The following is a 110338-nucleotide window of genomic DNA, read 5'->3' on the forward strand; positions in this document are numbered from 1 at the left end:
GGAGCGGGCGCGGCACATCGCCTATATGCCGCAGAGCCTGCCGCAGGGCGTGGCGCTGACGGTGCTGGAGGCGCTGCTGGGCGCGCTGCGGGCCAGCCCGACCGCGGAGGGGGTGCTGTCGGCCCAGGCCGCCACCGACCGCGCCGTGCATCTGCTGGAGCGGCTGGGCATCGGCCATCTGGCGCTGACCGCGCTGGACCGGCTCTCGGGCGGGCAGCGGCAGCTCGCCGGCCTGGCCCAGGCGCTGGTGCGCCGCCCGCGCGTGCTGCTGCTGGACGAGCCGACCAGCGCGCTGGATCTCCGCCACCAGCTCTCGGTGATGGCGCTGGTGCGGGAGCTGACGCGCCAGCACGGGCTGGTCACGGTGGTGGTGCTGCACGACCTGGCGCTGGCGGCGCGGTTCTCGGACGCGGTGGTGATGATCGCGGGGGGTGCCATTCGCGCCCAGGGCAGCCCGGAGGCGACGCTGACGCCGGCCATGCTGGCCGAGGTCTATGGCGTCTCGGCGCGGGTCGAGCGCTGCTCGATGGGGCACCTCCAGGTGCTGGCGGATTCGCCGCTGCCGGGCTGAGCCCGCCGGAGCGGGGCGGATGACGCGGTCATTGCGAACCGGTCACTTTCCCGCCTCTGGCGCGGCGGCGCGGCGCGCGGCATGTTGGCCGGCCCGGCGCCGCCCCGCCGGGAAGGCGATCCCGCAGGATCGCCGGGGGCGGCGCCGCCATGAGGAGTTGGCACCATGCGTATCCTGCTGGTGGAAGACGATGCCGAGGTCGGCCGCTTCGTGAAGAAGGGGCTGCAGGAAGCCGGGCACACGGTCGAGCACGCGGCCAATGGCCGGGACGGGTTGTTCATGGCGGCGGGCGAGAGCTTCGACCTGCTGGTGCTGGACCGCATGCTGCCGGGCGGGGTGGACGGTGTCCGCCTGGTGGAGACGCTGCGCGGCCAGGGCAACCACACGCCCGTGCTGTTCCTCTCGGCGCTGGCCGGGGTGGATGAGCGGGTGAAGGGGCTGAAGGCCGGCGGCGACGACTACCTGGTCAAGCCCTTCGCCTTCGCGGAACTCCTGGCCCGCGTCGAGGCGCTGGGCCGCCGCCCGGCGGTGGATGCGCCGGCGACGCGGCTGAAGGTCGCCGATCTGGAGCTGGACCTGCTGTCGCGCACGGTGACGCGGGCGGGGCGCAAGATCGACATCCAGCCGCGCGAATTCCGCCTGCTGGAGCATCTGATGCGCCATGCCGGCCAGGTCGTCACCCGCACCATGCTGCTGGAGAAGGTGTGGGACTATCATTTCGACCCGCAGACCAATGTCATCGACGTGCATGTCTCCCGCCTGCGGCAGAAGCTGGACAAGGGCCAGGACAAGCCGCTGATCCACACGGTGCGCAACGCCGGCTACATGATCCGCGCCGAGCCCTGAGCCCGGTGCCCGGCTGAGGGAAGCGCATGCCGCACCGGCGCAAGCAGTATCCGGGCCCGCTGTGGCGGCTGCTCTCCTCGGCGGGGTTCCGCTTCGCGACGCTGTTCGCGGCGCTGTTCCTGGCGGCGGGGCTGGCCTTCGCCGGCGTGCTCTGGTGGGGCACGGCCGGCACGCTGGAGCGGCAGACCGATGCCGCGATCCGCGCCGACGCCCATGCCCTGGCCGAGCGCTGGCGCGATTCCGGCGCCGATGGCGCGGTGGAGGCGATCGGCGAGCGGCTGGCCCTCGATGCCGAGGGGCAGTCGCTCTACCTGCTGCTGGACCCGCGGGGCGGGCGGCTGGCCGGCAATCTCGCCGCCCTGCCGCCGCAGGCCGAGGCGCGCTCCGGCGCCGGGTGGTACCGGCTCAGCCTCGACCATGACGAGGACGCGCCGGGCGAGGCGCGGCTCTATGTGCTCGACCTGCCGGGGGGCGCGACGCTCGCCGTCGGGCGCGAGGTCGGCGAGAAGCAGCGGCTGCGCGCCCTGCTGACCGAGGGGCTGGCCTGGGCCGCCTGCGCCGCGCTGCTCTTCGCGCTGCTCGGCGCCTGGCTGATGCGGCGCGCGCTGGAGCGGCGGCTGAGCCCGGCGGCCACCACCGCCGCGGTGATCGCCGGCGGCGATCTGTCGCACCGCGTGCCGCTCTCCCTGCATGACGACGAGTTCGACCGGCTGGGCGCCAGCATGAACGCCATGCTGGACCGCATCGCGCATCTGATGGACGGGGTGCGCGGCGTGTCGGACGCCATCGCGCATGATCTGCGCACGCCGATCTCGCGCGCCCGCTCCGGGCTGGAGGAGGCGCTGATCTCCGACAGCGACGACCCGGCGGTGCTGCGCGGCGCGATCGAGCGCGGCATCGCCGATCTCGACAACGTCACCCGCGTCTTCCAGGCGGTGCTGCGCATCGCCGAGGTGGAGGCGGGCGCCCGCCGCGCCGCCTTCGCGCCCTTCGACCTGGCGCTGGTACTGGCCGATGCGACCGAGCTGTACGGCGCCTCGGCCGAGGCGCGCGGCCAGGCGCTGCAGACCGAATGGCCGGAAGCGCTGCCGCTGGTGGGCGATCGCGACCTGCTGCTGCAGGTGCTGGCGAACCTGCTGGACAATGCGGTGAAGTTCACCCCGCCCGGCGGCACCATCAGCGTCTCGGCCGAGCGCGAGGCGGAGGCGGTGGTGGTGCAGGTGGCGGATGAGGGCCCCGGCCTGGCGCCGGAGGACCGGCAGCGCGTCGGCGAGCGCTTCTTCCGCACCGACCAGGCGCGCACCACGCCGGGCTCCGGGCTCGGCCTGTCGCTGGTGCGGGCGGTGGTGCAGCTGCATGGCGGCGCGCTGTGGTTCGAGGATGCCGGCGGCCCGCCGGAGCGGCCCGGTCTGCGGGTGCTGTTCCGCCTGCCGGCGACCCCCGACGGGACGGCATGACCCCCTCTTCATCCGCTGCCCATCGGGGGGTAGGGGCCTCCGCGTCAGTATGGTGTCCATGCTGTTGCGCCTGCCCTGCCTGCTGGCCCTCACGCTGGCCGCCCTGCCGGCCGCGGGGGCCGAGCTGCGCCTCCTCACGCCGAGCCTCGCCTATTGCGACGAGCTCAGCACCCGCTATGCGCGGCTGCCGCGGGCGCGGCAGGAGGTGGCGCGCGGCCTGGCGGTGGAGGGCGCGCGGCTCTGCCGCGACGGCTATGTGCGCACCGGTGTGGCCAAGCTGCGCCGGGCGCTGCGCGCCGCGCAGCCGCCGCGCGAGCAGCTGGCCGAGGATCCCGGCTGACCCGTCCGGCCTGGCGTCTCCGCCGGCATGAGGCGGCCGGCCGCCACGCTGGCCACGGCGCTGGCCGGGGCCGGGGCGCTGTGCGTCGGCATCGGGCTGGCGCGCTTCGCCTATGTGCCGATCTTCCCCGCCATGGTCGCCGCCGGCTGGGTGGATGGCGGCGGGGCCGGGCTGCTCGGCGCCTGCAATTTCTCCGGCTATCTCGTGGGGGCGCTGGGCGGGCGGTGGCTGGGCCGGCGGCTCGGCGTGCCGCGCGCGCTGGATGCCGGCATGGTGCTGGCCCTGCTCTGCTTCCTGGCCTGCGCGCTGCATTGGGGCGGGGTGTCGGGGCTGCTCTGGCTGGCGCTGTGGCGGGCGCTGGCGGGGGTGGCGGGCGGGGTGCTGATGGCGCTGGCCGGCCCGGCCGTGCAGGCGGTGACGCCGGTGGAGGGGCGTGGCGCGGCGGGGGGCGTGGTGGTCTCGGGCGTCGGTGCCGGGGTGGTGCTGGGGGCGCTGGCGGTGCCGGCGCTGCGGCCGGCGGGGGTGGAGGCGATCTGGCTCGGCCTGGCGGCGCTGACGCTGCTGCTGTGGCTCTGGCTGCGGCCGCGCTGGCCGGACCCGCCGGCGGCCGAGGTGATGCGGCTGCCGCAGGCGCAGGCGGTGCCGCGTGCGGCGGCGCTGATGACGGCCTATGGGCTGTCGGCGGCGGGGATGGCGGCGCCGATGGTGTATCTGGCCGATCTCGGCGCGCGCGGGCATGGGCTGGGGCCGCTGGCGCTGGGCGCGCTGTGGGCGCTGTTCGGGCTGGGCGGGGTGGCGGGCACGCTGCTGGGCGGGCGGGCGGTGGGGCGCATCGGCGGCCGCGCGACGCTGCTGGTCTGGCTCACGGTGCAGGTGGCGGCGCTGCTGGCGGCGCTGGGGCCGGGCGGCGGCTTCGTGCTGCTGGCGGCGCTGCTGGGCGGGTTTTCCGGCATCGGCATTTCCGCCGTGGCGCTGGGCGCGGTGCGGCAGCTATCGGGGGTGGCGGCGGGGCTGCTCTGGGTGCGGGCGACGGCCTTGTATGCGCTGGCGCAGGCGCTGACCGGCTTCGTGCTGGCGGCGCTGTTCCGCGCCAGTGGCGACAGCCATGCGCTGGTCTTTGCGGTGGCGCTGGCGCTGTCGGTGCTGGGCCTGCTGGTGGCGCTGCGGGTGCCGCGGCTGCGCCCCTGATGGCGGGGTCCGGGGGGACCCTGTCCCCCCGGCGGGGCCAGGGGCGGAGCCCCTGTTTTTTTGACTTATGCTGCCGGAAAGATATCCCCGATCCGCGCCGTCTCCGCCCAGTTCGGCGCCTGGTCCTTGTCGACCAGCACGGAGCGCACCCCTTCGGCGAAATCCGGATGCTGGGTGACCGGCCGGGTCAGGGCCAGTTCCAGCGCCAGGCAGGCGGCGAGATCCAGCGCCGCGCCGCGCCGCAGCAATTCCAGCGTGACGGCGACGGAGGTGGGGGAGACGCGGCGCAGGATGGCCAGCTGCTCGCGCGCCCAGTCGGTGTTCTCGGCTTCCAGCGCCGCCTCGATGCCGGCGCGGTCGGGCTGGCCGAAGCAGCGGGCGATGGCCGGGCGCAGCGCGTCGATGCGGGTCTCGCCGGGCGCTTCGGCGAAGCGGTCCAGCACGGCGATGTCGCCGCTTTCCAGCAGCGCCTCGCGCAGCGCGGGGAGGCGTTCGCGCGGCACGTAATGGGTGGCGAGCCCGGCGGAGACCGCCTCCGCCCCCTTCAGCCGCGCGCCGGTCAGCGCGATCCAGCGGCCGAGCCCGCCCTCCGGCCCGCCCGGCAGGCGCGGCAGGACATGGCTGGTGCCGACATCGGGGAAGAGGGCGATGGCGGTCTCCGGCATGGCCAGCAGCGCGTGCTCGGTGACGATGCGGTGGCTGCCATGCACCGAGACGCCGAGCCCGCCGCCCATGCAGACGCCGTCGATCAGGCTGACCCAGGGGCGGGGGAAGGACGCGATGGCGGCGTTGACGGCGTATTCGCGGGTGAAGAAGGCGGCGACCGCCTCGGGCCTTCCCTCCAGCACGTCGAGCCGCACCTGGCGCACATCGCCGCCGGCGCAGAAGGCGCGGTCGCCGGCGCCCTCCAGCAGCACCAGGCGCAGCGAGGCATCGTCGCGCCAGGCGGCGATGGCGGCGGCGAAGCCGTCGATCATGGCCAGGTCCAGCGCGTTCAGCGCGCGCGGGCGGTTCATCAGCAGGCGGCCGACTTCTCCCTGCGGCCCCTCGCGGGTGGCGACCAGGCTCTGCGCGGCATCGTCCATTCGGCATTCCTCCATTTCTTGTCGGCGCCCAGGGTCGCGGGAAGGGGAGCGGTTGACAACCCGCCCCGGGACGGGAATGGCTGGGGCCGTGCTCAGGAGAGGGTCGACCTGGATGGCTGAGGCTCTGGTCCGGTTCGAGGGGGTGAAGAAGGCCTATGGCCCCGCCGCCTCCGGCTATGCGGTGCGGCAGCTCGACCTCGAGGTGATGAAGGGCGAGCTGCTGACGCTGCTCGGCCCTTCCGGCTCGGGCAAGACGACCACGCTGATGATGCTGGCCGGCTTCGAGATGCCGAGCGAGGGGCGCATCCTGCTGGAGGGGCGCGACATCGCGCGCCTGCCGCCGCACCGGCGCGGCATCGGTGTGGTGTTCCAGTCCTATGCGCTGTTCCCGCATATGAGCGTCGCCGAGAATGTCGCCTTCCCGCTCGAGGTGCGCGGCGTGCCGAAGGCCGAGCGGACGGCGCGGGTGCAGCGGGCGCTGTCGATGGTGCGGCTGGAGAATTTCGGCGAGCGGCGGCCGCAGCAGCTTTCGGGCGGGCAGCAGCAGCGCATCGCGCTGGCCCGCGCCATGGTGTTCGAGCCGCCGATCGTGCTGCTGGACGAGCCGCTGGGCGCCCTGGACAAGGCGCTGCGCGAGGAGATGCAGTACGAGATCCGCGCGCTGCACCAGCGGCTGGGCCTGACCATGATGTATGTGACGCATGACCAGGCGGAGGCGCTGACGCTGTCGGACCGCATCGCGGTGTTCGAGGGCGGGCTGGTGCGCCAGCTGGCGCCGCCGCGCAGCATCTATGAGGCGCCGGCCAATGCCTTCGTCGCCGGCTTTGTCGGCGAGAACAACCGGCTGCCCGGCCAGGTGGCGGCGGCCGAGGACGGGCTGGTGCGGGTGAAGCTGGATTGCGGGCCGGAGGTCTGGGCGCGGCCGGTGGATGCCGGCGGCCCCGGCAGCCGCTGCATCGTGGCGGTGCGGCCGGAGCGGGTGGCGGTAGCCCCGGTCGCCGCCGAGGCGCTGGACGACTGGGCGCTGCCGGCGACCCTGCGGGAGGCGATCTTCCAGGGCGACCATGTGCGGCTGCGCCTCGGCCTCGGCGAGGGGGGCGAGATCCTGGTCAAGCGCGCCATCGGCGGCGGCCAGCTGCCGGAGCCGGGCGGCCCGGCGGCGCTGGCCTGGGAGGCCGAGCACGCCCACGCCTTCGCGGCGTAACGGCGTAACGGCGTAACGGCGGCTGGCGCGGCTCAGCAGCGCAGCGCGTCGTGCACCAGCGGCGCGGCCTCGCCCTGGCGTGCGGCGGGGGAGAGGCGGTCCAGGTGGTCGAAGACCCGCGCCTCGCGCTCATGCGGTTTCAGCGGCGGGCCGGGGCAGCGCGGCGCGCCCGGCTGCAGGGCCTCGAGATAGGCGGCGGCGCGCTGGCGGCCGGCGGAGCCCGGCGGGGTGCGCAGCGCGTCATGCAGCGCGGCGCCGGTCATCGGGCCGGGCGCCTCGGCCCGGGCGGGCGGGGCGGCGGCCAGCAGCAGCAGGCCCAGGGCGGGGGCGGTCAGTCGGCGCATGCCAGGGCTGTAGCCCGGCCGCGCCGCGCGGCCGAACCACGATGCGGCGAGACGCCCCAGGGCGCAGCGCCGGGGTCCACGCCCCGGCGCGCCCCGGGCGCGTCAGACGCCCAGCGTGCCGGCCTTGGCGGCGGCGTAGCGCTGGCCGATCTTCTCCCAGTCCAGCACGTTCCACCAGGCGGCGAGGTATTCGGGCCGGCGGTTGTTGTATTTCAGGTAGTAGGCGTGCTCCCACACATCGTTGCCCATCAGCACGCGCTGCCCGTCCATCAGCGGCGAATCCTGGTTGGGACGGCTGGCCAGGCTCAGCTTGCCCTCGCGATCGACCAGCACGAACACCCAGCCCGAGCCGAAGACCCGCGCGCCGGTGCCGTTGAAGTCGGTGCGGAACTTCTCCATGCCGCCGAGATCGCGGTTGATCGCCTCGGCCAGCTCGCCCGAGGGGTTGCCGCCGCGGCCGCCCATGATCTGCCAGAACATCGAGTGATTGGCATGGCCGCCGCCATTGTTGCGCAGCGCGGTGCGGATGCCCTCCGGCGCCTCGCCCAGCTTCGCCAGCAGCTCCTCCAGCTTCAGGCTGGCCAGCTGGCCGTGGTCCTTCAGCAGGGTGTTCAGATTGGTGATGAAGGCGGCGTGGTGGCGGCCATGGTGCAGCTCCATGGTCGTGGCGTCGATATGCGGCTCCAGCGCGTTGGTGGCGTAGGGCAGGGCCGGCAGGCTGAAGGGGCCGGCCGCCGGGGGCGGGGCGGCGGCCGGCGCCGCGGCCTGGGCGAAGACACGGCCCGGCAGCAGCCCGGCGGCCAGCAGCGAGCCCGCCGCGAACAGGGCGCCGCGGCGCGCGATCAGAGGGGTGGTCATGCGTGATCTCCCTGGGTCCGGCCGGTTAACACCCCAGCGGGGGGCGGGATGCAGGGCCGTCCGCCCCCGCCTGCCGAAGATGGGAGGCGCGCGGCGGACCGCCAGGGCCACGCCGCATCGTTCAGCGCAGCTCGGCGCCGCCGCCCATGCGCTCGACCAGGAAATCGATGAAGGCACGGATGCGCGCCGCCAGATGCCCATGCCCGATATAGAGGGCGTGGATCAGCTCGACATCCTCGGCATTGTGCTCCTCCAGCACCGGCACCAGCCGGCCGGCATCGATCTCGGCCTGCACATGGAAGCGCGCCAGCCGCGCCAGGCCGAGCCCGGCCAGGCAGAGCTGCCGCAGCGTCGGGCCGTTGTTGGCGCGGAGATTGCCCGGCGTCGCCTCGGTGGAGAGGCGCCCCGTCTCCGGGTCGCGGAAGGGCCAGCCGCCGGCGCGGTGGCGGAAATTGAAGCCCAGGCAATTGTGCGCGGCGAGGTCCTGCGGCACCTGCGGCGTGCCGTGTCGCGCCAGATAGGCCGGCGATGCCACCACCACGCGGCGGGAGCGCAGCACCAGCCGCGCCTTCAGCGCCGAATCGCGCAGCGCGCCCGCCCGCAGCGCGATGTCGGTGCGCTCCTCCATCAGGTCGACCAGCCCGTCGGTCAGCGACAGGTCGAGGGTGATGCCGGGATAGCGCTCCAGGAAGACCGGCAGCAGCGGCACCAGGCATTGCGTGCCGAAGCCCACCGTGGCGCTGACCCGCAAGGGGCCGCGCGGCAGGGCGCCGGCGGCCACCAGCCGCTCGGTCTCCTCGATCTCGGCCAGCAGGCGGCGGGCGCGGGCGAGGTAGATCTCCCCCTCCGCCGTCGGCCGCAGGGCACGGGTGGAGCGCAGCAGCAGCGGCGTGCCGAGCCGGTCCTCCAGCCGGGAGACCAGCCGGCTGACGGCCGAGGGCGTCAGCCCCAGCCGCCGCCCGGCAGCCGAGAAGCTGCCGAGATCGGCCGCCAGCAGCACCGCCTGCATCTCTCCCGCGCGGTTGTCCATCGCCACTGCCTTTGAATCAGAGTCACAGATCCTGGCGCATTATGCCGCGTTATCGCGCGGAAGGGGCAGGGGCATATCGGCCGGTGACACGGGCGGCCGCCCCTTCGCGGCCCTTTCTGCGGGATCTTCCCATGCCTCTGGCCATTTTCGCGCTGACCGTCGCGGCCTATGCGATCGGCACGACGGAATTCGTCATTGTCGGCCTGCTGCCCACGGTGGCGGCCGATCTCGATATCACGCTTCCCCTCGCCGGGCTGATCGTCAGCGTCTATGCGCTGGGCGTCACCTTCGGCGCGCCGGTGCTGACGGCGCTGACCGGGCGGCTCGGCCGCAAGGCGCTGCTGCTCGGGCTGATGGCGCTGTTCGTCGCCGGCAACAGCGCCGCCGCCCTGGCGCCGGACTATCCCACCCTGCTGGCGGCGCGGGTGCTCTCCGCCTTCGCGCATGGCGTGTTCTTCTCGGTGGGAGCGACCATCGCCGCCGATCTGGTGCCAGAAGACCGGCGCGCCTCGGCCATCGCCATGATGTTCATGGGGCTGACGGTGGCGATCGTCACCGGCGTGCCGCTGGGCACCTGGATCGGCCAGAATTTCGGCTGGCGCGCCACCTTCTGGGCGGTGGCCGGGCTGGGGCTGGTGGCCTTCCTGGCCATCCTGCTGCTGCTGCCCGCGCGGCTGCGCCAGGCGCCGCCGGCGCGGCTGGCCGAGCAGCTGCGCGTGCTGGGCAGCGCCCGGCTGCTGCTGGTCTTCGGCATGACGGCGCTGGGCTATGGCGGCACCTTCGTCACCTTCACCTATCTCTCGCCGCTGCTGCAGCAGGTCAGCGGCTTCGGCGAGGGCAGTGTCAGCCTGATCCTGGTGTTCTACGGCCTGGCCATCGCAGCGGGCAACCTGGCCGGCGGAAGGCTGGCCGACCGCAACCCGGTGCGGGCGCTGAGCTGGCTGTTCGCGCTGCAGGCCGCGGTGCTGGCGCTGCTGACGCTGACCGCGCCCAGCCCGGCCCTGGCGCTGGCCACCCTCGCGGCGCTGGGCTTCCTGTCCTTCGCCAATGTGCCCGGCCTGCAGCTCTATGTCGTGCAGCTGGCGCGGCGGCACCGGCCGGAGGCGGTGGATGTCGCCTCGGCGCTGAACATCGCGGCCTTCAACCTCGGCATCGCGCTGGGCGCCTGGACCGGCGGGCAGGTGGTGGCCTCGCCGCTCGGCCTCGGGGCGACGCCCTGGGTCGGGGCGGTGCTGGTGGCGCTGGCGCTGGGGCTCACGCGGTGGTCGTCGCGGCTGGATAAGGCAGTGGCAGCCTAGAATCTTCTTTTTCTGAAGAAAAAGATTTCTTCCAGTTTCGCGTCCCGCCTCAGGCCCAAAGCGGGACGCTCACTGAAAAAAGTTTTTTGGTTCTTTTTTCCAAAAAAGAACCCTTCCTGAACTTCACTTCGAACAGAAGGTTCTGTTCCCATGATTCATGAAACACCGCTGGTGTCCGCGCAGGGCGCCGCCATTCCCGCGCTCGGCCTCGGCACTTTCCGCATGCCCGGCCCGGATGTGCTGCGCATCGTCCCGGCCGCCCTGGCGCAGGGTTTCCGGCATCTCGACACCGCGCAGATCTATGGCAACGAGGCCGAGCTGGGCGAGGCCATCGCCGCCTCCGGCACGCCGCGCGGCGAGATCTTCCTGACCACCAAGGTCTGGGTGACGAACTACGCCGGCGCCGCCTTCCGCGCCTCGGTCGAGGAGAGCCTGCGCAAGCTGCGCACCGACCATGTGGACCTGCTGCTGCTGCACTGGCCGAATGAGGCGGTGCCGCTGGCCGAGCAGATCGGCGCGCTGAACGCGGTGCGGCAGGCGGGGCTGGTGCGGCATATCGGCGTCAGCAATTTCTCCACCGCCCTGCTGGCCGAGGCGCGGCGCCTGTCCGACGCGCCGCTGGTCACCAACCAGGTCGAGTACCATCCCTATCTGGACCAGGGGCCGGTGCTGGGTGCGCTGCGCCAGGCCGGCATGGCGCTGACCGCCTATTACGCCATGGCCGATGGCAAGGTGCTGCAGGACCCGCTGCTGCGCGACATCGCCGCCCGCCATGGCCGCAGCGTGGCGCAGGTGGTGCTGCGCTGGCTGGTGCAGCAGCCCGGCGTGGTGGCGCTGAGCAAGACGGCGCGGCCCGAGCGCCTGGCCGAGAACGCCGCCATCTTCGACTTCGCTCTCGATGCGGCGGAGATGGCGGCGATCCATGCCCTGGCGCGGCCGGATGGCCGGATCGTCAGCCCCGAGGGGCTGGCGCCGGCCTGGGACTGACGCCCGGGGCTAGTGCGGCTGGCGGCGGCGAAGCAGCGTCACCGCCACCAGCAGCAGCACCGAGATCAGCACCAGGATCATCGCCGCGGCCATGATCGTCAGGCTGATGGAATCGTTCAGCCCGGAGAACATCTGCCGCGGCAAGGTGCGCTGGGCGGGGCCGGCGATGAAGAGCGCGATCGCCACCTCGTCCAGCGAGGTGGCGAAGGCGAAGACCCCGCCGGCGGCGACGCCGGGCATGATCTGCGGCAGGCAGACGCGCCAGAAGGCCCGCGAAGGCGAGGCGCCGCAGGAGGCCGCGGCGCGCAGCTGCACCGCGTCGAATTGCTGCAGCGACGCCAGCACGGTGACCACCACGAAGGGCGCGCCCAGCGCCGCATGGCCCAGCACCAGGCCGGTGAAGGAATTGGTCAGGCCGAGCGGGCCGAAGGCCAGCAGCAGCGCGACGGCGACGATGATCGCCGGCACCACCATGGGCGCCAGCAGCACCGCCATCACCAGCGTCTTGCCGGGGAAGGGGGCGCGCCACAGGCCGAAGGCGGCCAGCGTGCCCAGGCTGCCCGCCACCAGCGCGGCGCCGGCGCCGACGCGCAAGCTGTTCCACAGCGCCGGCAGCCAGAAATCCGAGGCCCAGAAATCGGCGTACCAGCGCAGCGACAGGCCGGGCAGCGGATAGAACAGGAAGGAGCCGGCGGAGAAGGACAGCGGCAGCACCGCCAGCACCGGCGTCAGCAGGAACAGGATGGCGAGCAGCCCCACCAGCCAGAGCAGGATGCGCGGCGCCTTCATGCGGTCTTCACCTTGCCGAAGCCGACCAGCCGGGCATAGAGCGCGACCATCAGCGCGACGGCGGCCAGCAGCAGCAGGGACAGCGCCGCCGCCATGCCCCAATTGACGGTGCGGGACGCGTAGAAGGCCACGAAATAGGGCACCATCTGGTCATTGGCGCCGCCCAGCAGCGCGGGCGTGACGTAGAAGCCCAGCGCCTGGATGAACACCAGCAGGCAACCGGCGCCGACGCCCGGCAGGGAGAGCGGCAGCGACACGCGCAGGAAGGCGGTGAGCGGCGTGGCGCCGAGCGACAGCGCCGCGCGCGGCAGCCGCCAGTCCAGCGCCTTCAGGCTGGCATAGATGGGCAGCACCATGAAGGGCAGCAGGATATGCACCATGGCCAGCAGCACGGCGCCGCGATTGTAGAGCAGCGGCAGCGGCTCGGCCGTGAGCTGCAGGGCGGAGAGGGCGGCATTCACCACGCCTTCCCGCTGCAGCAGCACGGTCCAGGCGGCGGTGCGCACGATCAGGCTGGTCCAGAAGGGCAGCAGCACGCCGCCCAGCAGCCAGGGCGCCCAGCGCGGCGGGGCGGTCGCGATCAGCCAGGCCAGCGGATAGCCGATGGCCAGGCAGATCAGCGTCGCCAGCGCGCCGATCCACAGCGTGCGCCACAGGATGGCGCGGAAGATTCTTTCCTGCTCGGGGGCGGCGCCGATGGCGCCCGCCGCGTCGCGCTTGAGGTCCAGCACGGCGAGCAGGTTGAAATCGGAATAGGGCCCGCCGGCGCGGCGGATCGCGGCCCAGGGGCCAGGGCTCGCCCAGTCCTCGCTGATGCCGCGCAGCGCCTCGCGCGGATTGCCCTCCAGGCTGCCGGCGCGGCGGGCGGTCATCGGCAGCAGGCTGCGGAAGCCGGGCCAGTCGGCGTTCAGCCGCGCCGCGGCGCGGGCGATGCTGCCGGCGCCGCTTTCCTGGTCGCGGGCGCGGGCCTCGCGCAGATCCTCGATCAGCGCGGCATGGGCGGCGTCACCCGGCAAAGCGCGGCCATCCCAGCCGGACAGCGCGGCGACGCTGCGCGGCAGAACGGGCGCCACATCCGTCTCCTGCACGGCGCGCAGCAGGAAGGCGCCGATCGGCAGCACAAACACCGCCAGCAGGAAGAGCAGCAGCGGCGCCACCAGCGCCGCCGCCATCCAGCGTCTCTGCACGCTTACCGCGACACCCAGTTGTTGAAGCGCTGGTTCAGCCGGTCGAGATTGTCGAGCCAGAACTGGTCGCTGATCTGCAGCGCGCCCTCGGCATTGGCCGGGGTGGTGGGCAGGTTGGCCAGCACCTCGGCCGGCAGCCCGTCCTGCGCGCCGCGCGCCGTCGGGCCATAGGGGATGCGCGGCGGCAGCTGGGCCTGCAGCTGCGGCTGGCTGACGAAGCGGATGAAGTCGAGCGCGCGCTGGCGGTTCGGGCTGCCCTTCATGATCACCCAGGAATCCAGGGTGAACAGGTTGTTGGCCCAGGCGATGCCGAAATTGCGCCCGTCATTCTGGTTGGCGGCGGTGATGCGGCCATTATAGGCGTTGGTCATGGCGACCTCGCCGCTGGCCAGCAGCTGCGCCGGCTGGCTGCCGCGCTCCCACCAGACGATATACGGCTTCAGCGCGTCCAGCCGGCGGAAGGCGCGGTCGACGCCGGCCGGGGTGCCGAGCACGCGATAGACCTCGCCGGGCGGCACGCCATCGGCCAGCAGCGCGATCTCCAGTGTCACCTTCGGGCCGCGGCGCAGGGCGCGCTTGCCGGGGAAGCGGGTGGTGTCGAAGAAATCCGCCCAGTTGCGCGGGCCATCCGGCATGCGGGCGCGGTCATAGGCCAGCACGAAGGAGTAGAGGATGTTGCCGACGCCGCAATCGCTGACCGCCTGCGGGATGAAATGGTCGCGCCCGCCGATGGCGGAGAAATCCATCCGCTCGAACAGGCCTTCCTCGCAGCCGAGCAGCAGCTCCTCGCTCTCGACCTGGACGACGTCCCAGTTGTTGGCGCCGGACTGGATCTTGGCGCGCAGCACGCCGACGCCGCCATCCCAGGTCTCTTCCAGCAGGCGCGTGTTCGTCTGCTGCTGGAAGGGCCGGAAGAAGATGTCGCGCTGGGCGTCCTGATAGGCGCCGCCCCAGGAGACGACCGTGAGGTCGCGCTGCTGGGCCGCGGCGCCGCCGGCCAGAAGGGTGGCACCAAGCGCCAGAACGGCGCCGAATTGTCTCCGCAGCATCCCTGCACTCCCCATCGCCATGTCAATCCGGCGTGCTGGAGGGAAGGGTAGAACCGTCAAGCCAAGGTGCGAAGGGGTGATTTAGCGGGGCGAGCCCTTGGCCAGCCACTGCGGCAGGGTCATGTCGTTCAGCGCGGGATTGTTGGCGCGCGCCTGAATGAAGGACATCGTGTAGTAATACATCATGTTGCCGCCCTGCACCTGGTCGAGCTGGCCGTCCTCCAGCGCGCTCTGGGTGCTGTCGCTTTGCGCCACGGCCTGCTCCAGCGCGGCGCGCGGCACGGCGTAGCCATCCTGGCGCAGCCGGCGCTCCAGGCTGTCGAGATCGGCGGCGCCGGCATAGCGCTCGGCCAGGGCCGGCTGGTGGCGCAGCGCCTCGGCCAGGCGCCGCAATTCGGGATGGGGAAGGCTCTCGGCGGCGCCAGGCATCGTCTCTCTCCTGCGGCGGCGGCTTGCTGCCACCGACCCGCAGGCTAGGGGCCGGGGGAGGCGCCGGACAGGCTGCCTCGTCTCGTTTCCCTGTCGCCCCGTCTCAGCCGAAGAGCAGCCCCCAGAGCAGCGGCAGCAGCAGGGCGGTGGCCAGCGCGTTCAGCCCCATGGCCAGCCCGCTGAAGGCGCCGGCCGTGGCATTGACCGAGATGGCCCGCGCCGTGCCGAGCCCATGCGCCGCCGTGCCCATGGCCAGGCCGCGGGCGCGCCAGTCCCGCACCCGGGCCAGGTTCAGCGTCAGCGGCCCGAGCGTGGCGCCGACCACGCCGGAGGCCAGCACCACCGCCGCGGTCAGCCCCGGCAGGCCGCCGATCTGCGCGGCGATGCCCATGGCGACGGGGGTGGTGACGGAGCGCGGCGCCAGACTCGCCGTCACCTCGGGGGCGGCGTGCAGGGCGAGGCCGATCGCCACCCCGACCGAGGCCGCCACCAGCCCGCCGCAGATGGTCGCCACCAGCGCCGCCAGGGCGGAGCTGCGCACATGCTGCCATTGCCGGTAGAGCGGCACGGCCAGCGCCACCGTCGCCGGGCCGAGCAGGAAATGCACGAATTGCGCGCCCTGGAAGTAGCTGCGGTAGTCGATGCCGGTGAGCAGCAGGGCCGCCGCCAGGAGGGCCACCGCGAACAGCACCGGATTGGCCGCCGGATGCCAGCGGCACAGCGCGGCCAGCTTCAGCCCCGCCATCCAGGCCAGCAGCGTGGCGGTCAGCGCCGCCAGCGGGTCGCGCGCCAGATAGACCCAGATCTCCTGCAGGTCGACCATCAGCCATGCCTCCGCATCAGCCGCTCGGCGAACCAGCCGGTGAAGCCGATGCCGGCCAGCGTGCCGGCCAGCACGGCCAGCGAGAGCGGCGCCCAGTCGCGCGCCAGCTGCGGCAGGTAGACCACGACCCCGACCCCGGCCGGCACGAAGAGCAGGCCGAGATGGGTCAGCAGCGTGTCGGCGGTCTGGCCGAGGCCGGGGGCGCCGGGCGCCTCGGGCTCGGCGCCATCGTCGCGCAGCCGGTCGCGCAGCAGCAGGCCCGCGAAGAGCAGCGCCATGCCGATCACCGGCCCCGGCACCGGCAGATGCAGGGCGCGGGCGGCGACCTCGCCGCAGAGCTGGCAGAGCAGCAGGAGGGTCAGGCCGCGGATCATGCGCCGGCCCGCCGGGCCAAGGGGAGGGAAGCGCGGGGGAAGAGGGAAGCGAGGGGGGAGAGGGGCTGCATGCTGGGGCACTCCGCAGGGCTCGGCGAGCCCTGGATCATCGGCCCTTGCTGCGCTGCAATAAAGGCCGCGAGCCCTGCAAAAAAATCGGGGCGGATCCGGGGGAGGATCCGCCCCAAGGTCGACCGCGCCGGGAAGGCTGGTTGGCGCGGCGGCACCGGTCTTAGGGGCCCGGTGCCGATCGGGAGAGACAGGGCCTGGGTTGCGGGCCCGGCGGCATCATGCGGGGCGGATGGTTTCCGGCGGGTTTCCAAAGCCGCGCCCAGGCCGGTGCGGCGCAAAAAAAGCGCTGGCCCATGTTGCCGGCGGGATCCCGGCCGGCCTTGCCGGGCCGCGCCAAGCCTCCCCGGCCTGCACCCCGGTCGCTGCTTCCCCTGGACCCAGGCGCCCGGTTGCCGCCGCAGCCCCTCCCGTCCCGGCCCTGACCGGCAGCCGATAGAAAACCTTGTGGGGAGGGAGGAAGGGGGGCATGGCTGGGGCGGGGTGCCGTGCCCCCAAGAGAGTCGACGCCAGGAAGGGAAGTCATCGCGCATGAGTGCTAAGCCATCCGTGGGGCCATCCGTGGGGCCATCCGTGGATCCAGCCGGTGCGCGTCCGGAGAGCGGGGAGGGCGCCGCGCCGCGCCTGCCGCTGGCCGGGCTGCGCGTGCTGGAGCTGGGCCACTACATCGCCGGCCCCTTCGCCACCCGCCTGCTGGCCGATATGGGCGCCGAGGTGGTGAAGGTGGAGCCGCCGGAGGGCGACCCGATCCGCGGCTGGGGCAGCCGGCACAACGGCCATCCGGTGTGGTTCAGCATCCATGGCCGCAACAAGCTGTCGGTGACGCTGGACCTGAAGGACCCGCGCGACCAGGCGCGGCTGAAGGGCCTGGCCGCCCGCGCCGACGCGCTGGTCGAGAATTTCCGGCCCGGCTATCTGGAGCGCATCGGCCTCGGCCCCGCGGTGCTGCATGGCGTCAATCCGCGGCTCGTGATCGCCCGTATCTCCGGCTACGGCCAGGACGGGCCGTATCGCGACAAGCCGGCCTTCGGCGCCATTGGCGAGGCGATGGGGGGCCTGCGGCACCTGACCGCCAATCCCGGCCAGACCGAGCTGCCGCCGCCGCGCTGCGGCATCTCCATCAGCGACGATCTGGCGGGCATGTATGCGGCGATGGCCGTGGTCTCCGCCTGCTGGGGGCGCGATGCCGGGCAGGCGGACGGGGCTGGCCGCATCATCGACATCAACCTGGTCGACAGCGTGGTCAGCCTGATGGAGGGCATGCTTCCCGAATACGGGCTGACGGGCCGGATCCGCCAGCCGGCCGGCGCCGCCATCCCGACCGCGGCACCCACCAACACCTATCCCTGCGCCGATGGCAAATGGCTCTGCGTCGCTGGCAATTCGGATCTGATCTTCCGCCGGCTGATGGCGGCGATCGGCCGGCCGGAGCTCGCCGCCGATCCGCTCATGGCCGACAATGCCGGCCGCTGCGCCCATGCGGCGGAGCTGGATGCGGCGATCGCCGCCTGGACCCGCACCCTGCCGGCGAAGGCGGCGCAGGACATCCTGGAAGGCGCCGAGGTGCCGTGCTCGCGCCTCTATGACATCAAGGACATCGCCGAGGACCCGCATTTCCGCGCCCGCGGCACGGTGATGGCGGTACAGGACCCGCTGATCGGGAATGTGCTGCACCCGGCCGCGCCCTTCCGCTTCGACGGGGTGGCGCCGGAGGACATGGTGCGCTGGACGGGACCGGCCGCGGGGGCGCACAACAGGCAGGTGTTCCAGGACTGGCTGGGGGAGGGCTGAAACATGGCCGAGAGCGTCACCATCAGCGAGGTCGCGCCGCGCGACGGGCTGCAATCCATCGGCCCCTTCGTGCCGACCGAGCGCAAGATCGCCATGGTCCGCGCGCTGTATGAGGCGGGGGTGCGGCGGATGGAGGTGGGCAGCTTCGTCAGCCCGCGCCATGTGCCGCAGATGGCCGACACGGCCGAGGTGCTGGCCGCCGCCAAGGCGCTGCCGGGCCTCGAATGCACCGTGCTGGTGCCGAACCGCAAGGGCTTCGACCTGGCCATGGCGGCGGGCGCCGACCGGCTGGGCTTCTTCATGTCGGTCACCGAATCGCACAACCGCGCCAATCTGAACCGCGGCCGCGCCGAGAGCCTGGCCGAGCTGTCCGAACTGGTGCGCGAGGGCGGGCGGCAGGGTGTGGCGATGCGCTTCAACCTGTCCTGCGCCTTCCACTGCCCCTTCGAGGGGGTGGTGCCGGTGCGCGACGCGCTGGATGTGATCGAGCAGGTCTTCGCCCTCGATCTCGGCATGGAGATCGGCGTCGCCGACACCACCGGCAATGCGGCGCCGGACCAGGTGGGGGAATTGTTCCGCCACACCGTGGCCTCCTGGGAGAATCCCTGGGCCTATCACGGCCATGACACCTACGGCATGGGCGTGGCCAATGCGCTGGCCGCCTACCAGGCGGGGGTGCGGGTGTTCGACGGCGCGGCGGGCGGCCTCGGCGGCTGCCCCTTCGCCCCCGGCGCCACCGGCAACACCGCGACCGAGGATCTGGTGTGGATGTTCCACCGCATGGGGGCGGAGACCGGGGTGGATTTCGACCGGCTGCTGCTGGCCGCCGATCTCTGCGCCAGCGTGCCGGGCGGCACGCCGGGCGGGCATCTGCGCCAGGTGCCGGCGGTGCGGCCGCAGCGCGCGGCGGCCTGAGGCCGGGTCTGGCTGTGGCTTGACAGCGGCCGCCCTCCGGGGGGAGGGCGGGGCTGTCGATGGCCGGGCCGGGCTGCCTCGGGGGAGGCGGTCATGGCGCGGCGAGGGGGCGCGGCGAGGGGGCGCGGCGAGGGGTCCGGGGCCGCTGGCGCCGGGCCGCGACGAGCCGCTGGAAGGGCGCCGCAGGGGGCGGCGGCCGGGCGGCAGGGGGCCGGGCGGCGGGGGCCGCGCGGGATCGGGAATGGGGATCGGAGGGGGGGTCGCCTGGCTGCGGCCGTTCATGCTGCTGGGCTTGCTGCTGCTGGCGGCCTGCGGCGGTGGCGGTGCCGCGCCGCGCGGCCCGGTGCTGGGGGCGGATGCGCTGCGCGAGCCGGTGACCTGCGTGCCCTATGCGCGGGCGCGCTCCGGCGTCGATCTGCGCGGCGATGCCTGGCAATGGTGGGACGCCGCCGCCGGCAGCTATGAGCGCGGCGGCGCGCCGCGCCCGGGCAGCGTGCTGGTGCTGGCCCGCAGCGGCCGCATGCGCGATGGCCACCTGGCCGTGGTCAGCCGCGTCGTGTCCGCGCGCGAGATCCGGGTGGACCACGCCAACTGGGCCAGCGGCAGCCTGAAGGGCCGCATCATGCGCGACCAGCCGGTGCTCGACGTTTCGGCCCGCAATGACTGGTCGGTGGTGAAGGTCTGGTACCCGCCGAGCGGCGCCTATGGCGTCACCGCCTATCCGGCGGCGGGCTTCGTGCATGCCCGCTCGCAATGGGCGGCGCGCTGAGCCGCCGCAGGCCCTGGACGGGCGGCACGGGCCATGCTCAACCCGGCGTGAGCCCGGCTGGAGGTTGAGGACGTGACACTGCATCGCCGCTCGCTGCTTGCCCTCGGCGCCACGGCGCTGGGCGGCGCCGCCCTGGCCGCGCCGCGCCTGGCGCGGGCCCAGGCCCAGGCCCCGGCCGCCCCCGCCTGGCCGGACCGGCCGCTGCGGCTGGTGGTGCCCTTCCCGGCGGGCTCCACCCCGGACCTGCTGGGCCGGCTGCTGGCGCCGCATTACAGCAGCGCGCTCGGCCAGCCCTGCGTGGTCGACAACCGCGCCGGCGCCGGCGGCAATATCGGCACCGACATGGTGGCCAAGGCCACCGACGGCCACACTTTCGGCCTGACCATCAACGGGCCGCTGGCCACCGCCCGCGCGCTGTATCCGAACCTGCCCTACGACCCGCAGAAGGACCTGGCGCCGGTCTCCTGGCTGGCGCGCGCCGGGCAGGTGCTGGTGGTGCATCCGGAACTGCCGGTGCGCAGCTTCCAGGATTTCGTCGAGCATGCCCGCAAGCAGCCCGGCCTGCTGACCTATGGCTCGGTGGGGCCCGGCTCGGGCGGGCATCTGGCGATGGTCGACATCGTCAGCCGCACCGGCATCCAGCTGGAGCACGTCACCTATCGCGGCTTCCCCCAGGCGGTGCTGGACCTGGTGGCGGGGCGCATCAGCGCCGTCATCCTGACCGTCGCCGGCATCCTGCCGCAGATCCGCGAGGAGAAGGTGCGGGCGCTCGCCGTCACCTCGGAGCGGCGCCTGCCGCTGCTGCCGCGGGTGCCGACGCTGATCGAGGCCGGGCTGCCCGGCGCCACCTCCTATGCCTGGAACGCCCTGGTGGCGCCGGCCTCCATGCCGGCGCCGCATATCGAGCGGCTGGCCGCCGAGGCCAAGGCGGCGCTGGCCAGCCAGCAGGTGCGCCAGGCCATGGACACCGCCGGCTTCGAGATCGTCGGCAGCGGCCCGCGCGAACTGGCCGCCTGGGTGGCCGAGGAGACGGCGCGCTGGGGCGGCATGATCGAGAAGCTCGGCATCCGCGCCGATGGCTGAGCCCGGCGCCGCCGCGCGGCGAGAGAGCTGATCGGCACGCCGCCCCGCGGCGTGGTGATGGAGTGGCCGCCCCGCGGCGCAAGGATTGAGTGGCCGCTCCGCGGCGCAAGGATGAGTGGCCGCTTCGCGGCGCAAGGATTGAGTGGCCGCTCCGCGGCAGGCACCGAAACGGCAAACGGGGGAGGCGCGAGCCTCCCCCGTTCTTCGTGCGCGGCCGGGGAAGGGAGGGGCCCTCCCCGCGGAGGCGGGATGCTGGCCGGGGCGGGTGCGCCCGCCCCGGCAGGCCGGGAAGCCATGGCCCCCCGCAGGGTCAGTGCTGCGGCTGCTCGCCGCGGGTCTTCCACAGCGACAGCGCGATGGAGCCGGCGATGATCGAGGCGGTCAGCACCAGGGCGTATTCCACCGGCACCGCCTTGCCGCCGGCGAACCAGTTGGCCAGCATCTTGGCGCCGACGATCATCAGCACGATCGACAGCCCGTGCTTCAGGTACTTGAAGCGGTGGATGACGCCCGCCAGCGCGAAATACATGGCGCGCAGGCCGAGGATGGCGAAGACATTCGCGGTGTAGACGATGAACGGATCGGTCGAGACCGCGAAGATCGCCGGGATGCTGTCGAGGGCGAAGACCAGGTCGGTCAGCTCGACCAGGATCAGCACCAGCGCCAGCGGCGTGACCATCAGCTTGCCGGCCTCACGCACCGTGAAGGCCTTGCCGCGATAGCCATCGGTCACCGGCAGGCGCTTGCGCAGCCAGGCCAGCAGCTTGTTGTCGGTGGGGTCCGGCTCCTCATCCGCGGCGCGCAGCATCTGCCAGCCGCTATAGATCAGGAACAGGCCGAAGATGATCATCACCCAGTCGAATTCGCGGATCAGCGCGGTGCCCACCAGGATCATCACGCCGCGCATCACCAGCGCGCCCAGAATGCCCCAGAACAGCACGCGGTGCTGATAGGCCGCCGGCACGGCGAACTTGCCGAACAGCAGCACGAAGACGAAGATGTTGTCGACCGAGAGCGACCACTCGATGATGTAGCCGGTCAAAAACTCAAGGCTCTTGGCGGAGCGGATCTCCGGCGTCTCGCCATAGTTCAGCCGCAGCCAGCCGAAGAACAGCAGCGCCAGCGTGACATAGGCGGCCGACTTGATCAGCGCGGTCTTGACCGGGACGGGCGCCGGGTCGCCATGCGCGTCCTTCTTGGCGAAGACGCCGAGGTCGAGCAGCAGCAGCCCGAGCACGCCGGCATTGAAAATTACCCAGAACCAGATGGAAGCTTCCATTCGGGCACGGCCTCTCAACAGGGGGGCCGGCCGCACGCGCTGTTGTCAGCGGCGGGAATGCGCACCGGGCCCGGATTGCGCGAGAAGTCGATCCGACATCACGATGGCGGGGGCGCACGCGCCCCTCGCCGGGTCGCCAGAGGGGCCCGGATCGATTAAATTATGGAGGATCCTTCATCCGCGCGCAAGACCGGTTGTTTCCGGGCGCGATTCACGCCATCTCCCCTTTGCGCGATGGTGTGCGGGACACTAGTGTCGGCCATCGAGGCGAGGAGACGCGGTCCGGCTGGCGGGGGACAGCTCCTCCGGTGCGGCGGCCGCCCAATTGGATCGAGGCTTAACTATGGGTTCCTTCAGCATCTGGCATTGGCTTGTCGTGCTGCTCGTGGTCCTGCTGCTGTTCGGCGGTGGCAAGATCAGCGGCCTGATGGGCGACCTCGCGAAGGGCATCAAGTCCTTCAAGCAGAACATGAAGGAGGATGACGACAAGGACGCCTCCATGGCGGCCGAGGCGCCGCCCTCGCAGCCGGCGGGCAACCTGTCGGGCCCCGCGGCCCAGGCGCGCGCCACCAGCACCGAGCCGCGCACCTCCAACTCCTCCCACCCCGCCGCCTGAGGCGGTCGCGCCAGGCCGGGGCCGGCGCCGGGGCGATGCGCCCCGCCGTCTGAGCCCGGCCCCGCCGCCCAAGGCCGGCATGAAGCCGGACAGCCTGGCTGTCCCGCCACGCCCGCGCAGCGCGGCCCGTTTCCGAACGGCCCGGGGGGGGAAGTCGCCCCCGGGCCTTCTTCATGGCGCCGCCGGCTTCGCCCGCCCCATGCCGCCGCCCGCGCCCGTGCCCCCGGCCGGGCGGGCGGCGTTTTTGTCGCTTGTTTCATGCGGCCGAGGCTGCCGCCGTGCCGGCGCCTGCGCTATCTCCCCGCCGCATCGCCCCGCTCGCGGGGCCGCCCCGACCACGCCTGCAGGAACACGCCATGCCCGCAGCCATCCCCGAGGCCGCCATCCAGGCCATCATCGGCGCCGGGCGCCGCATGGACCGCTTCAACTGGGTGCCGGCCACGGCCGGGAATTTCTCCGTGCTGCTGCCGGGCGGCCGCGTCGCCATCACCCGCTCCGGCCAGCACAAGGGGTTCCTCGGCCCGGATTCGGTGATGGTGGTCGATCTGGAGGGGCGGCCGGAGGATCCGGCGCTGCGCCCCTCGGCCGAGACCCTGCTGCATTGCGGCATCTATCGCCGCTTCCCGGGCACCGGCGCGGTGCTGCACGGCCATTCCATCGCCAACACCGTGCTCTCCCGCGCCGCCGGCGAGGCCATCACCCTCGCCGGCTACGAGCTGCTGAAGGCCTTCCCCGGCCTGCCCACCCATGCGGCCAGCCTGGACGTGCCGGTCTTCGACAATGACCAGGACATTCCGCGCCTGCAGGGCGTGGTGGATTCGCGCTGGGATGGGCTTTCTGTCATCCCGCCGGGCTATTTGATCCGCGGCCACGGCGTCTATGTATGGGCGGCCGACATGGATGCGGCGCTGGCCCGGCTGGAAGCGCTGGAATTCATGCTGGAATGCGAGATGCAGGAGCGGAGGAGCAGCCGATGAGCCTTCTGACCATCAAGGACGCCGCCACCGGCGAGGAATTGCTGCGCACCGGCGACGCGGCCGAGATCGCCGCCGCCCTGGCCCCGATCCATGTCCGCTTCGAGCGCTGGGAGGTGGCGCCGCTGCCCCCGGGCGCCCCGGCCGAGGCGGTGCTCGAGGCCTATCGCCCGCAGCTGGACGCCTTCATGGCTGGCCACGCCGCCGGCACCGCCGATGTCATCCGCCTGACCGCGGACCATCCGCAGAAGGAGGCGCTGCGCGCCAAATTCCTCTCCGAGCACACCCACACCGAGGATGAGATCCGCTTCTTCCACGAGGGCAGCGGCAATTTCATCATGCATGTGGACGGCAAGATCTATGACGCCCATTGCACAAGGGGCGACCTGATCAGCGTGCCGGCCAACACCCAGCACTGGTTCGACGCCGGCACCGAGCCGCATGTGACGGCGCTGCGCGTCTTTACCGACACCACCGGCTGGACCCCGCACTACACCGGCGCTGACATCGCCGAGCGCTTCCCGGCGGTGACCGGATGACCGGGCTGGCCAAGGCGCCGCCCAGCGCCATCCTGACCGATATCGAGGGCACCACCAGCGCCATCGCCTTCGTCAAGGAGACCCTGTTCCCCTATGCGGAGCGGGCGCTGGACGGCTTCCTCGACGCGCATGGGGAGGAGGCGGAGGTCGCCGCCTGCCTGCGCGAGGCCGCGCGCCTGGCCCAGCCGGGCGAGGATGTGCGCCAGGCGCTGCGCCGCTGGATGGCCGAGGACGCCAAGATCGGCCCGCTGAAGACCCTGCAGGGGCTGATCTGGCGCGGCGGCTTCCAGAGCGGCGAGATCGAGGGCCATCTCTGGCCCGATGTCGCGCCCTGCCTGCGCGCCTGGTCGCGCGCCGGGCTGTATCTGGCGGTCTATTCCTCGGGCTCGGTGGCGGCGCAGAAGCTGCTCTTCGGCCATTCCATCGCCGGCGATTTGGTGCCGCTCTTCGGCGGCTTCTTCGACACGGCGGTAGGCGGCAAGCGCGAGGCCGCCAGCTACGCCGCCATCGCCCAGGGGCTGCACCGCCCGCCGCAGGAGATCCTGTTCCTCTCCGACATCGCCGAGGAGCTGGACGCCGCGGCCAATGCGGGCCTCTCGGTCTGCCAGCTGGTGCGGCCGCAGGATGGCACGCAGCCCAGCCCGCGCCATCCGCAGGCGCCCGACTTCCCGGCGGTCGCCGCCCTGTTCGGCCTGCCCGTGCCGCGCCTGGCCGCCTGAGACAGCACCGACCGAGACCACCCACCGACCCTCGACATCCCTGGCGGGAGAGCGCGCGGCATGATGACCACCTACACCGTGCAGGCCGGGCGCACGCTGCGGCAGGAGGGCGTGCCCTCCGCCGAGGCGCTGCGCCAGGCCGTCTGGATCGACCTGCTCTGCCCGACGCCGGAGGAGGAGCGGGCGGTGCAGCAGGCCCTCGCCCTGGAAATCCCGACGCGGGAGGAGATGCAGGAGATCGAAAGCTCCTCCCGCCTCTACAAGGAGGAGGAGGCGCTCTTCCTCACCGCAAACTTCCTCTACGGGGTGGAGGAGGGGGAGTTCGGCTCCACCGCCATCACCTTCGTGCTGGCCGGCTCCGCCCTCGTCACCGTGCGCTACGCGACGCCCAAGGCCTTCGCCGCCTTCGCCGCCCGCGTCTGCCGCACGCCCGCGCTGATCGAGACCTCGGACGCCGTCATGCTGCATCTGTTCGAGCAGGTGGTGGACCGGCTGGCCGATGTGCTGGAGCGCATCGGCGCCGATATGGACCGCGCCAGCCGGCAGGTCTTCCACAATGCCCGCGGCTCGCAGAAGGCCAAGGTGAAGGCGCGCGACGCCAGCCTGAAGGACGCGCTGATCGCCATCGGCCAGGTGGGTGAGGTGACCAGCCGCGCCAATGAGACGCTGCTCGGCCTGACCCGCATCCTCACCTTCGTCGGCGCCGAGAAGGACACCGCCGTCCGCAAGGAAAACAAGACCCTCATCAAGACGCTGATCCGCGACGTCCGCTCCCTGGTCGAGCACGCGGCCTTCCTCAACAACAAGGCCAATTTCCTGCTCGATGCCGTGCTCGGCATCATCAACATCGACCAGAGCGGCATCATCAAGACCTTCACCGTCGCCAGCGTCGCGCTGATGCCGCCAACCCTGATCGCCAGCATCTACGGCATGAACTTCCAGGCCATGCCCGAGCTGAACTGGAGCTTCGGCTACCCGCTCGCTTTGCTGCTGATGGTGATCAGCGCCGTCCTCCCCATCCTCTACTTCAAGCGCAAAGGCTGGCTCTGATTTTTTTTCGGGCTGCTTTTCTTTCGGGCTGCCGCCGTCGGGTGGAAAGGCGGGACTCGGGGTGAAAAGCCGTGCTTTCGTGGTGAGGGTTTTTCCGGGATTTCCTTGCCTCCGGTGAGGCTGGGCGCGCTGCCGGGCTGACTCGGAAGCACCTGCGCGCCCGCCGCGCTGCAGCCGTCACGCCGCCGCGCCTTGACTTCCCGCCCCGCCGGGCGCGCCCTGCGCCCATGCTGTTCCGCTTCTTCGAATCCCTGATCGACCCCGTCGCGCCGCCGGGCCGGAAGGCCGCGCGCCCCTTCGGCGTGGCGGTGCCCGAGGCGGCGCCGCCCAAGGGGCTCTGGGGTTTCTACTGGCACTTCCTGCGCCAGGGCCGCGCGCTGTTTGCCATGCTGTTCCTGGCCGGCCTCACCGTCGCGCTGCTGGACGCGCTGATCCCGGTCTTCATCGGCCGCGTCGCCGGGCTGCTGGCCGACCACGCCCCCGGCACGCTCTTCGCCGAGGCCTGGCCCTCGCTGCTCGGCATGGCGCTGGTGCTGCTGCTGGCGCGGCCCGGCGCCATCCTGCTGCAGAACCTGATCAGCCAGCAGGCGATCAATTCCGGCTTCACCAGCCTGATCCGCTGGCAGAGCCACTGGCTGGTCTCCCGCCAGGGCCTGCCCTTCTTCCAGGAGGATTTCGCCGGCCGCATCGCCAACCGCGTCATGCAGGCGGGGCCGGCGCTGCGCGAGAGCATCGTCCAGGGCGTCAACGCCATCTGGTACATCCTGGTCTATGGCACCGGCGCGGTGCTCTACCTCGCCAGCGCCAGCGCCTGGCTGGCGCTGCCGATCCTGCTCTGGTTCGCCATCTACTGCACCATGCTGCGGCTGATGCTGCCGCGCATGCGCGCCCGCTCCAAGGCGGCCTCCGAGCAGCGCAGCCTGCTCACCGGGCGCATCGTCGACAGCTACACCAACATCCTGACGCTGAAGCTCTTCGCCAACGCCGAGCAGGAGGATGCCGAGGTGCGCCAGGGCGTGCTCGGCCTCACCCACGCCTTCCAGCGCCAGATGCGCATGATCACGCTGAACAGCCTGATGCTCTCCAGCCTCAATGCCTGCCTGCTGGTCGGCATGGCGGCGCTGGCGCTGTCGCTGTGGAATGCCGGGCGGATCGAGATCGCGGTTGTCGCCGCCGCCCTGCCCATGGCCTGGCAGATCGCCAACATCTCCGGCTGGGTCGCCTTCAACGTCGCCGGCATCTTCGAGAATATCGGTGTGGTGCAGGAAGCCACCGGCAGCATCGCCGTGCCGCCCACCGCCCCCGACCCCGCGGCCGCCCGCCCGCTGCGCGTGACCGAGGGCCATCTGCGCTTCGAGCAGGTCGACTTCACCTATGCCGGCGCCGGCCAGGGCGTGCTGCGCGGCTTCGACCTCGACATCGCCCCCGGCGAGCGCGTCGGCCTGGTCGGCCATTCGGGCGCCGGCAAGACCACCGCGATGAACCTGCTGCTACGCTTCTTCGCCCCGCAATCGGGCCGCATCCTGATCGACGGCCAGGACATCGCCAGTGTCACCCAGGACAGCCTGCGCGCCGCCATCGGCGTGGTGACGCAGGACACCGCGCTGCTGCACCGCTCGGTGCGCGACAATATCCGCTTCGGCCGCCCCGACGCCTCGGAGGAGGACATCCTCCGCGCCGCCGCCCAGGCCGAGGCCGATGGCTTCATCCGCGCGCTGCAGGATTGGCGCGGCCGCCGCGGCTATGACGCCCAGGTGGGCGAGCGCGGCGTCAAGCTCTCCGGCGGCCAGCGCCAGCGAATCGCCATCGCCCGCGTGCTGCTGAAGAACGCGCCGATCCTGGTGCTGGACGAGGCCACCAGCGCCCTCGATTCCGAGGTCGAGGCCGCCATCCAGGAACAGCTCGACAGCCTGATGCAGGGCAAGACGGTGATCGCCATCGCCCACCGCCTCTCCACCCTGGCCCGCATGGACCGCATCGTCGTGCTCGACCAGGGCCGCATCGTCGAACAGGGCAGCCACGCCGCGCTGCTCGCCCTCGGCGGCGTCTACGCCCAGCTCTGGCACCGCCAATCCGGCGGTTTTCTTTAAGGCTGCCGCCGCCTCGTTGAGAGGCGGGACGCTGCACGTCACCGTAGCGACTCGTTGGACGGAAGCGCGGCGTGCGCTGCCGGGCCGATACGCAACGCCTCCGTGCAGCGATCCCGTCTCAGCCATGACCGTTTTTCTTTCGGGCTGCCGCCATCCCGCTGAGAAGCGGGACGCTGCACTCAGCCATGCGACTCGTTCAGCAGAAGCATAGCTTGCCCCCCTGGGCCAATGCGCAGCGCCCCCGTGCAGCGATCCCGTCCAGGCCATGACCGGCAGTTGAAAGAAGATTGACGGGGGAGGGGGGGGCGGGGAAGGTGGCCGCGCCAGGAGGGAAAGCCATGTCCACCACCCATCGCCTTGATGCGGCACCGGAAACGGTGCGGTTTGGCGCCTTCGATGCAGCCTTCGCGCCGGTGCTGACGGTGGCCTCCGGCGACCGTGTGGTGATGCAATGCGTCTCCGGCCCGGCGCAGGTGATGCCGCCGCCGGAGAGCGGCCTGGCCGTGCCGCCCGAGCTGCAGGCGATCCATGCGGCGGTGGCGGAGGGGCGGCTGGCGCAGCTCGGCCCGCATCTGGTCACCGGCCCGGTCGCCGTGGCGGGGGCCGAGGCGGGCGATGCGCTGCGCGTCGAGATCGAGGCGATCGAGCTGGGCGCCGACTGGGGCTACAACCATTTCCGCCCGCTGGTCGGCACGCTGCCGGAGGATTTCCCCTATCGCCGGCTGATCCACATCCCCGTGGACCGCGCCGCCAACACCTGCCGGCTGCCCTTCGGGCCGAAGGGCGGGCTGGACCTGCCGCTCTCGCCCTTCTTCGGGGTGATGGGCGTGGCACCGCCGGTGGAATGGGGCCCGATCTCGACCAAGGAGCCGCGCGCGCATGGCGGCAATCTGGACAACAAGGAACTGGTGGCGGGCAGCACGCTCTGGCTGCCGGTGCATGCGCCGGGCGCGCTGTTCAGCGCCGGGGACGGGCATGGCGTGCAGGGCGATGGCGAGGTCTGCGTCACCGCGCTGGAGATGTGCCTGACCGGCACCTTCCGCCTGACGCTGGAGAAGGGCGGCGGCGCCCGCCAGCCGGCGCTGCGCTTCCCGCGCGCCGAGACGCCCACCCACTACATCAGCATGGGCATGAACGAGGATCTGGACCTCGCCATGAAGCAGGCGCTGCGCGAGATGATCGCCTTCATCGTGGCGCGGGCGCAGATCTCTGCGGCAGAAGCGTATCAGTTCTGCTCCCTGGCCGTGGATTTCCACGTCACCCAGACGGTGAACGGGGAGAAGGGCGTGCACGGCCTGTTGCGCAAAGGCCTGTTGTTCTGAGGCCTCTTGCCGATCCGGCGGTGCCGGCCCGGGGGCCGCTCCGGGGCGCCGCGCCGGAGCTGTCCCCATGATCCACACGCCATCCCGATTCCGTCCCCAGGGTTGTCCACACCTTTTTAACCCTGGCTCCGACGCCGCATCTTGTGGGCGCACCCCAGGTTTCTCTACCGTATATGGTGGTGGCAGGTAGGAGGCCGGGCGATGGAGTGGACCGCGGAAGCGATCGAGACGCTGCGCGCGCTATGGGCTGAGGGCCATTCGACGGCCGAGATCGGCCGGCGCATGGGCATTTCGAAGAATGCGGTGGTGGGCAAGGCGCATCGCCTGAACCTGCCCGCGCGCCCGAGCCCGATCCGCCGCGAGGCCGAGGCCGCCGCCCCGGCCGCCCCTGTCGCCGCCCCGGCGCCCGCGCCCGCCCCGGTGGCGCCGCCGGTGGCCGCTGCCGCCCCGGTGCCGCCGCCCGCCCCCGCGCCGAAGCCCCCCGTGGCCGAGCCCGCGCCGATGGCCGCGATGGTGACCCTGGCCCCGGCGACCGCCCCGGCCATGCCGGCGCCGAACCTGGCCGCGCCGCGCCCGCCCGCGCCGCCGCGCCGGGCTGCCCCGGCGCCGGGCGCCGTGGTGCGCCCCTTCCAGCGCTCCGGCGGCCGGTCCTGCTGCTGGCCGATCGGCGAGCCCGGCACGCCGGAATTCCGCTTCTGCACCGCCGAGGCGATCCCCTCGAAGCCCTACTGCCCCGAGCATGCCGCGATCGCCTATGTGAAGGCCCGCGACCGCCGCGACGACGCGGCGTAAGTCTTCTTTTTCTGAAGAAAAAGATTTCTTTCAGTTTGGCGTTCCGCCTCCGGCCTGATGCGGGACGCCCACTGAAAGAAAGTTTTTGGTTCTTTTTTCAAAAAGAACCCTTTTTCCTTACTTCACCGCCGCTTCCCTGCGCCCGATCAGCCGCCGGCGGATCACGCCCGACAGCAGGTCGATGGCGGCGACGGTCAGCACCATCAGGATGATGATGAAGGCCACCTCGTCCCAGTGGCGCACCTTGATGCGCTCGGCGATCTGCAGGCCGATGCCGCCGGCGCCGACGACACCGAGGATGGCGGCCGAGCGGGTGTTGCTTTCGAAGAAATACAGCGCCTGGGCCAGCATCACCGGCAGCACCTGCGGCAGCACGCCGTAGCGCACCGCCTGCAGCCGGCTGCCGCCGGAGGCCAGCACGCCCTCGCTCTGCTTCTTCTCGGCATTCTCGATCGCCTCGGCATAGAGCTTGGCGAGCACGGCGAGGTCGCTGGTGAAGATGGCCAGCACGCCCGCCAGCGGGCCGAGGCCCACCGCGCGCACATAGGCCAGCGCCCAGATCAGCTGGTCCACGCCGCGGATGCCGTCGAAGAAGCGGCGGACGGAGAAGCGCAGCAGCGTCACGGTGACGATGTTGCGGGCGCCGAGGAAGCCCAGCGGCACCGCCACCAGCGCCGCCAGGAAGGTGCCGAGGAAGGCCATGGCGACGCTTTCCGCCATGCCCTTCAGGATATCCAGCCACAGCTCGCCGGGGCTCGGCGGCACCATCAGGCGCAGGATGGTCATCAGGCCGGAGAGCCCGTTCCACAGCCGCGCCGGCGTGATCTCGAACAGCCAGAAGCTGTAGAGCAGCCAGGCCAGGAAGGCCGCGCCCCCCAGCCAGAGCAGCGCACGCTCGCGCGGCGGGCGGCCGAAGGCGCGGGGCTGCCGCGCCTGCCAGGCGGCGATCTCGGCGGCGGTCGGGCTGCTCATCTCAGCGCGCTCCCTCGGCATGGATCAGGCGGTGCCGCAGCTTTTCCGAGACCAGGTCGATCAGCATGACGGCGGCGATGATCAGCACGACGATGGCGCTGATCTCCTCGTAGTAGTTGAAGGCGATCACCTGATAGAGCTCCTGCCCGATGCCGCCGGCGCCGACGAAGCCGATGACGCTGGCGCCGCGCACATTGATCTCGAAGCGCAGCAGCGCGTAGCTCAGCAGGTTCGGCGCCACCTGCGGCAGGATGGCGTAGCGGCAGGCCTGGGCCCAGTTGCCGCCCGAGGCGCGCACCCCGTCCCAGGGCTGCATCTCGGCATTCTCCATCACCTCGGCGAACAGCTTGCCCAGCGCGCCGGCGGTGTGGATGGCGATCGCCAGGATGCCGGCCAGCGGGCCGACGCCGAAGGCCCAGACGAAGATCAGCGCGTAGACGATCTCCGGCACGGTGCGGGTGGCTTCCAGCCCACGCCGCGTCAGCTGGTGCAGGAGGCGGGTGGGGGCCAGGTTGCGCGCCGCCGGGAAGGCCAGCAGCAGCGCGACCGCGGCGCCGCCCAGCGTCGCCAGCGCCGCCATCTGCGCCGTCTGCAGCAGCAGCAGCGCCCATTTGTCGAGCCGGTAGAACCAGAAGGCCAGGCTGCCCTCCGTCTCCCAATCCGCCAGCAGGTGCCGGGCCTCCAGGCTCGGCAGGATCCTGGCGAAATACTCGCCGATGCGCGGCAGGCCGGCGGCGAGGGAGGAAGGGTAGAACTCGCTGACCCAGCCGGCCAGCAACAGGGCGGCGGCCAGCAAAGCGAGGCTTCCCAGCGTCACCCGGCGGCGCTGGCGGCGGAGCGCCTGGTAGGCGGCCTCCCCGCGCTGCACCACCGGAAGATGGGCGGCGATGGCGTCCATGCGCTATTCGCGGCGGCGACGGGCCGCCGCCTCCTCTCGTCTGAGGTCGATGAAGATCTGGTAGTCCGCGTGGCGGGCGCGGACATAGCCGGCGCCCTCGCCACGGCTGATCTGGCGGTAGATCTCGGGATAGGCGGCGGGGAGCGCCAGGAAGAAGGCCAGCAGATCCTGCTTCAGCGAATCCGGCAGATCGGTGCGGACCGTGATCGGCCCGGTGACGATGGGCTCGGAGCGCCAGACGATGCGCAGATCGGACATGTTCAGCATGCCCTTCTCCACCATCGCGCGCAGATTGCCGCGGGTGAAGCCCTGCGCCTCATCCCCCTGGCCGGAGGCCCAGGTGCAGCAGGCGTCGTATTGCTTCTGCAGCACCGCGATCACCGCCTGCTCATGCCCGCCGGCGAAGCCGGTGCGGCTGAAATAGCGCTCCGGATCGACGCCCTGGCGGCGCAGCGAGGCGCGCGGCATCAGATAGCCGGAGGTCGAGTTCGGGTCGGCCCAGGCCAGCGACCTGCCGCGCATGGCCGCGAGGTCGGCGATGCCGGAATCGGCCCGCGCCACCATCACGGCCAGATAGCCGGTCGAGCCATCCTCCTGCACCGGCACCACCAGCGGCTCCACCCCGCCCTGCGTGTCGATCCAGGCACCGGCATAGGCGGCCGAGCCGAGCGAGGCGATCTCCACCTGCTTCGCGGCGAAAGCCTGCATCACCCCGGCATAGTCGCCGGCGGGATAGACCCGCACCGGCACCTCGAAGGTCTTCTCCAGCAGGGCGCGGTAGCCGTCGAAGCGGGCCAGCCGGTCGGCCTCGTTCTCGCCGCCCATCAGCGCGATGCCGAGGCGCGGCACCGCCTCCGCCCAGGGGCGGCGGCCAGGGGCAGGGAAGGGATGCGCAGCCTGGGCCGCAGCCAGCCCCGGCAGGGCGGACAGGGCCGAGAGGGAGAAGAGGGCTGCGAAATGGCGGCGGGTCAGCTGCATGGGACGCCCCAAACTCGGAAAGCGCCCATCTTTTGGCATCGCCGGGGAGAGCAACAGGGGGTCCGTCCGTATGGCTGCCCTGACGAAGCAGGAAGGAAGGGTTCTTTTTGAAAAAAGAACCAAAAACTTTCTTTCAGTGGGCGTCCCGCCTCGGGCCTGAGGCGGGACGCCAAGCTGAAAGAATTACGAGCGGCGGCGGCGCTCGGCCGCCTCTTCGCGGCGCAGCTGCACGATCGGCTCGAACTGCGCATGCGTCACGCGGGCATAGCCCAGGCCGCCACCGCGCTCGACCTGCGCGTAGATCTGCGGATGGGCGGTGGCCAGCGCCAGGTGGAACTGGGTGATGTCCTGCTTGAAGGCGTCCGGCACGTCCGTCCGCACCACCAGCGGCCCGTTCAGGATCGGGCGCGACGTCCAGATGATGCGCATGTCGCCCATGTTGAGCATGCCCTTCTCCACCATCGCGCGCAGATTGCCGCGGGTGAAGCCCTGCGCCTCGTCGCCCTGGCCCGAGGCCCAGGTCACGGCGGCGTCGTACTGCTTCTGCTGCACGGCGACGACGGCCTGCTCATGCCCGCCGGCGAAGCCGGTGCGCGAGAAATAGCTGTTGATGTCGATGCCGGCGCCGCGCAGCTCGGAGCGGGGCACCAGATAGCCGGAGGTCGAGTTCGGGTCGGCCCAGGCCAGCGACTTGCCGCGCATCTGCTCCAGGCTGGTGATGCCCGAATCCTTCCGCACGATCATCACCGAGATGTAGGAGATGCCGCCATCCGCCTCGCGCGGCACCACCAGCGGCTCCACGCCGCCATTGGTGTCGAGCCAGGTGCCGGCATAGCCGGCCGCGCCCATCGAGGAGATCTCGATCTGCTTGGCGCTGAAGGCCTGCATCACACCGGCATAGTCGGCGGCGGGAAAGAGGCGGACGGGCACCTTGAAGGTGTCCTCGATCAGCTTGCGATAGCCGTCGAAGCGGCCGAGGCGGTCGGCCTCGTTCTCGCCGCCCAGCAGGCCGATGCGGATCTGCGGCACCTGCTGCGCCCAGGGGCGCGCGCCGGTGGCGGGCATCTCGACCTTCTCAACCGCCTGCGCGCGCAGGGCAGCAGGCAGCAGGGCGGAACCGGCCATCAGGCCGGCCAGCATGCGACGCGTGATCATCGGTCTCTCCTTGGGGCCGGCCGGCCGGGTCGGCGGTCCGGCGGGAAGGCTCAGGCGGACAGGGCGGCCGCCTGGCTGGTGCCTGGCGCCGCGGCCGCCGCGGGGGCGGGCTCCACGGCGCTGCATTCGTCGAACTCGGCCTCGGACACGCCATAGATCTCGCGCAGCTTCGCGGCCGTCAGCGCGGCGGGCGGGCCGTCGAACATCATGCGGCCGCCCTGCATGGCGATGATGCGGTCGCAATACTCGCGGGCGGTGTCGAGGTGGTGCAGGTTGCACAGCACGGTGATGCCATCGCGCCGGTTCACGTCGCGCAGCGCATCCATCACGGTGCGGGCGTTGCGCGGATCCAGGCTGGCGATCGGCTCATCGGCCAGGATGATGCGCGGCTCCTGCATCAGCGCGCGGGCGATGGCGACGCGCTGCTGCTGGCCGCCGGAGAGGGTGTCCGCGCGCTGCAGCGCCTGGGCGGCCAGGTCGAAACGGTCCAGTGCCATCAGCGCCATGGCCCGCTCCTCGGCGGTGAAGCGCTTGAACAGCGTGGCCAGCGTGCCGCCGAGGCCGGGATGGTGGTTCAGCCGCCCCACCAGCACATTGGTCAGCACATCCATACGCTGCACCAGGTTGAATTGCTGGAAGATCATGCCGCAGCGCGTGCGCCAGTCGCGCAGGCCCTGGCCGCGCAGTGCGGTGACCTCGACGCCATCGCACAGGATGCGGCCCTCGGAGGGCTCGGTGAGGCGGTTGATCATGCGCAGCAGGGTGGATTTGCCGGCGCCCGACCGCCCGATCACCCCCACCATCTGGCCTGCCGGCACGGTGAGGCTGACGCGGTCCACAGCCGTCGTCGCACCGAAGCGGCGCGAGATGTTGTCAAGCTGGAGCATCGGCCATCCTTCGCATGGCGGGGGCTATAGCGGCCCGCCATGACAGGCGAATGACCGGAGCATGACAAGCGCATGTCGCATCCGGCAGCGCCGCGCCACCCGCATTGCCAACGGCCTGCGGGCCGGGCGGTTGCGCGTTGCGCACCACCCGGCCCGGTCATCCGGCCCTGGTCACAAGGACGGGGTCACAAGGACGGGGTCACAAGGACCGGCTCAGGCGGCGCGCACCGCCTGGATGAAGGTGCTGACCTCGACACCGAGCTGCCCGGCCTGCTGCGCCACCTGGCCCGCGGCGCTCAGCACATCCTGCGCCGACTGGCCGGTGACGCTGGCCGCCTGGCTGACGCCATTGATGTTCTGCGTCACCTCCCGCGTCGAGACGGCGGTCTTCTGCACCGAGCGCGCGATCTCCTGCGTCGCCTGGCCCTGCTCCTCCACCGCGGTGGCGATGCTGCCGGCGATCGAGCTGATCTCGCCGATGGTGCCGCCAATGCCCTGGATGGCGCCCACCGCCTCCTCGGTCGCGGTCTGGATCTGCGCGATCTGGGCGCTGATCTCCTCCGTCGCCTTGGCGGTCTGGCTGGCCAGGTTCTTCACCTCGGAGGCGACGACGGCGAAGCCCTTGCCGGCCTCGCCGGCGCGGGCCGCCTCGATCGTGGCGTTCAGCGCCAGCAGATTGGTCTGGCCGGCGATGTTGCTGATCAGCCCGATCACGTCGCCGATGCGCTTGGCGCCCTCGGCCAGGGTGCGCACGGTGGCGTCGGTGCGCTGCATCTCCGAGGTGGCGCGGGCGGTGATGGTGGAGGATTGCGCCACCTGCCGGTTGATCTCGGCGATGGAGGCGGTCAGCTCCTCCACCGCGGCGGCGACGGTCTGCACGCCGCCGCTGGTCTCCTCGGCCGCATTGGCCACCGCATTGGCCTGGCGGTCCGCCTGGCCGGCGGCGTCGCTCATCGAGCGGGCGGTGGCCTCCAGCTCGGTCGCGGCGGAGGAGAGGGTGTGCGACAGGCCGCTCGCCGCATGCTCGAAATCCTGCACCAGCCGGTCCAGCTGCTGGCCGCGCTTCAGCCGGCGCTCCTGCTCCGCCGCCTGCTCGGCCGCCAGCCGCTCGGCCTCGGCCATGCTGTCGCGGAAGACGACCACGGCGGCGGCCATGGCGCCGATCTCGTCGCGCCGGCCGGCGCCGGGGATCGGGCTGGCCATCTCGCGCGCCGCCAGCCGGCGCATCCGCTCGGTGATCTGGCTGACCGGCCGGCCCAGATCGAGGCTCAGCCACAGCGTGGCGGCGAGCGCCACCAGCAGCGTCAGCAGCGCGACGCCCATGGTCAGCCACACCGCGGATTCATAGGTGGCGGCGGCATTGGCCATGCTGCGCTGGGCGCCGTCGCGATTGGCCTGCTTGGCCTGCTCCAGCGCCTCCCAGGCCTCGTTGAACAGCGTGGCGGCGGGGGTGGTGAATTCGCGCAGCGCGCCGGAGCGGTCCTGCGCCGCCATGCCGATCACCCGGTCCTGCAGCGCCTGGTAGGCGCGCCAGCGCTGGGTGAAATCCTGATAGGCGCGGCGTTCCTCCGGCGTGTCGATCATCCGCTCATAGTCGCGCTGGGCCTGCGCCATGGCCTCGACGCGCCGTTCGAGGCGGGATCGCGCATCGCGCTGGCCGGCCTCGTCCTCCGCCGTCACCACCTGAAAGGCGACCAGCCGCAGCCGCGTCGCATTGGCGCGCAAATCGCCCAGCACATCGATGCTGGGCAGCCAGTTGGTGCCGATGTTCACCGTGCTCCGGTTGATCTGGGCCAGCTCCCGCAGGCCCAGACCGCCCATCAGCATCACCAGCACCACCAGGCTGCCGAGCGCCAGGCCCAGCTTGCTGCGGATCCCAAGATTGCTCAGCGCGCCCATGCCGCCGGAAACTCCCCTGTCAGGCGCCGCACCGGCGCAACACCCGGCTTAGCAGGGCAGGGATTACCGGCCGGATAAGGCGTGCCTGCCGGCGCGCCTGCCGGCTCAGCGGCCGAGCAGCACCAGCACCACGCCCAGCACCACGATGACGGCGCCCGCCACCTCCTGCCGGCGCAGCGTCTCGCGCAGGTAGAAGCGGCTGAAGGCCAGGGTGAACAGGATCTCGGTCTGGCCGACGGCGCGCACCAGCGCCACCGGGGCGAGGGCGAAGCCGGTGAACCAGCAGGCCGAGCCGCAGGCCGAGAGCGCGCCCACCGGCGCGCTGACCCGCCAGCTGCGAACCACCAGCGGCAGCTGCTCCGGCTCCCGCCAGGCCAGCCAGCCGCCCTGCATCAGCGTCTGCAGGATGTTGGTGACGACCAGGGTGAGAAGGGCGCGCAGCACCGGGTCGGGATGCGCCAGCTCGAAATTCGCCGCCTTGATCAGGATCGAGGTCAGCGCGAAGCAGAAGCCGGCGCCGAGCCCGTACAACGCCGCCGGCTGCGCCGTCTGCCGCAGCAGGCCGCGCCAGCCCCCTGCCTTGCCGGTCAGCGACAGCAGCAGCACGCCGCCCACCCCGATCGCGGTGCCGAGCCAGGCCAGGGCCGAGATGCGCTCGCCCAGCAGCAGCAGCGCCAGCAGCGCGCCCTGCACCGCCTCGGTCTTGGCATAGGCGGTGCCGACGGCGAAGCCGCGCGCGCCGAAGGCCATGATCAGCAGGTTGGTGCCGAGGATCTGCATCAGCCCGCCGGCGGCGCAGAACAGCAGGAAGCCCGGATGGGGGGAGGGGAGGCCAGCGCCGGTGGCCAGCGCGTAGAGGCCGAGCAGCGCCGCCCCCACCGGCACGCCATAGAGATAACGCACCACCCCGGCGGCATTGACCGAAAGCTGGCCGCGCAGCTTCTGCTGCAGGGCGGTCCGCCAGCTCTGCAGCAGGGCGGCGGACAGGGTGGCGGCAATCCAGAGCGGCATCGGGGCATCCAGCGAGTCTCGGCCGCCACTCTAGGCCAGGATCGCCCGCCCCGCGCGAGGGCTCAGCCGCGCGGCTCAGCCATGCGCGCGGCCGAAGACCTCGGTGAAGATCTCGCCCACCAGGCCGCGGAACCAGCGCTCGGCCGGGTCGCGGTCCTGGCCCTCGGTCCAGGCCATGGCGTGCGGCAGGGCGGCGGGGGAGATCGGCGTCGCCTGCACCGCCAGCCCGCTGCGCAGGCTCAGCCGCTCGGCCACGAAATCCGGCACCGTCGCCACCAGGTCGGTGCCCGGCAGCACGGCGGAGAGCAGCGCGAAGGAGCTGACCCCCACCACCACCCGGCGTGACAGCCCCTGCTGGCGCAGCAGCGCATCGACCAGCCCGCCGAGATCGCCGCGCGGCGAGATCAGCGCATGCGGCCGGGCGCAGTAATCCTCGAGCGAGGTCACCGCCGGTGTCGCCGGGTCGCGCAGCAGCTTCCATTCGGAATGGCCCAGCACCCGCATCCGCGCATTGGCCGGCAAATCCTGGCCGAGGAAGCCCAGCGCCGTGCCGATCTCGCCCTGCGCCAGCATGGCGGGCAGGGTGCGGTGGTCGCCGGTGCGCACCGAGACGCTGCAGAGCGGCGCCTGCTGGCGCAGCCGCGCCAGCAGCGGCGGCAGCATGGCGAAGGCCACCGCATCGGTGCCGCCCAGCACGAAGCTGCGTGCGTCCTGCGTCGGGTCGAAGGGGGTGGCGGCGGCGATCTCGGCATCCAGCTGGCGCAGCCGCGGCGCGATGGCGGCGTAGAGCGCCTCGGCCCGCGGGGTCAGCCGCAGCTCGCCGGCCTGGCGCACCAGCAGCGGATCGCCGAACTGGGCGCGCAGCCGCTTCAGCCCGCCCGAGGCGGCGGGCTGCGACAGGAACAGCCGCTCCCCCGCGCGGGTGACATGGCGTTCCTCGGCCAGCGCCACGAACAGGCGCAGCAGATTGAGGTCGGGCAGATGGGTGATGTGCTGTTGCTGGCTCATGCGGCGGGGCGGCCCGTGCGAAACCGGCCCGGCGCCGGCCGCCCCTACCTTGGGCGCGGCCTTGCGCAGACAAGGGGTTACGGCCGCGCCGGGCCCGGCTTTGATCAGTTGTCACACAAGCTTACATGCCGGTACCGGCGCTGTCCCCGGCGATTGCGGCGCCGCGCCCCGCCCTGGCGCAGCCGTGACCGGGCCGGGGGCTTTGCAGCGGCCGGCGGCGCCCCGATACCCAGGCGGCGAGGCGCGCCTCCGCGCCCATCCAGCGCCTATCCCTGGGAGATGACCGCATGACCCGCCGCCTGCCGAACGCCGCTGCCGCCTCTTCCGCCCCCAGCGCCGCCCCCGTCGCAGCTCTGGCGCTGTTCGGCCTGCTGGCCATGCCGCTGCTGCCCGCCGGCGCCGCGCTGGCGCAGCCGGCCCCCGCCGCGGCGCCGGCCGAGGCCGCCCCCCAGGGCACGCTGCTGCGCCTGGCCGAGACGGTCGAGCTGCGCCGCGCCCCGGACGAGATCACCGCCACCCTGCGCGTCGAGGCGCGTGGCGGCAGCGCCGCCGCGGCGCAGGGCCAGGCCAATGCGGCGATGGAGCGCGCCCTGCAGGCGGCGCGCGCCGTGCCCGGGCTGCAGGCCACCACCGGCCGCTACTATGCCGGCCGGACCGAGGAGGGGCGGCAATGGCAGGCCGTGCAGACCCTGACGCTGCGCGGCAATGACCCGGGCAAGCTGCTGGAACTGGCCGGCACGCTGCAGGGCCAGGGGCTGGCGATGGAGGGCATCGGCTGGTCGCTCACCGAGCCGCAGCGGCGCGAGGCGCTGGCCGAGGCGGAGCGCGAGGCGATCGCGCGGCTGCGCGCCCGCGCCGAGACGCTGGCCGGCCAGCTCGGCCAGAGCGTCGCCGCCATCCGCGAATTGCAGGTCGAGACCGAGGGGCGCCTGCCGCCGCGGCCGATGATGGCGATGGCGCCGAGCCTGGCCTCCAGCCGGCGCGAGGCGGCCCCGGCCGCGGTGCCGGAGGAGCTGACGCTGACCGCCACCGCCACCGCGACCGTGCTGCTGCAGGGCCGCTGAACCGCCCGCGCCGGGGGCGCGCCGGACCATCCACGCCCGGATGGCGTCGCAACACCGCCGCCATCCGGGCGCCAGAACACCCGCGCCAGGACGGCGCCGGGCCCGAGGAGAGAGAGCATGAGCGGAGAAGCCGCTTTCGCCCGGCTGCGCGACCTGGCCCGGCGGCCGGTCTTCGAGACCGTGATCGACCGGCTGAATTTCGGCGAGCAGGGCGGCTATGACCGCACCTCCTGCGCCATGAACAGCACGGCGGTGGTCAAGACGGCGACGCGCCAGACCATCGCCGCCGGCAGCACCCAGGCCGGCGCCATCACCGGGTTGAGCCCGCTGCCGCCGCAGGGCATGACCGGCGGCCACACCGCCGCGGTGATGCAGGCGCTGCAGCAGCCGGTGATCCTGGCCTTCCAGCTGCAGCTGCGGCGCGGCGAGACCGGCAGCGCGGGGGACCATTACTTCTCCGCCTTCCGGCTGGATGCGCGGCACATCATCGTCTCGATGGGCTGGCAGGGGCTCTACGACTTCCCGACCTGGTTCGCCGAGAATGAGGGCGGCCGCTTCGAGCAGGGCCGCTTCGAGGCGCTGATGCGGCAGATCGAGGATGGCGAGGTCGAGGGGCTGGCGGGGCTGTGCTCCTTCCTCGGCACCACGCCGCGCGGCGCGGGCATCCCGGCCACGCTGCAGCGGGAGCTGGCGGGCTGCCGCCCGGTCTTCCGCCCCACCTATCAGCTGCGCCTGCCGAGAGGCTGAGCGCGGCCGGAACGCCGGGCGGGGCCCGGCGGCCGGCGGCGCGCCAGACCCCGGCCGCCTGCGGCTCAGCCGGCCGCGGGGCCGGCGGGCGGGGCGGCGGGCGCCTCCTCCTCCCAGCGATAGCGGAAATCGCAATGGCTGGCCCCGCCCATGATGGTCTGGGTGCGGGTCATCTTCAGCTTCGGGTCGTAGCCCTCGCAGAAGGCGCCGTCGCGGTTGCAGGAGAGGATGGCGCCGAGCTCGCCCAGCCCCATCGCCCGGTAGGTCTCGGCATAGCGGCAGCGGGTGACGTTGAAGTCGAAATGCGTCTCGTCCTGCCGCACCACCTCGACCCGCAGCGCGTCCTCGCGGGTCCAGCGCGGCTGGATGCTGCGGAAATGCTCCAGGCTGGCCTGGCCCTCCGGCGCCTCCTTCGCCATCTCGGCCGCCGCCTGCCTGGCCAGCTTCACCACCGCGCGGCTCAGGATGCGCTGCGCCGTCTCGGGGCCCAGCTCGGCCGCCATCTCCTCATAGATGCCCTTGGCGAAGGCCGCCTCGATGCGGCGCTGCTCCAGGATGGAAAGGGTCATGGCCTGTCACTCCGTCATGGTCTCGTCCCGCGCCCAGCCTAGAGCGGGATGGCGCGCGGCGGTATCGCGGCGGCGGCCGGGCCCCCGCCGCCGGCGGACGGGGGCGGCAAAAAACCGCGGGACTCGGCCGGGGCGGGGTGCCGCCTGCCGCGGTGCGGTGCCATGATGGCCGCGTAATGTCCTCCACCCTCGCCGGGATCGCCCTGCAGCTGATGGCCATCGCCTTCTTCGTGGCGATGGACACCACCATCAAGGTGATGACGGCCGAGTTCGCCGTCAGCCAGCTGCTGTTCTGCCGCTTCGCCGTGCATGTGGTGCTGGTGGCGGTGCTGCTGCGCCTGTTCACCGGGCCGCTGCCCTGGCGCTCCCGCGCCCCGCGGCTGCAGGCGCTGCGCAGCCTGAGCCTGGCCTCGGCGAATTTCCTGTTCTCCCACGCCCTGGCCAATGTGCCGCTCTCCGACGCGACGGCGGTGAATTTCGCCTCGCCGCTGCTGACCGTGGCGCTGGCGGCGCTCTGGCTGCAGGAGCGGGTGAGCCCGCGGCGCTGGCTGGGCGTGGCGGTGGGGCTGCTCGGCGTCGCGGTGGCGCTGCGGCCGCCCTTCCTGACCGGCGGGCCGATGCCGCATTGGGCGATCCTGCTGCCGCTCGGCACCGCGGCGCTCTATGCCGTCTACCAGATCCTGACCCGCAAGCTGGCCACGGTGGACGATCCGCGCACCACCATCCTGCACACCGGCATCGCCGCCGCCCTGGCCAGCGCGGTGGCGCAGCCCTTCGTCTGGCAATGGCCGATGGGCGGCTGGGGCTGGGCCGGGCTGGTGGCGCTGGGCGCGCTCGGCGCCGTCGGCCATGGCTTCCTGGTGCTGGCCTTCGCCCGGGCGCCCGCCAGCCTGCTGGCGCCGATGAGCTACACCCAGCTGATCTGGGCGGTGCTGGCCTCGATGCTGGTCTTCGGCGACTGGCCGGATCGCTGGACGCTGATCGGCGCCGCCATCATCGCGGTGGGCGGGGTGCTGGTGGCGCTGCCCCAGCGGCGGCGATGACCGGGCTTTCGGGGCGGAGCCGCGGAACCACGAGATGGTGATCGGCGTTGCTGTGACGGCGCTGGCGGGCCGCGACGGAGCAATGCGGCTTGCGCCGCGCGCCCTGAGGCGGTAGCGGAATGCGGGCGCGAGGACAGGGAATGGCCACGACATTCGGAACACCGCGGGAACAGGCGGTTGATGGAGCGCTGCGGGACCACCCGCGCGCGGCGCTGGACGCCAATTCGGTGCGCGATGCCTATCGCCGCTGGGCGGGAGTGTATGACGCGGTGTTCGGGGGGGTCTCCTCCTACGGCCGCCGGCGGGCCGTGGCGGCGGTGAACCGCCTGCCGGGCACGCGGGTGCTGGAGGTCGGCGTCGGCACGGGCCTGGCCCTGCCGCGCTACCGCACCGACAAGCGCGTGGTCGGCATCGACCTGTCGCGTGAGATGCTGCTCAAGGCCGAGGAGCGGGTGCGCGAGGAGCGCCTCGCCCATGTCGAGGGGCTGCTGGAGATGGACGCCGAGCAGATGGCGTTCCAGGACGGCGCCTTCGACATCGCGGTGGCGATGTTCACCGCCAGCGTCGTGCCGGATGCCAGGAAGCTGCTGGCCGAGATGCAGCGCGTGGTGCGCCCCGGCGGCCATCTGCTGTTCGTCAACCATTTCGCGGCCGAGACCGGCCCGCGCTGGTGGGTCGAGCGCACCATGGCGCCGCTGTCGCGCGTGCTGGGCTGGCACCCGGATTTCGCCTTCTCCGACCTGTTCGACCGCGAGAAGGTGCAGGTCGAGGAGATCCAGCCCTGCCCGCCGGCCGGGCTGTTCACCCTGGTGCATCTGCGCAACGCCGAACCCGGCGAGGCGCTGCCGGCCAGCGTCGCCGAAGCGGCCTGAACGGGGCCCGGGCGATGGGGATGCGCATCGCCGAGGATCAGGTCACCGAGCTCGCCGGCATGTTCTGGCTGATGAGCGACCCGACCCGGCTGCGCATCATCCTCGCCTGCCTCGACACCCCCGCGCCGGTGGGGGCGATGGCCGAGCGCATCGGCATTTCCGGCAGCCTCGCCTCGCATCATCTGCGCCTGCTGCGCGCCGCCCGGCTGCTGCAGGCGGAGCGGCGCGGCCGCCAGGTCTTCTACGCCGTCACCGACGCGCATATCCGCTCCATGCTGGCCGACATGGTCGACCATGTGCGCGAGGAGGCGGAGGCCGAGCTGCCCGCCGCCGCGGAGCCCGATCCGGCCGCGCCCGGGGCGGTGCCGCCCCCGCCGCGCGGCTGATCCGCCCACCCGCCACCCCGCCCGCCGCCGCACCGGCGCGCGCCCCGGCGCGACTCGGGCGGCGGCCGGTTCCGGCATGTGTCATGGCATGAGACGAAGGCGAATCAGGGCCTTCGGTTACACGGAATGACGCGAAGCTTGCGCATCCTCGCCCCGGCATCACTTGTGCGGGGCGGGGGGGCGCGATTATGGTCCGGCGGGCACGCCCGTCCCGCAGCGCCGCGGGACCGGGCGGCTTGGGTCGTGCGGTGCGGCCCTGGCTTGACTGGCGCGATGTGCGCCGGCGTCCCGGAAACGGGACGCAGGAATGACGAGCGGACGGGATAGGGAATGCGGCGGTCGATCGTTTCGCGCTTCGCAGGTTTGCCGGCCACCCTGGCGGTGGCGGCGGCCTCTCTGCTGAACGGGGCGCCGGCCCTGGCCCAGGAGGCCGCGCCCATGGTGGGCGCGCCGGTTCCCTGGGGTGTCGCCCTGCAGCGGGCCGCCGGCCCGGTGAAGGAAGCGATCCACGATTTCAACAACCTGGTGCTGTGGATCATCATCGCCATCACGATCTTCGTGGGCGTGCTGATGGTCTATGCCATGTGGCGCTTCCGCGCCGCGGCGAACCCGGTGCCGTCGCGCACCAGCCACCACACGCTGCTGGAAGTGGCGTGGACGGTGCTGCCGGTGCTGATCCTGATCGTGATCGCCATCCCCTCCTTCCGGCTGATCTATTACCAGGACCGCGCGCGCGACGCCGAGCTGACGGTGAACGTCACCGGCCGCCAGTGGTACTGGCACTATGCCTATCCGGATCAGGGCAATTTCGCCTTCGACAGCTATCCCATCCAGGAGGCCGACCTGCGCCCCGGCCAGCTGCGGCTGCTGGATGTGGATGAGCCGATGGTGATCCCGGTCGGCAAGAACATCCGCATCATCACCACCGGCCAGGACGTGATCCACAGCTTCTTCGTGCCGAGCCTCGGCGTGCAGAAATACACGATCCCCGGCCGCACCATGGAGACCTGGCTGCGCGCCGACCGCGTCGGCACCTTCTATGGCCAGTGCAACCAGATCTGCGGCACCAACCACTGGTTCATGCCGATCGTGGTGAAGGCCGTGCCGCAGGCCGAGTTCGACGCCTGGGTGGCGGGTGCGCGCCAGCGCTTCGCCCAGGGTGGTGGGCAGAACGGCCAGCCGGCGATCGCCGCGACCGAGACGCCGGCGGCCCCTGCCGCGGCGCAGGCTCCGGCCCAGGCCGCGGACGCGCAGAACGCCCAGGATGCCGGCACGCAGCTGGCGCAGCTTCGCCGCTGACGCGGCATCACAGACGGTTCGAGAGCGGGACGGACAACGATGGCGACCGCGTCACACACGCATGACAGTCACGGCCATGGCGACCATGGCCATCACGATCACAAGCCCGGCTTCGTGGCGCGCTGGTTCTTCAGCACCAACCACAAAGACATCGGCATCCTCTACCTGATCTTCGCGGTGGCGGCGGCCTTCGTGGGCGTCGGCCTCTCCCTGCTGATGCGCATCGAGCTGCAGACGCCGGGCATGCAGATCTTCGCCGACGGCCAGGCCTGGAACGTGGCGGTCACCGCGCATGGCGTGGTGATGGTGTTCTACGTGATCATGCCCGCCCTGATCGGCGGCTTCGGCAACTACTTCGTGCCGATCATGATCGGCGCGCCGGACATGGCCTTCCCGCGGCTGAACAACATCAGCTTCTGGCTGCTGGTCCCGGCGCTGATGCTGGCGGTGGGCAGCCTGTTCGTGGGCGGCGCCGGCACCGGCTGGACGCTGTACCCGCCGCTGTCGAACAGCACCTACCAGTCGGGCATGGGCGTCGACATGGCGCTGTTCAGCCTGCACCTGGCGGGCGCCAGCTCGATCCTGGGCGCGGCGAACTTCATCACCACCATCTTCAACATGCGCGCCCCCGGCATGACGCTGCACAAGATGCCGCTCTTCGTGTGGGGCATGCTGGTCACCGCCTTCCTGCTGCTGCTGTCGGTGCCGGTGCTGGGTGGTGCCATCACCATGCTGATCACCGACCGCAATTTCGGCACGGCCTTCTTCGACCCGGCCGGCGGCGGCGACCCGGTGCTGTTCCAGCATCTGTTCTGGTTCTTCGGCCACCCCGAAGTCTACATCATGATCCTGCCGGGCTTCGGCATCATCAGCCACGTGCTGTCCACCTTCAGCCGCAAGCCGATCTTCGGCTATCTCGGCATGGCCTACGCCATGGTCGCGATCGGCGTGGTGGGCTTCGTGGTGTGGGCGCACCACATGTTCACCTCCGGCATCTCGGTGGACACGCGCGCCTACTTCATGGCGGCGACCATGGTCATCGCCGTGCCGACGGGCATCAAGATCTTCTCCTGGATCGCCACGATCTGGGGCGGCTCGATCACCTTCCGCACGCCGATGCTCTTCGCCCTCGGCTTCATCTTCCTGTTCACCATGGGCGGCGTCACCGGCGTGAAGCTGGCCAATGCCTCGGTGGACGTGATCCTGCACAACACCTACTACGTCGTGGCGCACTTCCACTACGTGCTGTCGCTGGGCGCGGTGTTCTCGATCTATGCCGGCTTCTACTACTGGATCGGCAAGATGAGCGGGAAGCAGTACCCGGAGCGCCTCGGCCAGATCCATTTCTGGCTGACCTTCATCGGCGTGAACCTGACCTTCTTCCCGATGCATTTCCTGGGCGCCCAGGGCATGCCGCGCCGCTACCCGGATTATCCGGACGCGTTTACCGGCTGGAACATGATCGCGAGCTTCGGCGCCTATATCTCCGTCGCCTCCTTCGTGTTCTTCATCTACGTGTGCTACCGCACCTTCACGAGCAAGGAAGTGGCCGCGGCCAATCCCTGGGGCGAGGGCGCGACGACGCTGGAGTGGCAGGTGGCCTCGCCCCCGCCCTTCCACACCTTCGATGAGCTGCCCCGCATCCGCTGAGGCGGGCGGACAGCGGAACTGACGGACAGGGTCGATGAGCGACAGCGCGATCAAGACCGAAATCCGGTTGGGGGGGGCTTCGGCCCCCCTCGGCACATCGGGCGAGCTTGACCTGAGCGAGGTGCGCGACTGGGTCGCGCTGCTGAAGCCGCGCGTCATGTCGCTCGTCGTGTTCACCGGCCTGGTGGGGCTGCTGGTGGCGCCGGGGCATATCCACCCGGTGCTGGCGGCCACCGCCATCCTCTGCATCGCCGTGGCGGCCGGCGCCTCCGGCGCCATCAACATGTGGTATGACCGCGACATCGACGCGGTGATGCGCCGCACCGCCAGCCGGCCGATCCCCGCCGGGCGCATCCGGGCGGAGGCCGCGCTCTCCTTCGGCGTCTTCCTGGGCCTGGCCTCGGTGGTGCTGATGGGGCTGGCCACCAACTGGGTGGCGGCCGCCGTGCTGGCCGGGTCGATCGGCTTCTATGTCTTCATCTACACCATGTGGCTGAAGCGCCGGACGCCGCAGAACATCGTCATCGGCGGCGCCGCCGGCGCCTTCCCGCCGGTCATCGGCTGGGCCGCCGTCACCGGCCATGTCTCGGTCGAGGCGGTGGTGATGTTCGCCATCATCTTCTTCTGGACGCCGCCGCATTTCTGGGCGCTGTCGCTGTTTGCCAGCGGCGACTATGCCCGCGCCGGCGTGCCGATGCTGCCCGTGGTGGCGGGTGCCCGGGAGACGCGGCGGCAGATCTGGCTCTACAGCCTGGTCATGGCGCCGCTCGGCCTGGTGCCGACGCTGATCGGCATGGCCGGCCTCGCCTATGGCGCGGCGGCGCTGGTGCTCGGGCTGTTCTTCCTGGAATCCATGTGGCGCGTGAAGCGCGACGCGCAGGATGAGGAAGGGCGCAGCCTGACCAATGAGGCCCCAGCCCGCGCCGCGTTCAAATTCTCCATCCTCTATCTCTTCATGCTGTTCGCCGCCCTGGCGGCGGACCGCCTGGTCTTCGGTGCATGAGCAACAATCCGACCCCCGCCGGCATGACGCCGGAGGAGAAGGCGGCCTTCATCCGCCGCCGCCGCGGCCGCAACTGGGCCGTGTTCCTGACGCTGCTGGCGCTGGTGGCGCTGTTCTATTTCATCGCCATGGCGCGCATGCAGGTCAGCTGAGCCAGGACAGGGAGGAGCGCGAATGAGCCATCAGGACCCCGATCTGGCCCGGCGCAACCGCCGCGTGGCGCTCAGCGCCGCTGTCGTGGTGGGCGGCATGCTCGGCCTCTCCTTCGCCGCCGTGCCGCTCTACACGCTGTTCTGCGCCGTCACCGGCTATGGCGGCACGCCGATGATCGGCGCCGCGGCGCCGGGCGCGGCGGAGGGGGCGCGCACCGTCACCGTGCGGCTCTCGGCCAACACCAATCCGGGCCTGCCCTGGCGCTTCCAGGCCGAGCAGAACAGCGTGACGCTGCGGCTGGGGGAGGAGGCGCTGGCCTTCTACTCGGCGCGCAACCAGGCGGACACGCCGGTCACCGGCATCTCCACCTACAATGTGACGCCGGAGATCGTCGGGCCGTATTTCCACAAGGTCCACTGCTTCTGCTTCGACGAGCAGACGCTGCAGGCGGGCCAGCAGGTGGAGATGCCGGTCACCTTCTGGGTCGATCCGAAGATCGCCGAGAATCCGGAAACCCGCGACATCCGCACCATCACGCTGAACTACACCTTCTTCCGCACCCTCGCGGATGCGGAGAGGGCGGGCGCGCTGGCCAAGGCCGGGCCGCATGTCGGCCGCGCCAGCGATGCCAGCGGCGCCCATCCCAGCCCCACCGTGACGCGGTGAGAGGCTTGATCCGAACCCGGTTTTCGGGATGATGCATCCCGTATGCCAGGGTGACCCGGGGCCGGTCTTGGCCGTCCCCTGCTACCCTTGTGTTTGAGTCCCCTGTGTCAGGTCCAGGAAGCCCAATGGCCAGCAGCAACACGACGTTGGACGCGGAGGTCCCGCCCCCCAACAAGCATCCCTACCACCTGGTCGATCCCAGCCCCTGGCCGATGACCTCCTCGCTGGCGGCGGGGCTGATGGTGTTCGGCATCATCCTGTTCGCGCAGAAGGGCATCCACTGGGTGTTCGGCGTCGGCCTGCTCGGCGTCCTGGTGTCGATGTATTTCTGGTTCCGCGACGTGGTGCGCGAGGCCCGCACGCCGGGCATCCACACCCCGGTCGTGCGGCTGGGCATGCGCTACGGCATGGTGCTGTTCATCGCCTCCGAGGTGATGTTCTTCGTCGCCTTCTTCTGGGCCTATTTCCACTTCGCCCTGTATCCGGAGCATGTCTCCGGCGCGGCGAAGGCGATCTGGCCGCCGGCGGGCATCCACACCTTCGACCCGTTCCACCTGCCGCTGCTGAACACGCTGATCCTGCTGCTGTCGGGCTGCACCGTGACCTGGGCGCACCACGCCCTGCTCGAGGGTGACCGCAAGGGCATGCTGCAGGGCCTGGCGCTGACCGTCTTCCTCGGCCTGACCTTCACCTTCTTCCAGGCGGTCGAGTATGCCGAGGCGCCCTTCGCCTTCCATGGCGGCGGCATCTACCCCTCGGTCTTCTTCCTGGCGACCGGCTTCCACGGCTTCCACGTCATCATCGGCACCATCTTCCTGGCGGTCTGCCTGGTCCGCGCCTGGAAGGGCCATTTCACCCCGAAGCGGCATTTCGGCTTCGAGGCGGCGGCCTGGTACTGGCACTTCGTCGACGTGGTCTGGCTGTTCCTGTTCGTCTGCGTCTACGTGCTCGGCGCCGGTCCGATCGCCCAGCACTGAGCCTCGGCTCCTGATCCGCGGGGCGGCCTTCCGGGGCCGCCCCGTCCTGCTTCCGGGTCCCGCCATGGCGGGGGTGCCCGGCGCCAGCGGCCCGGACCGCCCAGGCCCTGACATTCCGGCCAAGCTTGGCCCCGCCCGCCCTCCGCCCGGATCCGGCCCGCGGGGCAGGGAAGAGACAGATCGTGACATCCTGGCGACGCCTGCTGCTGCCCACCCTGGTCAGCCTGCCCGTGCTGGCCATCCTGCTCGGCCTCGGCACCTGGCAATGGCAGCGGCTGCACTGGAAGACCGAACTCCTGGAGCGCATCGCCGCGGCCGAGGCCGGGCCGGCCATCCCGCTCGCCGCCGCCCGGCCGCAGGATTGGACCAAGGTCGCCGCCACGGGGCGGCTGCTGCATGAGCGCGAGGCGCTGCTCGGCATCTCGGTGCGCGGCGGCGTGATGGGCGCCAGCCTGCTGACGCCGCTGCAGCGCGACGGGCTGCCGCCCTTGCTGGTCGATCGCGGCTGGGTGCCGCTGGAGCGCGGCGGGCCGGTGCAGCGCCCGGAGGGTGTCGTCACCATCGAGGGCTATGTCCGCCCCTCGGAGGAGCGCAGCATGGTCGCCGCGCGTGACGACCCGGCGGCGCGGCGCTTCTACACCATGGAAATTCCGGCGATCGGCGCGGCGCTCGGCCTGCCGGACCTCGCCCCTTACGCGCTGGTGGCGCTGGCCCCGCCCGGCGCCAGCCCTGTCGCCATCGCCGCAGCGCTGCCGCAGCCGGCGCGCAGCCTGCCGCGACCGAACAACAACCATCTGGGCTATGTCATCACCTGGTACGGGCTGGCGCTCTCCCTGGTCGGCGTCTTCATCGTCTGGGCCCGTCACCGCCTGAAGGATCCTGCCGCATGAACGAGGCCTATCGCCGCCTGAAGGACCGTTTCGCCCGCATCGCCCTGCTGGGCGAGGCGCAGGCGATGCTGCATTGGGATGCGGCGGCGGTGATGCCGCCGGGCGGCGCCGAATCCCGTGGCGAGCAGCTGGCGGCCCTGGCCGGCCTGTCGCACGAGCTGATGACCAGCCCCGGCATGGCCGGCGACCTGGCCGAGGCCAGCGCCAGCGGCGAATGGGACGCGGCCAATCTGGCGCTGATGCGCCACGCCCAGGCGCGCGCCACGGCGCTGCCCACCGCCCTGGTCGAGGCCAGCGCCCGCGCCAACGCGGCCTGCGAGACGGTCTGGCGGGAGGCCCGCGCGAAATCCGATTTCGCCCTGGTCGCGCCCTATCTGGCCGAGGTGGTGAGGCTGCAGCGGGAAAGCGCCGCGGCGCTGGCCACCGTCACCGGCCTCTCCCCCTATGATTCGCTGATGGAATCCTACCAGCGCGGCATCGGGGCGGCCGATGTGGAGCCGATCTTCGCCGCCTATGAGGCCTTCCTGGCCGATGCCCTGCCGCGCGCCGAGGCGATCCAGGCCGCGAAGCCTGCGCCCCTGCCGCTGCCGGGGCCCTTTCCGGCCGCCACCCAGAAGGCGCTGTGCCGCGAGATGGCCGAGCGCGTCGGCCTCGACTTCGCCCATGCGCGGCTGGATGAGAGCCTGCACCCCTTCTGCGGCGGCATCCCCGCCGATGTGCGCATCACCACCCGCTATGACGAGGCCAACGCCGCCCAGGCGCTGCTCGGCGTGCTGCATGAGAGCGGCCACGCGCTGTATGAGCGCGGCCTGCCGGCCGGCTGGGCGCGCCAGCCGGTGGGCGAGGCCGCCGGCATGGCGGCGCATGAATCGCAGAGCCTGATCGTCGAGATGCAGGCCAGCCGCTCCGACGCCTTTCTGGGCTTCATCGGGCCGCGCCTGCACAGCGCCTTCGGCGGCGCGGCCGAGGCCTGGGCACCGGCCAATCTGGCGCGCCACTGGCGCCGGGTGGCGCGCGGCTTCATCCGCGTCGATGCCGATGAGCTGACCTACCCCGCCCATGTCATCCTGCGCTTCCGGCTGGAGCGGGCGCTGATCGGCGGCGATCTGGCGGTGGCCGACCTGCCCGGCGCCTGGAACGAAGGTTTCTCTCAGTTGCTCGGCCTGACGCCGCCGGACGACGCGCAGGGCTGCCTGCAGGACATCCACTGGCATGACGGCGCCTTCGGCTACTTCCCCTCCTACACGCTGGGGGCGATGGCGGCGGCGCAGCTGATGCGGGCGGCGCGCGCGGCCCTGCCGGGGCTGGACGATGCCCTGGCGCAGGGCGATTTCACGCCGCTGCGCCACTGGCTGCGGGAGAAGGTCCACGGCCAGGGGGCGCGGCTCGGCTTCCAGGATCTGCTGCGCCACGCCACCGGCAAGCCGCTCGACCCGGCCGATTTCATCGCCCATCTGACGGAGCGCTACCTCCAGGGCTGATCGGCGCTCCGATGCAGCGCCCCGCCTGCCACGACCCGCCGCGGTCGAGGCAGGCATCCTGCGCCAGCAACCCCGGCAGCCAGAGCCAGGCGGCGAGGAGCAGCACCAGGGCGATGGCCAGCCGGGCGAGGTGGCGGTTCATGCTGCCCGCTGTAGCAGGGGCGCGGCGCGGGCGGGGCCTCTGGCTCCGCCGGATGAAGCGCTTATGATGGCGGCCATCTCAGGATGACCACCATGCAGAATACCGACTCCATCTGGCGCCATGTCGAGGCCAAGCGCCCGCGCTTCTCCGAGCTGAGCGACCAGGTCTGGGCCACCCCCGAGCTGAACTATGCCGAGCACCGCTCCGCCGCCGCCCATGCCGAGGCGCTGCAGGCCGAGGGCTTCCGCGTCACCACGGGCATCGCCGGCATCCCCACCGCCGTGATGGGCGAGGCGGGCGAGGATGGCCCGGTCATCGCCATCCTCGGCGAATATGACGCGCTGCCTGGCCTGTCGCAGGAAGCGGGTGTCGCCGAGCACCGCCCGATCGAGGCAGGCGGCCATGGCCATGGCTGCGGCCACAACCTGCTGGGCGCCGCCTCGCTGCTGGCCGCCACCGCGGTGAAGGACTGGCTGGCCGAGCAGGGCATCAAGGGCCGCGTCCGCTATTATGGCTGCCCGGCCGAGGAGGGCGGTTCCGCCAAGGGCTTCATGGTGCGCGACGGCGTGTTCGACGATGTCGACATCGCCATCTGCTGGCACCCGGCTGCCTTCTCGGGCGTCAACAAGCCGCGCTCGCTGGCCTGCATGGAGGTCGACTTTTCGTTCACTGGCCGTTCCAGCCATGCCGCTGCGGCGCCGCATCTGGGGCGCTCGGCGCTGGATGCCGTCGAGCTGATGAATGTCGGCGTCAACTACATGCGCGAGCACATGCCCTCCCATGCGCGCATCCATTACGCGCTGCAGGATGCCGGCGGCATCGCCCCCAATGTCGTGCAGGGCAAGGCGCGGGTGCGCTACCTCGTGCGCTCGCTGACCATGGCCGAGGTGCTGGCGCTGCTCGAGCGGGTGAAGAAGATCGCGGAGGGCGCGGCGCTGATGACCGAGACCAGCGTGGTGCACCGCGTGCTCTCCGCCGATGCCGAGCTGGTGGCCAACCCGCCGCTGGAGCAGGCCATGGAGGAGAACTTCCTCCGGTTGGGCCCGCCGGAATTCGACGAGGCGGACAAGGAATTCGCCCGGCAGATCCAGGCGACGCTGACGCCCGCGGAGATCGAGGCCGCCTATCGCCGCGCCGGCCTCGACCCGGTGCCCGGCGAGGTGCTGGCCGAGCGGCTGGTGCCGCTCTCGGCGCCGGAGCCGGCGGGCATCGGCTCGACCGATGTCGGCACCGTCTCCTGGGCGGTGCCGACCGTGCAGGCGCGCGGCGTCACCTACGCCATCGGCACGCCGGGCCATTCCTGGCAGCTGGTGGCGCAGGGCAAGGCGCCGGCGGCGCATAAGGGGCTGGAGCATGTGGCCAAGGTGATGGCCGGCACCGCCGTGGATGTGCTGACCAAGCCCGAATTGCTGGCCCGCGCCAGGCAGGACCACGCCGCCCGCACCGCCGGGATGCCCGATGTCTTCCCCATCCCGAAGGATGTGCCGCCGCCGCTCGACATGGCCGGCCACTCGTAAGACCCCCGACAGGACGACAGACATGACCGCCCTTCGCCTCAAGGCCGCCCTGGTCGCGGGCCTGGCCCTGGCCTCCCTCCCGGCGCTGGCCGCCGATCTGCGCATCGGGCTGAACGCCCCGGTGACCTCGATCGACCCGCATTTCGCCAATGCGGCGCCGAACTCCGCCTTCGCGCGGCACATCTTCGAGACGCTGGTGGTGCGCTCGCCCGACGGCCGGCCGATGCCGAACCTGGCGCTGAGCTGGACCCCGGTCAGCGAGACCGTGTGGGAGTTCAAGCTGCGCCCCGGCGTCACCTGGCATGACGGCAAGCCCTTCACCGCCGAGGATGTGATCTTCTCCTTCAACCGCATCCCCAACGTGCCGAACAGCCCGGCGAGCTTCGCCGGCAATATCCGCACGGTGACGAATGTGGAGGCGGTGGATCCGCTGACGCTGCGCATCACCACCTCGGCGCCGACGCCGAACCTGCCGATCGACCTGGCCGGCGCCTTCATCGTCTCCCGCCATGTGGGCGAGGGCGCCTCGACCGCCGATTACAACAGCGGCAAGGCCGCGATCGGCACCGGCCCCTACCGGCTGCTCAGCTATGCCTCGGGCAGCGCCATCGAGGTGGAGCGCAACCCCGCCTGGTGGGGCCCGAAGCAGGATTGGGACCGCGTCAGCTTCCGCATCATCCCGAACCCCGGCGCGCGCACCGCGGCGCTGCTCTCGGGCGATGTGGACCTGATCGCCGCGCCCTCCTCCTCCGACCTGCCGCGGCTGCGGCAGGAGGCGAATATTCGCATCTTCGAGCGGCAGGGCTCGCGCTCGCTGTTCCTGTCGCCGGATTTCAGCCGCACCGGCGACACCCCCTTCATCACCGACAATGAGGGCAAGCCGCTCGGGCGCAACCCGCTGCTGGACCTGCGGGTGCGGCAGGCGCTGTCGCTGGCGATCAGCCGCCAGGGCCTGGCGGAGCGGGTGCAGCAGGGCATGGCCGAGCCGACCGGCCAGTGGATGCCGCAGGGCTCCTTCGGCTACAGCGCCGAGGTGCCGGTGCCGGCGCAGGACCTGGCCCGCGCCCGCGCCCTGCTGGCCGAGGCCGGCTACCCGCAGGGCTTCCGCCTGACGCTGCACGCCTCGAACGACCGCTACCCGGCGGATGGGCAGACGGCGCAGGCGGTGGCGCAGATGTGGAGCCGCGTCGGCGTCGCCACCACGGTCGAGGCGCTGCCCTTCCAGACCTATCTGACGCGGCTGGCGCGGCAGGAATTCTCCATGGTGCAGAACAGCTGGGGCAGCACCACGGGCGAGGCCGGCAGCGTGCTGCTGAACATCGTGCATTCCTATGACCGGGAGCGCCGGCTGGGCGCCAGCAACGACACACGCTACGTCAATGCGGCGCTGGACCGGCAGATCGAGGAGGCGCTGTCCACCATGGACCCCGCCCTGCGCGAGCAGCGCATCGCCGCGGCGGTGAAGGCCTCGGTGGAGGATCTCGCCCTGATCCCGATGATTCTCTACAAGACCGCCTGGGCGGCCCGCCGTCCGCTGGTCTATGAGCCGCGCATGGACGAGCAGACGCTCGTCATGTCGGTCTCCCGCTAGGATGCAGGGCGGCCCCGAGGGGCCGCCCTTTTTTCTTCTGGCGATCGCTGCGGAGAGCCTCCGCAATCCGCGGCGCTGGCTAACCCTCCACGGGCCGCCCGCCACCTGCGGCATCCCGCCGCGTCACGAGACGGCGGCAGCCCGGGAAGCATCGCTGCGCCGCCTGTCCTTCTGCGCGTCCAGTTGCCGCTCGGCGGCCTTGAAGGCATCGCGCACGGCGGTGCGCACGCTGGGCTTCACATAGCGCTGCTTCGCCTTGTGCGGCTCGCGCGAGACGGCGAGCTCCTGCCCGGGCAGGGAAAGGGTGATGTGCACCTCGGCGATGTTGCCGGTGGTGTGCTGGCGGTGCAGCCCTTCCACCGAGACGCGGCAGCCGATCAGCCGGTGATTGCGGCGGGCCAGCTTGTCGACATGCTGGCGGATCATCGCCTCGACCGAGGGCGAGGGCTGCAGATTGTGAAAGGCGATGTCGAGCGGACGCTCCATGACGGCTCCTCTTGCAGGGAAAGGGGAGGGAGGCGGCGGCCGGCATCCCGGCCGCCCGGCTCAGCGATCCTGCTGGTAGCCCTGATGGGTCGTGTTGGTCTTGATGTTCCCCTGGCGCCCCTGGATGGCCAGGTTGCGGTCCTTGGAGTCCTTGTTGGCGGCAGCGGGGCCGGGGGGCAGCGCCTCGCCCGGCGTGGCGCTGCCGGCGGGCCCGCGATTGGCCGGCGGCACGGGCGGCAGATGGGCCTTGGACATCGTCATCTCCTGTCTCGTTCCAACCAGGGGAGGAACAGGCGGAAGAGGGGCGGGTTCCCCGTCAGGCCGGCCTCAGGGCTGGCGGCTGGCGCCGAAGCGGGCTTCCTCGGCCTTGTGCACATACTGGCTGGCGACCAGCCAGCCCTTCAGCGGCCGCAGCGTCGGCACGCAGGTCAGCAGCATGAAGGGCAGGCTGGTGACCAGATGCACCCAGTAGGGCGCGGCGAAGCGGGCCTCGATCCACAGCGCCAGCACCACGCTCGGGATGCAGGCGAAGCAGATGACGAAAAAGGCCGGGCCATCGGCCGGATCGGCGAAGCTGTAATCCAGGCCGCAGACCTCGCAGCGCGGCCGCAGCGCCAGGAAGCCGTCGAAGAGATGGCCCTCGCCGCAGCGCGGGCAACGGCCACGGATGCCGGTCTGCATCGGTGACAGAATGGGCCAGGTCTTGCTGCCGGACATAGACTCTCTCCGAGATGGCGCTGCGCGGCGCTGGGCCGGCGCGCCACAGGCTTTGCGCCCTTGATCCATACAATGTCAAGAATGTTTTATGATTGTATGGATTGAATGGAGATTACACGACCAGGGAGGACATGGCCGGCGGCCGCGCCAGCAGATCGGCCAGCGTCTCCAGCCCGCGCCGCAGCGCCTCCGCCTCCGGCGCGCCGAGGCCGAGGCGCACCGCCTCGGGCGGCGCCTCCAGCGCGAAGGCGTCGCTGCCAACCAACCCGATCTCCTGGCCCGGGTTCCCGGCGCCCTGCCAGCGCGCCAGCAGCTCGCCCCGGCTCCAGCCCGGCGGCAGGGGCAGCCAGAGATGGAACCCCTCCTCCGGCAGGGTGGCGCCGGGCGGCAGGGCGGGGGCCAGCAGCCGCGCCGCCAGGGCGCGCCGCGCGGTGGCCTCGCGCCGGATCGCCTGCAGCAGGGCGGCGGCGCTGCCGTCGCGGATCCAGGCGCTGGCCAGCGCGCCGCCCAGCGGCGAGGCCATGCCGGCCAGCGCCCGCAGCGCGGCGCCCAGGCGCGCGGCCCAGCGCGGCTCCGGCAGCACCAGATAGGCCAGGCGCAGCGCCGGCCCCATGCATTTGGACAGGCTGGCGATGTGGAAGACCTGCTCCGGCGCCAGCGCGGCCAGGGGCGGCGGCGGCGCCTCCGGCAGGGCGCCATAGGCGTCGTCCTCGATCACCGGCACCTGGTGGCGGCGGGCGATCTCCAGCAGCGCCTGGCGCCGCGCCAGGGGCAGGGTGATCGCGGTCGGGTTGTGCAGGGTGGGGGTGCAGTAGAGGGCGCGCGGCGCCTGGTGGCGGCATTGCGCCTCGAAGGATTCGGGCAGCATGCCCTCTTCATCCATCGCCACCGGCGCCAGCCGCAGGCCGAGATGCGCGGCCAAGGCGCGGAAGCCGGGATAGGTCAGCGCCTCGGCGCAGATGGTGTCGCCGGGGCGGGCCAGGGCGTTCAGCACCGCCAGCATGGCGCCCTGCGCGCCGGGGCAGACCAGCAGCCGCTCCGCCGGCAGCGGGCCCAGGCGCGGCGCCAGCCAGGCCAGCCCCGCCTCGCGCTCCGCCGCGCAGCCGCCCACCACCTGGTAGCGCAGCAGCATGGCCATGGCGGCGGCGGGCTGCCAGGCCTGGCCGGCCTGGGCCAGCCGCGCCGCCAGCAGCGGGTCGGCCGGGCAGGGCGGCAGGTTCATGCTGAGATCGGCCGGCGCCAGCGCCAGCGGCAGGGAGAGCGGGGCGGAGGGCGGCGGCGCCCCCGGCCGCGCCTCGGCCGGGTCGCGCAGGAAGCTGCCCTGGCCGACGCGTCCTTCCAGCAGGCCGCGCCGCGCCGCCTCGGCATAGGCGCGGCTGACCGTGGTCAGGTCGATGCCGAGCGCCGCGGCCAGGCGGCGCTGCGGCGGCAGGCGGGCGCCGGGGGCCAGCCGGCCGGTGGCGAGGTCGGCCTCCATCGCGTCGACGATGGCGCGGTAGAGCGGCCCGGCGCCCTGCGGCAGGGCCGGCTGCCAGAACTCCGCCGGCCGGCCGGAGGGGCCGGCCCCTGGGGCATCGCGACGCATGGGCTCTCCTGCGGACAGCGGACATGTCTGCATACAATGTTGGCAGGGCGCTGCAAACACGAACCACCCGGCTGTGCCGGCGCTCAGCCGCTCAGCGTCTCCACCGAGAGGCCGGAGAGCTTGATCGACCAGGGCTGGCGCTGGTCGGAGAGCCGCGCCTCGAAACCCGAGGAGAAGCTGCGCCGGTGCAGCAGGAAACGGGCGGCGGCGCCCTCCGGCCGCGCCTCCACCGGCAGCGGGAAGCTCAGCGGCAGGCGTGGATCGGCGGCGCTGGCCAGGCGCTGCGGCGGGCCGTCGCGCAGCCACCAGGCATCCAGCAGGCGGCGCCCGCCGCGGTTGAGCTGCTGCGGCAGATCGGCGGTCAGGCGGATGCGGACGCGGCCGGCCAGGGCGGGGTCGGGATGGTGCAGCCGCACCTCCGCGAGCGGGCCGAGCAGGGTGAGCGGGCCGATCGGCACCACCTCGCAGCTCAGCAGCGTGGCGCTCCAGCCATCGGCCAGGGCCAGGCTGTGGCGGCGGCGCGGCAGGGCGGCGAAGCGCGCCAGCGCCGCCGGGCCGACCGGGCCGAGGCCGAGGCGCAGCTGCTCCAGCAGCCCCAGCGCGGCGGGGCGGGGCGGTGCGGCGCGCGCATCCTCGATACAGTCCTGCGCCGCCGCCAGGGCGCCGCGGAACAGCTTCTCCCGCCCCTCCAGGATGCGGAAGGCCTGGCAATGCGGATGCGCGGCATAGGCGCCGGCGATGCCGGCCAGCTCGGCCGGGCCGGCGCCATCGATCATGGCGTCGAGGAAACGGTCCAGCCGGCCGCGCTGCTGCAGCGTCACCGCCAGGGCGTGGTCGCCATCCGGCACCATGTAGAGCTGCTTCCAGCCCTGGCGCTGGAAGCGGCGCGCATTGTCGATGTCGATGACATCGGCATCGCCGAACAGGCACAGGCTGCGCTCCCGCCCGCGCGGCGAGGGGCGCGGCCGCGGCAGCGGCGGGTTGGTGTCGAGCCAGGCCTTGTAGCGCACCACGGCGCGGCCGAGCCGGGCCAGGTCGATGCCGATCGGCGGCGCCAGCGCCACGACCATGGCGCGCGGCAGCAGCGGCCCGACCAGCAGCGCGCCATAGGCGCCCATGCTGGCGCCCAGCACCACGATGCGGCGATAGGGGCGGGCGGCGGCGGTGGCGGCGATCAGCCGCAGCACCTCGTCCCAGCCTTCCTCGGCATTGTACCAGCTGCGCTTCTGGTCGCGCAGGAACAGCGTGTCGGTGCGCCGGCGGCGGGTCAGGCCGTTGTAGAAATCGAAGCCGGTGATCGGCGTGCCGGCGCGCACGCCGCTGATGGCGATGACCAGGCATTCGGCCGCCTCGCCGGCCACGAACTCCGCCTCATAGCTGCCGAAGACATGGCGCTGGCCCAGCACGCGCTCGCTGCCCGTGGCATGGGCTGGGGCGGCGCCGCGGGCATCGGTCGGGGCGGTGCGCGCCGCGTCGCCGGCCAACTGGGTGAGGTCGGCATCGGAGGCCGTGGGCTGGGGCAAGAGCGTGTTCACAGGCTGTGGGCGGGGCAGGGCCGCCGGGGAGGCGGCTCATAGCCCGGATCGCCAGACTCGCCCAAATCACGCCTGTTGCGAAAGCACCAAAGCCGGGTCGGGCCGGGCCGCGCGGCGCGCCGGAAGCTGGCGCCGGGCTTCGCCGCGACCTCCCGCCGGGACCCTGCCCCCCCCGGGGGCGGGCCTCAGGCGGCGCGGATCTGCGTCACGAAGCTGCTCATCTCGCGCCGCAGCCCGTCGGTCTGCTGCGCCTGCGCCTCGGCGGTGCGCAGCGCCTCCTGCGCCGCCTGGCCGGTGGCCTCGGCGCTGGTGCTGACGGCGGCGATGCTCTCGGTCACCTGGCGGGTGCCGGAGGCGGTCTCCTGCACGCTGCGCGAGATCTCGCGCGTCGCGGCGCCCTGCTGCTCCACCGCGGCGGCGATCGCGGTGGCGACCTTGTTCAGCTCGCCAATGGCGCCGGTGATCTCGCCGATGGCGCCGACCACGTCGCGCGTCGCATTCTGCATCTCGCCCACCTGCTGGCTGATCTCCTCGGTGGCGCGGGCGGTCTGGCTGGCCAGGTTCTTCACCTCCGAGGCGACGACGGCGAAGCCCTTGCCGGCCTCGCCGGCGCGGGCCGCCTCGATCGTGGCGTTCAGCGCCAGCAGGTTGGTCTGCGCCGCCACCGTCTCGATCAGCCCGATCACCTCGCCGATCTTCTGCGCGCCGCCGGCCAGCGCCCGGACGATGCCATCGGTGCGGCGGCTGGTCTCCACCGCCTGGCGCGTCATGGCGGAGGAATGCGCCACCTGGCGGGCGATCTCCTCGACCGAGCTGGACAGCTCCTCGGTCGCGGCGGCGACGGTGGCGACGCCGCCACTGGCCTCGCGCGCCGCGCCGGCCACCACATTGGCCTGCTGCGCCGTCTGCCGCGCCGTCTCGCTCATGCCGGCGGCGGTGCCGCGCAGCGCGCCGGCCTGGCTCGCCACCGCATCCACCAGCGGGCCGACCCGGGATTCGAAGGCGCCGGAGAGGGCAGCGATCTTGCGGTCGAAGGCCGCCTTGTTCTCCTCCAGATAGATCGAGATGGCCATGTCCATGTCGATCATCACCGCCTGGTTCAGCGCGCGCACCAGCGTGGCGGTGCGGCGCTGCGCCGCGGCCGGGTTCAGCCGGCTGGTGAAGCTCTGGCAGGCCAGGTCGATCAGATGCCCCAGGATGAAGCTGTAGCCGCCGATATAGAAGCGCGGCTCCAGCCCGATGCGGCTGTGCATCAGCCCGATGCGGCGCACCGATTCGACATAGGCCTCGTCGAAGCGGCCGGAGAAGAGCTGGCCCCAATGCGCCGCCTGGGCCTGTTCGGCGCGGCGCATGCCATCGCCCTTGAACATGCCGGCCAGCTCCGGCCATTGCCGCAGATGGGTGTAGAATTTCTGCAGCACCTCCGGCAGCCGGGTCTGCAGCACCGGCAGGAATTCCGACAGGGCGTCGCGGCTGGCCTGGTCGAAAGCCAGGAAACGGAGACGCTCGCGAATGTCGTACTGGGATGCCACGGTGCTTGCCTTCCTGGAGCGGGGGGAGGCCGGTGAAGCCGGCCGCCATGGTCCGTCCCCCAACCCCGCCGGGCGCAGCCGGGTGACGCCGCTACCATAGGTAGAGCCGGATTATCACTATTTCGTCAATACAACGGCCAACCTCCAGGTCAGGCCAGATAGCCGCCGCCATTGACGTGAAAGACCTGGCCGGTGATCCAGGCGGCCGCCGGCGAGGCCAGATAGGCGGCCATGGCGCCGATCTCCTCCGGCCTGCCCATGCGGCCGAGCGGCAGGGCCGCGGCCATGGCATGCAGCTCCGCCTCGCTGTTGCCATGGCGCGGCTGCGCCGTGTCGGTCAGGCCGGGGGCGATGGCGTTGACGCGGATCTCCTGCGGGCCGAGGGCGAGGGCCATGGCCCGGGTCAGCCCGATCAGCCCGGCCTTGCTGGCGCTGTAATGCGCCCCCAGCGGGCTGCCGCGCACCGCGCTGGAGCTGAGGTTCAGGATCACCCCGCCATGCCCGGCGGCGACCATGGCGTGCGCCGCCGCCTGGCCGCAGAAGGCGCTGGCCTTCAGGTTCAGGTCCAGCACGGCATCCCATTGCGCTTCCTGCATCTCCAGGAAGGGGATGCGCGGGAAGATGCCGGCATTGTTGACCAGCACGCCGAGCCCGCCCAGCGCGCCGGCCGCCGCCGCCACCAGCGCGGCCGGCGCGCCGGGCTGCGACAGATCGGCCTGCAGCGGCACCGCGCGGCGGCCGAGGGCGCGGATGCGGGCGCAGAGCGCCTCGGCCGCCGCCGAATCGTCCAGGTAGTTCACGGCGATATCGGCGCCGGATTCGGCCAGCGCCAGGGCGATGGCGGCGCCGATGCCCTGCTGGGCGCCGGTGACCAGGGCGGTGCGGGGCGGGCTGGATGGCATGCGGGTTCTCCTTGGTCGGCAGTGCAGCATGGGCGCCGGCAGTGCAGCATGGGCCGGCGCCGCGGGTAAGCCGGGGCAGGGCGGGGCGGCAGCTTCGCCGGCGCCGCAGGGCAGGGGCCGGCATGGCCGGGCTTTTGCCGGGCGCGGCACGGGCCTAGCCTGACCCTCCTGCCCCACAGCCCACCGGTCCCGCCTTGCCCAGCCCCGATCGCTCCGACACCCCCGGCCAAGACCCCGTCCCCCCGCCCGTGGAGGCGCCCGTGACGCCCTCGCCCCGGCTGCCGGACCCAAGGCTGATGGCGGCCATCGTGGCCAGCGCGCTGTTCATGCAGAACCTCGACAGCACGGTGGTGGCGACCGCCCTGCCGGCCATGGCGCGCTCGCTGGGCGAGGACCCGCTGGTGATGGGGGTGGCCATCACCTCCTATCTGGTGGCGCTGACGGTGTTCATCCCGCTCAGCGGCTGGGTGGCGGACCGCTTCGGGGCGAAGCAGGTCTTCATGGTGGCGATCGCCACCTTTACCGTGGCCTCGGCGCTGTGCGGCCTGTCGCAGGGGCTGGCGGAGATGGTGGCGGCGCGCATCCTGCAGGGGCTGGGGGGCGCGATGATGGTGCCGGTCGGGCGCATCCTGCTGCTGCGCCGGGTGCGGAAGGAGGAGCTGCTCTCGGTCACCACCTGGCTGACCATGCCGGGGCTGCTGGGGCCGCTGCTGGGCCCGCCGGTGGGCGGGCTGCTGACCGATCTGATCTCCTGGCGCGCGGTGTTCTGGATCAATGTCCCGGTCGGCATGCTGGGGCTGCTGCTGGTCTGGCGCATCATCCCGGCGCTGCCCTCGGCGCTGCCGCCGCCGCCCGACATCCGGGGCCTGTCCATGGTCGGCGCCGCGCTGGCCTGCCTGATGTTCGCCTTCGAGACGCTGGGCCGCGGGCTGGTGCCGAGCCCGGTGCCGCAGCTGGTGCTGCTGCTCGGCCTGGTGCTGACGGCGCTGGCGGTGCGGCACTGCCTGCGCGTCGCCAATCCGGCGCTGGATTTCCGGCTGCTGTCGATCCCGAGCTTCCAGGTGCCGGCGGTGGCCGGCACCATTTTCCGGGTGGGCGCCGGCGCCGTGCCCTTCCTGATCCCGCTGACGCTGCAGCTGGGCTTCGGCGCCAGCGCGGCGCAGAGCGGCATGGTGAGCTTCGCCACCGCGCTCGGCGCCTTCGCCATGAAGCCGATGGCGCAATTCGCGCTGCGCCGCTTCGGCTTCCGCAATGTGCTGATCTGGAACGCGCTGCTGGGGGCGGCGGCGATCGCGGCCTGCGGCGCCTTCCGCCCGGGCTGGCCGATGGCGGCGATCTTCGTGGTGCTGATGGTGGGCGGGCTGTTCCGCAGCCTGCATTTCACCACGCTGAACACGCTGGCCTATGCCGATGTGCCGCAGGAGAAGCTCTCGGCCGCGACCAGCCTGTACAGCACGGCGCAGCAGCTGCCGCTGGCGCTGGGCGTGGCGGTGGCCTCGGCGGTGCTGCAGGCCAGCGTGGCGATCGCTGGCCGCGATGCGGCCGCCATGCCCGACTTCACCGCCGGCTTCCTGGTGGGCGCCCTGCTGACCGCGGCCGCGGCCCCCCTGTCGCTGCGCCTGCCCGCGGATGCCGGCGAAGGCATCGTCAAACGCTAGCGGAGCCTGACTGAAGGCGGGGTCCGGGGGGACCCTGTCCCCCCGGCCTTCTCTTTCTTTTCCTTGTCTTACTCCGCCGGCTGCGCCACCGGATGCCGGCTGAACTTCCGCGCCAGCCCCTCGAAGGCCAGGTACAGAACCGGCGTGACAAAGAGCGTCAGCGCCTGGGAGACGGCGAGCCCGCCCACCACGGCGAGGCCGAGCGGCTGGCGCAGCTCGGCCGCCGCACCCCAGCCGGCGGCGATCGGCACCGCGCCGGCCGCGGCGGCCAGTGTCGTCATCATGATCGGGCGGAAGCGCAGGATGCTGGCGTCGCGCACCGCCGTCAGCGGGTCGACACCCTTGCGCTGCATGGCGAGCGCCACATCCACCACCATGATGGCGTTCTTCTTCACCAGCCCGATCAGCAGCAGCACGCCGATCACCGCGATGACCGAGAGGTCGAGGTTGAACCACCACAGCGTGGCCAGCGCGCCGAGGGCCGCCGGCGGCAGGCCGGAGAGGATGGTGAAGGGGTGGACGAGCGATTCGTAGAGCACGCCCAGCACCACATACATGATCAGCACCGCGGCCAGCAGCAGCATGCCCTGGCCGGCCAGCGCCTGCTGGAAGATCTGCGCCGTGCCGGAATAGCCGGAGACGACGGTGGGCGGCAGGCCCAGCTCGCGCTCGGCGGCGGCGATGGCGGCGGTGGCCTGGCCGAGCGCCACGCCGGGCGCGGTGTTGAAGCCGATGGTCACCGAGGGCAGCTGGCCCTGATGCGCGACGGTCAGCGGGCCCACGCGCCGCTCCAGCCGGGCGATGCCGTCCAGCGGCACCAGCCGCCCCGAGCTGCTGCGCAGATAGATCTTGGACAGGCCGGTCTCGTCCTGCTGGTCGCGCGGCAGCGCCTCCAGGATCACGGCATAGCTGTCGGAGGCGCCGAAGATGGTGCTGATCTGCCGCGCGCCATAGGCGGAGTAGAGCGCCTGGCGCACCTGGTCGACGGTGACGCCGAGCGCGGCGGCGCGGTCGCGGTCGACCTGCACCGACAGGATGGGGGCGGCCATCTGCAGGTCGGTGTTGACGTCCTGCAGCTCGGGCAGGCGGCGCAGCGCCTCGGTCATGCGGCCGGCCCAATCATAGAGCTCGTCCGAGCGCAGCCCCTGCAGCGTGTACTGGTAGAGGGTGCGCGACTGGCGGGCGCCGAAATTCAGGTTCTGGATCGGGTTGTAGAAGACCCGCATGCCGGGGATGCCACCCGTGGCGCGGCGCAGCTCCTGGATGATCTCGCCCACCGGCTTGCGCTCGGCGCGCGGCTTCAGCTGGACGAACATGCGGCCCTGGTTCAGCGCCTGGCTGTTGCCGCTGATGCCGACGATGGAATTGACCAGCTCCACCGAGGGGTGCTGGCGGATCAGCTCGGCCACCCGCGCCTGGCGCACCGTCATGTCGTCGAAGGAGGCGTCCTGCGGCCCCTCGGTGCCGACGCTGAGCAGGCCGGTATCCTCGACCGGGAAGAAGCCCTTGGGGATGCTGACGGCCAGCCAGACCGACAGGCCGATGGAGGCGGCGAAGGTCAGCCAGACCAGGGGGCGCAGGCGCAGCGCCTTGTCCAGCATCCAGCCATAGGCGCGCTCGATAGCGACGAAGCCGCGCTCCAGCACCCGCTCGAAGGCGTTGGGCTTGCCATGCGCCGGCAGGCGGCTGGTCATCAGCGGAGTCAGCGTCAGCGAGACGACGCAGGAGACCACGACGGCCAGCGAGACGGTGGCGGCGAAGGCGTTGAAGACGCGCCCCACCACGCCGCCCATCAGCAGGATCGGAATGAAGACCGCGATCAGCGAGAGGGTGATGGAGATGATGGTGAAGCCGATCTCCTTCGCGCCGCGGATGGCGGCGGCGAAGGGGCTCATGCCCTCCTCCATGTGGCGGACGGCGGCTTCCAGCATGACGATGGCGTCGTCCACCACCAGCCCCACGGCCAGCGTCAGGCCGAGCAGGGTGATGTTGTCGATGCCGTAGCCCAGCGCGTACATCAGCCCGAAGGTGCCGGCCAGAGAGATCGGCACGGCGATGCCCGGGATCAGCGTCGCCCAGAGCTTGCGCAGGAACAGGAAGATCACCAGCACCACCAGGCCGATGGCGATCATCAGGTGATGCTGCACGTCATGCACCGCGTCGCGGATGGACACCGAGCGGTCGAGCATGACGTCGATCTGCGCGCCCGGCGGCAGCGCCGCCTGCAGCGCCGGCAGGGCGGCCTTGACGCCGTCCACCACCTCGACCGTGTTGGCGTCGGGCTGGCGCTGCACCGCCAGGGTCAGGCCACGATTGCCGTTCATCCAGGCGGCGACGCGGTTGTTCTCCACCCCGTCGACGACGGTCGCGACATCCTGCACCCGGATCGGCGAATTGCCGCGGCCGCCGATGATCAGCTGGCCGAAGGCGGCGGCGTCCTGCAGCTGGTCATTGGCGCGCAGCGTCAGCTGCTGGCGCGGGCCGTTCAGCGTGCCGACGGGGGTGTTGCTGTTGGCCGCGGCGATGGCGCGCTGCGCCTCGTCGAAGCTGAGGCCCAGCGCCGCCACCCGGTCGGGGTCGAGCTGCACGCGGACCGCGTATTTCTGCTCGCCATAGGTGACCACCTGGGCGACGCCCGGGATGCGCGAGAGGGCCGGCGAGATCAGCACCGCCGCCACCTCGTTCAGCCGGTAGAGCGGCACATCGCCGCCGCGCAGGTTCAGCAGCACCACCGGCGCGTCGGCCGGGTTGGATTTGCGGAAGCTGGGCGGGTTGGTCATCTCCTGCGGCAGGCGGCGCTGGGCGCGGGAGATGGCGGCCTGCACGTCGAGCGCGGCGGCGTCGATGTTGCGCCCCAGCACGAATTGCAGGGTGAGCTGGGTGGTGCCCTGGCCGCTGGTGGACGACATCTGGTCGATGCCGGCGATGGTGGAGAATTCACGCTCCAGCGGCAGCGCCACCGAATTCGCCATGGTCTCCGGGCTGGCGCCGGGCAGGTTGGCGGAGACGGTGATGACCGGGAAATCGACCCTGGGCACCGCCGCCACCGGCATCTGGAAATAGGCCACGATGCCCGCCAGCACCGCCGCGGCGGCCAGGAGGCCGGTCATCACGGGGCGGCGGATGCAGAGCTCGGACAGGTGCATCGTGGCGCTTCCTCAGCTCTGGGGCGGGCGGGGGGCGGATTGGGCGGGGCGTTCGGCGATGCGGGCGCCGTCGGAGAGCAGCTGCGCCCCCTCGGTCACCACCTTGTCGCCGGCGGCGATCTCGGCCTGCAGCACGGCGCGGCCGCCGACCACGCGCTGCAGCGTGACGGCGCGGCGGCGGGCGCGGCTCTGCCCGTCCACCACATAGACATAGCGCTCGCCGCCCGAGCCGGTCTGCACCGCCTGGACCGGCACGCTCAGCGCATCCGGCTCGGTGCGCGGCACCAGCACGACATTGACGTATTGCCCGGGCCAGAGCGCGCTGTCGGCATTGGCGAAGCGCGCCTTCAGCTGGACCGTGCCGGAGGTGGTGTCGACCTGGCTGTCGACGAAGAAGAGCTGGCCCTGCACCGGCGGGTGGGAATCGCCCGGCGGATGGGCGGTGACGCGGGGCAGGTTGCCGCTGGCCTCGCCGCGCTGCATGGCGGCGCGGATCTCGGGCAGCCAGCGCTCCGGCACGGCGAACTGGACCTGGATCGGGTCGGTCTGGGTGATGGTGGCCAGCGCCGTCTGCTCGCCGGCGCGCACCAGATTGCCCTCGGTGATCGGCAGGGCGCCGAGCCGGCCGGTGATCTCGGCGCGGATGGTGGCGTAGTCCAGCGTCAGCCGCGTCTGGGCGATCAGCGCCTCGGTGCCGCGCAGATTGGCCTCGGCCGAGGCGGCGTCGGCCTGGGCCTGCTCGTAGCGCTGGGCGGCGGCGAAGCCCTCGCCGCGCAGCGAGGCGTAGCGCGTGGCGTCCGCCCGCGCCCGCACCGCCAGCGCCCGGTCGCGCGCCAGCTGCGCTTCCTGCTGGGCCAGCTGCGCCTGGGCCATGCGCGAATCCAGGGTGAACAGGATCTGGCCGCGCTCGACGCGCTGGCCTTCCTGGGCATGCACGCGCTCGATCTGCCCGTCGACGCGGCTGCGCACGGTGACCGTCGCCTCGGCCACGACATTGCCATTCGCGGCGATCTCGAGTGGGACCGGTCCGCGCTGGGCGGGGCTGACCGCCACCGGCACGGCGGGGCCGGGATTGCCCGGTGTGGAATCCCCGCGGCTGCTGGTCGAGGCCGTGCCGGGGGAAGGCGGGGAGGCCGCCTGGGCGTGCAGGGGAGAGGGCGCGCCCGCGAGGGCCGCAGCCAGGACCAGCGGCATGCCGAAGGCAGCCGCCCGCATCAGGTCACGCGAACGCGAAGGGGTCATGACTTTCCGCATAAGCTGCATGGCAGCCGGCGCAAAGCGACCGTTACGTTGCGTTACAATTCTGCACTGAAATTGCTGAAACCGGTTCCGCGCCACGGCGCAGAAAGCCGGTCAGGCTGGCCCGAAGGCCCGCTCAGGCCCGTGTCGCGCAGGCGACGAAAAACCGCGGCCGGCAGAAGGATCTGCCCCGCGGCTTCCATCTCGCCACGCCACCAGGGCGGGCCGGGTTCCGTCGCGCCAGCCGCGCCGGCCGCCCTCAGGGCGGCGGGGCGCGGCGGCGGGCGATCAGAAGCCCTCGCGCTCCAGGCGCTTGCGCTCGACCTTGCGGGCGCGGCGGACGGCCTCGGCGGCCTCGCGCGCACGGCGCTCGGACGGCTTCTCATAGTGCCGGCGCAGCTTCATCTCGCGGAAGACGCCTTCGCGCTGCAGCTTCTTCTTAAGGGCCTTGAGGGCCTGATCGATATTGTTATCCCGAACGACGACCTGCACGCTGTGCGGTCTCCTCTCACTAGAGCAGGGCCCGGCCACCAGGAGATCTGGTCCACCGGGATGAATGGATCCGAAAAGCACGAAGCGCCGGACCGCGCCGGTGCCTTCCTGCAAGGTGGCTGCGTCTAGCATGGGCCGGTGGCGGATTGAAAGCCCTTCCGGCGGCATGGCACGCACCCATTTCTGGCAAGAGCGGAAAGAAAGGCGCGCGCATGGCCATCCTGAAGATTGCCCGCATGGGGCACCCGGTGCTGCTGCGGGTCGCCGATCCGGTGCCCGACCCCACCGACCCGGAGATCCGCCGCCTGGTCCAGGACATGGCCGAGACCATGCTGGATGCGGGGGGACTCGGGCTCGCCGCGCCGCAGGTGCATGTGCCGCTGCGGCTCTTCGTGTTCCGCCAGGGGGAGGAGGTGGCGGCGCTGATCAACCCGGAGATCGAGCTGCTCGGCCCGCCCGACCAGCGCGGCTGGGAGGGCTGCCTGTCGATCCCCGGGCTGCGCGGCAATGTCGAGCGGGCGCAGCGAATCGCCTTTCGCGGCGTCGATGTGGATGGCGACTCCGTCGAGGGCGAGGTGGAAGGGCTGCTGGCGCGCGTCATGCAGCATGAATTCGACCATCTGAACGGCATCATGTACCCGAGCCGGATGAGCGACCATTCGCTGTTCGGCTTCACCGAGGAACTGGCCCGCGCCGCCGCCCAGGCCGAGCGGCGGGCCGAAGGCAGGGAGCAGGGCCGATGAAACGGGCGCGGGAGTGGATGCAGGGGCGGCTGGAGCGCAGCGCCGAGCGCGACGCGGCGCTGCGCGCGATGCTGCCCGAGGTGCCGCGGCTGGGCTGGAGCCTGGCGGCGCTGCGCGCCGGTCTGGCGGCCGGCGGGCAGAACCCGGATGCCGCCGAATGGCTGTTCCCGCGCGGCCCGGCCGGCATGGTCGAGGCCTGGTGCGACCTGGCCGATCGTGACATGGCGGCCGAGGCGGCGGGGATGGGGCTGGAGAGCCAGCGCATCCCGGCGCGCATCCGCGCCCTGGTGGCGCTGCGGCTGCGCCAGCAGCGGCCGAACAAGGAGGCGGTGCGGCGCGGCCTGGCGCTGCTGGCGCTGCCCTGGAATGCCGGCGCCGCCGCCCGCGCCACCGCGCGCAGCACGGATGCGATCTGGCAGGCGGCCGGCGACACCTCGAATGATTTGTCGTTCTACACGCGCCGCGCCACCCTGGCCGGGGTCTATGGCACCACCCTGGCCTTCTGGCTGAACGATGCCGATCCGGAGGATGCGGCGACGCTGGCCTTCCTGGACCGCCGGCTGGCGGATCTGGCGCGGCTGCAGCGCCGGCCGCGGCGATCTGCCGGCGCCGCTGGCGGTGCGGCGGGCAAGGCCGAGGCCGCGACGCCCTGAGGGTCGGTCCGCCGGGGGGGGGGCTTCGGCCGCGCCGGCGGTCGCGAGCCCGGAAGGCGGCCCCGCTCTCCACCCGATGAGGGTGGCCGGGACTGGAGTCCCACCTTCCCACAGGAAGGCGGCAGCCCGGAAAAGAGTCCCGCATCCCCACAGGACGGCGGCAGCATGAAAAAAGTGGACAAGGGGAGGGGGGTGGGGCATGGGCGCGGCCTTGGATTCTCTGCTCCGGGATGTTCCGCGTGACCGACACTTCCTCCGCGCCGCTGGTCGGCATCATCATGGGCAGCCGCTCCGACTGGGAAACGATGCGCCATGCCGCCGAGACGCTGGAGCGGCTTGGCGTGCCGCATGAGACGAAGGTGGTCTCGGCGCATCGCACGCCGCAGCGTCTCTATGATTACGCGCAGCAGGCGGCGGGGCGGGGCCTCCGGGCGATCATCGCCGGGGCCGGCGGGGCGGCGCATCTGCCCGGCATGGCGGCGGCGATGACGCGGCTGCCGGTGCTGGGCGTGCCGGTCGAGAGCCATGCGCTGAAGGGCATGGATTCGCTGCTCTCCATCGTGCAGATGCCGGCCGGCATCCCGGTGGGCACCCTGGCCATCGGCCGCGCCGGCGCGGTGAATGCGGCGCTGCTGGCCGCCGCCATGCTGGCCACGACGGATGCGGCGCTGGCGCGGCGGCTGGAGGAATACCGGGCGGCACAGACCGCGTCGGTGGCGGAGGAGCCGGCATGAGCCAGGCGCCGCTTCCCCCCAACGCCACCATCGGCATCCTGGGCGGCGGCCAGCTCGGCCGTATGTCGGCCCTCGCCGCGGCCGAGCTCGGCTATCGCTGCCATGTCTATGCGCCGGATGCGGGCTCGCCGGGCATGCTGGTCTCCGCCGCGCACACCGTGGCGGGGTATGAGGATGCGGCGGCGCTGGCCGAATTCGCCGGCCAGGTCGATGTGGTGACCTTCGAGTTCGAGAACGTGCCGGCCCGCACGCTGGAGATCCTGGCGCCGCTGGTGCCCTGCCGGCCGGGCAGGAAGGCGCTGGCGGTGTGCCAGGACCGCATCCTGGAGAAGACCTTCCTGGAGCAGGCCGGCGTGCCCGTCGCCCCCTGGCGCCCGGTGCACAGCCTGGCGGAGCTGCAGGCGGCGGTGGCCGAGCTCGGCCTGCCGGCGGTGCTGAAGACGACGCGGCTGGGCTATGATGGTCGCGGCCAGGCGGTGCTGCGCGAGCCTGCGGACCTGGCCCCCGCCTTCGAGCGGCTGCAGCCGCATCCGCTGATCCTCGAGGCCTTCGTGCCCTTCGGGCAGGAGATCTCGGCGGTGGCCGCGCGCGGGCTGGACGGCCAGGCCGTGGCCTATGACGCGGTGGAGAACCGGCACCACCACCACATCCTGGATCTGTCCTTCGCCCCGGCCCGGGTGCCGGCAGCGGCGGCCGAGGCGGCGCGCGGCCATGCCATGCGCGTGGCGGCGGAGCTGGAGCTGGTGGGCGTGCTGGCGGTGGAGTTCTTCCTGCTGCCGGATGGAAGGCTGCTGGGCAATGAGATCGCGCCGCGGCCGCACAATTCCGGCCACTGGACCATGGATGCCTGCGCCGCCAGCCAGTTCCACCAGCATATCCGCGCGGTCGCCGGCCTGAAGCTGGGCGGGGTGGAGCGGCATTCGGATGCGGTGATGCGCAACCTGGTGGGGCCCGAGGGCATGGCGAAGCTGCCGGCGCTGCTGGGCGATGCCGGCGTGGCCGTGCATCTCTATGGCAAGGCGGAGGCGCGGACGGGCCGCAAGATGGGCCATGCCAACCGGCTCTACCCGCGAGGGACGCTGGCGGGCGGGGCTTCGGACGCGGCGCTGCTCGCGGGTCTGTGACCCAAACAGCCCAATGTGGCTTTCCCGCCACATGTGGCAGGAAACTCCAGCGACCCGCTGCACGCGGCCGCTGGCTCTGCTAATTAAAGCTTCACGCGGCGCCGTGACTCGGGGACTCCTCCAGAGGGCGCGCGCAGCGAGCATGCCTCTGGTGGATCGAGGAGAATTCTAATGAGCCTCAAGAAGGCGCTTCTGGCCGCGACCGTTCTGGCGCTGCCGCTCGCGGCCCAGGCGCAGCCTGTCACGGGCGTTTATGTCGGCGCCGGCGCCGGCTACAACTACCTGCAGGACGCCGACATCTCGGCTTCCGGCGCGACGCCGTCGATGGGCACCGCCCGCGGCGCGACGAACAAGATCGAGGCCGAGTTCGAGCATGGCTTCGGTGGCGTTCTGAGCATCGGTTACGGCTTCGGCAACGGCCTCCGCGCCGAGATCGAGGGCAACTACCGCCAGAACGACGTTGACACCCTGTCCGCCCGCGGCACGCTGCCGGGCATCGGTGGCACCGTCCGCAGCTACGGCGCGATGGTCAACGCCCTGTACGACTTCAACCTGGGCCTCCCGGTTGTTCCGTACATCGGCGCCGGCGTCGGTTATGTGTGGCACGACTACGACACCGTCCGCAGCCGTGGCCTCGGCCGCTCCAGCGTGACGATCGATGACGAGGACGGCCAGTTCGCCTTCCAGGGCATCGTCGGCGCCGCCTTCCCGATCGCCGCCGTTCCGGGCCTGGCCATCACCGCCGAGTACCGCTTCCTGGGCACCCTGGATCCGGAGTTCACCGCCGTCACCCGTAACACGGCTGGCGTCGTGACCTCGCGCACCAAGGTCGACTCCGAGAACTACAACCACTCGGTGTTCCTGGGCCTGCGCTATGCGTTCAACGCCCCGGTGCCGCCGGCCCCGGTCCCGGTTGCCGCTCCGGCGCCGGCCGCTGCCCCGGCCCCGGCCCGCACCTACCTGGTGTTCTTCGACTTCGACCGCGCTGACCTGACGGATCGTGCCCGCCAGATCATCGCCGAGGCCGCGCAGAACAGCAGCCGCGTGCAGGCGACCCGCATCGAGGTGGCCGGTCACGCCGACCGCGCCGGCTCGCCGCAGTACAACCAGCGCCTGTCGCAGCGTCGCGCCGACGCCGTGGCCGCCGAGCTGGTCCGCCTGGGCGTCGCCCGCTCCGCCATCACCGTCCAGGCCTTCGGCGAGAGCCGTCCGCTGGTCCCGACGGCCGACGGCGTGCGCGAGCCGCAGAACCGCCGCGTCGAGATCGTCCTGCGCTAATCGCGCAGCCGGTCACGGCCAAGGGAAAGGGCGCCTCCGGGCGCCCTTTTTCTTTTGGGGCTTCGGGAAGGGCGGCACCGCTCGCCGCAGACCCGGCACAGAAAAAGGCCCGGCGGGATATCCCCCGCCGGGCCTTCTTCATCTGTCCCGCTGCCGCGTTGAAAACCCGCGCCGCGGCCTCTGTTCCGCGCCCCGCCTCCCCACCAGGCGGCGGCAGCCCGACAAAAATTAACGGACGGCGACCTGGGTCTGGGGCTGGGCGGGGGCGGCGGCCTGGGCCGGCGCCGGGGTGCTGCGGCGCGGCGTGGCCTGGGCGCTGCGGGTGGCCGGGGCCGGGCAGGCCGCGGCGTCATAGGGGTTCAGCACCTTCTGCTCCAGCGACAGGCTGGCCAGCGCGGCCATGCCGTTCTGGCTCAGCGCCTGCTGGAAGAGCGGCGCCACGTTGCGGCAGAAATGCGAGCCCTGGCGGATGCCTTCCTGGCTCTGCGCATTGGCCAGGGTGGTGATGTAGCCATCCATCTCGCGCTGGGCGCGGCCGCCATGGACGCGGCGGAAATGCCCGGTCAGCTCGCGCCAGGCGGTGCCCAGGTCGCGCTGATGCCGCGTGACGAAGGCGTTGTAATCGTCATGCTGGTTGCAGGAGAGGGCCGCGACCATCAGCTGGCTCTGCAGCGCCCGCACCGCCATGGCCGATTGCTCGGCAGGCCGCAGGCAGGTCTGGGCGGCCGCGGGCAGCGCCACGGCCAAGGCAAGGGCGGACCCTGCCAGGAATGTCCGGATGTGAACCATGTGACGGGACCCCCTCTTCCCGATGACGGAGCCGCGAGCGGTCCCGTTTCGGTTCTATATCAGAGCGGGGGCGTTGCGAAGCGGCATCGGAATGATGCTTTGGCAATCCGTTACGCGGCAGGATGAGGATGCGGCGTGAGCTTCGCGGTCTCAGCCCGCGGCGCGGATCGCCTGCTGCATGGCGGTAAGGCCGGCCAGGAAATCCTCCATCTCCATCGCCTCGGCCGGGTTGTGCGAGCCATTGCGGTTACGGATGAAGACCATGGCGGCCGGGGTGCCGCGACGGACGAACTCCGCCGCGTCATGCCCGGCGCCGGAGGCGAGGGTGACGGGTTCGGGCAGGGCGGCCTCGATGGCGGCGCGGGCCGTCTCGTCCAGCAGCACGGGGGCGGCGCGGACGGCCTGGCCGAGGTCGAAGCGCACGCCGCGGCGGGCGCCGATCTCGGCCATGCGGCGCGGTAGCAGCGCGCCCAGCTCCTGCAGCACGGCGGGCTGGGCGCTGCGCAGATCCAGGCTGAAGCGCACCGAATCGGGGATGCGGGTGGCGGTGGCGCTGGCCGGGTCGATCCAGAGCTGGCCGGCGGTCAGCACCAGATCGGCGCCCTCCTGCAAGGCGCGGCCCCAGAGCGTGTCCAGCTCGTGCAGCAGCTCGGCCACCGCCAGGGCCGGATCGCGCCGCAGATGGCGCGGCACGGCGCCGGAATGCCCGGCCTCGCCAATGCAGGCCGCGCCGGGATAGCGCACATGGCCGCGCACCGCGGAGACGGCGGCGGCCGGCAAGCCGCGATCGACCAGCACCGGGCCCTGCTCGATATGCAGCTCCCAGAAGAAGGTGGTGCGGCGCAGCTCGGGCAGGGGCGTGCCGCTGCCGGCGGCGTCCGGGTCGGCGCCCTGCTCGCGCATATGCTCGGCCAGGGTCCGGCCGCTGTCGCGGCGCGGGATGGCGAGCTCCGCGGCGCCCAGCGCGCCGAAGGCGGCGCGCAGCCCGACATGCGGGGCGCCGAACCAGGGGGATTCCTCGCCGCGCAGCGCGACGGCGCGCAGGGCCCGGCCCTCCTGCAGCGCCTGGCGGGCGCAGAGCAGCCCGGCCACCACGCCGGCGGCGCCGTCGAAATTGCCGCCCTGCGGCACCGAATCCATATGGCTGCCGCAGGCGGGGGCAGGGGCCTCGCCCAGGCCGGGCGGCTGCATCCAGAGATTGCCGGCGGCGTCCGACCAGGCCTCCAGCCCCTCGGCCCGGGCGATGTCGGCCAGCGCGGCCAGGCAGGCGCTCTCCGCATCGCCATAGGCCGGGCGGGTCACGCCCTCCCCATCCGCCGAGAGCTGGCGGAACAGCGCCAGCAGATGCGCGGCCAGGGCGGCGTCGGAACGGGGAGCGAGCATCAGAAAGTCCGTCAAATCGGAAAAATCCATTTTGCTGGACGATGCGGAGCTGTCAACGCGGAAAGCTCGGCTTGAGGGGGCTTTGCCCCCTCCAACGCACCCCTTCTTTTCCCTGGGCAGGGGACAGGATCCCCTGCACCCGCCTTCAGGCGGCGAGCAGGGCGCGCAGGCGCTGCGCTGCCACCTCGCCCTTCAGCGCGCCCTGCCAGAGCCGCTGGGCCAGGTCGCGATACAGCGCGACCGTCGCCGGCTCGGCGCTCAGCGTCGCGATGCCGGCGGTGACATTGGGGTATTCGCCGAGGCGGAAGGGGCTGACGGCGACGCGGTCCGGCCCGCCGCCCAGCAGCACCTCGAAGGTCTGGCTGGGCGGCACCGCCTCCAGCAGGCCGATCTGCACGCCGATCGGCGGCGCCTCCAGGCGCTGCGCGATGGCTTCCACCTCCTCGCGCGCCCAGGCGCGGCGCTCGGCGCGGATCGTGTCGGGCAGGTCGTCGCGGCCGGTCAGGCCGGTGCGCAGCAGCTGCGCCAGCCGGGGCAGGGCGATCAGCGCGGTCAGCGGGCGCGGCCGGGCCGCGTGCTGGGCGCGGCGCTCCTCCAGCACGGCCAGCGCCCGGGTGGCGCCGGCGGCGGCCTCCGCATCGCCGGCCGTCGCCTCCTGCAGCATCACCCGCAGCCGCTCGGGATAGGCGGGGGAGGCGAGCAGGATGGAGATCGGGTCGAAGCAGGCCAGGATCTGCTCGGCCTCCGCCTCGGCCTGGCGCATGCGCTCGAAGAAGCCGGCGCCGGAGGGGAAATGCTCGACCTCGATGCCGATCAGCGCGGCCAGCGAGACGCCGAGCAGGCCGGCCGCGCGCTCGAGCAGGTCGAGCCGCGGGATGCCGTCCTTCTCATAGGTGTAGAGCGCGGCGCGGGAGATGCCGAGCCGCGCGGCCACCACCTCGGGCGCGAGGCCAGCGCCCAGGCGCCAGGCCCGCAGCCGGGGCGCCGATCTGCCGCATGTCCAGCGCCATCCGGATGGCCGCGCCGGGTCAGGCGATGATGTCGGGGACCAGCCGGCTTTCCAGCCAGGCGATCTCGTCCTTCAGCTTCAGCTTGCGCTTCTTCAGCCGCTGCAGCTGGAGCTGGTCGGCGACCGAATGCTCCAGACGGGCGATCACGGTGTCGAGATCACGATGCTCGCTGCGGAGCTCGTGCAGCTGGCGCAGCAGGGAGTCACGGTCGGCCAGGATGGGCCTCATCGGTTGGTCGGTTTGAGTCGCATCTGCGCTCGGAAACGCCATATCATGTCCGGGCGTGGTCGCACAGCATGGTCTGACCATCCGCTCCGCTTCCGCCGCTGGTCGGGGTTGCGGAACAGGGGGGAGGCGGCTGAAGCGGCCCGTCCCGGAAGGGCGGGGTGACGGCTCCTCGTCGTGGCTCCCGCGCTTCCGCGCCAGCAACCTCAGGAGGATCGCGTGCCGATGATGCAACAGCCACGCCTGCGCAGCCTGCAGGAGCGCCATGCCACGCTGGAGCGGCAGATTGCCGAGGAGGGCAACCGGCCGCAGCCGGATGCCGGAACGCTGATGCGCCTGAAGCGCGCCAAGCTGCGCCTCAAAGAGGAAATGCAGCGCCTGTCCAGCGCCCGCTGAACAGGTCTTGCGGCGTCCCCGCCAAGCGGGGGCGCCGTGCCTGTTTTCGCACCGCCCGGTCTTCGCGCCGGTGCCCTTGCGGGCCGGCCTCGTTTCCCGCCGGGCCGGGTGCCTGTTTCCTGCGGCCGGCTGTCCGGCCGGAAGGTCCGGCCAAAGGCCGGGCCGGCCCTGCCGCCGGGGCGCTGACCGTCCGCCGCCGCCTGTTGCCGGCCTGCCATGCCGGAGGGATGCGCGGGGCAGGGCGGCGATTTGGCCCTAGGTGGCCAGGGTGACGGGGCCTATAAGCCCCCATCCTTCATCCCTGGAGCAAAGACACACGGCATGGACGCCTCGGATATCACGCGCGTGCAGACCTATCTGCGCCGGCTCTTCGGCACCGACCGCATCAACCTGATCCGCCCGGCGCGGCCGGGGCTGTCGGTCGAGGTGGCGGTCGAGGACGAGGTGATCGGCACGCTGCACCGCGACACCGAGGATGGCGAGATTTCCTACTCCGTCCATCTGACGATCCTCGAGGAGGATCTGCCGCCGGTGCCCAAGGCGGCCGCGCGCCCGGCGCCGCGCCGGTAACCACCGCCCTGGCGGTGCCTCCCCTCCGGGGAGGCACGCCGGACAGCGGACAGCAAAAAGGCGGGTCGCCGAAGCGACCCGCCTTTTTGCATGCCCTGGCGCCAGCCGGGGCCGGAGAGAAAGGTGCCCTTGCAGCACCGCCCCTCCCGGCCCTGACCGGCAGCCGAGAGAAAAATCAGGCGGCGTCCTCGTCCTCGGGGGGGAGGAGGGGGGCGGAGGGGTTGCCGCCGGCGGCGGTGATGGCCGCGTTCAGGTCGGACTGGCTGCAGAGGCCGAGGATCACCGGGTCGCGCGGCTTGATGTTGGCGCTGTTCCAATGGGTGCGGTCGCGCACCTTGGCGATGGTGTCCTTGGTGGTGCCGAGCAGCTTGCCGATCTGCGCCTCGGAGAGCTGCGGGTAGTTGCGCAGCAGGAAGGCGATGCCGTCCGGGCGGTCATTGCGCTTGGAGACGGGGGTGTAGCGGGCGCCCTTGCCGCGGCTCTTCGGCACCGGGATGGCGCTTTCCTGCAGGCGCAGCCGGGCATTCGGGTCGGCCTCGCAGCGCTGGATCTCCTCGCGGCGCAGCTGGCCGTTCTGGACGGGGTCATAGCCGACGATACCCTGGGCGACCTCGCCATCCGCGATCGCCTGCACCTCGAGCGGATGCATGCCGACGAAATCGGCGATCTGCTCGAAGCTCAGGGACGTCTTCTCGATGAGCCACACAGCGGTGGCCTTCGGCATCAGCGGCAGGGTCATCGGAAACCTTACGAGTCGGTCGGGCAGCCCGCACAGGCCGCCCCAGATGCCGTTGCATATAGAGAGCGGGAAGGGAGGGGTCAAAGCCCGAGCGCCCGGCGCGGCGGAATGCCTGCCCCGACCCCATGGCCCGACCCCATGGCCCGACCCCATGGAAAGCGGGGGAAAGCTTTGGCGAGCGCGCCTTGGCGCCGGCCAGGGCGCCCCATATCGTCGGCAGACGCAACGAGCAAGGAGATCGGCGATGGCGACGCGCCCCGTGGCGGTGCTGTTCGGCGGGACGGGCTTCATCGGCAGGCATCTGGTGCCCCGCCTGGCGCGGCTGGACTACCAGCTGCGCATCGTCACGCGGAACCCGGAGGCGGTGCGGCCGCTGGCGACCCAGGGGCAGCTCGGCCAGGTCGAGCCGGTCTCGCTGCGCCTGTCGGATGAGGCGGCGATGGCGCGGCTGTTCCAGGGCGCCGATCTGGTGGTAAACCTGATCGGCATCCTGGCGGAGAAGCGGAAGGGCGATTTCCAGCGCCTGCAGGGCGAGCTGCCGGGGCGGATCGGCCGCGCGGCGGCCGCGGCCGGCATGGGCCGGGTGGTGCAGATCTCGGCGATCGGCGCCGATGCCGCCAGCGCTTCCGAATATGCGCGCAGCAAGGCGGCGGGGGAGGCGGCTTTGCGGGCGGCCTTCCCGCGCGCCACCATCCTGCGCCCCTCCATCGTGTTCGGGCCGGAGGACCAGTTCTTCAACCGCTTCGCCGGCCTGGCGCAGCTCTTGCCGGTGATGCCGGTGGTCTGCGGCGCGACGCGCTTCCAACCGGTCTTCGTGGGCGATGTGGCGGCGGCGATCATCGCCGCGGCGACGCGGCCGGAGGCGGCGGGCCAGATCTATGAGCTGGGCGGGCCGCGCGTCGCCAGCTTCCGCGAGCTGATGGGCTATGTGCTGGAGGTGACGGGGCGGCCGAAGCGGCTGGTGCCGCTGCCCGACGGGCTGGTGCGGCTGCAGGCGCGGCTGGGGGAGATGCTGCCCAACCCGCCGCTGACGCGCGACCAGCTGGCGCAGCTGCAGCGCGACAATGTCGTCTCGCCCCAGGCGATGACGCTGGCCGATCTGGGCATCGCGCCGACAGCGATGGAGGCGGTGGTGCCTGGCTATCTGGCGCGGTTTCGCCCGGGCGGGGCGCGGCAGGTCCAGCCGGTCTGAGAGGGCTCTAAGACCGGATCGGTCCTATCCGCATGACCGGGATGCAATACTGATGCGATCCTGGAAGGGGGTTGCGGTTTTAAGGTCATAATTGCTGTCCTTTCGGCGCAATTAAGACTCGCAACCCCCTTCTGACTATGCCAAAGCTGCGCAGCCGGGGTGCGAGCCCCGCCCGCGCGGCCTGCGCGGGCGGCTGCCTCCGGCTCCGATCGTCCCTTCCTGCCCGAAGGACCTGCGCCCGATGGCCGAACGCATGCTGCAATTCGTGCGACTTTCCCAACAGACGCCCGAGAAGCGCGCCGCCGCCGAACGCCGGGCCGATTTCGGCGAGATCTATCAGCGCTTCAGCGCCGAGCGCGCCGGTGAGCAGGCCAGCCGCTGCAGCCAGTGCGGCGTGCCCTTCTGCTCGATCCACTGCCCGCTGAACAACAACATCCCCGACTGGCTGAAGCTGACCGCCGAGGGGCGGCTGGAGGAGGCCTATGAGGTCTCCTCGGCCACCAACACCTTCCCCGAGATCTGCGGCCGCGTCTGTCCGCAGGACCGGCTCTGCGAAGGCAATTGCGTCATCGAGAAGGGCTTTGACAGTGTCACCATCGGCGCTGTCGAAAAGTATATTACGGATACCGCCTGGGAGCAGGGCTGGGTGAAGCCGCCCAAGCCCGCGCGCGAGGTGGAGCATTCGGTCGGCATCATCGGCGCCGGCCCCGCCGGCCTGGCGGCGGCCGAGCGGCTGCGGCTGCGCGGCTGGAAGGTCACGGTCTATGACCGCTATGACCGCGTCGGCGGGCTGATGATCTACGGCATCCCGAACTTCAAGCTGGAGAAGGAGGTCGTCCTCCGCCGCCACGCCCAGTATGCCGATGCGGGCATCGAATTCGTGCTGAATTGCCGCATCGGCCAGGACATCTCGCTGGCCGAGCTGCGCGCCAGGCATGACGCGGTGCTGATCGCCACCGGCGTCTACAAGGCGCGCGACATTGGCGGGCCGGGCTCGGACCTGGCCGGCATCGTGCCGGCGCTGGACTACCTCACCGCCTCCAACCGCGAGAATCTCGGCGACCATGTGCCGGAATTCGTCGATGGCACGCTGAACGCCGCCGGCAAGCGCGTCGTCGTCATCGGCGGCGGCGACACGGCGATGGATTGCGTGCGCACCGCCATCCGCCAGGGTGCGGCCGCCGTCACCTGCCTCTATCGCCGCGACAAGGCGAATATGCCGGGCTCGATGCGCGAGGTGTCGAATGCCGAGGAGGAGGGCGTGACCTTCTCCTGGCTCTCGGCGCCCGAGGGTTTCGAGGGGCAGGATGGCCGTGTTGCCGGTGTGCGCGCGGTGAAGATGCATCTCGGCCTGCCGGATGCGACCGGCCGCCAGCAGGTCGAGCCGATCCCGGGCAGCGGCTTCACCGAGCCCGCCGACCTGGTGATCAAGGCGCTGGGCTTCGACCCCGAGGATCTGCCGACGCTGTTCGGCGAGCCGGGGCTGACCGTCAGCCGCTGGGGCACGCTGGCCATCGACCGCCGCAGCATGATGACGAAGCTGGAGGGCGTCTTCGCCGCCGGCGACATCGTGCGCGGCGCCTCGCTGGTGGTCTGGGGCATCCGCGACGGGCGCGATGTCGCCGAGCAGATCGAGGCCTATGTGCTGGCGCGCAAGGCGGCGGCCAGCGGCGCCCCGGCGATGGCGGCCGAGTGATGCGCCCGCTCCTGCTCGCCGCCCCGCTGCTGCTGGCGGCGCCGATGGTGCTGGCGCAGCCCAGCCAGTTCGGCAGCGGTGCCGCGCCGGCCCCGTCCGCCCCGGCCCCGTCCGCCCCGGCGCAGCCCGCCCCGGCCGAGCGGGCGCCGGCCACGCCGCCCACCAAGGACGGCGCCGCCAGCACCGCCCCGCAGCGCCATGCCGGGCCGGAGCGCGAGGCGGCGATCGCCGCGGCGCGCGACCTGCTGGAGGCCAATGGCGCGCTGCAGCAGGCCGAGGCCGCCATGCAGCAGACGCTGCACCAGATGGCCGCCGGCGTCGCCCAGCAGAGCGGCCAGCCGGTGGCGCGGGTGATCGAGATCTTCGACACGGTGCTGATGCCGGAATTCCGCGCCCGCCTGCCGGAGCTGGGCGAGGCCATGGCCACCTCCTGGGCCGGCCATCTGAGCGCCGCCGATCTGCGCGCGCTGGCCGAATTCTACCGCTCGCCGCTCGGCCGGCGGCTGCGCGAGGCCACCAGCGCCGTCACCGCCGAGACCATGGAGTTCGGCGCGCGCTGGGGCCAGCAGGTCGGGCTGGACGCCATCACCAAGCATCGCGAGGCGCTGCGCGCCCGCGGCCTCCGCATCTGAACCGAACCGAAAACCTCCACCCGGGCTCCCCGGCCCGGCCGCGACCAGAGGGATCGCACCATGAGCAACCTGCCCGAGACCGGTGCCGCCTTCGCCGAGAGCTACCGCCGCAACAACGATCTGCTGACCGGCGCGGCGCATCTCGACACCACCGAGCATGATGCCTGCGGCGTCGGCCTGGTCGCCGCGCTGGACGGCAAGCCGCGCCGCGACGTGGTGCAGGCCGGCATCGACGCGCTGAAGGCGGTGTGGCACCGCGGCGCCGTGGATGCCGATGGCAAGACCGGCGACGGCGCCGGCATCCATGTCGAGATCCCGCAGGATTTCTTCGCCGAGGTGGTGGAGCGCGGCGGCGACCGGCTGCGCCCGGGCCGCATCGCGGTGGGCCAGGTCTTCCTGCCGAAGACCGATCTCGGCGCGCAGGAGCGCTGCCGCCAGATCGTCGAGACCGAGATCCTGAATGCCGGCTACAGCATCTATGGCTGGCGCCAGGTGCCGATCGACGTCTCCTGCATCGGCGAGAAGGCCAATGCGACGCGGCCCGAGATCGAGCAGATCCTGATCTTCGACCCCGAGCAGCGCGACATCGCGACGATGGAGCGCGACCTCTACGTCATCCGCCGCCGCATCGAGAAGCAGGCGCTGGCCGCCCAGGTGCCGGAACTCTATCTCTGCAGCCTCTCCGCCCGCTCGATCATCTACAAGGGCATGTTCCTGGCGGAGAATTTGACCGACTTCTATCCGGACCTGCTGGACGAGCGCTTCGTCAGCCGCTTCGCCATCTACCACCAGCGCTATTCCACGAACACGTTTCCGACGTGGCGGTTGGCGCAGCCCTTCCGGATGCTCGCCCATAATGGCGAGATCAACACCGTCCATGGCAACATCAACTGGATGAAGAGCCACGAGACGCGGCTCGCCCATGCGCTGCTCGACCCCTATATGGACGACATCAAGCCGGTGGTGCAGGCCGGCGGCTCCGACACCGCGACGCTCGACAATGTCTTCGAGCTGCTGGTGCGCGGCGGCCGCGACGCGCCGATGGCCAAGGCGATGCTGATCCCCGAGAGCATCGGCAGCAATGCGACGATGCCCGAGGCGCATCGCGACCTGTTCATGTACTGCAACGCGGTGATGGAGCCCTGGGACGGGCCGGCCGCCGTCTGCGCCACCGATGGCCGCTGGTGCATCGCCGGCCTCGACCGCAACGGGCTGCGCCCGATCCGCTACAACATCACCAGCAACAAGCTGCTGATCGTCGGCTCCGAGACCGGCATGGTGAAGCTGGCCGAGGGCGACATCATCGCCAAGGGCCGCGTCGGCCCCGGCCAGTGCATCGCCGTCGATCTCGAGGCGCCGCGCTTCTTCGGCGATACCGAGCTGAAGGATCTGATGGCCGCGCGCCACCCCTTTGGCGAGTGGATCAACCGCACCACCCGCATCGACGACATCGTGCGCGCCGATGTGGATGAGAGCCCGACGGTGACGGGGGAGGCGCTGCGCCGCCGCCAGCTGGCCATGGGCTTCACGCTGGAGGAGCTGGAGACCATCCTGCACCCGATGGCGGAGGAAGCGGCCGAGGCCATCGGCAGCATGGGCGACGACACGCCGGTCGCCGTGCTGTCGGGCCAGTATCGCGGCCTGCACCACTATTTCCGCCAGAGCTTCGCGCAGGTCACCAACCCGCCGATCGATAGCCTGCGCGAGACGCGGGTGATGACGATCAAGACGCGGCTGGGCAATCTGGGCAACATCCTCGACGAGGATCCGACCCAGTGCGACATGCTGATGCTGGACAGCCCGGTGCTGTCCAACGCCGAATTCGCGGCGATGCGCGGCTATATGGGCGACACCGCCTGCGAGGTGGATTGCACCTTCGCGGTGGAGGAGGGCGAAGCCGGCCTGCGCCGCGCGCTGGAGAGAATCCGGCGCGAGGCGGAGGAGGGCGTTCGCTCCGGCTGCGCCCATGTGATCCTGACCGATGAGGCGCAGGGGCCGGAACGCGCCGCCATCCCGATGATCCTGGCGGTGGGCGCCGTGCACACGCATCTGGTGCGCCACAGCTTGCGCACCTTCACCAGCCTGAATGTCCGCGCAGGCGAGTGCATGGATGTGCACTACTTCGCCGTGCTGATCGGCGCGGGTGCGACCACGGTGAACGCCTATCTGGCGCAGGAGAGCATCGCCGAGCGGCACCGCCGCGGGCTGTTCGGCCAGAAATCGCTGAAGGATTGCGTGGCCTCCTACCGCAAGGCGGTGGACAAGGGGCTGCTCAAGATCATGTCGAAGATCGGCATTTCCGTCCTGTCCTCCTATCGCGGCGGGATGAATTTCGAGGCGATCGGCCTGTCCCGCGCCCTGGTCGCCGAGTTCTTCCCCGGCACGCAGTCGCGCATCTCCGGCATCGGCCTCTCGGGCATCGCGCGGCGCGTGCTCGACATGCACCGCAAGGCCTGGGGGGGTGACGCCGCCGTGCTGCCGGTGGGCGGGCTCTACAAGCTGCGCCGCCGCGGCGAGGCGCATGCCTTCGATGGCAGCCTGATCCACCTGCTGCAGAATGCGGTGGAGACCGACAGCTACCAGACCTTCAAGCGCTACTCCGAGGCGGTGCGCAAGCTGCCCCCCGTGGCGCTGCGCGACCTGCTCGATTTCCGCGCCGAGGCGCGCAAGCCGATCGCCATCGAGGAGGTCGAGAGCATCACCGAGATCCGCAAGCGCCTGATCGCGCCCGGCATCTCGCTCGGCGCGCTGAGCCCCGAGGCGCATGAGACGCTCTCCATCGCCATGAACCGCATCGGCGCCCGCAGCGACAGCGGCGAGGGCGGCGAGGATCCGGCGCGCGCCCGGCCGCGCGCCAATGGCGACAACGCCAATTCGGCCATCAAGCAGATCGCCTCCGGCCGGTTCGGCGTCACCGCCGAATACCTGAACAATTGCCGCGAGATCGAGATCAAGGTGGCGCAGGGCGCCAAGCCCGGCGAGGGCGGCCAGCTGCCCGGCTTCAAGGTCAGCGGCATCATCGCGAAGCTGCGCCATGCGACGCCGGGGGTGACGCTGATCTCGCCGCCGCCGCATCACGACATCTATTCGATCGAGGATCTGGCGCAGCTCATCTACGATCTGAAGCAGATCAACCCCGAGGCGAGCGTCTGCGTGAAGCTGGTCTCGCGCTCGGGCATCGGCACCATCGCCGCCGGCGTGGCCAAGGCCAAGGCGGATGCGATCCTGGTCTCCGGCCATTCGGGCGGCACCGGCGCCTCGCCGGTGTCCTCCATCAAATATGCCGGCCTGCCCTGGGAGATGGGGCTGTCGGAGGCGCACCAGGTGCTGCTGCTGAACCGGCTGCGCCACCGGGTGAAGCTGCGGACCGATGGCGGCCTCAAGACCGGCCGCGACGTGGTGATCGCCGCCATGCTGGGCGCCGAGGAATTCGGCATCGGCACCGCCTCGCTGGTGGCCATGGGCTGCATCATGGTCCGCCAGTGCCACAGCAACACCTGCCCGGTCGGCGTCTGCACCCAGGATGAGGAACTCCGGAAGAAATTCGAGGGCTCGCCGGAGAAGGTCATCAACCTCTTCTCCTTCATCGCCGAGGAGATCCGCGAGATCCTGGCGAGCCTCGGCTTCCGCAAGCTGGAGGAGGTGATCGGCCGCACCGAATTCCTCAAGCAGGTCAGCCGCGGCGCCGAGGATCTGGACGATCTCGACCTGAACCCGCTGCTGGTGCAGGCCGATGCCGGGCCCTTCCCGCGCTACTGCACGCTGGAAGGCCGCAACGAGGTGCCGGAGACGCTGGACGCCGACATGATCCGCGACGCCGCGGCGCTGTTCGAGCGGGGCGAGAAGATGCAGCTCGCCTACAACATCCGGAACACCCATCGCGCCATCGGCACCAAGATCAGCAGCAAGATCGTCCGCAAATTCGGCATGGAGGGGCTGCAGCCCGGCCATCTGACGGTGCGGCTGCGCGGCTCCGCCGGCCAGTCGCTGGGCGCCTTCGCGGTGCGAGGGCTGAAGCTCGAGGTGCTGGGCGACGCCAATGACTATGTCGGCAAGGGCCTCTCGGGCGGCAGCATCGTCGTCCGCCCGGCGCCCTCCTCGCCGCTGGTCTGGAACGAGAACGCCATCGTCGGCAATACCTGCCTCTATGGCGCGACCTCGGGCGAGTTCTTCGCCGCCGGCCAGGCGGGCGAGCGCTTCGCGGTGCGCAATTCCGGCGCGACCGCGGTGGTCGAGGGTGTGGGCGCCAATGGCTGCGAATACATGACCGGCGGCGCGGTGGTCATCCTGGGCAGCGTCGGCGACAATTTCGGCGCCGGCTTCACCGGCGGCCAGGCCTTCATCTATGACCGCGATGGCAGCTTCGAGCAGCGGCTGAACCCGGACACGCTGCTGTGGAAGCGTCTCTCCTCCGCCCATTGGGAGGGCTTCCTGCAGGGGCTGATCGGCCGCCACGCGGCTGAGACCGGTTCCCGCCACGCGGCGCGGCTGCTGAATGACTGGGCGTCGGAGCGCGAGCATTTCTGGCACGTCGTGCCCAAGGAATTCTCCCGGTATCTGCCGCAGCCGATGGAAGATCTCGCCATCGCCGCCGAATGACGCCGGGGCGGGGAGGGGCGTCCAGCCCTTCCCCGCCAGGGGTTTTCGCTGTCAGGCTGACGCTTCCTGGCCGCATCATGGAAGCGGCGTGAAAAAAACTTGGGGGGCGCTTGCCTAGCCCTGAGGGTGGCTGCATGCGATAAGCGGCCCCCTCTCTTCATGGTCCCGGCAGCGCGCATGAGAATTCTCTACCACCAGCCCCTCTGCCCCTTTTCGCGCAAGGTGCGCCTCGTCCTGTCCGAGAAGCGCATCCCTTTCGAACTGCGCATCGAGCGGGTCTGGGAAAGGCGGGAGGAATTCCTCGAGATGAACCCGGCCGGTACCGTGCCCGTGCTGGTCGAGGAGAACGGGCTGTCGCTGGCCGACAGCTACGCCATCTGCGAATATCTGGACGAGGCCTATCCGGACCTGCCGCTGCTGGGCCGCACCCTTGGCGAGCGCGCCGAGGTGCGCCGGCTGGTCGCCTGGTTCGACGGCAAATTCGCCCGTGAGGTGACCGAGAATTTGCTGGTCGAGAAGCAGTGGAAGCGCCTGCTGGGCCGTGGCAATCCGGATGGGGCGGCGCTGCGCGCGGGCTATGCCAATCTGAAGCCGCATCTCGACTATCTGGGCTGGCTGGCGGAGACGCGGCTGTGGCTGGCCGGCAATTCCCTGTCGCTGGCCGATCTGGCGGCGGCGGCGCATCTCTCGGCGCTGGATTATATCGGCGATCTCGACTGGTCGCTGAACGACGCCGCCAAGGACTGGTATGCGCGGGTGAAGTCCCGCCCGGCCTTCCGCCCGCTGCTGGCCGACCGGGTCAGCGGCGTGAACCCGCCGCCGCATTACGCCGACCTGGATTTCTGAGACCTTGCGAGGCGGGGGCGCAACAGGCCCCCGCCCTCCGGCTCAGGGCACCAGCCCCTCCGGCATGGCGTGCACATGGTCGCAGATCTGCCCGGCCGTGGTCAGCCAGACCGCGTCGCGCTGCTCGGCGATATGCGCCAGCGCCGCGCGCAGCGCCCGCATCCGGTAGGGCTGACCGACGATATAGGGGTGCAGCGCGATGCCCATCACCTGCGGCTTGCCATCGCCGCGGGTCTGGCGCCGCCTTTCCTCGAAATCCGCCACGATCATGTCGGCGAAGGTCTGGGCGCTGTCCTTGCGCGCGCCGATCGAGGGGATGTCGTTGACCTCCTGCGGGTAGGGGATGGCCAGCAGCCGCCCGGCGCGCGTCTGCATCCAGATCGGCTGGTCGTCGGCGCACCAGTTCAGCGTGTAGCGGTAGCCGGCCTCGACCAGCAGGTCCGGGGTGTGCACCGTCTCGGCGATCCAGGGGGAGAGCCAGCCGCCGGGCGGCTTGCCCTCGGCCGCGGCGATGGCGGCGGTCGCCTCCTCGATCAGCGCGCGCTCCTCCTCCTCCGGCATCAGCGATTGCCGCTCGCTGTTGGTGCGGCCATGGCCGGCGATCTCGTCGCCGCGCTTGCGGTGCGCCGCCACCAGCTCCGGCGCGTGGTCGTAGATGGCGCTGTTCAGCAGCACGGTGGCGGGCAGCTTCAGCTCGTCCAGCAGCTCCAGCAGCCGCCAGGCGCCGACGCGGTTGCCATAGTCGCGCCAGGCATAGTTCAGCACGTCCGGCTGCGGGCCGCCCGGGGCCAGCGACATGCCCAGGCCCTCGCCAAAGGCGAAATGCTCCAGGTTGACGCCGATATAGACGGCCAGCTTGGTGCCCATGGGCCAGCCATAGGCGGGCCGGCTCGGCCAGGGATTGTAGTCGTATCGGCCATGGGTCGGCAGCATCGGCGTTCTCTCCATCCTGGCGCGGCCGCCTGCTGGCGGGCCGCATGGCTCCGCCCGCCGACGGCGCGGCGGGGCATACGGGTCGTGCGGCGTTAGCAAGCGGCAGGCCAGGTTGCTGCGCGGTTCCCGCGACACAGAAAAACCGCTAAGAAGCGCACCCATGTCCAAGCCACCCCCGGCCGAGGCGGCGGCGGCCCGCGCCCTGCTTGCCGCCACCGCGCGAGAGGGGCGGTCGCGCCTGGCCCGCCCCATCCTGCTCGGCCTCGCCGCGATCGCCTGTGGCCTGGCCCAGGCCTGGTTCATGGCGCGCCTGCTGGCCGCGCTGCTCGGCCATGGTCCGCCGCAATGGCTGGATCTCGGCGCCGCCGCCGCGCTGGCGCTGCTCTCCATCAGCCTCGGCATGGCGCAGGAACGGGCGCAATCGGCGGCCGGTGCCGCCGCCCGCGCCAGCCTGCGCCGCCGCGCCTTCGCGCGCCTGCTCGCCCTCGGCCCGGCCGATGAGCGGCCGGTGGGCGAGCGCAGCGCGCTGGTGGTGGACCGGGTGGAGGCGCTGGACGGCTATTTCGCCCGCTGGCTGCCGGCCGCCATCCTGGCCGGGCTCGGCCCGCTGCTGATCGCCCTGGCGGTGGCCGCCGAGGATGCGCTGAGCGGGCTGATCCTGCTGGTGGCGGGCGCGCTGGTGCCGGTCGGCATGGCGGTGACCGGCATCGGCGCGGCGCTGGCCAGCAAGCGGCAATTCGACGCGCTGCAGGCGCTGTCGGGGCGGTTCCTGGACCGTATGCGCGGCCTGCCGCAGATCGTGCTGTTCCGCCGGCAGGAGGCGGAGGCGGCCTCGCTCGGCGCCGCCGCCGACGATCTGCGCCGCCGCACCATGAAGGTGCTGCGGGTGGCCTTCCTCTCCGGCCTGGTGCTGGAGGTGATCTTCGCCCTGGTGCTGGGCTGCCTGGCCTGGCGGCATGGCAATCTGCTGGTGGGCGGCCACCCCGACCCGCAGGCGGCGCTGTTCTGCCTGCTGATGGTGCCAGGCTTCTTCGCCCCGCTGCGCGGCTTCTCCGCCGCCTATCATGAGCGCATGGCCGCCCAGGGCGCCGCCGCCGCGCTGGCGCCGCTGCTGGAGGCGCCGGCCGAGCCCGAGGGGCTGCTGCTGGCCGAGATCCCGCCCAGCGTCGTCGTCACCTTCGAGGGTGTGGGCCTGACCTATGACGCCGCGCGCGGCGCGGCGCTGACCGACCTCTCCTTCCGGGTGATGCCGGGGGAGGCGCTGGTGCTGGCCGGGCCGTCGGGTTCGGGCAAGTCGTCGGTGCTCAGGCTGCTGATGGGCTTCCGCCGCCCCGATACCGGGCGCATCGCGCTGAACGGGCGGGACGCGACGGCGCTGCGGCCGGAGGAGCTGCGCCGTCTCTCCGCCTATGTCGGCCAGAAGGCGCATCTGTTCCGCGGCACGATCCGCGAGAACATCGCGCTGGCCCGCCCCGAGGCGAGCGCGGCCGAGATCGAGGCCGCCGCCCGCGCCGCCCGTGTCCTGGACTTCGCCGAGGCGCTGCCGCAGGGCCTGGACACCCCGGTGGGCGAGGGCGGGTTCGGCCTGTCGGGCGGCCAGGCGCAGCGCGTGGCCATTGCGCGCGCCTTCCTGCGCAATGCGCCGCTGGTGCTGCTGGACGAGCCGACGGCGCATCTGGACCCGACCACCGAGGCCGAGCTGATCGACAGCCTGCGCCGCTTGTGTGCCGGCCGCACCGCCATCATCGCCACGCATTCGGCGGCGCTGCGCGGCCGGTTCGGCCGGGTGATCGAGCTGGAGGTGGGCCGTGCGGGTGTGGCCCGCATGGCTGGCGAATGAGGATTTTTTCTCTGAAGGCGGGGTCCGGGGGGACCCTGTCCCCCCGGCAGGGCCCGGGGCGGAGCCCGGGAACTTTCTATCTGAGTGCGATGCCATGCTGACCGACCTGTCCCGTGTCCTCGGCCTCTGGCATGCCCGCCGTTCCTGGCTGGTCGCGGGGGCGGCGATGGCGGTGCTGGCCACGCTGGCGGGCGTGGCGCTGCTGGGCTTCGCCGGCCGCGGCGTGTCGGAAGGGTTGCGCACCGGCGCGCTGACCGGCGTTGCCGTGGGTTCGCTGCTGCTGCTGCGCCCCTTGATGGCGGTGCGCCCGCTGGCCCGCTATGCCGAGCGGCTGGTGACCCATTCCGCCACCTTCCGGGCGCTCGCCGACACCCGCATCTGGTTCTTCCGCCGGCTGGCGGAGCGGCTGCCCGCGGGCCTCGGCCTGCGCCGCGCCGGCGACCTGCTGGGCCGGCTGGTGAGCGATGTGGAGGCGCTGGACGGGCTCTATCTGCGCGCGCTCGTCCCCGGCGTTGCCGCGCTGGCGGTGGTGCTGGCGGTCGGGCTGCTGCTGGGTCTGGCCGGGCCGGGCCTGGCCATCATCGTCGCCCTGCCGCTGGCGCTGGCGCTCGCCTTGCCGCCGCTGCTGGCGCCGGGCGCGGCGCGGGCCGCCGCCGCGGTGGCCGAGGCGCAGGGCCGGCTGCGCGCCGCGGCCGTGGACCCGCTGCTGGGGCATGAGGATGTGCTGGCCGCCAATGCCGAGCCGCGCGCCCTGGCGCGGGTGGAGGCGGCGGCCGGGGAACTGGCCGCGACCCAGGCGCAGCTCTCGCGCCGCTCGGCCTGGGGCGGGGCGGCGGGGGCGCTGCTGGCGCAGGCGGCGCTGCTGGGCGCGCTGGGCTATGGGCTGGCGGGCGGGCCGGGGGCGGTGGGCGCCACCATCATCGGGCTGTTCCTGGCGCTGGCCGCCGGCGAGGCGCTGGCCGCCCTGCCGCGCGCCGGCACCGCGCTGGCCGCCGCCGGCGCCAGCGCGCGGCGGCTGTTCGAGGCCGCCGACACCCCGCCGCCGGTGGCCGAGCCGGCGCAGCCCGCCGCGCCGCCGCGCGGCCATGCGCTGCGGGCCGAGGGTGTGCGCTTCGCCTGGGCGGAGGATCGCGAGCCGGTCTTCGAGGAGCTTTCCTTCGAGCTGCCGGAAGGCGGGCGGCTGGCGCTGCTCGGGCCCTCGGGCGCCGGCAAGTCGACGCTGGCGACGCTGCTGCTGAAGCTGGCCGCGCCGCAGGCCGGGCGCTTCACCCTGGGCGGCGTGGACCTGGCCAGCCTGTCCGCCGACGCGGTGCGGGCCCGCATCGCCTGCCTGACGCAGGATGCGCGGCTGTTCGACGACAGCATCGCCGCCAATCTGCGCCTGGCCGCGCCCGAGGCCGATGACGCCGCGCTGTGGCAGGCGCTGGAACGGGCCGGCATCGCCGGGGAGATCCGCGCCCTGCCGCAGGGGCTGGAGACCCCCTGCGGCGAGGGCGGCGCGCGCTTCTCGGGCGGGCAGGGGCGGCGCCTGGCGCTGGCCCGCGCGCTGCTGGCGCCGGCCGATATCCTGATCCTGGACGAGCCAGGGGCGGGGCTGGACCCGCTGGCCGAGCGCGCCTTCCTGGAGACGCTGGAGGCGGCGACCGAGGGCCGCAGCGTCATCCTGATCGCGCACCGGCTGCTGGGCGTCGAGCGGCCGACCCGCATCCTGCGGCTGGTGGGCGGCCGCGCCATGCCGGCCATGGGCTGAGCCGCCCCGCTCGCGCCGCGGGTCTGCAACGCGGCGCCGGCGGAAAAGGGTTAACGTCCCGTCAGCAAGCGCCCCGCATGCCGGACCGTCAGGCTTCGAGGGGGCAGAGCATGCTGGGACGGATGTCGGTGCGGGGGATTCTGGGCAGCGTGATCGGGGCGCTCGGCGTGCTCGGCGTGGCCGGTGCGGCGCTGGACCTCAACGAGGCCTGGCAGGCGCGGCAGAAGGCGCAGCGCGTCGCCACCCTGTCGCGCATCGACAGCGCCCTGTTCGAGACGCTGAACGCCGCGCGGGTGGAGCGCGCCGCCATGCTGGCCGCGCTGGCCGCCCCGACCGCCGTGGAGCCCGCCGCGCGCGCCCGCATCGACGCGCTGCGCGGCCGTGCCAATGCCGCCTTCGACAGGGCGCAGCAGGCGATGGACGCGGCCGATCTGGACAGTGCGCTGACCGCGCCGCTGGGCGATGCGCAGCGCGCCATGACGGCGCTGCGCGACCGCATCGACACCGCCCTGGCCAGCCCGGCGCGGGAGGCGCCGCTGGCCGCCGCCGCGGGACGCGAGAGCCAGGCCTATCTGGACGCGCTGGGCCGCGCCGATGCGGCGCTGAGCGACCTGGTGCTCGGCATCAACCCGGCGATCGGGCAGCTCCTGGCGCTGAAGCAGTCGGTCTGGTCGGCGCGGCTGGCCGCCGGCGGCATTGGCGGCATGTCGGAGGTGCTGCTGGCCGCCAACCGCGCCCCCACCGCTGCCGAGCTGGCCACCGCCGCCGAGCTGCGCGGCCAGGTGGCGGCGCATTGGGGCCAGGTGCTGGCGATGGCGGGGCGGCCCGGCCTGCCGGACTCGCTGCGCCAGGCGATCGCCGCGCTGGAGGGGCGCTTCCCCGCCGGCTTCATGGCGCGCCAGCGCGCCGTGGCCGAGGATCTGGCGGCCGGCCGCCCAGCCATGCCGCTGCCGGAATTCCAGCGGCTGAGCGCCGGTGACGTCACCACGGTGGCCGAGGTCGCGATGCTGGCGCTGCGCGAGGTGATGGCGGAGGCGGATGCGCAGGCCGCCGCCGCCGGCACCAATCTGGCGCTGGCCGTGGCGCTGATGCTGGTGGCGCTGGCGCTGATGCTGGGCGGGCTGCTGCTGGTGCGCAGCCGGGTGACGCGGCCGATCGTCGCGATGACCGCCACCATGCAGATGCTGGCCGCCGGCGACCTGTCGGCGAGCATTCCGGGCCTCGGCCGCGGCGACGAGATCGGCCGCATGGCCGCCGCCACCGAGGTGTTCCGCAACGGGCTGCAAATGGCGGCCCGGCTGGCCGGGGAGCAGGCCGAGGAGCGCGCGGTGAAGGAGCGCCGCGCCACCGCCCTGGCGCGGCTGGTGCAGGGTTTCGAGGGCCGCGCCGGCGAGATGGTGGGCGTGCTGGCCGCGGCGGCGGCGCAGCTGGAATCCACCGCGCGCGGCATGTCGAGCACCGCCGGCGCCACCGACCAGCAGGCCGGGCGCGTCGCCATGGCCGCGGGCGAATCCAGCCGCGGCGTGCAGACCGTGGCGGCGGCGGCCGAGGAGCTGTCGGCCTCGATCGGCGAGATCAGCCGGCAGGTGGCGCAGGCCAGCGGCGTGACCGCCCGCGCGGTCGAGGATGCGCGGCGCACCGATGCGGTGATGCGCGCCTTGGCCGAGAATGCCCAGCGCATCGGCGAGGTGGTGGGGCTGATCAGCAGCATCGCCGGGCAGACCAATCTGCTGGCGCTGAACGCGACGATCGAGGCCGCCCGCGCGGGCGAAGCGGGCAAGGGCTTCGCCGTCGTCGCCTCCGAGGTGAAGAACCTGGCCAGCCAGACCGGCAAGGCGACCGAGGAGATCGGCGCGCAGATCGCCGCCATGCAGGTGGCGACGCGGGAGGCGGTGGCGGCGCTGGAAGGCATCGCGGCGACCATCGGCGAGGTCAGCAGCACCACGGTGAGCATCGCCAGCGCGGTGGAGGAGCAGACGGCGGCCACCGCCGAGATCGCCCGCACCGTGCAGCAGACGGCGCAGGCGACGGAGGCGGTGACGGTGAACATCGCCTCGGTCAGCGAGGGGGCGCAGCAGACCGGCGTCGCGGCGGGGGAGGTGCTGACCGCGGCCAGCGAACTCTCCGGCCAGTCGGAGCGGCTGCGCGCCGAGGTGGGCGATTTCGTCGCCCAGGTGCGGGCGGCTTAAGGCGCGCCACCGGAGGCGGACCCGCCGGGCGGCACCGCCGCCCGGCCCCGAAAAAGCTAAGCGGTGAGGCGGCCGCCCTGTTTCACGCGGCCGGGCAGGGGGTGGCCGACCACCTCTTCCGCCAGCCGGCCGGCCTCGATCAGCGCCTCCAGGTCGAGACCCGTCTCGATGCCGCTCTCGGCGCAGAGCAGCGCCAGATCCTCGGTGCAGAGATTGCCGGCGGCGCCGGCATGCTTGGCGAAGGGGCAGCCGCCCAGCCCCGCGATGGCGGCGTCGAAACGGGTGACGCCGAGGCGCATGCCCTCCCAGGCATTGACCATGGCGAGCCCGCGCGTGTCGTGCAGGTGCAGCGACAGCTCGAGATCCGGCCATTTGTCGCGCACGGCGCCGACCACGGAGGCGATGCGGCGCGGTGTCGCCCAGGCCATGGTGTCGGCCAGCGACACCACCGGGCGCTGCAGCCCGGCGCCGCCGGCCAGGGCCAGGATGGCCTCGATGCGGTCCAGCACGGCGGAAACCGGCACCTCGCCCTGAAAATTGCAGCCGAAGGCGGCCATGATGGTGGCGCGGGCGAAGGGCACGCGATGCTCGGCATAGAGCGCCATCAGCGCCGCGGCGGCGGCCAGGTCCTGCTCGCGGTCGCGATTCTGGTTGCGCTTGCCGAACACCTCGGAGGCGGAGACCGAGACGCTGCCATCGATGGTCAGGTTCGGCGCCACCAGGGCGCGCAGGAAGCCCTTGGCGTTCAGCCAGAGCGCACCGAAGGCCACGCCCTCGACCACCGGCAGGCCCTGGCAGACCAGCTCGGCATCGGCCATGCCGGGCACCCGGCGCGGATCGACGAAGGAGACGGTCTGGATGCGCCTCAACCCCGTCCGCGCCAGCGCCTGGATCAGCGCCAGCTTGCGCTCGGTCGGGATTTCTTTCTGTTCGAACTGGAAGCCCTCGCGCGGGCCTTCCTCGCGGATCTCGATGCGGAAGGGCAGGCTCATGCGGCGGTCTCCGGCTCGGGCAAGGTGAGGATGCCGGCGGCGGCCAGCGCCGCCTGCTCCTCGGGCGGGATGCCGATTTCTTCCAGCAGCCCGGCGGTGCCCTCGCCGACACGGGGCGGCTGGCGGCGCAGGGCCAGAGAGGAATTCTCGAAGTGCAAGGGGGTCATCGGCAGGGGTGCGGTCAGGCCGTCGCGCAGACGCGTCTCGCCCAGGATGCCGCTGGCCAGCAGATGCGGGTCGGTGAACAGGTCCTCGGGATGCGCAACGGGCGCGCAGGGGATGCGCACGGAGCGGCCGAGTTCCAGCACCTCGGCCACGCTCATACCAGCAAAAATACGCTCCAGCGCGGGCATGATGCGGTCGCGCCCGGCGACGCGCCCGGCATTGTCGGCCAGCGCCGGGTCAGCGGCGAGCGCCGTCAGCCCGAGATGCGCGGCCAGGCGCTGCCAGTGCTGGTCGCTGGTGACGCCGACGAAGACCTGGCCGTCGCGGGCGGCGAAGACGTCGTAGATCGCCCAGGTGATGCGGCGCGCCGTCATCGGCGGCACGCGCTCCCCGGCCATGGCGCCGGCGGCCATGTGCTGGCCGACCATGAAGGCCACGCTCTCGAACAGCGCCGATTGCACCTTCTGGCCCTGGCCGGTGGCCTCGCGCTGGCGCAGCGCCGCCAGGATGCCGACCACGCCGAACACCCCGCCCATGATGTCCACCACCGAGGTCCCGGCACGCAGCGGCCGCCCGGGCAGGCCGGTCATGTAGGCCAGGCCGCCCTGCATCTGCACCACCTCGTCCAGCGCCGGCAGATCCTCATAGGGGCCGGGGAGGAACCCCTTCAGCGCGCAATAGACCAGGCCGGGATTGATCGCCCGCAGCTGCTCCCAGCCCAGGCCGAGCCGCTCCATCGTGCCGGGGGCGTAGTTCTCGATCAGCACATCGGCGCCGGGGATCAGCTTCTCCAGCACCGCCTTGCCGCGCGGGTCCTTCAGGTCGAGCGCCAGGCTGGTCTTGTTGCGGTTGTAGGTGGCGAAGAAGCCGGTGCCGAAGCCGCCCAGGCGGCGCGTGCGGTCGCCCTCCGGCGGCTCGATGCGGATCACCTCGGCGCCGAGATCGGCCAGCACCACGCCGCAGGAGGGGCCCATCACCGTATGGCCGAAATCCAGCACGCGCAGGCCGGCGAGCGGCAGGGGGTTGGTTGACACGGCACCGTTCCGTCTGACAGAATTTCTTTTCGTCAGACAGAATGGAGGAGCGCGCCCATGGCCGTCAAGCCGCCCGCGCCGGAGCAGGGTGTCGGCGCGGTGGACCGGGCGCTGTCCATCCTCTTCGCCTTCCGGGCGGGGGAGGGGGCGCTGAGCCTGGCCGAGCTGTCGCGCCGCACCGGCCTGTACAAGAGCACGCTGCTGCGGCTGATGGCCTCGCTGGAGCGGGCGGGAATGCTGCTGCGCGAGGGCGGCGCGCCGGAATGGCGGCTGGGGCCGGCGCTGGTCGGGCTCGGCCTGCGCGCCGCGGCGCCCGAGGCGATGCTGGAGGCGGCCCTGCCGCCCCTGCTGCGGCGGCTGGCCGAGGAGACCGGGGAGAGCGCCAGCTTCTACATCCGCCAGGGGGAGATGCGGCTCTGCCGCTTCCGGATCGAGGGGCGGCACGCGGTGCGCGACCACCTGCCGCCCGGCAGCCTGCTGCCCCTGGACCGGGGTGCCGCGGGCCATGTGCTGCGCGGCGCGGCGCTCACCGTCTCGATCGGGGAGCGCGACCCGGAGCTGGCGGCGGTGGCGGCGCCGCTGCGCGGGCGGGATGGCGCGCTGCTGGGGGCGCTGTGCCTGTCCGGCACCGCCACGCGCTTCGCCGAGCCGGGGCGGCTGGAGGCGCTGAAGGCGGCGGTGGCCCGCGCGGCGTCCGCCGCGCTTCCCTGAGCATGGCGGCGGCGGCCCTGCTGCCCTGAGCCACCCTTGCGGTGTAAAGCGATCGTTTTACATAAGCTGCATGGAGAAGCGCGCGGAGATCCTGGCGACCGCCGAGGCGGTGTTCGATGGCGGCGGCTTCCGCGGCACCGGCATCGATGCGGTGCTGGCGCCCGCCGGCGTCTCCACCCGGACGCTCTACAAGCATTTCGGCGCGCGCGACGCGCTGGTGCTGGCGGTGCTGGAGGCGCGGCATCGCCGCTTCCTGGCCTGGCTGGAGGATTCCTCCAAGGACGCCGATCCCGTCGCCGCGCTGTTCGACACGCTGCGCGACTGGCTGGCCGAGCGCGGCGCGCGGGGTTGCCTGCTGCTGCGGGCCCGCGCCGAATATGCCGGCGCCAATCCCGAGATTGTCTCCGCCGTTCGCCGCCAGAAGGCGGAGTTTCGCGCGATCATCGCCGACCGCGTGGCGGCGGCGCTGGGCCGCCGCGAGGACACGCTGGCCACCCAGATCTGGCTGCTGTTCGAGGGCGCGACGGCCGCCGCCAGCGTCGCCGACCTCACCGTGCTGGAGGCGGCGAAACAGGCCGCCGCCGCGCTGCTGCGCGCCGCGGGCCCGGCCGGGGCGTGAGGGGGCACACCGCGCTGATCGGCGCCGGCTTCGCGCTGACCGCCCTGGCCTATGGGCTGGCGCGTTTCGCCTATGGCCTGCTGCTGCCGCAGATCCGCCTCGAACTGGACCTCAGCGCCAGCGCCGCCGGCTGGATCGGCGGCGGCGCCTTCGCCGCCTATGGCCTCGGCATCGTCTATGCCGCGCTGGCCGGTGCCCGGCACGGGCCGCGAATCCTGGCGGTGCTGGCCGGGCTGGCGGCGGTGGCGGGCATGGCGCTGGTGGCCATCGCCCACAGCGCCCCCATGCTGGGCGCGGCGATCGCGCTGGCGGGCCTCAGCACCGGCCTGGCCTCGCCGCCTTTGGCCGCGGCCGTCGGGCGGCGTGTCGCGGCGCCGCTTCGGCCGCGCGCCAATGGGCTGATCAATGCCGGCACGGCGGCGGGCATCATCCTCTCCGGCCTCGCCGCACTCGGGTTTTCCCAGTCCTGGCGCGGGCTCTATGCGGGCTTCGCGCTGCTCGGCCTCGGTGTCACCGCCTGGCTGTGGGTCGCCCTGCCGGGGCGGGAGGAGACAGCGGCATCGCGCACCACTTTGTCCTGGCGGGCGCTGGCGGTGCCGGGGCTCAGCGGCCTTTGCGCGGCGGCGCTGCTGATGGGCGCCTCCAGCACCGCCATCTGGACCTTCGGCGCCGATCTGCTGCGCCGCCAGCCGGGCTTCGCGGGCGCCGGCATCCCGCTGGCCTGGATCACCCTCGGCCTGGGCGGGCTGGCGGGGGCGGCGACCGGATCGCTGGTGGGGCGTTTCGGGCTGGGCCGGGTGCATCGCGCGGCGCTGCTGGGGCTGGCGCTGGCCTATCTGCTGATGGCGGCGCTGGCCGCGCTGCCGGCGCTGGGTTTCGCGGCCATGGCGCTGTTCGGCGTGGCCTACATCGTCTCCAGCGGCGCGCTGCTGATCCGCGGCACGGCGCTGCTGGGCGAGCGGCCGGAGCTCGGCCTCGGCCTGCCCTTCCTGGCCATCGCCAGCGGGCAGATGCTCGGCGCGCCGCTCTTCGGCATGGCGCTGGAAGGGGCGGGCGCGGCGGTGGCGCTGTCGCTCTGCGCCGTTCTGGCCGGGTTGGCGATGGTCTGCGGGCTGGAGGAGCGCGCCTAGCGCTCCGCCACCCCATCCGCCACCAGGGCGCAGCCGGCGACCGCGACCAGGATGGCCAGCCCCGGCCAGACCGCCGCCAGCGGGGCGGCGAAGACCGCCTCCTGCGCATTGGCCAGCATGTTGCCCCAGGAGGGGGCGGGCGGCTGGATGCCGAGGCCGAGGAAGCTCAGCACGCTCTCCGCCAGGATGGCGCCGGCGACCGAGAGCGCGCAGGCGATGGCGACCGGCGCGCGCAGCCCGGGCAGCACATGGCGCCAGAGCAGCCGCGCCTCCGACACGCCGAGCGCCCGCGCGGCGCGGACATAATCCTGCGCCAGGATCGACAGCGCCGCGGCGCGCGCCAGGCGTGCGACGCCGACCCAGCCGAACAGCACCAGGATGGCGATGATGCGCAGCATGTCGGTGGCGGCGTCACCGCGCGGCAGGCCGAGCCTGGCCGGGTCCACCGCCGCCAGCAGCACCAGGATGGGCAGGGCGGGCAGGGCCAGCAGCCCATCGGCCAGGCGCATCAGCACCGCATCCACCCAGCCGCCGCGCCAGGCCGCCAGCAGCCCGATGGCGGTGCCGAGCAGCGCCGCCGCCAGCGCCGCCGCCAGCCCGACGCCGAGCGAGATGCGCGCCCCATAGGCCAGCCGCAGCAGCAGGTCGCGCCCCAGCTCATCGGCGCCCAGCGGATAGTCCGGGCCGGGCGGGGCGTAGCGGGCGAAAAGGTCGGGGGCGAAGGCATCGCGCCCCAGCCATTGCGCCAGCCAGGGTGCCGCCAGCGCCGCCAGCGCCAGCACAGCGAGCAGGAAGAGGCCGAGCCGCAGCCTGGTCATCGCTCGCCGATCCGTGGATCGAGCCAGGCCTGGGCGATGTCGGCCGCCAGCGTCGCCAGCATGGTCACCAGCGCCACCAGCAGCAGCGCCAGCAGCGCCAGATTGTAGTCATTGCCCATCACCGCGTCGTAAAGCAGCTTGCCCATGCCGGGGCGGGCGAAGAGTGTCTCGGTCACCAGCGCGCCGGAGACCAGGGCGCCGGCATCCAGCGCCAGCAGGGTCAGCAGCGGCACGGCGGCATTCGGCAGGGCATGGCGCCACAGCACGCGCCCCTCGCCATTGCCGCGGGCGCGGGCGGCGGTGATGTGCGGCCGGGCCAGCTCCGCCTTCAGCGCCGCCGCGGCATGGCGGGCATAGGCGGCGAGCTGGCCGAAGGCGATGGTGGCCACCGGCAGCAGCAGGAAGCGCCAGGCCGGCTGGCCCTCGCCCGGCAAACCGCCGGCCGGCAGCCAGCCCAGCGTGACGGCGAACAGGATGATCAGCAGGATGCCGAGCCAGAAGGAGGGCATGGCCTGGCCGAGCAGCGCCACCGCCTGCACCAGCGGCGCGGCGCGGGGCTTCAGCGCCGCCAGCCCGCCCAGCGCCACGCCCAGCACCGCCGCCAGCGCCACCGCGCTGCCGACCAGCGCCAGGGTGGAGAGCAGCGCCGGCCAGAGCACGGCGCCGACCGGCTGGGCGAAGAGGCGGGAATAGCCGAACTCGCCCCGCAGCACGCCGCCGCCCCAGGCCAGGTAGCGGGCCAGCAGCGGCTGGTCGAGCCCGTGCAGCGCGCGCAGTCGCGCCACATCCTCCCCCGTCAGGCGGGGGTCGGAGATGATGGCGAGCGACACCGGATCCCCCGGCATCAGCCCGATGGCGAACCAGGCGGCCAGCGACAGCAGCAGCAGCGTCACCGCGATCTGCGGCAGCCGCCAGGCGGCGAGCCTCAGCGCACCCGCCATTCCGCCACCCAGAGCGAGGAATAGTTCTGGTGCCCGGTCGGCCGCACCCCCTCCAGCCAGCGCGGCCAGACATGCGCATCCGCGCGGTGCCAGAGCGGCAGGGCCGGCAAATCGGTGGCGATGCGGCGCTGCAGCTCGGACCAGAGCGGGCGGCGTTTCTCCGGGTCCAGCTCCAGCGGGATCGCCTCGATCAGCCGGTCGACCTCGGCATCGCGGTAGCCGGTGTAGTTCTGGCCGGAGAAATTGCGCTCGGGCCGCGGGATCTCGTCCGAGTGGAAGGTGGTGCGCGGCACATTCTCGGGGCTGCTGATCCAGGCGAACATCGCCATGCCCTCGAAGCGGCGGCGGCTGACCGTCTCGCTGAAGAAGATGCGCGGCGGCTCGTTGCGGATGCGCGTCTCGACGCCGATGGCGCGCCACATGCCGGCCAGGATCTGCTGCACCTGCTCACGCGCGCGGTTGCCGGCGGTGGTCATCAGCTCCAGCGCCAGGCGCTGGCCGGCGGCGTTGCGGCGGATGCCGTCAGGGCCGGGGCGCCAGCCGGCTTCCTCCAGCAGGGCGGCGGCGCGGGCCGGGTCGAAGGGATAGGCCGGGATGTCGGGGTCATACATGGCGTCGCGGGGATGCACGCCGCTCGCCGCCACCTCCTGCTTTCCGTCATAGAGCCGGGCCACGATCTGCGCCCGGTCGGCGCCCAGCAGCAGCGCCTGGCGCACCCGGCGATCGGCCAGGATCGGGTTGTCGAGGTTGAGGTCGATATGCTCGTAGGTCAGGCCGGGGGTGAAGGCGAAGCGGAAGCGATCCCCGGTGCGGCGCTGCAGCGCCACCGCCTGTTCCAGCGGCAGGCCGAGCTCGCCCGCCACCATGTCGAGCTGCCCGGCCAGCAGCTGCGCCTCCAGCGCCGCGGTGTTCTCCACCGTGCGGATGGCGATGCGCTGGAAGGCGGGGGCGGGGCCGGACCAATGCGCGTTGCGCTCCAGCGTCACGCCGGCGCCGGGCTGCACGGCGGTGACGCGGTAGGGGCCGTTCCACAGCGCCGGGTTGGTGGTGTCGGTGTCATAGGCGGTGCGGCTGCGGTAGTTGCGGCGGTCCGCCTCCCAGATCGGCCGCTCGATCCGCGCCGGCAGCGGCTGGAAATCGCCCAGCGCGGCGAACTGGTAGGTCACCTTGTCCAGCCGCAGCGTCACGGTGCGCGGGTCCACCACGATCAGCTCATAGGCGGAGCGGTAGAATTCGGCAGGGCCGAAGCCGGTCTCGAAGGCGCGGCCGGCCTCCCAGGCGAAGCGCAGATCCTCGGCCGAGACGGGGGTGCCATCGGCCCAGCGCTCGCCCTCGCGCAGGCGGTAGGTCAGGCGCAGGCCGGGCTTGCCGTCGGGCGTCGTCTCCAGCACCGCATCGCCATTCTCCAGCGTCGGCAGCCGCTCGCAGGAGAGGCAGGTGAGCTGCCACTCCGCGTCATAGGCGGTCATCGGGCGGCGCGCGAAGCCCAGAATGTAGGACTTCGCCGCCATGCTCTCGATATTCGGGTGGAAGGTCGAGGGGTACTGGTTGATGCCGATGCTCAAGCTCTCCCGCGCCGCCGGCGGCAGCGGCGCCTGGGCCAGGGCAAGGCCGGGCGCGGCGCTCGCCAGCAAGGCGAGGAGGTGGCGGCGTGCGGCAGGACCCATGCGGTGTTCGCCCTCTACTGGCTGCGTGCGGCAACCCGCGCGCGGCGTCGCGGGTTGGAGCGTGACCCGCGCCGCGCGCGCGAACCACCCTCCAGGCGATAGCGAAACCGCCGCCGCAACGCCAACAGGAACCATGACACCATCGCTTCATCGCCGGCTGCTGCGCGCCGCCGTGGCCCTGGCGGCGCTGGTGCCGGTCTCGGCCGGGCTGGTGGGCGTGATGCTGGGGCCGGCCATGCTGCCCGGCGCCGCGCTGGGGCTTGAGGCCGCCGGCGCCCCGGCCGACAGCCATTACCGCTACCTCTCCGGCCTGCTGCTGGGCATCGGCCTGGCCTTCTGGTGGATGCTGCCCGCCATCGAGCGGCAGGGAAAACGCTTCCGCCTGCTGGGCTTCGTCGTGGTGGTGGGGGGTGTGGGGCGGCTGATCGGCCTCGGCGTGCAGGGCGATCCGGGGCTGGCCGGCTGGCTGGCGCTGGCCATGGAGCTTGGCGTCACGCCGCTGCTCTGCCTGTGGCAATGGCATGTGGAGCGGGTGAGCGCGGCCTGAGCCGCGCCCAAGGTCCTCAGGCTGCCAGGGCAGGAAGGGGCGCCCCGCACCCCCGTTCCACCCTCGGGCAGCGCCCGTGGAGAGGCCCGCCTCCCCACCAGACGGCGGCAGCCTGACAAAATTAAGAGGCGGTGATCTCTTCGGGGGAGCCGATGCCGCCATGCGCCTTGGACCAGCCCGTCGGGTCCTCCAGGAACTTGCGGACCTCCTTCAGCGCGTGCTCGGAGAAATAGGGCCGCTCGCGGCAGACCTCGAGCACATCCCACCAGGTGCAGAGATGCAGCAGGTTCAGGTTGATCTCCTTCAGCCGCTCCTGCCCGCCGGGGAAGACGCCGTAGAAGAACACCACGAAGGTGTGGTCGCAGATCGCGCCGGCATCGCGCAGCGCCTGGGCGAAGCGGATCTTGGAGGCGCCGTCGGTCGTCAGATCCTCGACCAGCAGGGTGCGCTTGCCCTCGGGCACGTCGCCCTCGATCTGCGCGTTGCGGCCGAAGCCCTTGGGCTTCTTCCGTACATAGGACATCGGCGCCATCATGCGGTCGGCGATCCAGGCGGCGTAGGGAATGCCGGCGGTCTCGCCACCGGTCACGGCCTCGATCGTCTCATAGCCGATATGCCGGCCGATCTTCTCCACCGCCAGGTCGCAGATGCGGTTGCGGGCGCGCGGGAAGGAGATGATCTTGCGGCAGTCGATATAGACCGGGCTCTTCCAGCCGCTGGTGAAGGTGTAGGGCTCTTCCGGGCGGAAGTTGACCGCCTTGATCTCCAGCAGGATGCGGGCGGTGGTCAGGGCCGCGTCGCGGTCCCAGTCGGAGGCATGGGTCGAAGGCATGGCGGGGTCTCCTTTGGGGGCGGTTGGTAACGCCCTGGGCGTGGCGCGTCCATGACGGATGCGGGGGATGCCGCCATCTGGGTGCTGGCCGACCCGCGCGCCGGCACCGCCGCCCAGCCGCTGGGCATCGCCGAGCGGCTGGGCCTGCCCTTTGCCACGATCCCGCTGCGCTGGGGGGCGCTGGCGCGCATCCCCTGGCCGGTGCCCACCCTGGCCGGGGTGGAGGCCGGCGCCCGCCTGGCGATCCGCCCGCCCTGGCCGCGCCTGGTGCTCTCGGCCGGGCGGCGCTCGGCCCCCGTGGCGCGCTGGCTGGGGCGGCGGGGCGCCAGGCTGGTGCACGCCATGCGCCCGGGCTTCGGCGCGGCGGAGTTCGACCTGCTGGTGGTCGGCCGGCACGATTCGCCGCGCGGGGCGGCGAACCTCTTCCCCATCCTCGGCGCCTGCCACCGGATGAGCCCGGCGGCGCTGGCCGCCGCCCGCGCCGAATGGGCGGAACTCGGCGCGCTGCCGGGGCCGCGCGTGGCGCTGCTGCTGGGCGGCGCGGTGCGGGGGGAGGGGCTGGACCCCGATCTCGCCGCCGGCCTGGCGCGGCAGGCGGCGGGCATGGGCGGCAGCGTGCTGGCCACCACCTCCCGCCGCAGCGGGGCGGCGGCGGCGGCCTCCGTGGCGGCGGCGCTGCAGGGCGTGCCGCATGTTCTGCATGGCTGGGGCAATGCCGGGCCCAACCCCTATGCCGGTTTCCTGGCCTGGGCGGATGCGGTGATCGCCACCGGCGACTCGGTCTCCATGCTGAGCGAGGCGCTGGCCACCGAGGCGCCGCTCTTCATCGCCGAAACCACCACGGCGCCGCGCCACCGGCGGCTGTGGCAGAGCCTGTACGAGGCCGGGCAGGCGCGGCCGCTCTCGGCCGGGGCGGCGCCCTTCAACCGCGTGCCGCTGGATGAGGCGGCGCGCGTGGCCACGGAGATCAAGGCAAGAGGCTGGATTTAAGGATCTTCTTTTTCTGAAGAAAAAGAAGCAAAAAGACTTCTTTCAGTTGGCGTCCCGCATATGGACATGAGCGGGACGCCAAACTGACAAAAGTTTTTTGGTTCTTTTTTTCAAAAAAGAACCCTTTTCCCTTCCCCCTCTTGTCGTGCCGCCCATGCTGGCTACGCTCCGCCGGCCCGATCGGAGGAAAGCTCATGTCCCGCAAATACCGCATCGCCGTCGTGCCCGGAGATGGCATCGGCAAGGAGACCGTGCCCGAGGGGCTGCGCGTGCTGGACGCCGCCGCCCGCCGCTTCGGCTTCGAGCTGGAGCTGGCGCATTACGACTGGTCCTGCGAGACCTATGCCCAGACCGGCCGCATGATGCCGGAGGATGGCATCGAGCGGCTGCGGCAGAGCGACAGCATTTTTCTCGGTGCCGTGGGCTGGCCGGGCGTGCCGGACCATGTCTCCCTCTGGGGCCTCTTGATCCCGATCCGCCGCGAGTTCGACCAGTATATCAGCCTGCGCCCCTGCAAGCTGATGCCCGGCGCCAAGACGCCGCTGGCCAACCGCACCCCGGCCGAGATCGATTTCTACGTGGTGCGCGAGAACACCGAGGGCGAGTATTCCTCCTCCGGCGGCAGGATGTTCGCCGGCACCGAGCGGGAATTCGTCACCCAGGACGCGGTCTTCACCCGCAAGGGTGTGGACCGGGTGATGAAATACGCCTTCGAGCTGGCCCAGACCCGGCCGCGCAAGAAGCTGACCAGCGCCACCAAGTCGAACGGCATCACCTTCACCATGCCCTACTGGGATGAGCGCTTCGCCGAGATGGCGAAGAGCTACCCGGATGTGACGACCGACCAGTTCCATATCGACATCCTCTGCGCGCATTTCGTGCAGCACCCGGACTGGTTCGACGTGGTGGTGGGCTCCAACCTGTTCGGCGACATCCTGTCGGATCTCGGCCCGGCGGTGGCGGGCTCGATCGGCATCGCGCCCTCGGCCAACATCAACCCGGAGAAGGCGCATCCCTCGATGTTCGAGCCGGTGCATGGTTCGGCCCCGGACATCGCCGGCAAGCATATCTGCAACCCGATCGGGCAGATCTGGTCGGGGGCCATGATGCTGGAGCATCTGGGGGAGAAGCAGGCGGCGGATGCCATCACCCGCAGCATCGAGACGCTGCTGGCCGAGGGCGGCCCGCGCACCCGCGACATGGGCGGCCAGGCCAACACCTCCGATGTCGGCAAGGCCCTGGCCGAGGCGGTCGCCGCGGCCTGAGGCGGGGCGGCGGAGGGGCGTCCCCGCCCCTCCCGAGTCCCCCTTGCGACCAGGGCATGGGCGGCTTCTGGCGCAGAGGAAACTTGAACGCCCATTCAGATGAGCTTATAAAAACGCCGGGACGAGTTGCGAGCCATTCTCAACTGGCTCGCAACTGCAGGAGTAAGAGCGGATGGGCAACGACTTCAGCCACATCACCCGTCGGTGTGAGCGTGCTGTGGTGACCGCGTATCGTGAGCTGCGGGAGACCGGGAATGACGATCTGTCGTCCTTCCGGGCCTGCACGGCGCTGTACCGGATCCACCACCCGGAATCCTCGGTGAACGAGGCGCGCCGGCTGGTGTCGGAGTGGATCGACCACCACATCGTGCGCGGCGAATCCGGCCCGACCGATGGGTGCGAGTGCCCCTGACGGTTCTGCCCCGCGGGCAGTAGCGGGCGCGCGGCGCCCGACAGCCTGACCATAGGCCCCGGGGGATCGCTCCCCCGGGTTTTTTGTTACAGGCGTTTCCTGTTTCAGGCCTTGGCCGCCCGCACCTCCGGGTCGAAGCGCACACCCGGCCGCGCCAGCCCGCCCGAGATGCCGACCGGCGTGCCATCGGCGCGCCAGCAGGCGGCGCCCTCGATCATGCCGTTCTCATGGAAGCGCACGGCGCCCATGCCGCCGCCGATATGCTTCACCCGCTGCACCCGGTGGCCGATCGCGGCCAGCGCCGGGTCCAGCGTGGCGGCGATGGTCGGCTCCAGCTCCAGCGTGTGGCCATTGGTCCAGATGCGCGGCGCCTCCACCGCGTCCTGCAATTCCATGCCGTGGTCGATCAGGTTGATCACCGCCTGCATGGCCGAGCCGAAGATGCGCAGGCCCCCCGGCAGGCCGAGCGCGAAGCAGGGCTTGCCATCGCGCGCCACGATGGTCGGCGCCATCGAGGTGAAGACCCGCTTGCCCGGCGCCACCGACAGCGCCTTGCCCGGATGCGGGTCGAAATTGAACATGTAGTTGTTGGCGATCAGCCCGGTGCCGGGGATGGTGAAGCGCGCGCCGAACAGGCTGTTGATGGTCTGCGTCGTCGCCACGATGGTGCCGGCGGCATCCGCCACGGTGACATGCGTGGTGTTGGCGGATTCGGCCAGCACCTCCCCGGGCGGGATGCCGGGCGTCCAGTCCTGCGCCCGATCCTGGCGCAGCAGGGCGCGGCGCTCGGCGGCGTAGTCCTTGGCGGTCAGCCGCTCGACGGGGACGCGGATGAAGGCCGGGTCGGCGGTCGCCACGCCACGGTCGGCGAAGGCCATCTTCAGCGCCTCGGCCAGCAGGTGGACGGTGGCGGCGCTGCCGGAGCCCAGCGCGCCCAGGTCATAGCCCTCCAGCAGGTTCAGCATCTGCGTCACATGCACGCCCGCCGAGGAGGGCGGCGGCGGCGCCATCACCTGGTAGCCGCGATATTCGCCGGTGATCGGGGCGCGCTCCACCACCCGGTATTCGGCCAGGTCGCGCTCGGTGATCAGCCCGCCGGAGGCCGCCATATGCGCCGCCAGGGCCCGGCCCAGCGCGCCGCCATAGAGCGCCGCCGGGCCCTCGCGCGCGATCAGCCGCAGCGACTCGGCCAGCTCCGGCTGGCGGATCAGCGCGCCCACCGCCGGCGGCGCGCCGCCGGGCAGGAAGGTCGCGGCCAGGCCCGGGTCCAGCGCCAGCTCATGCGCCGCATCGGCGATGGCGCCGGTCAGATAGGCGGTGGCACGGAAACCCTCCGCCGCGGCGCGGATCGCCGGGCGCAGCACTTCCTCCAGGGGCAGGCTGCCATGCTCGGCCAGCGCCCGGCACCAGCCGGCCAGCGCCCCCGGCACGCCCATGGCCAGCACGCCCAGCGCGTTCTTCCGCCCCGCCGTCTCCTGATAGTCGGGCAGGGTGTCGGAGAGCGGCTCATACATGTCCGGCCGCGCCGCGGCGGGGGCGGTGGAGAGCCCGTCCAGCACCACATGCCGCCCATCCGGCAGCCGCAGATGCGCCACACCGCCGCCCAGCGGCCCGACCATCATCGGCTCCACCACGGTCAGGGTGAACAGCGCGGCGATGGCGGCGTCCACCGCATTGCCGCCGGCCAGCAGCATCTCCGCCCCCGCCGCCGAGGCCACGGGGTGGTTGGTCACCACCATGCCCTTGCTGGCCAGGGCCGGCTGCTTCTCGCGCAGAAACGGACTGCCGGCGCGGGTTTTCCAGTCACTCATGGGGCTACTCCCTGGCAGGCGGCGCCGAAGGCGCGGAAGAGGGCGGTGCTCGGCGCATCCTCGTGGAAGCGCCATTCGGGGTGCCATTGCACGGCCAGCTGGAAGCCGGTGGCGGCTTCGGGGCGCAGCGCCTCCACCGTGCCGTCGGGCGCCAGGGCGTCCACCGCCAAGCCGGGGGCGACGCGGTCCACACCCTGCATGTGCACGGAATTGACCAGGAAGCGCGCCTGGCCGGTCACCTGGCGCAGCAGCCCCTCGGCCGCCACATCGTGGCGCATGCGGTATCGCTCCGCGCTGCTGCTGCCCTGGCCGCGATGGTCGTCGCGCCCCGCCAGCAGATGCAGCCGGCTGTGCAGCGTGCCGCCGAAGGCGACATTCATCTCCTGCAGCCCGCGGCAGATGGCCAGCACCGGCAGGCCGCGCGCGATGGCGGCGCGGAGCAGCGGCAGGCTGGTCGCGTCGCGGTCCGGATCCTCCAGCTCGCCCTCCGGCGCCGCGCCGCCGCCATAGAGCGCCGGCTGCACATTGCTGGGCGAGCCCGGCACCAGCAGCCCGTCCAGCCGCTCCAGGAAGCCTTCCGCGTCCAGCGCATCGGCCATGGGCGGGATCAGCACCGGGCGAACCCCGGCGCCCTCGGCCAGGGCGGTCATGTAGCGGGAGGGGGTGGCATGCTGCCAATGCCCGCCCAACTCGCGATGGCAGGCGGGCACGCCGACCCAGGGCCGGCGCGAGGTGTGAAGCGCGGTCATGCGGTCAGGCTCGCGCTGCGGCGCGGCCTTGTCCAGGCCACCCCTTCCCCAGCCCGCGCGCCCGGCCCCATATCGGCGGGGACAGACAGCAGGAGACGCCATGACCCAGGATGATCCCGAGGCGCTGCGGGCGCTGGCCGAGAAGCTGTTCGACGCCGCCCGCGCCGGCGACACGGCCACGCTCGCCCCGGCGCTGGAGCACGGGCTGCCGGCCGATCTGCGCAACGAGAAGGGCGACAGCCTGCTGATGCTGGCCGCCTATCACGGGCAGGAGGCGGCGGTGCGCCTGCTGCTGCAACGCGGCGCCAACCCGAACCTGGCCAATGACCGCGGCCAGCTGCCGCTGGCCGGGGCGGTGTTCAAGGGCGCCAGCGGCGTCGTCCAGGCCCTGCTGGAGCATGGTGCCGCGGTGGACGCCGCCGGGCCCGATGGCCGCACGCCCCTGATGATGGCGGCCATGTTCAACCGCGACGAAATGGTGGAGGCGCTGCTGCAGGCGGGTGCCAACCGGAACGCGCAGGACGCCGCGGGGGCCACGGCGGCGCAGATGGCGCGGGCGATGGGCGCGCGGAATGCCTTGAGTTTGCTGGAAGAGTAAGACGTTCTTTTTTGAAAAAAAGAACCAAAAAACTTTTGTCAGTTGGCGTCCCGCGTATGGCCTGAGGCGGGACGCCAAACTGAAGAAAGTCTTTTTGCTTCTTTTTCTTCAGAAAAAGAAGATCACTTCCCTGCCCATTTCAACGCCGCCAGCGCCAGCGCATCGATCGTATCCACCAGCGGCAGACCGATCTCCGCCGAGGGCCCCGCCTGGATGCCGAGCGGGATTTCCGTGCAGCCCAGCACCACCGCCGCCGCGCCGCGCGCCTTCAGCCGCGCCGCCGCCTCAGCCAGCGGCGAATAGGCCTCGGCCACCCGGTTCGCCTTCACCAGCGCGATGCCGGGGGAGACGAGGTCGCGCATCTCCGCCTCGTCCGGGGTGATGACGCTGTAGCCGCGCGCCTCCAGCCGCGGCTGGTAGAGCCGCATGGCCAGCGTGCCCGCCGTCGCCAGCAGCCCGATGCGTCCCGAGGCGACGCCCTGCCGCGCCAGCTCCTCCGCCGCGGCGTCGACGATGTGCAGGATGGGCAGGGGGGTCGCCGCCTGCATCGCCTCGTACCAGCCATGGGCGGTGTTGCAGGGAATGGCGATGGCGCCGCAACCGGCGGATTCGAGCCCGGCGATGCCGCGCAGCAGCCAGGGCAGCGGGTCCTCGCCACCCGCCAGCCGCGCGGCGGTGCGGTCGGGGATGCGCGGGTCGGACCAGAGCAGCGCGGGCAGGTGGTCCTGGTCGCGCTCGGCCGGGGTCAGCAGCGTCAGCCGCAGCATGAACTGGGCGCTGGCCAGCGGCCCCATGCCGCCCAACACGCCCAAGAAGGGCACGCCCAGGAAGGGAGCGCCGCTCACAGCCCGAGCCCATCCGCCACCAGCTTGATGCCGGTGGCCGCCAGAAGAACATGGATCACGCGGTAGAAGACCTTGTCGCTGATACGCCCCTGCAGCCAGACGCCGAGCCGCACGCCAATCGGCGCCAGCGGCAGCAGCACTAGGCTGGTGAGCAGATTGCCCGGGCTGAGCTGCCCGAGCGCCGCATAGGGCACCAGCTTGACGTAATTGACCACCCCGAAGAACACGACGGTGGTCGCCGCCAGCTGCGCCCGCTCCAGCCGCAGCGGGTAGAGATAGACCGCCAGCGGTGGCCCGCCCGCATGGGCGATGGTGCTGGTGAAGCCGGAGATGGCGGACCAGAACCCGCCTTTGATCCGGTTCGGCGCGGCGGGCGGCGGCGGCGTGCCATGCCGCGCCAGCCAGAGATTGCGCGCCAGGAAGGCCAGCGCGATGACCCCCACCATCAGCTTGGTCATGCGGTCGCTCATCAGCCCGAAGGCCAGGCTGCCGAGCGCGATGCCGAGCAGCCCGCCCGGGATGATCGCCCGCATCTCCCGCAGGCTCCAGCGCCCCCACCAGGCGCGCAGGCCGGCGATGTCCATGGCGCAGAGCACCGGCAGCGAGATGGCCGCGGCCTGCGGCGCCGGCAGCAGCAGCGCCATGGCCGGCACCGAGAGATTGCCGCCGCCCGAGGCAAAGCCGCCCTTGCTGATACCGGTCACCAGCAGCGCGGGCACGGCCAGGGCGTAGAACCAGGGATCGGTGATGAGGGGCACGGGCTGACGGAACCGGGGCAGGGGTGTAAGCACAGGGTGCAACGCCCCCTTCCTGCCGCCAAGGTCCAAGAATGCTCCATATGTCCGACCCGCTCTGGCTCGCGGGCCTCGCCCTC

106 protein-coding genes and 1 pseudogene (2 of these 107 running past the window's edge) are annotated in these 110338 nt (G+C 72.1%); 60 read left to right on the forward strand and 47 right to left on the reverse strand.

The window, feature by feature from the left end; translation table 11 throughout:
* From QE401_RS04610 to QE401_RS04630, 5 genes and pseudogenes are all read left to right on the forward strand, one after another.
* A pseudogene (locus QE401_RS04610) lies at nt 1–571 on the forward strand (ABC transporter ATP-binding protein) (its annotated part extends 212 nt beyond the left edge of the window); the annotation flags it as partial.
* Nucleotides 572–736: 165 nt separating this feature from the next.
* Complete coding sequence (locus QE401_RS04615; protein WP_271135811.1) at nt 737–1417, forward strand: winged helix-turn-helix domain-containing protein; 681 nt, start codon at nt 737–739, stop codon at nt 1415–1417.
* Nucleotides 1418–1443: 26 nt separating this feature from the next.
* Nucleotides 1444–2874 (forward strand): sensor histidine kinase, encoded by a 1431-nt coding sequence (locus QE401_RS04620; RefSeq protein WP_307137092.1) that lies wholly within the window; start codon nt 1444–1446, stop codon nt 2872–2874.
* Between the two features lie 58 nt (nt 2875–2932).
* A complete protein-coding gene (locus QE401_RS04625; protein WP_307137093.1) occupies nt 2933–3214 on the forward strand; it encodes a hypothetical protein in 282 nt (93 codons plus the stop codon).
* A gap of 27 nt (nt 3215–3241) precedes the next feature.
* Nucleotides 3242–4402 carry a YbfB/YjiJ family MFS transporter gene (locus tag QE401_RS04630; protein ID WP_307137094.1) on the forward strand — a complete coding sequence of 387 codons (1161 nt, stop codon included), beginning with the start codon at nt 3242–3244 and terminating at the stop codon, nt 4400–4402.
* Nucleotides 4403–4467: 65 nt separating this feature from the next.
* Here the strand turns inward: QE401_RS04630 and QE401_RS04635 are convergent, their stop codons facing one another.
* Complete coding sequence (locus tag QE401_RS04635; protein WP_307137095.1) at nt 4468–5487, reverse strand: enoyl-CoA hydratase/isomerase family protein; 1020 nt, start codon at nt 5485–5487, stop codon at nt 4468–4470.
* A gap of 112 nt (nt 5488–5599) precedes the next feature.
* Between QE401_RS04635 and QE401_RS04640 the strand changes: the two genes are divergently transcribed.
* Nucleotides 5600–6691, forward strand: coding sequence for an ABC transporter ATP-binding protein (locus QE401_RS04640; protein ID WP_307137096.1), 1092 nt, complete (start codon nt 5600–5602; stop codon nt 6689–6691).
* A gap of 32 nt (nt 6692–6723) precedes the next feature.
* Here QE401_RS04640 and QE401_RS04645 read toward each other — a convergent pair whose 3' ends face one another.
* From QE401_RS04645 to QE401_RS04655, 3 genes are all read right to left on the reverse strand, one after another.
* Nucleotides 6724–7035: a hypothetical protein gene (locus tag QE401_RS04645; RefSeq protein WP_307137097.1), complete on the reverse strand. Its 312-nt coding sequence runs from the start codon at nt 7033–7035 to the stop codon at nt 6724–6726.
* A gap of 102 nt (nt 7036–7137) precedes the next feature.
* Nucleotides 7138–7893 (reverse strand): superoxide dismutase, encoded by a 756-nt coding sequence (locus tag QE401_RS04650; protein ID WP_307137098.1) that lies wholly within the window; start codon nt 7891–7893, stop codon nt 7138–7140.
* Between the two features lie 121 nt (nt 7894–8014).
* A complete protein-coding gene (locus tag QE401_RS04655; RefSeq protein WP_307137099.1) occupies nt 8015–8923 on the reverse strand; it encodes a LysR family transcriptional regulator in 909 nt (302 codons plus the stop codon).
* 131 nt (nt 8924–9054) lie between these two features.
* Between QE401_RS04655 and QE401_RS04660 the strand changes: the two genes are divergently transcribed.
* Nucleotides 9055–10221, forward strand: a complete 1167-nt coding sequence (locus QE401_RS04660) for an MFS transporter (protein WP_307137100.1) — start codon at nt 9055–9057, stop codon at nt 10219–10221.
* Nucleotides 10222–10392: 171 nt separating this feature from the next.
* The gene (locus tag QE401_RS04665; protein WP_307137101.1) at nt 10393–11208 is read left to right on the forward strand and encodes an aldo/keto reductase; all 816 of its coding nucleotides are present in this window, start codon (nt 10393–10395) and stop codon (nt 11206–11208) included.
* Between the two features lie 9 nt (nt 11209–11217).
* On the opposite strand, the gene QE401_RS04670 is transcribed toward QE401_RS04665, so the two are convergent.
* The 6 genes from QE401_RS04670 to QE401_RS04695 form a co-directional block, all read right to left on the reverse strand.
* Complete coding sequence (locus QE401_RS04670; protein ID WP_307137102.1) at nt 11218–11997, reverse strand: ABC transporter permease; 780 nt, start codon at nt 11995–11997, stop codon at nt 11218–11220.
* Nucleotides 11994–13184 carry an ABC transporter permease gene (locus QE401_RS04675; protein WP_307137103.1) on the reverse strand — a complete coding sequence of 397 codons (1191 nt, stop codon included), beginning with the start codon at nt 13182–13184 and terminating at the stop codon, nt 11994–11996. Before QE401_RS04675 ends, QE401_RS04670 begins: the two co-directional genes overlap by 4 nt.
* A 2-nt stretch (nt 13185–13186) precedes the next feature.
* Nucleotides 13187–14233 (reverse strand): ABC transporter substrate-binding protein, encoded by a 1047-nt coding sequence (locus QE401_RS04680; protein WP_307137104.1) that lies wholly within the window; start codon nt 14231–14233, stop codon nt 13187–13189.
* Nucleotides 14234–14314: 81 nt separating this feature from the next.
* Nucleotides 14315–14662, reverse strand: coding sequence for an RNA 2'-phosphotransferase family protein (locus tag QE401_RS04685; protein WP_307137105.1), 348 nt, complete (start codon nt 14660–14662; stop codon nt 14315–14317).
* A 103-nt stretch (nt 14663–14765) separates the two neighbouring features.
* Nucleotides 14766–15485 (reverse strand): LrgB family protein, encoded by a 720-nt coding sequence (locus QE401_RS04690; RefSeq protein WP_307137106.1) that lies wholly within the window; start codon nt 15483–15485, stop codon nt 14766–14768.
* Nucleotides 15485–15859 carry a CidA/LrgA family protein gene (locus QE401_RS04695; RefSeq protein ID WP_307137107.1) on the reverse strand — a complete coding sequence of 125 codons (375 nt, stop codon included), beginning with the start codon at nt 15857–15859 and terminating at the stop codon, nt 15485–15487. Before QE401_RS04695 ends, QE401_RS04690 begins: the two co-directional genes overlap by 1 nt.
* A gap of 642 nt (nt 15860–16501) precedes the next feature.
* Between QE401_RS04695 and QE401_RS04700 the strand changes: the two genes are divergently transcribed.
* The 4 genes from QE401_RS04700 (at nt 16502) to QE401_RS04715 (ending at nt 20486) form a co-directional block, all read left to right on the forward strand.
* Nucleotides 16502–17719, forward strand: a complete 1218-nt coding sequence (locus QE401_RS04700; RefSeq protein ID WP_307137108.1) for a CaiB/BaiF CoA transferase family protein — start codon at nt 16502–16504, stop codon at nt 17717–17719.
* A 3-nt stretch (nt 17720–17722) separates the two neighbouring features.
* A complete protein-coding gene (locus tag QE401_RS04705) occupies nt 17723–18634 on the forward strand; it encodes a hydroxymethylglutaryl-CoA lyase (RefSeq protein ID WP_307137109.1) in 912 nt (303 codons plus the stop codon).
* A 241-nt stretch (nt 18635–18875) separates the two neighbouring features.
* The gene (locus tag QE401_RS04710; RefSeq protein WP_307137110.1) at nt 18876–19403 is read left to right on the forward strand and encodes a CHAP domain-containing protein; all 528 of its coding nucleotides are present in this window, start codon (nt 18876–18878) and stop codon (nt 19401–19403) included.
* Between the two features lie 72 nt (nt 19404–19475).
* Nucleotides 19476–20486 carry a Bug family tripartite tricarboxylate transporter substrate binding protein gene (locus QE401_RS04715; protein WP_307137111.1) on the forward strand — a complete coding sequence of 337 codons (1011 nt, stop codon included), beginning with the start codon at nt 19476–19478 and terminating at the stop codon, nt 20484–20486.
* A 310-nt stretch (nt 20487–20796) separates the two neighbouring features.
* Here the strand turns inward: QE401_RS04715 and QE401_RS04720 are convergent, their stop codons facing one another.
* Nucleotides 20797–21765, reverse strand: a complete 969-nt coding sequence (locus QE401_RS04720; protein ID WP_307137112.1) for a TerC family protein — start codon at nt 21763–21765, stop codon at nt 20797–20799.
* A gap of 343 nt (nt 21766–22108) precedes the next feature.
* Between QE401_RS04720 and QE401_RS04725 the strand changes: the two genes are divergently transcribed.
* The 8 genes from QE401_RS04725 (at nt 22109) to QE401_RS04760 (ending at nt 29867) form a co-directional block, all read left to right on the forward strand.
* Nucleotides 22109–22381: a twin-arginine translocase TatA/TatE family subunit gene (locus tag QE401_RS04725; protein WP_007005879.1), complete on the forward strand. Its 273-nt coding sequence runs from the start codon at nt 22109–22111 to the stop codon at nt 22379–22381.
* Nucleotides 22382–22737: 356 nt separating this feature from the next.
* Nucleotides 22738–23358, forward strand: coding sequence for a methylthioribulose 1-phosphate dehydratase (locus QE401_RS04730; protein WP_307137113.1), 621 nt, complete (start codon nt 22738–22740; stop codon nt 23356–23358).
* Nucleotides 23355–23894 carry a 1,2-dihydroxy-3-keto-5-methylthiopentene dioxygenase gene (locus tag QE401_RS04735; protein ID WP_307137114.1) on the forward strand — a complete coding sequence of 180 codons (540 nt, stop codon included), beginning with the start codon at nt 23355–23357 and terminating at the stop codon, nt 23892–23894. The genes QE401_RS04730 and QE401_RS04735 overlap by 4 nt, the downstream gene beginning before the upstream one ends.
* A complete protein-coding gene (mtnC, locus tag QE401_RS04740) occupies nt 23891–24613 on the forward strand; it encodes an acireductone synthase (RefSeq protein WP_307137115.1) in 723 nt (240 codons plus the stop codon). The genes QE401_RS04735 and mtnC overlap by 4 nt, the downstream gene beginning before the upstream one ends.
* Before the next feature lie 60 nt (nt 24614–24673).
* Nucleotides 24674–25663, forward strand: a complete 990-nt coding sequence (corA, locus tag QE401_RS04745; protein WP_307137116.1) for a magnesium/cobalt transporter CorA — start codon at nt 24674–24676, stop codon at nt 25661–25663.
* 227 nt (nt 25664–25890) lie between these two features.
* Nucleotides 25891–27753: an ABC transporter ATP-binding protein gene (locus QE401_RS04750; protein WP_307137117.1), complete on the forward strand. Its 1863-nt coding sequence runs from the start codon at nt 25891–25893 to the stop codon at nt 27751–27753.
* Nucleotides 27754–28091: 338 nt separating this feature from the next.
* A complete protein-coding gene (locus QE401_RS04755) occupies nt 28092–29075 on the forward strand; it encodes an acetamidase/formamidase family protein (protein ID WP_307137118.1) in 984 nt (327 codons plus the stop codon).
* A 201-nt stretch (nt 29076–29276) separates the two neighbouring features.
* Nucleotides 29277–29867: a GcrA family cell cycle regulator gene (locus tag QE401_RS04760; RefSeq protein WP_307137119.1), complete on the forward strand. Its 591-nt coding sequence runs from the start codon at nt 29277–29279 to the stop codon at nt 29865–29867.
* A 117-nt stretch (nt 29868–29984) separates the two neighbouring features.
* Here QE401_RS04760 and phnE (QE401_RS04765) read toward each other — a convergent pair whose 3' ends face one another.
* The 8 genes from phnE (QE401_RS04765) to QE401_RS04800 form a co-directional block, all read right to left on the reverse strand.
* Nucleotides 29985–30839 (reverse strand): phosphonate ABC transporter, permease protein PhnE, encoded by an 855-nt coding sequence (gene phnE, locus QE401_RS04765; RefSeq protein WP_307137120.1) that lies wholly within the window; start codon nt 30837–30839, stop codon nt 29985–29987.
* A gap of 1 nt (nt 30840) precedes the next feature.
* Entirely contained in the window at nt 30841–31737 is an 897-nt protein-coding gene (gene phnE, locus QE401_RS04770) for a phosphonate ABC transporter, permease protein PhnE (RefSeq protein ID WP_307137121.1), read from the reverse strand.
* Between the two features lie 3 nt (nt 31738–31740).
* Nucleotides 31741–32715: a phosphate/phosphite/phosphonate ABC transporter substrate-binding protein gene (phnD, locus tag QE401_RS04775; RefSeq protein WP_307137122.1), complete on the reverse strand. Its 975-nt coding sequence runs from the start codon at nt 32713–32715 to the stop codon at nt 31741–31743.
* A 183-nt stretch (nt 32716–32898) separates the two neighbouring features.
* Entirely contained in the window at nt 32899–33870 is a 972-nt protein-coding gene (phnD, locus tag QE401_RS04780; RefSeq protein WP_307137123.1) for a phosphate/phosphite/phosphonate ABC transporter substrate-binding protein, read from the reverse strand.
* A gap of 50 nt (nt 33871–33920) precedes the next feature.
* The gene (phnC, locus tag QE401_RS04785) at nt 33921–34757 is read right to left on the reverse strand and encodes a phosphonate ABC transporter ATP-binding protein (RefSeq protein ID WP_307137124.1); all 837 of its coding nucleotides are present in this window, start codon (nt 34755–34757) and stop codon (nt 33921–33923) included.
* A gap of 213 nt (nt 34758–34970) precedes the next feature.
* Complete coding sequence (locus tag QE401_RS04790; protein ID WP_307137125.1) at nt 34971–36656, reverse strand: methyl-accepting chemotaxis protein; 1686 nt, start codon at nt 36654–36656, stop codon at nt 34971–34973.
* Between the two features lie 105 nt (nt 36657–36761).
* Nucleotides 36762–37667: a DMT family transporter gene (locus QE401_RS04795; RefSeq protein WP_307137126.1), complete on the reverse strand. Its 906-nt coding sequence runs from the start codon at nt 37665–37667 to the stop codon at nt 36762–36764.
* A 75-nt stretch (nt 37668–37742) separates the two neighbouring features.
* The gene (locus QE401_RS04800; protein WP_307137127.1) at nt 37743–38675 is read right to left on the reverse strand and encodes a LysR family transcriptional regulator; all 933 of its coding nucleotides are present in this window, start codon (nt 38673–38675) and stop codon (nt 37743–37745) included.
* Between the two features lie 287 nt (nt 38676–38962).
* Here QE401_RS04800 and QE401_RS04805 point away from each other — a divergent pair, with 287 nt between their 5' ends.
* A complete protein-coding gene (locus tag QE401_RS04805) occupies nt 38963–39739 on the forward strand; it encodes an SIMPL domain-containing protein (RefSeq protein ID WP_307137128.1) in 777 nt (258 codons plus the stop codon).
* Nucleotides 39740–39856: 117 nt separating this feature from the next.
* Complete coding sequence (locus tag QE401_RS04810) at nt 39857–40486, forward strand: hypothetical protein (protein WP_307137129.1); 630 nt, start codon at nt 39857–39859, stop codon at nt 40484–40486.
* A 65-nt stretch (nt 40487–40551) separates the two neighbouring features.
* Here QE401_RS04810 and QE401_RS04815 read toward each other — a convergent pair whose 3' ends face one another.
* A complete protein-coding gene (locus QE401_RS04815) occupies nt 40552–41055 on the reverse strand; it encodes an L-2-amino-thiazoline-4-carboxylic acid hydrolase (protein ID WP_307137130.1) in 504 nt (167 codons plus the stop codon).
* A 176-nt stretch (nt 41056–41231) separates the two neighbouring features.
* Here QE401_RS04815 and QE401_RS04820 point away from each other — a divergent pair, with 176 nt between their 5' ends.
* The 11 genes from QE401_RS04820 to QE401_RS04870 all read left to right on the forward strand — a co-directional run bounded on the left by QE401_RS04820 (nt 41232) and on the right by QE401_RS04870 (nt 51475).
* Nucleotides 41232–42098, forward strand: a complete 867-nt coding sequence (locus tag QE401_RS04820; protein ID WP_307137131.1) for a DMT family transporter — start codon at nt 41232–41234, stop codon at nt 42096–42098.
* A gap of 140 nt (nt 42099–42238) precedes the next feature.
* The gene (locus tag QE401_RS04825; protein ID WP_307137132.1) at nt 42239–42970 is read left to right on the forward strand and encodes a class I SAM-dependent methyltransferase; all 732 of its coding nucleotides are present in this window, start codon (nt 42239–42241) and stop codon (nt 42968–42970) included.
* Between the two features lie 20 nt (nt 42971–42990).
* Nucleotides 42991–43356: an ArsR/SmtB family transcription factor gene (locus QE401_RS04830; protein ID WP_307137133.1), complete on the forward strand. Its 366-nt coding sequence runs from the start codon at nt 42991–42993 to the stop codon at nt 43354–43356.
* A 330-nt stretch (nt 43357–43686) separates the two neighbouring features.
* Nucleotides 43687–44655 (forward strand): cytochrome c oxidase subunit II, encoded by a 969-nt coding sequence (coxB, locus tag QE401_RS04835; protein ID WP_307137134.1) that lies wholly within the window; start codon nt 43687–43689, stop codon nt 44653–44655.
* Between the two features lie 39 nt (nt 44656–44694).
* Nucleotides 44695–46305 carry a cytochrome c oxidase subunit I gene (gene ctaD, locus QE401_RS04840; protein WP_307137135.1) on the forward strand — a complete coding sequence of 537 codons (1611 nt, stop codon included), beginning with the start codon at nt 44695–44697 and terminating at the stop codon, nt 46303–46305.
* A 34-nt stretch (nt 46306–46339) separates the two neighbouring features.
* Nucleotides 46340–47308, forward strand: coding sequence for a heme o synthase (locus QE401_RS04845; RefSeq protein WP_307137136.1), 969 nt, complete (start codon nt 46340–46342; stop codon nt 47306–47308).
* Nucleotides 47305–47460 (forward strand): hypothetical protein, encoded by a 156-nt coding sequence (locus tag QE401_RS04850; RefSeq protein WP_271135768.1) that lies wholly within the window; start codon nt 47305–47307, stop codon nt 47458–47460. Before QE401_RS04845 ends, QE401_RS04850 begins: the two co-directional genes overlap by 4 nt.
* Nucleotides 47461–47482: 22 nt before the next feature.
* Nucleotides 47483–48127, forward strand: a complete 645-nt coding sequence (locus QE401_RS04855) for a cytochrome c oxidase assembly protein (RefSeq protein WP_307137137.1) — start codon at nt 47483–47485, stop codon at nt 48125–48127.
* A 125-nt stretch (nt 48128–48252) separates the two neighbouring features.
* Entirely contained in the window at nt 48253–49104 is an 852-nt protein-coding gene (locus tag QE401_RS04860) for a cytochrome c oxidase subunit 3 (RefSeq protein ID WP_307137138.1), read from the forward strand.
* A gap of 182 nt (nt 49105–49286) precedes the next feature.
* The gene (locus tag QE401_RS04865; protein WP_307137139.1) at nt 49287–49994 is read left to right on the forward strand and encodes an SURF1 family protein; all 708 of its coding nucleotides are present in this window, start codon (nt 49287–49289) and stop codon (nt 49992–49994) included.
* Nucleotides 49991–51475, forward strand: coding sequence for a carboxypeptidase M32 (locus tag QE401_RS04870; protein ID WP_307137140.1), 1485 nt, complete (start codon nt 49991–49993; stop codon nt 51473–51475). The genes QE401_RS04865 and QE401_RS04870 overlap by 4 nt, the downstream gene beginning before the upstream one ends.
* Here the strand turns inward: QE401_RS04870 and QE401_RS04875 are convergent.
* Nucleotides 51438–51617, reverse strand: a complete 180-nt coding sequence (locus QE401_RS04875; RefSeq protein ID WP_307137141.1) for a hypothetical protein — start codon at nt 51615–51617, stop codon at nt 51438–51440. The genes QE401_RS04870 and QE401_RS04875 overlap by 38 nt on opposite strands.
* 92 nt (nt 51618–51709) lie before the next feature.
* On the opposite strand from QE401_RS04875, the gene QE401_RS04880 reads away from it, so the two are divergent.
* Both QE401_RS04880 and QE401_RS04885 read left to right on the forward strand, forming a co-directional pair.
* Nucleotides 51710–53134, forward strand: coding sequence for a M20 family metallopeptidase (locus QE401_RS04880; protein WP_307137142.1), 1425 nt, complete (start codon nt 51710–51712; stop codon nt 53132–53134).
* A 22-nt stretch (nt 53135–53156) separates the two neighbouring features.
* On the forward strand, nt 53157–54725 hold the full coding sequence (locus tag QE401_RS04885) for an ABC transporter substrate-binding protein (protein ID WP_307137143.1): 1569 nt from the start codon (nt 53157–53159) through the stop codon (nt 54723–54725).
* Between the two features lie 123 nt (nt 54726–54848).
* Here QE401_RS04885 and QE401_RS04890 read toward each other — a convergent pair whose 3' ends face one another.
* The 7 genes from QE401_RS04890 to QE401_RS04920 all read right to left on the reverse strand — a co-directional run bounded on the left by QE401_RS04890 (nt 54849) and on the right by QE401_RS04920 (nt 61482).
* The gene (locus tag QE401_RS04890; RefSeq protein WP_307137144.1) at nt 54849–55211 is read right to left on the reverse strand and encodes an HPF/RaiA family ribosome-associated protein; all 363 of its coding nucleotides are present in this window, start codon (nt 55209–55211) and stop codon (nt 54849–54851) included.
* A gap of 60 nt (nt 55212–55271) precedes the next feature.
* Complete coding sequence (locus tag QE401_RS04895) at nt 55272–55466, reverse strand: hypothetical protein (RefSeq protein ID WP_307137145.1); 195 nt, start codon at nt 55464–55466, stop codon at nt 55272–55274.
* Nucleotides 55467–55538: 72 nt separating this feature from the next.
* The gene (locus QE401_RS04900) at nt 55539–55928 is read right to left on the reverse strand and encodes a DUF983 domain-containing protein (RefSeq protein ID WP_307137146.1); all 390 of its coding nucleotides are present in this window, start codon (nt 55926–55928) and stop codon (nt 55539–55541) included.
* A gap of 112 nt (nt 55929–56040) precedes the next feature.
* Nucleotides 56041–57513, reverse strand: a complete 1473-nt coding sequence (locus tag QE401_RS04905; RefSeq protein WP_307137147.1) for an aminotransferase-like domain-containing protein — start codon at nt 57511–57513, stop codon at nt 56041–56043.
* Between the two features lie 83 nt (nt 57514–57596).
* Nucleotides 57597–59036 (reverse strand): alpha/beta hydrolase family protein, encoded by a 1440-nt coding sequence (locus tag QE401_RS04910; RefSeq protein WP_307137148.1) that lies wholly within the window; start codon nt 59034–59036, stop codon nt 57597–57599.
* Between the two features lie 197 nt (nt 59037–59233).
* Complete coding sequence (locus tag QE401_RS04915; protein WP_307137149.1) at nt 59234–60580, reverse strand: globin-coupled sensor protein; 1347 nt, start codon at nt 60578–60580, stop codon at nt 59234–59236.
* A 149-nt stretch (nt 60581–60729) separates the two neighbouring features.
* Nucleotides 60730–61482, reverse strand: a complete 753-nt coding sequence (locus tag QE401_RS04920; RefSeq protein WP_307137150.1) for an SDR family NAD(P)-dependent oxidoreductase — start codon at nt 61480–61482, stop codon at nt 60730–60732.
* A 260-nt stretch (nt 61483–61742) separates the two neighbouring features.
* On the opposite strand from QE401_RS04920, the gene QE401_RS04925 reads away from it, so the two are divergent.
* The gene (locus tag QE401_RS04925) at nt 61743–63140 is read left to right on the forward strand and encodes an MFS transporter (protein WP_307137151.1); all 1398 of its coding nucleotides are present in this window, start codon (nt 61743–61745) and stop codon (nt 63138–63140) included.
* A 68-nt stretch (nt 63141–63208) separates the two neighbouring features.
* Here the strand turns inward: QE401_RS04925 and QE401_RS04930 are convergent, their stop codons facing one another.
* The 3 genes from QE401_RS04930 to rpsU form a co-directional block, all read right to left on the reverse strand.
* Complete coding sequence (locus tag QE401_RS04930) at nt 63209–66286, reverse strand: efflux RND transporter permease subunit (protein WP_307137152.1); 3078 nt, start codon at nt 66284–66286, stop codon at nt 63209–63211.
* A gap of 12 nt (nt 66287–66298) precedes the next feature.
* Complete coding sequence (locus QE401_RS04935; protein WP_307137153.1) at nt 66299–67528, reverse strand: efflux RND transporter periplasmic adaptor subunit; 1230 nt, start codon at nt 67526–67528, stop codon at nt 66299–66301.
* Nucleotides 67529–67813: 285 nt separating this feature from the next.
* Entirely contained in the window at nt 67814–68017 is a 204-nt protein-coding gene (rpsU, locus tag QE401_RS04940) for a 30S ribosomal protein S21 (protein ID WP_007006360.1), read from the reverse strand.
* Nucleotides 68018–68229: 212 nt separating this feature from the next.
* Here rpsU and def point away from each other — a divergent pair, with 212 nt between their 5' ends.
* The 5 genes from def (at nt 68230) to QE401_RS04965 (ending at nt 72549) form a co-directional block, all read left to right on the forward strand.
* The gene (gene def, locus QE401_RS04945) at nt 68230–68760 is read left to right on the forward strand and encodes a peptide deformylase (protein ID WP_307137154.1); all 531 of its coding nucleotides are present in this window, start codon (nt 68230–68232) and stop codon (nt 68758–68760) included.
* Complete coding sequence (locus tag QE401_RS04950; RefSeq protein WP_307137155.1) at nt 68757–69413, forward strand: COQ9 family protein; 657 nt, start codon at nt 68757–68759, stop codon at nt 69411–69413. Before def ends, QE401_RS04950 begins: the two co-directional genes overlap by 4 nt.
* A 230-nt stretch (nt 69414–69643) precedes the next feature.
* On the forward strand, nt 69644–70147 hold the full coding sequence (purE, locus tag QE401_RS04955; protein ID WP_373461419.1) for a 5-(carboxyamino)imidazole ribonucleotide mutase: 504 nt from the start codon (nt 69644–69646) through the stop codon (nt 70145–70147).
* Nucleotides 70144–71271 (forward strand): 5-(carboxyamino)imidazole ribonucleotide synthase, encoded by a 1128-nt coding sequence (locus tag QE401_RS04960; RefSeq protein WP_307137156.1) that lies wholly within the window; start codon nt 70144–70146, stop codon nt 71269–71271. The genes purE and QE401_RS04960 overlap by 4 nt, the downstream gene beginning before the upstream one ends.
* Before the next feature lie 171 nt (nt 71272–71442).
* A complete protein-coding gene (locus QE401_RS04965) occupies nt 71443–72549 on the forward strand; it encodes an OmpA family protein (RefSeq protein ID WP_307137157.1) in 1107 nt (368 codons plus the stop codon).
* A gap of 228 nt (nt 72550–72777) precedes the next feature.
* On the opposite strand, the gene QE401_RS04970 is transcribed toward QE401_RS04965, so the two are convergent.
* The 4 genes from QE401_RS04970 to QE401_RS04985 all read right to left on the reverse strand — a co-directional run bounded on the left by QE401_RS04970 (nt 72778) and on the right by QE401_RS04985 (nt 75950).
* The gene (locus tag QE401_RS04970; protein WP_307137158.1) at nt 72778–73290 is read right to left on the reverse strand and encodes a hypothetical protein; all 513 of its coding nucleotides are present in this window, start codon (nt 73288–73290) and stop codon (nt 72778–72780) included.
* A gap of 198 nt (nt 73291–73488) precedes the next feature.
* Nucleotides 73489–74721: a Zn-dependent hydrolase gene (locus QE401_RS04975; RefSeq protein WP_307137159.1), complete on the reverse strand. Its 1233-nt coding sequence runs from the start codon at nt 74719–74721 to the stop codon at nt 73489–73491.
* A 145-nt stretch (nt 74722–74866) separates the two neighbouring features.
* Nucleotides 74867–75697, reverse strand: coding sequence for a helix-turn-helix domain-containing protein (locus tag QE401_RS04980; RefSeq protein WP_307140183.1), 831 nt, complete (start codon nt 75695–75697; stop codon nt 74867–74869).
* Between the two features lie 52 nt (nt 75698–75749).
* On the reverse strand, nt 75750–75950 hold the full coding sequence (locus QE401_RS04985) for a YdcH family protein (RefSeq protein WP_040612315.1): 201 nt from the start codon (nt 75948–75950) through the stop codon (nt 75750–75752).
* 234 nt (nt 75951–76184) lie between these two features.
* Here QE401_RS04985 and QE401_RS04990 point away from each other — a divergent pair, with 234 nt between their 5' ends.
* Nucleotides 76185–76352, forward strand: a complete 168-nt coding sequence (locus QE401_RS04990) for a YdcH family protein (RefSeq protein ID WP_373461420.1) — start codon at nt 76185–76187, stop codon at nt 76350–76352.
* Between the two features lie 321 nt (nt 76353–76673).
* The gene (locus QE401_RS04995; RefSeq protein WP_307137160.1) at nt 76674–76922 is read left to right on the forward strand and encodes a DUF3126 family protein; all 249 of its coding nucleotides are present in this window, start codon (nt 76674–76676) and stop codon (nt 76920–76922) included.
* A gap of 175 nt (nt 76923–77097) precedes the next feature.
* Here the strand turns inward: QE401_RS04995 and QE401_RS05000 are convergent, their stop codons facing one another.
* Nucleotides 77098–77661, reverse strand: coding sequence for a DUF1013 domain-containing protein (locus tag QE401_RS05000; protein WP_307137161.1), 564 nt, complete (start codon nt 77659–77661; stop codon nt 77098–77100).
* Between the two features lie 244 nt (nt 77662–77905).
* On the opposite strand from QE401_RS05000, the gene QE401_RS05005 reads away from it, so the two are divergent.
* The 5 genes from QE401_RS05005 to fzlA all read left to right on the forward strand — a co-directional run bounded on the left by QE401_RS05005 (nt 77906) and on the right by fzlA (nt 86626).
* Entirely contained in the window at nt 77906–78853 is a 948-nt protein-coding gene (locus tag QE401_RS05005; protein WP_307137162.1) for a complex I NDUFA9 subunit family protein, read from the forward strand.
* A gap of 241 nt (nt 78854–79094) precedes the next feature.
* Complete coding sequence (locus tag QE401_RS05010) at nt 79095–80549, forward strand: NAD(P)-dependent oxidoreductase (RefSeq protein WP_307137163.1); 1455 nt, start codon at nt 79095–79097, stop codon at nt 80547–80549.
* Complete coding sequence (locus tag QE401_RS05015; protein WP_307137164.1) at nt 80549–81181, forward strand: DUF2059 domain-containing protein; 633 nt, start codon at nt 80549–80551, stop codon at nt 81179–81181. The genes QE401_RS05010 and QE401_RS05015 overlap by 1 nt, the downstream gene beginning before the upstream one ends.
* A 60-nt stretch (nt 81182–81241) precedes the next feature.
* A complete protein-coding gene (gltB, locus tag QE401_RS05020) occupies nt 81242–85780 on the forward strand; it encodes a glutamate synthase large subunit (RefSeq protein ID WP_307137165.1) in 4539 nt (1512 codons plus the stop codon).
* Between the two features lie 177 nt (nt 85781–85957).
* On the forward strand, nt 85958–86626 hold the full coding sequence (gene fzlA, locus QE401_RS05025; RefSeq protein WP_307137166.1) for an FtsZ-binding protein FzlA: 669 nt from the start codon (nt 85958–85960) through the stop codon (nt 86624–86626).
* Between the two features lie 42 nt (nt 86627–86668).
* Here the strand turns inward: fzlA and QE401_RS05030 are convergent, their stop codons facing one another.
* Nucleotides 86669–87559 (reverse strand): polysaccharide deacetylase family protein, encoded by an 891-nt coding sequence (locus tag QE401_RS05030; protein ID WP_307137167.1) that lies wholly within the window; start codon nt 87557–87559, stop codon nt 86669–86671.
* Between the two features lie 160 nt (nt 87560–87719).
* On the opposite strand from QE401_RS05030, the gene cydD reads away from it, so the two are divergent.
* The 3 genes from cydD (at nt 87720) to QE401_RS05045 (ending at nt 93338) form a co-directional block, all read left to right on the forward strand.
* Entirely contained in the window at nt 87720–89399 is a 1680-nt protein-coding gene (cydD, locus tag QE401_RS05035) for a thiol reductant ABC exporter subunit CydD (protein WP_307137168.1), read from the forward strand.
* Between the two features lie 94 nt (nt 89400–89493).
* The gene (cydC, locus tag QE401_RS05040) at nt 89494–91149 is read left to right on the forward strand and encodes a thiol reductant ABC exporter subunit CydC (protein ID WP_307137169.1); all 1656 of its coding nucleotides are present in this window, start codon (nt 89494–89496) and stop codon (nt 91147–91149) included.
* A gap of 110 nt (nt 91150–91259) precedes the next feature.
* On the forward strand, nt 91260–93338 hold the full coding sequence (locus QE401_RS05045) for a methyl-accepting chemotaxis protein (RefSeq protein ID WP_307137170.1): 2079 nt from the start codon (nt 91260–91262) through the stop codon (nt 93336–93338).
* Nucleotides 93339–93394: 56 nt separating this feature from the next.
* On the opposite strand, the gene QE401_RS05050 is transcribed toward QE401_RS05045, so the two are convergent.
* Nucleotides 93395–94330, reverse strand: coding sequence for a hydroxymethylglutaryl-CoA lyase (locus QE401_RS05050; RefSeq protein WP_307137171.1), 936 nt, complete (start codon nt 94328–94330; stop codon nt 93395–93397).
* Nucleotides 94327–95529: a CaiB/BaiF CoA transferase family protein gene (locus QE401_RS05055; RefSeq protein ID WP_307137172.1), complete on the reverse strand. Its 1203-nt coding sequence runs from the start codon at nt 95527–95529 to the stop codon at nt 94327–94329. Before QE401_RS05055 ends, QE401_RS05050 begins: the two co-directional genes overlap by 4 nt.
* Before the next feature lie 57 nt (nt 95530–95586).
* Between QE401_RS05055 and QE401_RS05060 the strand changes: the two genes are divergently transcribed.
* From QE401_RS05060 to QE401_RS05070, 3 genes are all read left to right on the forward strand, one after another.
* Nucleotides 95587–96240 (forward strand): IclR family transcriptional regulator, encoded by a 654-nt coding sequence (locus tag QE401_RS05060; RefSeq protein WP_307137173.1) that lies wholly within the window; start codon nt 95587–95589, stop codon nt 96238–96240.
* A gap of 70 nt (nt 96241–96310) precedes the next feature.
* On the forward strand, nt 96311–96859 hold the full coding sequence (locus QE401_RS05065) for a TetR/AcrR family transcriptional regulator (protein ID WP_307137174.1): 549 nt from the start codon (nt 96311–96313) through the stop codon (nt 96857–96859).
* Nucleotides 96856–97989, forward strand: coding sequence for an MFS transporter (locus tag QE401_RS05070; RefSeq protein WP_307137175.1), 1134 nt, complete (start codon nt 96856–96858; stop codon nt 97987–97989). The genes QE401_RS05065 and QE401_RS05070 overlap by 4 nt, the downstream gene beginning before the upstream one ends.
* Here QE401_RS05070 and QE401_RS05075 read toward each other — a convergent pair.
* The 3 genes from QE401_RS05075 to QE401_RS05085 are packed head-to-tail and all read right to left on the reverse strand — an operon-like array spanning nt 97986 to nt 101415.
* Nucleotides 97986–98807 carry an ABC transporter permease gene (locus tag QE401_RS05075; protein ID WP_307137176.1) on the reverse strand — a complete coding sequence of 274 codons (822 nt, stop codon included), beginning with the start codon at nt 98805–98807 and terminating at the stop codon, nt 97986–97988. The two genes, QE401_RS05070 and QE401_RS05075, sit on opposite strands and share 4 nt — an antisense overlap.
* Nucleotides 98804–99748 carry an ABC transporter permease gene (locus QE401_RS05080; protein ID WP_307137177.1) on the reverse strand — a complete coding sequence of 315 codons (945 nt, stop codon included), beginning with the start codon at nt 99746–99748 and terminating at the stop codon, nt 98804–98806. Before QE401_RS05080 ends, QE401_RS05075 begins: the two co-directional genes overlap by 4 nt.
* Nucleotides 99733–101415, reverse strand: coding sequence for a peptide ABC transporter substrate-binding protein (locus tag QE401_RS05085; protein ID WP_307137178.1), 1683 nt, complete (start codon nt 101413–101415; stop codon nt 99733–99735). The genes QE401_RS05080 and QE401_RS05085 overlap by 16 nt, the downstream gene beginning before the upstream one ends.
* Before the next feature lie 133 nt (nt 101416–101548).
* Here QE401_RS05085 and QE401_RS05090 point away from each other — a divergent pair, with 133 nt between their 5' ends.
* The gene (locus QE401_RS05090; RefSeq protein ID WP_307137179.1) at nt 101549–101962 is read left to right on the forward strand and encodes a DUF4345 domain-containing protein; all 414 of its coding nucleotides are present in this window, start codon (nt 101549–101551) and stop codon (nt 101960–101962) included.
* Nucleotides 101963–102083: 121 nt separating this feature from the next.
* On the opposite strand, the gene QE401_RS05095 is transcribed toward QE401_RS05090, so the two are convergent.
* Nucleotides 102084–102794 (reverse strand): orotate phosphoribosyltransferase, encoded by a 711-nt coding sequence (locus QE401_RS05095; RefSeq protein ID WP_307137180.1) that lies wholly within the window; start codon nt 102792–102794, stop codon nt 102084–102086.
* A gap of 51 nt (nt 102795–102845) precedes the next feature.
* Between QE401_RS05095 and QE401_RS05100 the strand changes: the two genes are divergently transcribed.
* From QE401_RS05100 to QE401_RS05110, 3 genes are all read left to right on the forward strand, one after another.
* A complete protein-coding gene (locus tag QE401_RS05100; RefSeq protein ID WP_307137181.1) occupies nt 102846–103784 on the forward strand; it encodes a mitochondrial fission ELM1 family protein in 939 nt (312 codons plus the stop codon).
* 194 nt (nt 103785–103978) lie between these two features.
* The gene (locus QE401_RS05105; protein WP_307137182.1) at nt 103979–105049 is read left to right on the forward strand and encodes a tartrate dehydrogenase; all 1071 of its coding nucleotides are present in this window, start codon (nt 103979–103981) and stop codon (nt 105047–105049) included.
* Between the two features lie 172 nt (nt 105050–105221).
* On the forward strand, nt 105222–105461 hold the full coding sequence (locus tag QE401_RS05110) for a hypothetical protein (RefSeq protein ID WP_007002922.1): 240 nt from the start codon (nt 105222–105224) through the stop codon (nt 105459–105461).
* 104 nt (nt 105462–105565) lie between these two features.
* On the opposite strand, the gene ggt is transcribed toward QE401_RS05110, so the two are convergent.
* Entirely contained in the window at nt 105566–107272 is a 1707-nt protein-coding gene (gene ggt, locus QE401_RS05115) for a gamma-glutamyltransferase (protein WP_307137183.1), read from the reverse strand.
* Nucleotides 107269–108021 carry a gamma-glutamyl-gamma-aminobutyrate hydrolase family protein gene (locus QE401_RS05120; protein WP_307137184.1) on the reverse strand — a complete coding sequence of 251 codons (753 nt, stop codon included), beginning with the start codon at nt 108019–108021 and terminating at the stop codon, nt 107269–107271. The genes ggt and QE401_RS05120 overlap by 4 nt, the downstream gene beginning before the upstream one ends.
* A gap of 100 nt (nt 108022–108121) precedes the next feature.
* Here QE401_RS05120 and QE401_RS05125 point away from each other — a divergent pair, with 100 nt between their 5' ends.
* The gene (locus QE401_RS05125) at nt 108122–108619 is read left to right on the forward strand and encodes an ankyrin repeat domain-containing protein (RefSeq protein WP_307137185.1); all 498 of its coding nucleotides are present in this window, start codon (nt 108122–108124) and stop codon (nt 108617–108619) included.
* A 122-nt stretch (nt 108620–108741) separates the two neighbouring features.
* On the opposite strand, the gene cuyB is transcribed toward QE401_RS05125, so the two are convergent.
* Nucleotides 108742–109464 (reverse strand): cysteate racemase, encoded by a 723-nt coding sequence (gene cuyB, locus QE401_RS05130; RefSeq protein WP_307137186.1) that lies wholly within the window; start codon nt 109462–109464, stop codon nt 108742–108744.
* Nucleotides 109461–110222, reverse strand: a complete 762-nt coding sequence (locus tag QE401_RS05135; protein WP_307137187.1) for a sulfite exporter TauE/SafE family protein — start codon at nt 110220–110222, stop codon at nt 109461–109463. The genes cuyB and QE401_RS05135 overlap by 4 nt, the downstream gene beginning before the upstream one ends.
* Before the next feature lie 80 nt (nt 110223–110302).
* Between QE401_RS05135 and QE401_RS05140 the strand changes: the two genes are divergently transcribed.
* A protein-coding gene (locus tag QE401_RS05140) for a TSUP family transporter (RefSeq protein ID WP_475638072.1) crosses the window boundary here: on the forward strand, nt 110303–110338 show its start. It continues 786 nt past the right edge of the window; only the first 36 of its 822 coding nucleotides appear in the window; it begins with the start codon at nt 110303–110305; its stop codon lies beyond the right edge, outside the window.

Source organism: Pseudoroseomonas cervicalis, from assembly GCF_030818485.1.
GTDB lineage: Bacteria > Pseudomonadota > Alphaproteobacteria > Acetobacterales > Acetobacteraceae > Pseudoroseomonas > Pseudoroseomonas cervicalis_A.

Bases quoted from the DNA above. Each gene is read 5' to 3' on its own strand.
- QE401_RS04615 (WP_271135811.1), top strand. From the start codon at position 737: ATGCGTATCCTGCTGGTGGAAGACGATGCCGAGGTCGGCCGCTTCGTG.
- QE401_RS04620 (WP_307137092.1), top strand. From the start codon at position 1,444: ATGCCGCACCGGCGCAAGCAGTATCCGGGCCCGCTGTGGCGGCTGCTC.
- QE401_RS04625 (WP_307137093.1), top strand. From the start codon at position 2,933: ATGCTGTTGCGCCTGCCCTGCCTGCTGGCCCTCACGCTGGCCGCCCTG.
- QE401_RS04630 (WP_307137094.1), top strand. From the start codon at position 3,242: ATGAGGCGGCCGGCCGCCACGCTGGCCACGGCGCTGGCCGGGGCCGGG.
- QE401_RS04635 (WP_307137095.1), bottom strand. From the start codon at position 5,487: ATGGACGATGCCGCGCAGAGCCTGGTCGCCACCCGCGAGGGGCCGCAG.
- QE401_RS04640 (WP_307137096.1), top strand. From the start codon at position 5,600: ATGGCTGAGGCTCTGGTCCGGTTCGAGGGGGTGAAGAAGGCCTATGGC.
- QE401_RS04645 (WP_307137097.1), bottom strand. From the start codon at position 7,035: ATGCGCCGACTGACCGCCCCCGCCCTGGGCCTGCTGCTGCTGGCCGCC.
- QE401_RS04650 (WP_307137098.1), bottom strand. From the start codon at position 7,893: ATGACCACCCCTCTGATCGCGCGCCGCGGCGCCCTGTTCGCGGCGGGC.
- QE401_RS04655 (WP_307137099.1), bottom strand. From the start codon at position 8,923: ATGGACAACCGCGCGGGAGAGATGCAGGCGGTGCTGCTGGCGGCCGAT.
- QE401_RS04660 (WP_307137100.1), top strand. From the start codon at position 9,055: ATGCCTCTGGCCATTTTCGCGCTGACCGTCGCGGCCTATGCGATCGGC.
- QE401_RS04670 (WP_307137102.1), bottom strand. From the start codon at position 11,997: ATGAAGGCGCCGCGCATCCTGCTCTGGCTGGTGGGGCTGCTCGCCATC.
- QE401_RS04680 (WP_307137104.1), bottom strand. From the start codon at position 14,233: ATGCTGCGGAGACAATTCGGCGCCGTTCTGGCGCTTGGTGCCACCCTT.
- QE401_RS04685 (WP_307137105.1), bottom strand. From the start codon at position 14,662: ATGCCTGGCGCCGCCGAGAGCCTTCCCCATCCCGAATTGCGGCGCCTG.
- QE401_RS04690 (WP_307137106.1), bottom strand. From the start codon at position 15,485: ATGGTCGACCTGCAGGAGATCTGGGTCTATCTGGCGCGCGACCCGCTG.
- QE401_RS04695 (WP_307137107.1), bottom strand. From the start codon at position 15,859: ATGATCCGCGGCCTGACCCTCCTGCTGCTCTGCCAGCTCTGCGGCGAG.
- QE401_RS04705 (WP_307137109.1), top strand. From the start codon at position 17,723: ATGGCCGAGAGCGTCACCATCAGCGAGGTCGCGCCGCGCGACGGGCTG.
- QE401_RS04710 (WP_307137110.1), top strand. From the start codon at position 18,876: ATGGGGATCGGAGGGGGGGTCGCCTGGCTGCGGCCGTTCATGCTGCTG.
- QE401_RS04720 (WP_307137112.1), bottom strand. From the start codon at position 21,765: ATGGAAGCTTCCATCTGGTTCTGGGTAATTTTCAATGCCGGCGTGCTC.
- QE401_RS04725 (WP_007005879.1), top strand. From the start codon at position 22,109: ATGGGTTCCTTCAGCATCTGGCATTGGCTTGTCGTGCTGCTCGTGGTC.
- QE401_RS04730 (WP_307137113.1), top strand. From the start codon at position 22,738: ATGCCCGCAGCCATCCCCGAGGCCGCCATCCAGGCCATCATCGGCGCC.
- QE401_RS04735 (WP_307137114.1), top strand. From the start codon at position 23,355: ATGAGCCTTCTGACCATCAAGGACGCCGCCACCGGCGAGGAATTGCTG.
- mtnC (WP_307137115.1), top strand. From the start codon at position 23,891: ATGACCGGGCTGGCCAAGGCGCCGCCCAGCGCCATCCTGACCGATATC.
- corA (WP_307137116.1), top strand. From the start codon at position 24,674: ATGATGACCACCTACACCGTGCAGGCCGGGCGCACGCTGCGGCAGGAG.
- QE401_RS04750 (WP_307137117.1), top strand. From the start codon at position 25,891: ATGCTGTTCCGCTTCTTCGAATCCCTGATCGACCCCGTCGCGCCGCCG.
- QE401_RS04755 (WP_307137118.1), top strand. From the start codon at position 28,092: ATGTCCACCACCCATCGCCTTGATGCGGCACCGGAAACGGTGCGGTTT.
- QE401_RS04760 (WP_307137119.1), top strand. From the start codon at position 29,277: ATGGAGTGGACCGCGGAAGCGATCGAGACGCTGCGCGCGCTATGGGCT.
- phnE (WP_307137120.1), bottom strand. From the start codon at position 30,839: ATGAGCAGCCCGACCGCCGCCGAGATCGCCGCCTGGCAGGCGCGGCAG.
- phnE (WP_307137121.1), bottom strand. From the start codon at position 31,737: ATGGACGCCATCGCCGCCCATCTTCCGGTGGTGCAGCGCGGGGAGGCC.
- phnD (WP_307137122.1), bottom strand. From the start codon at position 32,715: ATGCAGCTGACCCGCCGCCATTTCGCAGCCCTCTTCTCCCTCTCGGCC.
- phnD (WP_307137123.1), bottom strand. From the start codon at position 33,870: ATGATCACGCGTCGCATGCTGGCCGGCCTGATGGCCGGTTCCGCCCTG.
- phnC (WP_307137124.1), bottom strand. From the start codon at position 34,757: ATGCTCCAGCTTGACAACATCTCGCGCCGCTTCGGTGCGACGACGGCT.
- QE401_RS04790 (WP_307137125.1), bottom strand. From the start codon at position 36,656: ATGGGCGCGCTGAGCAATCTTGGGATCCGCAGCAAGCTGGGCCTGGCG.
- QE401_RS04795 (WP_307137126.1), bottom strand. From the start codon at position 37,667: ATGCCGCTCTGGATTGCCGCCACCCTGTCCGCCGCCCTGCTGCAGAGC.
- QE401_RS04800 (WP_307137127.1), bottom strand. From the start codon at position 38,675: ATGAGCCAGCAACAGCACATCACCCATCTGCCCGACCTCAATCTGCTG.
- QE401_RS04805 (WP_307137128.1), top strand. From the start codon at position 38,963: ATGACCCGCCGCCTGCCGAACGCCGCTGCCGCCTCTTCCGCCCCCAGC.
- QE401_RS04810 (WP_307137129.1), top strand. From the start codon at position 39,857: ATGAGCGGAGAAGCCGCTTTCGCCCGGCTGCGCGACCTGGCCCGGCGG.
- QE401_RS04815 (WP_307137130.1), bottom strand. From the start codon at position 41,055: ATGACCCTTTCCATCCTGGAGCAGCGCCGCATCGAGGCGGCCTTCGCC.
- QE401_RS04820 (WP_307137131.1), top strand. From the start codon at position 41,232: ATGTCCTCCACCCTCGCCGGGATCGCCCTGCAGCTGATGGCCATCGCC.
- QE401_RS04825 (WP_307137132.1), top strand. From the start codon at position 42,239: ATGGCCACGACATTCGGAACACCGCGGGAACAGGCGGTTGATGGAGCG.
- QE401_RS04830 (WP_307137133.1), top strand. From the start codon at position 42,991: ATGCGCATCGCCGAGGATCAGGTCACCGAGCTCGCCGGCATGTTCTGG.
- coxB (WP_307137134.1), top strand. From the start codon at position 43,687: ATGCGGCGGTCGATCGTTTCGCGCTTCGCAGGTTTGCCGGCCACCCTG.
- ctaD (WP_307137135.1), top strand. From the start codon at position 44,695: ATGGCGACCGCGTCACACACGCATGACAGTCACGGCCATGGCGACCAT.
- QE401_RS04845 (WP_307137136.1), top strand. From the start codon at position 46,340: ATGAGCGACAGCGCGATCAAGACCGAAATCCGGTTGGGGGGGGCTTCG.
- QE401_RS04850 (WP_271135768.1), top strand. From the start codon at position 47,305: ATGAGCAACAATCCGACCCCCGCCGGCATGACGCCGGAGGAGAAGGCG.
- QE401_RS04855 (WP_307137137.1), top strand. From the start codon at position 47,483: ATGAGCCATCAGGACCCCGATCTGGCCCGGCGCAACCGCCGCGTGGCG.
- QE401_RS04860 (WP_307137138.1), top strand. From the start codon at position 48,253: ATGGCCAGCAGCAACACGACGTTGGACGCGGAGGTCCCGCCCCCCAAC.
- QE401_RS04870 (WP_307137140.1), top strand. From the start codon at position 49,991: ATGAACGAGGCCTATCGCCGCCTGAAGGACCGTTTCGCCCGCATCGCC.
- QE401_RS04875 (WP_307137141.1), bottom strand. From the start codon at position 51,617: ATGAACCGCCACCTCGCCCGGCTGGCCATCGCCCTGGTGCTGCTCCTC.
- QE401_RS04880 (WP_307137142.1), top strand. From the start codon at position 51,710: ATGCAGAATACCGACTCCATCTGGCGCCATGTCGAGGCCAAGCGCCCG.
- QE401_RS04885 (WP_307137143.1), top strand. From the start codon at position 53,157: ATGACCGCCCTTCGCCTCAAGGCCGCCCTGGTCGCGGGCCTGGCCCTG.
- QE401_RS04890 (WP_307137144.1), bottom strand. From the start codon at position 55,211: ATGGAGCGTCCGCTCGACATCGCCTTTCACAATCTGCAGCCCTCGCCC.
- QE401_RS04895 (WP_307137145.1), bottom strand. From the start codon at position 55,466: ATGTCCAAGGCCCATCTGCCGCCCGTGCCGCCGGCCAATCGCGGGCCC.
- QE401_RS04900 (WP_307137146.1), bottom strand. From the start codon at position 55,928: ATGTCCGGCAGCAAGACCTGGCCCATTCTGTCACCGATGCAGACCGGC.
- QE401_RS04905 (WP_307137147.1), bottom strand. From the start codon at position 57,513: ATGCGTCGCGATGCCCCAGGGGCCGGCCCCTCCGGCCGGCCGGCGGAG.
- QE401_RS04920 (WP_307137150.1), bottom strand. From the start codon at position 61,482: ATGCCATCCAGCCCGCCCCGCACCGCCCTGGTCACCGGCGCCCAGCAG.
- QE401_RS04930 (WP_307137152.1), bottom strand. From the start codon at position 66,286: ATGCACCTGTCCGAGCTCTGCATCCGCCGCCCCGTGATGACCGGCCTC.
- QE401_RS04935 (WP_307137153.1), bottom strand. From the start codon at position 67,528: ATGACCCCTTCGCGTTCGCGTGACCTGATGCGGGCGGCTGCCTTCGGC.
- def (WP_307137154.1), top strand. From the start codon at position 68,230: ATGGCCATCCTGAAGATTGCCCGCATGGGGCACCCGGTGCTGCTGCGG.
- QE401_RS04950 (WP_307137155.1), top strand. From the start codon at position 68,757: ATGAAACGGGCGCGGGAGTGGATGCAGGGGCGGCTGGAGCGCAGCGCC.
- purE (WP_373461419.1), top strand. From the start codon at position 69,644: ATGTTCCGCGTGACCGACACTTCCTCCGCGCCGCTGGTCGGCATCATC.
- QE401_RS04960 (WP_307137156.1), top strand. From the start codon at position 70,144: ATGAGCCAGGCGCCGCTTCCCCCCAACGCCACCATCGGCATCCTGGGC.
- QE401_RS04965 (WP_307137157.1), top strand. From the start codon at position 71,443: ATGAGCCTCAAGAAGGCGCTTCTGGCCGCGACCGTTCTGGCGCTGCCG.
- QE401_RS04975 (WP_307137159.1), bottom strand. From the start codon at position 74,721: ATGCTCGCTCCCCGTTCCGACGCCGCCCTGGCCGCGCATCTGCTGGCG.
- QE401_RS04990 (WP_373461420.1), top strand. From the start codon at position 76,185: ATGCAACAGCCACGCCTGCGCAGCCTGCAGGAGCGCCATGCCACGCTG.
- QE401_RS04995 (WP_307137160.1), top strand. From the start codon at position 76,674: ATGGACGCCTCGGATATCACGCGCGTGCAGACCTATCTGCGCCGGCTC.
- QE401_RS05000 (WP_307137161.1), bottom strand. From the start codon at position 77,661: ATGACCCTGCCGCTGATGCCGAAGGCCACCGCTGTGTGGCTCATCGAG.
- QE401_RS05005 (WP_307137162.1), top strand. From the start codon at position 77,906: ATGGCGACGCGCCCCGTGGCGGTGCTGTTCGGCGGGACGGGCTTCATC.
- QE401_RS05010 (WP_307137163.1), top strand. From the start codon at position 79,095: ATGGCCGAACGCATGCTGCAATTCGTGCGACTTTCCCAACAGACGCCC.
- QE401_RS05015 (WP_307137164.1), top strand. From the start codon at position 80,549: ATGCGCCCGCTCCTGCTCGCCGCCCCGCTGCTGCTGGCGGCGCCGATG.
- gltB (WP_307137165.1), top strand. From the start codon at position 81,242: ATGAGCAACCTGCCCGAGACCGGTGCCGCCTTCGCCGAGAGCTACCGC.
- fzlA (WP_307137166.1), top strand. From the start codon at position 85,958: ATGAGAATTCTCTACCACCAGCCCCTCTGCCCCTTTTCGCGCAAGGTG.
- QE401_RS05030 (WP_307137167.1), bottom strand. From the start codon at position 87,559: ATGCTGCCGACCCATGGCCGATACGACTACAATCCCTGGCCGAGCCGG.
- cydD (WP_307137168.1), top strand. From the start codon at position 87,720: ATGTCCAAGCCACCCCCGGCCGAGGCGGCGGCGGCCCGCGCCCTGCTT.
- cydC (WP_307137169.1), top strand. From the start codon at position 89,494: ATGCTGACCGACCTGTCCCGTGTCCTCGGCCTCTGGCATGCCCGCCGT.
- QE401_RS05045 (WP_307137170.1), top strand. From the start codon at position 91,260: ATGCTGGGACGGATGTCGGTGCGGGGGATTCTGGGCAGCGTGATCGGG.
- QE401_RS05050 (WP_307137171.1), bottom strand. From the start codon at position 94,330: ATGAGCCTGCCCTTCCGCATCGAGATCCGCGAGGAAGGCCCGCGCGAG.
- QE401_RS05060 (WP_307137173.1), top strand. From the start codon at position 95,587: ATGGCCGTCAAGCCGCCCGCGCCGGAGCAGGGTGTCGGCGCGGTGGAC.
- QE401_RS05065 (WP_307137174.1), top strand. From the start codon at position 96,311: ATGGAGAAGCGCGCGGAGATCCTGGCGACCGCCGAGGCGGTGTTCGAT.
- QE401_RS05075 (WP_307137176.1), bottom strand. From the start codon at position 98,807: ATGACCAGGCTGCGGCTCGGCCTCTTCCTGCTCGCTGTGCTGGCGCTG.
- QE401_RS05080 (WP_307137177.1), bottom strand. From the start codon at position 99,748: ATGGCGGGTGCGCTGAGGCTCGCCGCCTGGCGGCTGCCGCAGATCGCG.
- QE401_RS05085 (WP_307137178.1), bottom strand. From the start codon at position 101,415: ATGGGTCCTGCCGCACGCCGCCACCTCCTCGCCTTGCTGGCGAGCGCC.
- QE401_RS05090 (WP_307137179.1), top strand. From the start codon at position 101,549: ATGACACCATCGCTTCATCGCCGGCTGCTGCGCGCCGCCGTGGCCCTG.
- QE401_RS05095 (WP_307137180.1), bottom strand. From the start codon at position 102,794: ATGCCTTCGACCCATGCCTCCGACTGGGACCGCGACGCGGCCCTGACC.
- QE401_RS05100 (WP_307137181.1), top strand. From the start codon at position 102,846: ATGACGGATGCGGGGGATGCCGCCATCTGGGTGCTGGCCGACCCGCGC.
- QE401_RS05105 (WP_307137182.1), top strand. From the start codon at position 103,979: ATGTCCCGCAAATACCGCATCGCCGTCGTGCCCGGAGATGGCATCGGC.
- QE401_RS05110 (WP_007002922.1), top strand. From the start codon at position 105,222: ATGGGCAACGACTTCAGCCACATCACCCGTCGGTGTGAGCGTGCTGTG.
- ggt (WP_307137183.1), bottom strand. From the start codon at position 107,272: ATGAGTGACTGGAAAACCCGCGCCGGCAGTCCGTTTCTGCGCGAGAAG.
- QE401_RS05120 (WP_307137184.1), bottom strand. From the start codon at position 108,021: ATGACCGCGCTTCACACCTCGCGCCGGCCCTGGGTCGGCGTGCCCGCC.
- QE401_RS05125 (WP_307137185.1), top strand. From the start codon at position 108,122: ATGACCCAGGATGATCCCGAGGCGCTGCGGGCGCTGGCCGAGAAGCTG.